The organism is Rhizobium sp. FG96, assembly GCF_057808655.1.
Genome location: NZ_JBMDIL010000003.1, coordinates 391,424 through 486,845 on the forward strand (window position 1 = coordinate 391,424; position 95,422 = coordinate 486,845).

Consider the following 95,422-nt stretch of genomic DNA (forward strand, 5'->3'; position numbering starts at 1 on the left):
CGCATGCGGAACGGCGATGCCGTTGCCGATCCCCGTCGAGCCGAGGCTTTCGCGGCTTTCGAGCGCGCGGATGATCGGCTGCTCCTCGATCGCGAAGGCCTTGCCGGCCTTTTCCGCCATGGCCTGCAGGGCGCGCCACTTGGTTGCTGCGGAAACGCCGATGAAGGTGTGTTCCGGCAGGATGATATCAGCGAGATTCATGTCATTTCCATAGATGTTCGCAGAAGCGGCGGGACCACTCAGTCCGGTTCCCGAAGCCGGTAGCCGACCCCGGTCTCTGTCGTAATATAGTGCGGCTGGTCCGGAACCTGCTCGACCTTTTGCCGCAGCTGCCGCACATAGACGCGCAGATATTGCACATCGGCCGCCGGTCCCCAGACCTGCTTCAGCAGGAACTGGTGGGTCAGCACCTTGCCGGCATGCTGGGCGAGCACACGCAGGATGTCGTACTCCTTCGGCGACAGCTTGATCTCCTTGCCGTCGACCTTGACGATGCGCTTGACGATATCGATCGACAGGCCGCCGGTCTGGAAGATCGCCTTCTCGCCCTGCTGCTGCAGCCGGTGGCGAAGCGCGACGCGGATGCGGGCGCCAAGTTCGGCAATGCCGAAGGGTTTCGTGACATAGTCGTCGGCGCCGGTTTCGAGCGCCTTGACGATCCCGGCCTCATCGGTGCGGCTGGAGAGGATGACGACGGGCATGGTCAGCCCGTCATCGCGCCATTCCTGCAGCAGGTCGTGACCCGGCGTGTCCGGCAGGCCGAGATCAAGAACGACGAGATCCGGCAGGTCATCGACCACGGATTCGCGTGCCGCCAGCGCATTGGCCGCCTCGTGCACTTCATATCCCTGCGCCGTCAGACCGACGCGCAGCAGCTTGCGGATAGGGGGCTCGTCATCGACGACGAGGATCTTGATGGGCGAGCCGCTCATTTGAGTTCATCCAGTTTGAGAATGTCGTTAGGTCTTGGAAGCCGAATGGTGAAGACGGCGCCAGAGCGGTCCGTCCTGTTTCCGGCGGTGATCGTGCCGCCCATCGCCTCGATGAAACCGCGGCAAATGGAGAGCCCGAGCCCGGTTCCAGCACGCACCTGGTCGCCTTTGCGGACACGGTAGAAAGTATCGAAGATGCGGTTGAGATCGCCTTCCGGAATGCCGGGGCCTTCGTCGGAGATTTCGAGCGCAACGCTGAAGGCGTCGGCAGAGCCGCGAATGCGGATCGTCGAACCCTCGGGTGCATATTTGGCGGCGTTGTCGAGCAGATTGAAGAGCACCTGCTCAAAAAGAACCGGATCGACCTTCACCATGGGAAGATCACCGGGGATGTTCATCTCCGTCCGGTGGCGCTCGAGGATCTTGGCGGCGCGGCGCAGCGCGCTTCCGGCGATATCGCCGGCATAGTGGAGCGCGTAATTCGGCTCCATGGCGCCGGATTCGATCTTCGTCATGTCGAGCAGGTTGGCGATGAAGCGGTTGAGGCGCTCGGATTCGTCGACAACCGTGGAGAGGAGATCGTTGCGGTCTTCCTCCGGCATCGAGCTCAGATAGTCGCGCAGCGTCCCCGCCGCGCCGAGAATGGCGGCCAATGGCGTCTTCAGGTCGTGCGAGATCGAGGTCAGCAGCGCCGAGCGCAGCCGGTCGGCTTCGGCCGCCAGCTTGGCGCGATCGACATCGGCGACGAGCTGGACGCGCTCGATGGCGAGGGCTGCCTGATCGGCGAGCGCATCGAGCAGCCGCTGCTGCTCCGGCGTCAGCAGCGGGCCGTCGCGCCGGTCGCTGTCGAGGCCGATGACGCCGACGGCGGTGCGGCCGGTTCGCAGCGGCACGTAGAGGCGCTTGGCGCCGGGCAGAGTATCGGCGCCGCGCCCGGCCGCGTGATTGTGCTCCCATGCCCAGCGCGCAGCCGCGATATCGGCGTCATCGAGCGTATCGTCGGGCGGATAGCCGGCCTTGACGGCAATGCCTCCGTCTTCCGGCAGCAGCAGCACGACGCGGACCTTGAGCATCGAGGCGATCTGGAAGGCGGTCGCCCAGAGCACGTCGTCGAGCGTGCCGGTTCCGGCGAGCTTCTTGGAAAAGAGATAGAGGTCCTCAGTGGTGCGCGCCCTCTGGCGCGCGGCGGCAGCCTGGCGCTGCACGGTTGCGGTCAGGTTCGAGGCGATGATGGCGACGCCGAGGAAGAAGAAGAGCGCCAGCACGCTTTCGGGGTCGCTGATCGTCAGCGTGTAGCGCGGCGGCAGGAAGAAGAAATTGAAGGCGAGGGCGCTGATAATGCAGGTGTAGAGCGCCGGGCGCAGGCCATGGAGAACCGCTGAAGTCAGCACCGCCATCAGGAAGACGAGGGCAAGGTTGCGGACATCGAGCACCTGATCGAGCACGACGCCGACGCCAAGCGCGATCGCTACATAGGCGGTCGCCAGCACATAGGCGCGCAGGTCGAACAGCGGCGCCGTCGAGGCGGCCTTGACGCCCCGCTGGGCGGTCTGGTCCTTCTCGTTGCCCGATATGACATGGACGCTGATATCGCCGGCCTGACGGATCAGTTGGTCTGTCGCCGAAGGCTGCAGCCATTCGCGCCATGTCGGCTTCTTCGGCGAGCCGATGACGATGTGGGTGACATTGTTGGCGCTGGCATGACGCAGCAGCTCTTCGGTGACTTCGCGGCCGGGCAGCGTCAGCGCCTCGCCGCCGAGCTGGCCGGCAAGCCGGAGCGTCGCGGCGATCGTGTCGCGCTGCTCTTCCGAAAGGCTGATCGAGCGGTTGGTCTCGATATAGACGGCCGACCAGGGTGCGCGCAGCCGCGAGGCCATGCGGGCGGCATAGCGCACCAGCGAGGCCGAACGCGGATGATGATCGATCGAGACCAGCACCCGCTCGCCTGCCGCCCACGGGCCGGGGATCGCATGCGCCTGCATATGTGTCAGCAGCTGGTCATCGACGCGTTGCGCCGTCTTGCGCAAGGCGAGCTCGCGGAGCGCCGTCAGGTTGCCCGGCGTGAAATAGTTGGTGAGCGCCCGCTCGGCGGTGCGCGCCACATAGACCTTGCCGTCATGCAGCCGCTTGATCAGGTCATCAGGCGTCAGGTCGATGATCTCGATATCGTCGGCCATGTCGATCACCGAGTCCGGCACCGTCTCGCGCACTCGAATGCGGGTGATCTGCGAGACGACGTCGTTCAGGCTCTCGACATGCTGGATATTGAGCGTCGTATAGACGTCGACGCCGCGGTCGAGCAGCTCCTTGACGTCGAGATAACGTTTCGGATGCCGGCTGCCCTGGGCATTGGTATGCGCCAGCTCATCGACGAGAACGAGATCAGGCTTGCGCGCCAGGATGCCGTCGAGATCCATCTCCTCCAGCTCCTGGCCGCGATAGGCGACCTTGACCCGGGGGATGATCTCGAAGCCGGCCAGCAGCGCCTGGGTTTCCTTGCGCCCATGCGTCTCGACGACGCCGATCACCACATCCATGCCGTCGGCGATCTTGGCCCGGCCGGAAACCAGCATTTCGTAAGTCTTGCCGACGCCGGGGGCGGCGCCGAGGAAGATTTTCAGACGGCCGCGCGTTTCCCGCTCGGCGCGCTCAAGGAGAGCGTCCGGGGATGGTCTGGCATCGGTGTCACGACTGTTGTCGGGCATGCGGGCGGTCTTTCTCGATGGCCGGAGCCAGCGGCCCCCTCACCGGGCTTCCGCTTCGCTCGGCCACCCTCTCCCCGAGGGGAGAGGAGGAACCGGGGCGTTGCGGCTTTTTCCCTTCTCCCCATCGGGGAGAAGGTGGCGGCAGGCGGATGAGGGGGCCGCTTGTTCCGAACATTATCGTGTCATAGGTGCATCAAGCGCCATATTCAACGCAAGCACATTGACGACAGGCTCACCCAGGAACCCGAGTTCACGTGCCTCGACGGCCGCATCCACCAGCGCCTTCACCTTCGCCTCATCCATCCCGCGCGCCTTGGCAACGCGCGCCACCTGGAAATAGGCAGCATCCGGCGAGATATGCGGGTCAAGGCCGCTGCCTGACGCGGTCACGAGATCGATCGGGACGTCGGCGTTGGGATTGGTGGCCTTTGCAGCCTCGTAGTCGGTCTTGACGCGGTCGATCAGCTTCTGGCTGGTCGGGCCGAGGTTCGAGCCTGAGGACGAGGCAGCGTTGTAGCCGTCACCGGCGGCCGAGGGGCGGCCCTGGAAATACTTGTCGCTGCTAAAGGCCTGGCCGATCAGCGTCGAGCCGATGACGGTGCCGTCCTTCTCGATCAGGCTGCCATTCGCCTGTTTCGGGAAGAGCGCCTGGGCGGCCCCCGTCATGGCGATCGGGTAGAGGAGGCCGGTGATGGCGGTGGTAGCGACGATCATGACGACGGCGGGACGAAGTTCTTTCAACATGACATGTGCTCCTTAGACGAGACCGACGGCCGTGATGACCATGTCGATCGCCTTGATGCCGATGAACGGGACGACGATACCGCCGAGGCCGTAGATCAAGAGGTTGCGGGAGAGCAGCGCACCAGCGCCGATCGCCCGATATTTGACGCCCTTCAACGAAAGCGGGATCAGCGCGACGATGATCAGCGCATTGAAGATGATCGCCGACAGAATGGCGCTCTGCGGGGTCGAAAGACCCATGACGTTGAGCACGCCGAGCTGCGGGTAGAAGGTCAGGAACATCGCCGGGATGATCGCGAAATACTTGGCGATGTCGTTGGCGATCGAGAAGGTTGTCAGCGCGCCGCGGGTCATCAGCAGCTGCTTGCCGATCTCGACGATCTCGATGAGCTTCGTCGGATCGCTGTCGAGATCCACCATGTTGCCGGCCTCGCGAGCGGCCACCGTACCGGTGTTCATGGCGACGCCGACATCGGCCTGGGCGAGCGCCGGGGCGTCGTTGGTGCCGTCACCGCACATGGCGACGAGCTTGCCCTTGGCCTGTTCCTCGCGGATCAGCGACAGCTTGTTCTCCGGCGTTGCCTGCGCCAGGAAGTCATCGACGCCGGCTTCTGCAGCGATTGCGGCCGCGGTCATCGGGTTGTCGCCGGTGATCATCACGGTACGAATGCCCATGCGGCGCAGTTCGGCGAAGCGTTCGCGGATGCCGCCCTTGACGATATCCTTCAGCTGAATGACGCCGAGCAGCTTGCCGTCGCGGGCGACAGCGAGCGGCGTACCGCCAGCCTTGGCGATCTCGTCGGCAATCGACTGCAACTCGCGGATGACATCGGTCTCTGGACGGAGAGCGATCGCCGCATTGCCGTTCGACGGCGCGTTGTTGGCGCCGACATAGGCAAGTACGGCCTCGACGGCGCCCTTGCGGATCGAGGAGCCACCGACATCGACGCCGCTCATGCGGGTCTGCGCAGTGAAGGGCACGAAGGTCGCCTGCAGGCTTCCCATATCACGGCCGCGGATCGCATATTTCTCCTTGGCGAGCACGACGATCGAGCGTCCCTCGGGCGTCTCGTCGGCAAGCGAAGCGAGCTGCGCCGCATCGGCCAGTTCCTGCTCGGTGATGCCGCGGACCGGGCGAAAGCTGGTGGCCTGACGGTTGCCGAGCGTGATCGTGCCCGTCTTGTCGAGGAGCAGCGTATCGACGTCACCAGCCGCTTCGACGGCGCGCCCGGACATGGCGAGTACGTTGAAGCGGACGAGGCGGTCCATGCCGGCAATGCCGATGGCCGACAGCAGGGCGCCGATGGTGGTCGGGATCAGGGTGACGAAGAGGGCGACCAGCACGATGATCGGGATCGATCCGCCGGCATAGGCGGCAAAGCTCGGGATCGTCGCGGTGGCGAGCACGAAGATCAGCGTCATGCCTGCGAGCAGGATGTTGAGGGCGATCTCGTTCGGGGTCTTCTGGCGCTCGGCACCTTCGACCAGCGCGATCATCCGGTCGATGAAGGTCGAGCCGGCAGCCGCGGTGATGCGGACGCGGATGACATCCGACAGCACCTGCGTTCCGCCGGTGACGGCCGAGCGGTCGCCGCCGGATTCGCGGATGACGGGGGCGGACTCGCCGGTGATCGCGGCTTCGTTGACCGAGGCCACACCTTCGACGACTTCGCCGTCGGACGGGATGATGTCGCCGGCTTCGACGAGAACGAGATCGCCGACCTTCAGGCTGGTGCCCGGCACCATGCGGTAGGCAGAGCCATTGTTGCCGGTCAGAAGCTTGGCCTGCGTTTCGGTGCGGGCCTTGCGCAGCGAATCCGCCTGCGCCTTGCCGCGGCCTTCGGCGACGGCTTCGGCAAAATTGGCAAAGAGCACCGTGAACCAGAGCCACAGATTGATCTGGAACGAGAAGCCGAGATTGCCGCCGCCGGTCGCGACGTCGCGGAGAAAGAGGACGGTAGTCAGCGCCGATACCGTCGCCACCACGAACATCACCGGGTTCTTGGCCAGGGTGCGCGGGTTGAGCTTGGTAAAGGCGGCGCCGATCGCCGGGATGAGAATGCGACTATCGAGGATACTCGCGGATTTTGCCTGGCTCATAAGAGACTCCAGCTTGAAAGAGTAAGGCGAAACCGGTCTGTCCGGTCAGCCATGAAACAGTCTGAGAACGGCGGCCACGACGAGGATGGCCGCCAGCAGCACAAGGATCGCGTCGGTCGCGCGCAGGGTCTTGCGTGCCCCACGCTCCGGTTGCCCGAAGCGTGGGTGGATCGACTTACGGAAGGCGTGACGGATGATCATCGGCGCGCCTCAGAAGGTCTGGCCCGCGGTCATCACCAGATGCTCGACGACAGGACCGAGTGCCAGTGCCGGCATGAAGGTCAAGCCGCCGACGATCAGGATGGTGCCGACGAGCAGGCCGACGAACAGCGGACCGTCGGTCGGGAAGGTGCCGGCGGAGGCCGGAACGGTCTTCTTGGCGACCAGCGAGCCCGCGATCGCAAGGGCAGGGATGATGACCAGGAAGCGGCCCATCAGCATGCCGATGCCGAGTGTCACATTGTACCAGGGCGTATTGCCGGTCAGGCCGCCGAAGGCGGAGCCGTTATTGGCCGCAGCCGAGGTATAGGCGTAGAGGATCTCCGAGAAGCCATGCGGACCTGCCGTGCCGACGGAAGCGACCGCCGAGGGCAGCACGCTGGCGATGGCGACGAAGACCAGCATGGCGAGCGGCAGGCAGAGAATGGCGAGCACGGCCATCTTCATCTCCTTCGCCTCGATCTTCTTGCCGAGATATTCAGGCGTACGGCCGACCATCAGGCCCGCCACGAAGATGGCGATGATGATGAAGAGAATGATGCCGTAAAAGCCTGCGCCGACACCGCCAACGATAACCTCGCCCAGCTGCATGTTGATCAGCGGGATCAGACCGCCTAGCGCCGTGAAGGAGCCATGCATCGCATTGACCGCGCCGCAGGAGGCGGCCGTGGTGATAACGGCGAAGAGCGAGGACATGGCAATGCCGAAGCGGACTTCCTTGCCTTCCATGTTGCCGCCGCCGAGACCAAAGGCGTGCATCAGCGGGTTACCCGCAGCTTCCGCCCAATAGGTGATGGCAACGCCGACGATGAACAGCAGGCCCATCGAGGCAAGGATTGCCCAGCCCTGGCGCTGGTTGCCGACCATGCGGCCGAAGACGTTGGTGAAGGCCGCCCCGATCGCGAAGATCGACAGCATCTGGATCATGTTCGAGATATTGTCGGGGTTCTCGAAGGGATGGGCGGAATTGGCATTGAAGAAGCCGCCGCCATTGGTGCCGAGCATCTTGATGGCAAGCTGCGAGGCGACCGGGCCGAGCGCGATCGTCTGCTTGGCGCCTTCGAGCGTCGCCGCATCGACATAGGGGCCAAGCGTCTGCGGCACGCCGAGCCAGACATAGATCAGCGTCAGCACGATGCAGAAGGGCAGCAGGATGTAGAGCGTGGCGCGGATCATATCGACCCAGAAATTGCCGATCGCCTTCCCCGAAGCGCGCGAGAAGGCCCGGATCAGGCCCATGGCAATCGCCATGCCGGTTGCGGCAGAAACAAAGTTCTGCACCGTGAAGCCCATCATCTGGGTCAGATAGGACATGGTGCTTTCGCCGCCGTAGTTCTGCCAGTTGGTGTTGGTGACGAAGCTGACGGCGCTGTTGAAGGACAGTTCCGGCCCGACAGCCGCCATCCCCGCGGGATTATAAGGCATGACCGCCTGCAGCCGCATCAGCGCATAGAGGACGAAAACGCCGAAGAGGTTGAAGAGCAGCATCGCGAATGCATAGGAGGTCCAATGCTGTTCTTCGCGCTCGCTGGTGCCGGCAAGCGCATAAAGTCCCCGTTCCACCGGAACGAGGACGGGTGAGAGGAGCGTGCGCTCGCCCGAGAAGACGCGCGTCATGTAGCCGCCGAGCGGTTTGACGAACGCAATGAGGATCCCGCAGAAGACGAGGATCTGTAGCCATCCGTTGAGTGTCATGGGAGGAACTTTCGAGTACCCGGCAGCTGATCAGAAGCGCTCGGGTCGGATAAGGGCGTAGGTGAGGTAGACGGTGAGGAACACGGTCACGGCGCCGCTCAGGATATAGTCGAGGGTCATAGCCATCTCTCCTGTCACAGCCGGTCGCAGGCGCGCGTATAGGCAAAGCACAGTCCGAAGAAGACGATCGCAGTGCCGAGCAAAATGAGATCCATCATCGATGTTGACTCCTGATGTTCTGGTTGGAGTCAGACAAGACAAGGGCGCCAATCCGCGGGATCGGCACCTTAGACTTTCTGGCATGGAGACGATCTTGCGATCTCTCGGGCCTGAATATCTGCCGATGCACATAAAGGTTCGAGACGCGCGTGAAGGCGCCGATATAAAAATCTTATAAATGGCTTTATACGGTGAGGCGTGAGCATTTCATCGATTGATGAGCAAAAGCTGAATTGAGACGATTGAATTTCGTTCGGCCGCGGCTCTATAGTCATCGCCAACGGCGCGGCTGAATCGTAAGCGCCACAGGGAAGGAAACCGCAATGACCAAAGTCCGTGCTCTTGTTCTGGAGCGCCAGCATGAGCTCGCGCTTCGCGATATCGATCTGCCAATGAACACCGGCCCCGGTCAGGTGAAGATCAAGATCCATACGGTCGGCGTCTGCGGTTCCGACGTCCACTATTATACGCATGGCAAGATCGGCCCCTTCGTCGTCAACGAGCCGATGGTGCTCGGCCACGAGGCGGCCGGTACGGTCATCGAGGTTGGCGAAGACGTCACGCATCTGAAGGTCGGTGACCGCGTCTGCATGGAGCCCGGCATTCCCGATCCGAACTCCAAGGCGAGCCGCCTCGGGATGTACAATATCGATCCGGCCGTAACATTCTGGGCGACGCCGCCGGTTCATGGCGTGCTGACGCCTGAAGTCGTCCACCCCGCGAACTATACGTTCAAGCTGCCTGACAATGTCAGCTTCGCCGAAGGCGCGATGGTCGAGCCCTTCGCCGTCGGCATGCAGGCCGCATCGAAGGCGAAGATTGCGCCGGGCGACACGGCCGTCGTCCTCGGCGCCGGTCCGATCGGCACTATCGTAGCGATCGCTGCACTCGCCGGCGGTTGCTCGCGCGCCATCGTCGCCGATCTCGCGCAGCCGAAACTCGATATCGCCGCGCAGTATCAGGGCGTCATCCCGGTCAATATTCGCGAGAAGAACCTGGCACAGGAAGTCGCGCGCCTGACCGATGGCTGGGGTGCCGATGTGATCTTCGAATGCTCCGGCTCGCCGAAGGCCTGGGAAACGATCATGGACCTACCGCGCCCGGGCGGCGTCATCGTCGCCGTCGGCCTGCCGGTCAATCCTGTCGGTTTCGACGTTTCGACGGCTTCCACCAAGGAAATCCGCATCGAGACGGTTTTCCGCTACGCGCACCAATATGAGCGTTCGATCGCCCTGCTCGGCTCCGGCCGCGTCGATCTGAAGCCGCTGATTTCGGAAACTTTCACCTTCGAAGATTCCATCAAGGCCTTCGACCGCGCCGTCGAGGCGCGTCCTGACGATGTGAAGCTGCAGATCGTTCTCGGCTGAACGTGAAGCCGGCGGATGGCTCAGCCGTTCGCCGGGAACTCCACGATTGCGGTGCCATAGGGCGCCAGGACAACGGCCACGCCTTCGGCGACCGTTGCGGAGATATCGACGCTCAATTCCTGCGGCGTGATGTTCACAAGGCAAAGCGCATTGCCCTCTGCCTTCTCGACGATAAAGCCGAGAACCCGCGATGGTGTTGATGATTGGCATTCATGCCAGCGAAGCCCGGCCATGCCTGCGAGCGCCTTGACCGTGTGAAACAGCGGACGAACGGCGCCCGGTTCCGAAGGCTCGTTATCGCCTGCGATCAGGCCGAAAGACCCGGTCAGCGCCGAGAGCGTCAGGCATTCCAGATCCGCATCGAGAACCTGCGAGGCATAGGCGAGCGCGAAGGCTTCGGCGAAGCGGCCGTTGTGGCGCGGATCAGTATTGGCCATCGGAATGCGCTTGCCGCCGGGATTGTCCATCGTTCGGCTGCCATAGGGGTTCTGGCGCATCGGGATCGTCGAGGGGCCGATGCGATAGGGTTTCTTGCCATAGATCGCACGCACTGAGCGGGTGATGAAGGGCAGCGCTTCCAGCGTCTGTATGATGCTCAGATCGTCGGCCGCATGGACGATTGGATTGGTGCAGTGGGCAATGAAATCGAGATTTTCGGCCGGGACGCGCTTGCGGTTCAGCTCGGTGAAATAGCTGAGCATGCCGCCGCCGAGCCGGGCATTCGGGAAGGCGTAAAGTGCTGCGGTATAGACCTCTTCCAGCGGCGGGCATTCCGGCCACTTGCTGCCGGGCGGCGTCGACTGGCGATCGACGGCGGGCGAGACGACGACGGCATCGGGGGAGAAACCGGCCGCCGCCATCTCAGCCGCAATCGCGGCGGCTTCCTCTGCCGGTGACGCCTTGCAGGGCAAAGCGATCTCCAGCGTCGTGCTGCCGCGATGGATCCTTGCCAGCGCCGCGAAATCGGCGAAGGCCGCGGCGCCGTGGCCCGCGAGCGGGTCGTAGTGGAAGAGCAGCTCCTGCGGGCCGATTTCGGCGAGGTACGCGGCAGTCGCGAGTGTGGCCTTGGCTTCTTCGGGTGTCACGATCAGGCCGATCGAGGGCATCACGCCGGTCTTTTCGCCCTTGGCAATGGTCACCGGCTTCGCTTCGGTCGCCGGTGATGCGGCACGCGGCCTGCTGTCGGCAATGGAAAGGACAATCCGCTGGGTCTGCCGCTCGTTGGCAGGGATCTGATAGGGCCAGGGAAGGGCGAGCGGGCGAACATAGGTCTTGTAGGAAGCGTCGGACCAGTTGCGCTGGTCTTCCATCTCGAATGTATCGCCTTCCATCAGACACTTGGCGCTGACGCCCGGCATGACGCTATGGCTGATCGCCCGCATGTCCATGAACGGCTGCCAGGGATCGATCTGATCCGGGAAGCGCGTCTCGACGATACGGCCGTCGACATGTTCGACGGTTGTCGGGGTGCCCGCGATACCGACGATCGGATGGAGGATGCAGAAGCCGCAGCGGTTGGTTTCGAAGCCGGTTGGTGAGAGGGCCTCGGCGGCAAAGGTCAGCTCGCTCTCGCTTGCGTCGATCCGCACGGAAATCGCGAGTCTGCTGGCATCGGGGCCGTCGCAATGGGCGGTGTAGCCGATCGAGAAGCTGTCGCGGTCCTGCCGGACCGCAAGATCTTCGATCCGCGGGCTGTAAGTGCCCCAGTCGCGGTCGCGCACCAGATAGGAAAGTGCCCGGAGCACCTCGATCCCGTCATAGCGGATGGAGCGAAGGTTGCCGTTTGCCAGGTCGGCGGAAAGCCGCCCGGCCGTCAGCATGGCGGGACGCTCTTCGGCCTCATGCGTGCCATAGAGGGCGAAGGCGTCGGTCGTCATTTCAGCATGGCCTCCACATCGACGGTCTTGCCGGTCGCAGCACTTTCATAGGCTGCCTCGACGAGTGCGAAGGTCTTGAGATTGTCGGCGCCCGATGTCGCGGGCTCGCCGCCGTTCTTCAGCCGCTCGACCCAGTGATCCTGGATGGCGTAGACGCTTTCCTGAATGTTGTGCCAGGGGCGCGAGGCCCAGGAAAGCAGCTGTGGCGAGGCGTCGGAGACGATGGTGCCGGCTGCATTGGTGACTTCGAGCCGGTAGCCGGCGGAAAGCCGGATCGTACCCTCGCTGCCGTCGAGCTCGATCAGCGTCTCGGGAAAGGGTTCGGTGCCGAGCTTGGTGGCGTAGCTGACATCGACAACGGAGGTCGCGCCGCTCTCGTGATCGAGGAGGATCGTCGCGACATCCTCGCCCTTGATCTTCGGATTGACCCGCTTGGTGCGTGCCGTCAGCGTCTTGACGTCGCCGAGGATGAAGCGGGCGATATCCAGCGTATGGATGCCGAGATCCTCGATGATGAAGCGCTCGCCTTCGGCGAGATAGGGCTGGCCGGAGAAGACGTCATAGCCGGAGCGGAAGGAAAAACGGCCCCAGAAGGGCGTGCCGATCGCCTTGCTGTCGAGCAGCCGGCGCACCGCCTGGATCGGCGTCTGCCAGCGGAAATTCTCGTGCACCATCAGCGGGATACCGGCCTCGCGGCAGGCCGCTACCATCGCCTTGGCGTCCGCCAGCGACAGCGCGAACGGCTTCTGGCAGATCACGGGCACCTTGTGTCTTGCGGCCATCTCGACCAGCGGGCGGTGGCTCGGAACCGTCGTCGCGATATCGACGAAATCGAAGCCGCCGGCGGCGAAGAGTTCGGCCGCATCGGCATAGCGGCGCTCGATGCCGAACTGGTCGCCGACAGCCTTCAGGCGGGCCGGATCGCGGTCGCAGATCGCCACGATCCCGGCGCCTTTGACATCGCGCCAGGCATGCATCTGGTTGACCGCGAAGAAACCACAACCGATCAGGGCACCCTTCAATTCCGTCATTTCAACCTGCCTTTGCCATCTGCATGAGGGTAACACGCTGCTGCAGGCGGCGCTGTGCCTGGTCGACGACGACGGCGATGATGATGACGAGGCCCTTGATGACCATCTGCCAGAAGGACGACACGCCCATCATCACGAGTCCGTCCGACAGGATGCCGATGACGAAGGCGCCGATGATCGTACCGCCGATCGTGCCGCGCCCGCCCGACATCGAGGTGCCGCCGAGAACGGCTGCCGCAATGGCGTTCAGTTCGAAGCTTTCGCCGGTCGCCGGATGCGCTGCCATCAGCTCGGAGGAGATGACGACCCCGACGATCGCGGCGCACAGGCCGGAGAACATGTAGACGAAGATCTTCACGAGATCGACCCGGATACCGGACATGCGCGCTGCCCGCTCATTGCCGCCGACCGCGAAGATGTGGCGGCCGATCGGGGTGGAGCGTGCGACATAAGAGGCGACGAGCGCCAGCACGATCAGGATCCAGATCGATACCGGCAGGCCGAGAATGCGGCCGGCGCCGAAGAAATCGAAGCCCGTGGTCGCATATTCGGGACGGCCGACGAGGTTCGGGAAGGTCTGGCCGTCGGAGGAGAGCAGCGCCAGGCCGCGGGCGATATAGAGCGTGCCGAGCGTCGCGATAAAGGGCGCGACGTTGAGCTTGGTGATCAGCAGGCCGTTGATCAGGCCGATGATGAGGCCAACAGCGAGCGTGATCAGCACGATCTCGAAGAGGTTGAAGAAGATCGTGTAACCGATCGGCAGTTCGATGCCATAGAGGATCAGGCCACCGGCGACCATGCCGCAGAGACCGACGATCGAGCCGACCGAAAGGTCGATGCCACCGGTGATGATGACGAAGGTCATGCCCATGGCAAGAAAGGCGTTCAGCGCCACGTGCTTCGACATCAGGATCATGTTCGCCGTCGAGGTGAAGTTCGGCGCGAAGATCGCAAAGAAGATGATGACGGCAAAGAGCGCGATGAAGGTTCTGAGCTTCATCAGCGTCAGAAGCGCGGAGCCGTTGGCGCCCTTTGGCGCGAGTGTCGTTGTTGCCGCCGTCATGACGCGATTTTCCCCTGGTGTCCGTGTCCCTTGGCCGAAGCCGCGATAATGGCATCTTCCGTCGCTTCGTCGCGATCGAAGACCGCGATCAGCCGGCCGTTGCTCAAGACGGCGATGCGATCGGAAAGCGCCATGACCTCTTCGAGGTCAGAAGTCGAAAACAGGATGGCGAGCCCGTTGGCCGCCAGCCGCCGCATGGTTCTGAAGACGTCGGCCTTGGCGCCGACATCGATGCCGCGGCTCGGCTCGTCCATCAGCAGAACCTTCGGATTGGTCATCAGCGCCTTGCCGATAACCACCTTCTGCTGGTTGCCGCCGGACATCGAGGTGACCTCGAAATCGGGATTGGGAGCCTTGATCGAGAGATCCTTGATCGCCTCGGCGATGGCATTCTTCTCTGCCGTAGCGCTGATATGGAAGAAGCGGGCGAAGCGGCCCAAACTCGCGAGCGTGAGATTGCTGGCGATGGAGAGAACCTGCACCAGGCCCTCGCGCTGGCGATCCTCAGGGATCAGCGCCAGGCCGCGGCGGATGCGGCGCGTCGTATCGCGGGCGCGCACTTCTTCGCCGCCGATGAAAATCTTGCCCGTCGAATGCATGTGGCGGCCGATAACGCATTCGAAGAATTCGCTGCGCCCGGCGCCCATCAGGCCATAGATGCCGAGGATCTCGCCTGATTTGACCGAGAGCGAGACGTGATCGACTGCAAGCCCGCCCGTCGGGCGCGGCAGGGATATATCCTCGGCGCGGAACATCTCCTTGCCGACGGTGTGATTGACCGACTTGGCAAAATCCTTGGCATCGGAGCCGATCATCGAGCGGACGATCCAGCGGGTGTCGATGTCCTTCACCATCGCCTGGCCGGTGATCTGGCCGTCGCGCAGAACGGTGATGTAGTCGCCGATCCGCATCAGCTCTTCGAGGCGGTGGGAGATGTAGACGATCGCCACGCCCTGCGCCTTGAGCTCTGCGATGACCTTGAAGAGGATCTCGACTTCGGCCGCCGAAAGCGCCGATGTCGGTTCGTCCATGATCAGAATGCGGGCGTCGAGCGACATCGCCTTGGCGATCTCGACCAGCTGCTGCTGGCCGATCGGCAGGTCTTCCACCATAGTCTCGGCGTCGATCCCGGCATCGAGGCGCTTCAGGAAGCCGTTGGCCTTCTCCACCTGCGCCTTGTGATCGATGCCGAGTACGCCGCGGGTGATCTCGCGGGTCGCAAAGATGTTTTCGGCAACCGTCATGTTGGCGAAGAGGTTCAGCTCCTGGAAGATCATGCCGATGCCATGCGCCTGCGCATCGGCCGGGCTGTCGAAGGAGACCTGTTCGCCATCGAGGATGATCTTGCCGAGCGTCGGGCGCTCGACACCGGCGATGATCTTCATCAGCGTCGACTTGCCGGCGCCGTTTTCACCGACGAGCACATTGACCGCACCACGGCGCAATTCGAGATTGGCGCGCTTGACGGCGACGATACCCGAATAGACCTTCGAGACGTCGTCGAGGCGCAGGATGATATCGTTCTTGGCGGCGTCATCCGTCATGGGGCCACCGTCAGTTCCGAGGGAGTGACCAGCGGCAGGTCGCTGCCGGATGGCAACGGGAAGGCGCCGACAACGGTCACGGTCTTGCCGGTGATTCCGTCACGCGGAATGGCCGAGAGGAAGGCGGTATTGGCCTTCTCGTTGAAGGCCTTGCCGAACTGGGCCCATTCGATCTGGTTCTTGAACTCGTTGAAATTGACGAAGTCCAGCGTGTCGCGGAGCGCAGTGCCGCGCAGCGCCGGGCCGATCTGCACTTTTGCATCCGCCTTGCCATCGCCATCGGCGTCAACTTCGAGCGTTGCGGCGCGCGACTGCGTATCGGCAGCCACGACCTTGCCGGTGAATTTCACGGCATAGGTCCAGGGCGAGCTCGCCTGCTTCTTCGGGTTACCGTATTTCTCGCCGGCCTGATCGGCGCCGGCAGCGACAGCCGCCACGACGTCCTTCAGTTCACCCGCACGCTTTTCGAAATAGGGCACTGCCTGCGACTGCCAGATCGCCTCGACCTTGGCATTCGGATCGAATGCATCCTTTGCAGCCGCCGCGGCCTTTTCCTCGGCAGTCGGCGTCTTGATGATCTTGCAGCCAGGCAAAGCCGCCGCCACGAGAGCGGCGATCAGGGCGCCCCTGATCCTCAACATGCTGTGAACCTCGAAATGATGTGAAATAGACCGCAGAGGGTCCGGTCTCCCGAACCCTCTGCCGCTGTTTTATGCCGATTACTTCGCCAGAGCGAAGGTTTCGAGCTTGGAAGCGTTGTCAGCGTTGATGAGAACGCAATCCATCAGCTGCTTTTCTTCCTTCGGCGTCGTCTTGTTCTTGATGTAGGCGTCAGCCTGCTCGACGGCCATCTGCGCCTGCGCGTATGCCGGCTGCAGAACGGTGGCCTTGATGCCGCCTGCCTTGATGGAGTCGCGAACGTCGTTCGAACCGTCGAAGCCGACGACGATCACGTCCTTGCGGCCGGCAGCCTGCAGAGCGGCAATCGCGCCCATGGCCATCGTGTCATTGCCGGAGATGACGCCCTTGATGTCCGGGTTGGCCTGAAGGATGGTTTCCATCTTGGCGTAGGCTTCGGTCTGGCTCCAGTTGGCCGACTGCTTGGCAACCGACTTCAGATCCGGATAGTCGTCGATGACGTCATGATATCCCTGCGAGCGGATGCCGGCATTGGTGTCGGATTCCTTGCCGACGAGCTCGACATAGTTGCCCTTCTCGCCCATCAGCTTGACGAATTCCTGCGCGCCGAGCTGCGCACCCTGATAGTTGTTGGACACGATCTGGGCGACGGCAACGCCGGTGGCGTTGATTTCCCGGTCGATGAGGAAGGACGGGATACCGGCGTCCTTGGCCTTCTTGACGGCAGCAACCGAGGCGTCGGCACCGGCGTTGTCGAGGATGATGGCCTTGGCGCCGCGGCCGATCGCCGTGTCGATCATTTCCGACTGCTTGTTGGCATCGTCGTCATGGGTCATGACGAGCGCTTCGTAGCCGAGTTCCTTGGCCTTGGCTTCGGCGCCGACGGCCTCAGCCTTGAAGAACGGGTTGTCATGGGCCGGCGTGATGATGGCGATCAGATCAGCCGAAAATGCCGGCATGGCAACGCCGAGCGAAAGGGCGCCGGCGAAGGCAGCAAGGGTCAGTCTACGTGTAAAAGTCATGGTTTCTCCTCCCGAGTTTGACGCATGGGCCGGACCACCCCGGCCCGACCAGAATTCATGCGATATTCCATTGCCGGACCGTCTCTTGGACTCCCCACCGGGCCGGCGATGCGGCAAGACCTGAGCCTTGCCGCGGCATTGTCAGGTGATGCGCCGGATGCTTTCGGCGATCTCCTGAGGTTCGAAGACCTTCTTCCAGTCGTCGCGCATCAGCGCGGGGATGCCGAACTCGATCGCCTTGTTGCAGGCATCCGAGAACACGCCGTCGACTTCCTTGAAGATGACGGCGCCGAGCACGTTCATGTGGCCGAGCAGGAAGTCGCGGGCGGCTTCAGCCGGAACGCCGCGGGCAACGCATTCGTCCATCGCCTGGCGCATGACGACGAGCAGCGAGGCGCAGACGGTTTCCGAAAGGCCCGGCTCCAGCATCGCCATCTGATCGACGGTGACACGGTGCGAGCGCATGACCGGCGCCCAGATGACCTTGGCGATTTCCTCGCCGAGCGCGTAGGCGCCTTCCGGCCCCTGCATCAGCGCCGAGACGATGTGCTGCTTGGCGAACAGACCGCCGAAGTGATCCTTCTTCGCCTGCATGTCCGTCTCGTCGTTGAAGATCGGCGGATGGCAGGGATGGGTGACGAAATAGGTGAGATCGGCGCGCTCCGGCAGATGTCCGGCGAAGGGGGCGGCGGCGTCGAGAGCGACGACCATCGTGCCCGGCTTCAGCTTGTCGACGATACCGGCTGCGACCTTGCCGATCGCCGTATCGGGCACCGCGAGAATGACGACCTCTGCACCGGCAAGACCTTCATCGGGACCGACGCAATCGATACCGAGATCGTTCTTGAGGCGTGCCTTGCCGGCGTCGCTGACCTCCACATGGCGGACATCGAAGCGGGAACCTTTGAGATTTTTGGCGAGCCGGTAGCCCATTTTGCCACCAGCGCCGAAGAGGGCAATTGCAGTCATGTTTCCTCGCCTTTCGATTTTTCTATCAGCTAGCTCAACTGGTATGATGAGTCAATCACTATAGCAGTTAATATCAACATTTCCCTGGCCGTCAGGCCCTGCGTCCATCGCGAATCTGCGCGAAATAACCGTCCGAGCCGACCTGGCCGCCCTTGAGGGCGATCTGCAGGCCGTTGGTCGGGGTATACGAGCCGTGCGCCGTGCAAAGCGGTGAACCCGGCGTCTGCGGCAAAGGCAGCAGCGTCGTCAGCGCCTCGACACGCAACTCGCTCAGCGCATGGCTCGACGTATCGCCGCCGGCGATGACGGCGCGCGTCAGCTTCTCGGTTTCGACAAGACGGCGCAGGATGATGCCGAGGCGGATGCCCAGGCGATGGCGCGCTTCGGGGATGCGGTCGATCTCGGTGCCGCGATCGGCCGAGGGGCCGAGGGCGGTGTGCAGGATGACGCTGCGGCCGGATTTCAGCGCCGACAGGCCCGAGGCAACGGCGCTTTCGATCGCCGCATCGCCGCTTTCGCCGACCAGCGCCAGGGGATCGACGGGAATGGCGTCGAAGCCGCTCTCCGTTGCATTGCGGATCTGCCGTTCCGTCGTCGGCGAGACGCTGCCGGAGACGACAGCGAGACGCTCCACCGCACCGGGGAGGGAAAACTCGACCTTGCCCGATGTCAGCCCTTCGCCTTCCCAGGCATGGAGCAGGGCGTATTGAATACCCGATGATCCCGCAACGAAGAGGCCGCGATCGCCACGAAGGCGCCAGACCTGCTCCCCGGCAACAGCCTGCGAAGCCGGTCCATCGACATCGACAAGCAGGATGCCGGGTTTGTCGGCGAGCAGCGCGTCGATACCTGCTGTTGCGTCTCCGGCGGTCATCGCCAGATCGGCAAGCCGGATCGGCAGGCTGGTCTGGGCGGCAAGATGTACGGTCAGGTCAGCCTCGGCCATCGGCGTCACCGGATGGCGGCTCATCACCGGGTGGCGGTCGATGCGGTAGACCTTGCCCTGATAGGCGGCGAAGAGATGCCCGAAGGCCGTGTAGCGCTTCAGCTGCGGCGCGCCGACGATCACGGGCACGCAGTCCTGTTCGAAGGTTTCCCGACCGATCTCGATCGCCTTGCCGATATTGCCGATTTCGGGGCTGGAATCGAAGGTCGAGCAGACCTTGTAATGGCAGATCGCCGCCTCGAGGCTCTTCAGCCAGGCGAAAGCAGGGCCGAGATTAGCGGACATCCATTGCGGCGTCTGGCTGCGGCTGGTCCCGGCGATGCCGATCGCCTGGCAATCGGCGAATTTGGCGAGCATTTCGGCACTCGGGACGCCGAGGAACAGAGCCGTCTTCACGCCATTCGAGGCGAGCGCCTCCATGACATCGGTGGAGCCGGTGAAATCGTCGCCGTAATAGCTGAGGAGCAGCTTGCTCATGACTCTCACGCGCCCTTGCCGTCAGCGAATTTGGCAATCGATGCGGCGAGTTCGGGGTGGTCCTTGGCATAGACATCGAGCGGGATATCGGCGACCGCCGCCTGCCATGCCTGCTGCACGGCGCGCACGCCGGCTGCCGGGCCGCCCGGATGGCTGACGATGCCGCCGCCGCAGAGATAGAGAAGGTCGGTCGTGCGGCCCGTCCGCTGGTAGGTCTCCGGCGCCTGGCCGCCCCACTGGCCGGAACCGGCGACGGGAAGCGGGCAATCGGCGGCATCGAAAAGCGGCGTGCTGACCGCCTTGAAGGAGGCGACGAAGCTTTCGTCCGGCTCCCAATATTTGACACGGATGCCGTTGATCTGGAACTGGTCGACGCCGAGCAGGCGCCAGAACTGCTGGTAAACCCTGAAATCCATGCCGGTCGCCGGGTTGCGGGTCAGGATATCCCAGCCGTTGCGATGCGCATGCAACACCAGACCGGAGCGCTTGCGCAGGAAGCTCATGCCGCCGAAGCCGATCGAGTTGATATTGACGACAGCGCAATTGCCGCCGGCCTTCAGGACGAGGTCGTGATTGCGCATCATCTCGTCGGGATCGGCATGCGAGATGCCGAAGGCATACATGACCTTCTTGCCGGTCTTCTGCTCGTGATCGAGGATCAGCGGCATGATCGCCTCGACGCGATCCTTGAGCGGCGAATAGGCCGGGCTCATCAGCTTCTCGTCGTCCTTGATGAAATCGACGCCAGATTGGATCAGTTCGCCGACGAGCTCGGCCGTCTCGTGCGGACGCAGGCCCAGCGCCGGCTTGACGATGGTGCCGATGATCGGGCGGCCCTCGACGCCAGTCAGCTTGCGGCTACCGGGAATGCCGAATTGCGGGCCGGGATGCGCGCCCTTGAATTCCTGGGGGAGCTTCAGGTCGACGATGCGGATGCCGGTCATGCCCTTGATCGAATAGACGCCGCCGATGGCGATCGTCATCAGCGCCGAAAGATCGGTGCCGATCGCATCGAGCGGGAAGGCGATATCGACATCGGCGCGGCGAAGCGGACCGTGGCCTTCGGTAACCTCGGGCCAGCCCGGCGCCTTCGCATCCTCGAGCGGGCGAATCGCCAGCACCCTGGCGGCAACCCGCGCCTTCAGTTCCTCGGTCTCGCCGGGAACCGGAACGAAGGTGCCGGTCGACTGGTCGCTGGCGATCTTCTCCGCCATGGCCTCGATGCTGCCAGGGGTTTCGATGCGGTAGGTAAGGGTGATCATGCTCACGTCAGTAATGCTCCTCGGGCCAAGACCGGCATCTTGGCGTCACTCATTAACTGGTATAATGAGTATTCCAATTTGCGCAATCGGAAAGTTCGATCCGAGCGCAAATGAGCCCATCGCGGCCTTTGTCGCGGCGGCGCAAAATGCTAAAGGGAGGGGAGTTTGAGCCAGCGAGACATCATGACCCAACCAATCGAGCAAATCGTTCGCCGGAAGCTTTCCGACGAGGTTTTCGACAGGCTCGAACGCATGATCACCTCGGGCGAACTGAAGCCCGGTGATGAAATGCCCTCCGAGCGCGTGCTGATGGAGCGTTTCGGCGTCGGCCGTCCGGCGATCCGCGAAGCGATGCAGTCGCTGGCGGGGATGGGGCTCGTCAACATTTCCCACGGCGAGCGCGCCAAGGTTTTGAAGCTGACGGCGAAATCGATCTTCCAACAGGTCGATCTGACGGCGAAGATCATGCTGTCGCAATCGGCGGACAGTCTGGAAAACCTGAAGAGCGCCCGTATCTTCTTCGAGCGCGGCATGGCGCGAGAGGCCGCCCAGCGGGCGAGCGAGGCCGATATCGCCGAGCTCAAGCGGATCATCGAGCGCCAGCGCGAATCGCTCGGAAATGCGGAGGATTTCATCTCCGCCGACATGCAGTTCCACACCCGCATCGCGCAGATATCGGGCAACCCGATCTTCGGCGCCGTCAGCGAGGCGATGCTTGCGTGGCTGCGCGAATATCACACGGAAATGCTGATCTGGACCGGCAAGGAGAAATTCACGCTGGTCGAGCACGAAGAGATCGTCGAACGGCTTGCGGCCCACGATGCCGACGGTGCAGAATCGGCGGTGCTGAAACATCTCGAACGCTCACGGGCGCTCTACACGAAATAGGCAGCCGTCCGCCTGGGAAGAGGGGCGGCGGCATGCATCGAAGGAGGATCGATGACGGTCAAGAAGATCATCAACAACGGCGCCGATGCCGTTGACGAAATGCTGGCGGGCATTCTCGCCGCCCATCCCAATCACCTGAAGCGCGTCGAAGGTACGGCCCGTTCGGTCGTTGCCGTCGATGGCCCGCGCCAGGGCAAGGTCGGCCTGGTGATCGGCGGCGGCTCGGGCCACGAGCCGAGCTTTGTCGGCTTCGTCGGCCGCGGTCTCGCCGATGGCGCGGCGATCGGCAATGTCTTCGCCTCGCCGCCGCCGGATCCGGTCCTCGAATGCGCCAAGGCCGTCAATGGCGGTGCCGGCGTGCTCTTCATGTACGGCAACTATGCCGGCGACGTGATGAATTTCGACATGGCGGCCGAAATGGCGGCGATGGAGGACATCGAAGTCCGCACCATCCTGACGACCGACGATGTCGCCTCTGCTCCCCGTGACCGGAGAGCCGATCGGCGCGGCGTTGCCGGCAATGTCTTCGTCTTCAAGATCGCCGGTGCCGCCGCCGACCGGATGATGGATATCGACGCCTGCGAGGCTGCGGCCCGCAAGGCCAACGACCGCACCTTCACGATGGGCGTGGCGCTCGGCCCTTGCTCCCTGCCGCAGACGCGCAAGCCGAATTTCGAACTCGGCGAAAACGAAATGGAAATCGGCATGGGCATCCATGGCGAACCCGGCGTCGAGCGCGGTCCGCTGAAAAGCGCCAACGAGATCACCGACCAGCTGCTCGACAAGATCCTGCCGGAAATGAATGCTCCCCGTGGCGACCGCGTTGCCGTGCTGGTCAACGGCCTCGGCGCGACGCCGCTGATGGAACTCTACATCATGATGGCCCGCGTCAAGGAGCGGCTGGATGGCGAAGGTCTGGTGATCCACTCGACGCTGGTCGGCAACTATTGCAGCTCGCTCGACATGATGGGCGCATCTGTGACGCTGATGCATCTCGATGAAGAATTGCAGAGCCTTCTCGACCACCCCTGCGATTGCGCCATGTTCCGGAGCGGCCGCTGATGGCCGAGATCACCGCACAGGACCTGCGCGCCATGTTCTCGGCGATTGCCGCGGCCATCGCGGAGAATCGCGATCGCCTCAGCGAACTCGACGGCGTCATCGGCGATGCCGATCACGGCATCACCATGGAGCTCGGTTTCTCGACCGTGAAGACGAGCCTCGTGGCAAACGAATCCGAAGCCGATCTCGGAGCCATCTTCAACCTCGCCGCCAAATCCTTCCTCAATGCCGTCGGGGCGTCGTCAGGTCCGCTCTACGCGACCGCCTTCATGCGTGCCGGAGCTGTGCTGAAGGGCAAGACCACGACCGGAGACGAGGACATGGTCAAGGCCTTCGCCGCCATGGCCAAGGGCATCGAGGATCGCGGCAAGGCGGTGCCGGGCGAGAAAACCATGGTCGACGCCTGGCGGCCTGCGGCAGATGCGGCGGAAGCGGAGTTTGCGAAGGGCGCGACCTTGGCTGTTTGCCTCAAGGCTGCAGCGGATGCGGCAAGCGCCGGGGCCGAGGCGACGAAGTCGATGCTAGCGACCAAGGGCAGAGCGTCGCGACTGGGCGAGCGGGTGCTCGGGCATGCCGACCCGGGTGCGGTTTCGGCGGTGCTGGTTGTTGCAACGATGGCGGAGAGTCTGGGATAATGGTTCCGGGCGTGCGCCCGTGTGCCTAATGCTGCCGACGTCTGCTCTAGGCGCGCAACCGCCAACTCCTCCCTCATTCTTGTGCTTGTCATAGGAAACCAGCCACGGCGCGTCTGCAGAATGAGACGAGTCTTCCGCCGCGCCGACGCGCGGCTGGTCGATCCCTGTGACGGGGATAGGGATAAGGGAAGAACTGTGCCCGGAGCCCCCTCATCCGGCCCCGCGGGCCACCTTCTCCCCGCCGGGGAGAAGGGAAGATGAGGGTCGGCCCACGCCAGCTTCCCCTCTCACCTCGGGGAGAGGGTAGGGTGAGGGGGCTCCGGGCACAGCAGTCCTTTCAATTCCCGCATGGGGCCTTCGGGTTGATGATAATCGCACGCGTCACAGGCGCGGGTGCCTCATCGCGAAGGCGCCCCCACCAAAACTCACCGCGCGTTATACTTCGCGTCCAGCTCGTCCATCGCCTTCACATTCCCGGCAGACCGGCCGTTCTCATCGAACGTCTGCGCCAGAAACGCATCGGCAATCGACTTCGCCAGTTCCGTACCGATAACGCGAGCACCCATGGTGATGATCTGGGCGTTGTTGGAGAGGGCCGCGCGCTCGGCGGAGTAGGTGTCGTGGGTGAGTGCGGCGCGGATGCCCGGTACCTTGTTGGCCGAGATGCAGACGCCGATGCCGGTGCCGCAGACGAGGATCGCCTTGTCGTAGGTGCCGTCGAGCACGCCCGATGCGACGCGGTCGGAGAGGTTGGCGTAGAAGGGGTCGGCACCGCCGTTGGTCCGCGACACTTCGTGCACCTCGAAACGGTCCTTAAGATGATCGGCCAGAACCTTGGCGAGACCTTCGCCGGCGCTGTCTCCTGCAATGGCAAGCTTCATTGTCGTTCTCCTTAGAGTTTGGCGGCGCATTTTGCGAGAATGTCGAGGTAGCCTTCGACATTCCAGGCCGAACGGCCGATGAAGAGCCCGTCGATATGCGGGCTCGAAATCAGTTCTTCGCAGTTTCCGGGGTTGACCGATCCGCCGTAGAGGCAGGGGATCTTGCGGCCGAGGACCTCTTCGGCGACCGCGATGATCTCGGCCTGACGGGCATCGGCGTAGTCGGCTGATGCCGGGATGCCGTTTTCGCCGATCGCCCAGACGGGCTCGTAGGCGAGCAGGATTTCTGCGGATTTCTGGTCGCCCGAGAGCTTCGAAAGCGCGCCGCGCACCTGTGTAGCAAGAATGTCGGCCGCCTTGCCGCTTTCGCGGTCGGCCAGCGTCTCGCCGATGCAGATCAGCGGGATCAGGCCGTGGCGGACGGCAGCTTCGGTCTTCAGGCCGACTGTCTCGTCGGTCTCGCCGAAATGCTCGCGGCGCTCGGAATGACCGAGCTCGACGATATCGAGGTTGCAATCCTTCAGCATCACCGGCGAGACTTCGCCGGTCCAGGCACCCTGATCGGCCCAATGCATGTTCTGGGCGCCGACCTTGACGGAGGTTTTGGCGAGCATCTCCTTGACTTCGCGCACGGCCGTGAAGGGCGGAATGACGAAACGCTGGATGCGCGGATCGCGGGCGGCATCGGCCGCTTCCAGGCCGCGGGCAAACTGCTGCGACTCGGCGAGCGTCTTGTTCATCTTCCAGCTGGTGCCAATCCAGAAACGCGGCTTTTCGGTCATGTCGGGTCCTGTTCTGATGCGATGGTGAGCGTGATGCCCGCCTGTACGAATTCGTCGATGACAGCAGCGTCCGGCGCGCTGTCGGTGATCACGGCGTCGAAATCCGCAAGGTCGGCCATGACATGCAGCGCCGTGTGGCCGATGCGCTGGTGATTGACCAGCAGGCAGGACCTTGCCGAAGACGCCATCATCGCCCGCTTGGTGCGGACCACGTTGTCGTCCATGTGATAGGCGCGCCTGCCGCTGACGGCGGGCGTCGAGATGAAGGCGATATCGGCCCTGAGCTTTGACAGCGCCTCTTCGGTGACGACGCCGAGATAGGCGTTGAACTTCGCCGAATAGATGCCGCCGAGCGCGATCAGCGTGATGCCTGCTTCTGCCTTCAGCCGCTCCATGATCGCCGCATTGTTGGTGATCACGGTCAAAGGCCGCTTCTGCAGCAGCATTTCGCCGAGAACCGCCGCCATCGATCCGTCATTGACCATCACGGTCATGCCGGGCTCGACGAGTTCCAGCGCGTTCCTGGCCATAGCAACCTTGGCCGCGTGGCCCTGGCGCTCGCGGATGCGGAAGTCGCTTTCGAACTGCGTTCCGGCGTCGATCGTCGCGCCGCCTCGCACCTTTCGAAGCACGCCCGCCTGCTCAAGATCGTCGAGGTCACGATGGATCGTCATCTTCGAGACGATGAAGCGGTCGGCAAGATCGTCGAGATCGACGGTCTTGTTCTCGACGAGCAGATTGACAATCAGCTGCTGCCGTTCCTCGCGCTTCATTCCGGTCTCCACCCATCTCCTGATGTTAAGATAACGGATAAATCGTGATAATCAACATTATTCGTGTTATTTTGCGATCAACTATTGTTGCCGATCACATCATTTCAACAGCGTCTGCGCCGTGCGTTCATCGGTGATCAGGCCGTAGAGGCGGTGGCTTTTCAGGATGGCGCGGATGGCCGGAACCTTCGACTGGCCGCCGGCAAGCGCCACGAGCCGCTCGTCTTTGGTTTTAGGAAAGGAGGCCGACAACGTGCGCGCCGTCAGCGCCGTATCCAGCATGTCGCCATCGGCATTGAAGAAATGCCCGAGGATTTCGCCGACGCCGCCGGCCGTCGCGATATCGTCGATCTCGCTCGGCTCGACCATACCCGAGAGCACCAGCTGCGCATCGGCATCGACAGTGCCTAGGCCAACAAGCTTCAGGTCGGCATTGTTAGCGAGGTCGAAGACCTCCTTGACGGCGCGCTGCGCTTTCAGCACCTCTCGGTCGTCGCCTGTATTGGCAAAGAACGGGACGGGCATCACATAGGCCTGCGTTCCCGTCTTTTCGGCGATTCGATGCATTACGTCATAGGGGTTGGCGCCATAGTTGCGCGTCAGGCCGCCGAGCAGCGAGACGAAGCGCAGGTTCTTGGCGCCGACGCGCGGCATGTACTGGACGGCGGCCGACAGCGTGCGGCCGTGGCCGAGGCCGATGACCTTGTTGTCGCCGCGCTCGATCTCACGCTTCAGGTAGCCAGCGCCGGCATGGCCGAGGGCGCGAAGCGGCAGGCCTTCCTCGCCGAGATCGGGGGCGACCTCGCAATATTGCAGGCCGTAGCGCTCCGAAAGGCGGGACTCGAGCTCGACGCATTCAACGATATCGCCGTCGATCGTCACCTTGACGACACCATCGGCGACAGCGCGGGCAATCAGCCGGTGCGCCTTCACCGAGGGCACGCCGAGACGGCGGGCGACATCGGATTGCGTCAGGCCTCCGGCGTAGTGAAGCCAGGCAGCGCGTACCGCAAGCGTATCATCGGCGTCCGTCATCGCCGCTCCCTTTCAAAATAAGTCCTGCAACGATTCCGTTGCGATATATGCAGCCTTTTAAGGATCTCTGCCTCAGATGTTCAAGTCGTCGATGCCGGTGTCGATATAGGGCGCCCAGAAGGCGACGCTTTCGGCGATCTGCGGGATGACCTCGCGGTCGTTCGGCTCGCGCTCCTTGAAGGAGAGCTCGAGGCAGATCTCGTTATCAACAGCGCCACCCTCGGCGAACGCCTTGAGAAGCGGTGCCGGCTGGATCCGGCCCTTGGCGTTGAATTCGGCGGTGAACGGCCGGTGGCCGCCCTTGTCCATCAGGCTCTGCTTGATGTGGATAATCGGCGAGACCGGGGGGACGGCGCGTGCCCAGGCATAGGGGTCGAAATCGTCAGGGTTGGCGGAGGTGACGTCGCCATGGTCGATATCGGCCATCATCCACATCGGTATCGCCATATTGGCCGCCGTCAGCCGCTCCTGCAGCGACAGGCAGGTGGCGATCGTCTCGCCGAACTCGCGGCCGATGCTCATCGGCTCCCAGAAGACATAGGAAAGACCGGCGGCGCGGCCATGCTCCGCCACTTCGGCCCAGCAGTCGATGGCGATCTTGATGAGCTCCTCTCGCTTCGCCGGATCGTCGAAATCCCGGTAGGTGAAGATCGCAAACTGAGTGCCGACGGAATCGCCGCCGAGATCGGCGGTAATATCGGCGAAGGTCTTGAACCAGTCGATGTAGTAGCGGCGCACATCGGCGTCCGGATGACCGAAATGGTTGAGGCGGCCATAGGGGCCGGTCATGCCGGAGGTGACGCGAACGCCGGTGCGCCGCAGCGCCGAATTCATGCTGCGGGTGAGGCGGCGGATAACCGGCGCTTGCCAGCTCGGATTGATGAACTCATGGGTCAGCTGCAGGTCGCGGATCTTCAGGTCGCGCGCCACGGTATCGATCAGGTCGTCGGGATCGGCAAAGCGGTTGACCAGCGGATTGGTGTTCAGCGAAAGCGTCAGCGGCATCGAAACCTCCTTCAGGCGGCGGCGAGGCGGGAGGAGGCGAACCAGTCGGCAAAGGCCGCGCGCTCGGCTTCGCTCATATGCAGGTAGTGCTTGGTGCGGCGATAGAGGATATCCTCGGCCGTCTCCGCCCATTCGGTCGCCACCAGATAGCGCGCTTCCGCCTCGTAGAACTGCCCGCCGAAATGGCGGCCAAGGCCCTCGAGGCCGGTCGCGCCTGCGACGACATTCCTGGTGCGGGCACCATAGAGGCGGCCGTAGTGATGGACGAGCTTGCGCGGCATCCAGGGATAGGCATCGCGCAGGCTGTTGGCGAAGGTTTCGTAGTCGGCATTCGGAATTTCACCGCCTGGGAGCGGCGCCGACTGCGTCCAGTCGCCGCCCATCGCCGGGAAGATGTGCTTGAGGCGATGCAGGCCGCGCTCGGCCAGCTCGCGGAAGGTGGTGATCTTGCCACCGAAGACATTGAGCAGCGGTGCGCCGCCCGTCTCGTCGAGATCGAAGACGTAATCGCGGGTGACGGCGGACGGGTTGCCCTTGCCATCATCGAAGAGCGGGCGCACGCCGGAAAAGCTGTGCAGCACGTCCTGCCGGCGGAGCTTCTCCTTGAAGTAGCGGTTGACGGCCTTCAGCAGGTAATCGATCTCGGCCTCGTCGGCGGAGACGTCCTCGGCACGGCCCTCATAGGCGATGTCGGTCGTGCCGATCAACGCCTTGTCGCCCTCATAGGGGTTGATGAAGATGACGCGCTTGTCGTGGTTCTGGACCAGATAGGCATTGGAGCCCGCCCAGAATTTCGGAACGATGATGTGGCTGCCCTTGACGAGGCGGACGTTGCGCGACGAGTTGGAGCCGGCAACGCGGTTGATGATGTCGCTGACCCAGGGGCCGGCGCAGTTGACGAGACATTTGGCGCGGAAGGTGCGCGTCTCGCCGCTGGTGCTGTTCTTCGTGGTGATGGTCCAGGCGCCGTTTTCTCGCCGGGCCGAGACGGCGGGCGAGCGGGTCAGCACGAGTGCGCCCTTTTCGGCGGCGCTGACGGCGTTGAGCACGACGAGGCGGGCGTCATCGACCCAGCAATCGGAATATTCGAAGCCGCGGGTGTATTGATCGAGGATCGGCGTGCCCTCTGGGTCGCGCAGCAGATTGAGGGTGCGCGTGCCCGGCAGTTTCTTGCGGCCGCCGAGGTGGTCGTAGAGGAAGAGGCCGAGCCGCACGAGCCAGGCGGGGCGGTCCTGCGGGCTGTGTGGCAGGACGAAACGCATCGGCCAGATGATGTGCGGAGCGGCGTTCAAGAGCACTTCGCGCTCGATGAGCGCTTCGCGCACCAGACGGAATTCGTAATATTCGAGATAGCGAAGGCCGCCATGCACGAGCTTGCCGGAGCGCGACGACGTGCCCTGCGCCAGGTCGTCCTTTTCGCAGAGCGCCACCTTCAGTCCGCGGCCGGCCGCATCGCGGGCGATGCCCGCGCCATTGATGCCGCCGCCGATGACGAAGAGGTCGAGGGTTTCCGGTTCGGTCATGTCATGCTCCTTCGATGCTTCTGCATCAGAACTTGAGTTACGCGCCTGGCCTCGCAGCAGTGGCGAGCTTGTCCCAGGCGGGCGCCATGGCCTGGCGCACGTCCGTGTAGGCGGAGAAAAGGCGATCGAAGCGCGCGGCTTCGGCGGCATCCGGGATTTCGGGCTCGCCGAGCAGCGGCGTCACCCAGTCGGCAATGCAATCGTCCATCGTGGCGTAGACGCCGACCGCGACCGCAGCCATCATCGCCACACCGGCTGCACCGGTCTCTTCGCGCCGGGACTGGCGGATCGGCGCGTTGACGGCAGCAGAAAGCGAGCGGCGCAGTCCGAGCGAGCGGGTTGCGCCACCGGTGATGCGCAGTTCTTCAGGCATCGCCCCCATCGCCGCGTAGCAATCGCGGGTCGCAAGGCCGAGGCCCTCGACGACCGAGCGGACGAGATCCGGAAAGCCGTGACGGGTGGAAAGGCCCGTGAAGCCTGCCCGGGCATTGGCGTTGACGAAAGGCCCGCGCTCGCCGGCCTCCGAAATATAGGGGTGGTATAGCACCGACCCCGGCTTGCTTTCGGCAAACCAGCTGTCGATCCGGGCGATCAGGTCAGAGTGCGAAACGGTCTTCCCGGCGTCTGCCATCAGGTAAGCGGCAATCTCCAGAATCCAGTCGATATTGATCGTCGAGCCCATATTCGTCTGTACCTGGGTGACAATGCCGGGGATCGGCAGGGCGATGACATAGCCCGTGCCTTCGCTGTTGAGATGAACGTCGGCCACCGCCTTGGCGCGCATGTGGACGCCGGTGGAGCCGATCGTCGAGCAGGCGGCATTGCGCCCGCTGCTGCGCACACCGGCGCCAAGCGCCGTCATCACCATATCGACATAGCCGAGGCAGACGGGCGTTCCCGCAAGCAGACCGCAGGCCTTGGCGGCTTCCGCTGTCAGGGGATGACTGACTTCGGTGCCGTCGATGATCTCCGGCAGAAGATTGCGGCGCCGCTCAAGGCCGAGCGCATCGATGACGACGCTGTCGTATTCACGCGTCCGGAAATTGCCGAAGGTGAAGCTCGCCTCGGAGGGATCGGTGGCGCGGATGCCGGTGAGATTGAGATAGAGCCAGTCCTTGCAGTGCAGGGCGGCTTCGCTTCGATCGAGCAGTTCCGGCGCGACCTTGTCCATATGGGCGAGCTGAGCGCCCTGCTGGCAGGTGTTGAGGCCGGTGCCGGTCGCTTCGAAGCGGGCGCGGTTGTTTACTCCGCCGGCGAGCCGGTTGACCGTCGAGGCGGCGCGGGCATCGAGCCACAGCCATGCGTCGGTGACAGGCGCATTATCGCGGCCGACGAGCCAGGTGCCGTCGCCCTGTCCAGTGACTGCGACCGCGGTAGTGCGCGCGGCGAGATCGGCGACCTTTTCGCCGAGACCGCGCAATGCGCTGGCGCAATCCGTCCAGGTCTGCGCGAGGGATTGCGTTGCCGAACCATCGTCGCCGGTCGCGTATTTGTTACGCACGGAAGCGGTTGCGATCTGCTGGCCTGCGAGATCGAACGCCACCGCCTTGATCACGGATGTTCCGGCGTCGATCCCGATGATGATGTTCTGGGTCGATGTCATCGCAGACTATCTCGCCAATGCTGCGAACGCCGCGACGGGCAATACGCGCGTCCAATCCATCTCAAATCCTCCCGATCGGCCTTTCACGAGGGAACAATCCCCCAGCCGCATCATTTGATCCGCATGCCGCCAGCGGCAAGCCGCGGCCTCTGCAAATGCCGGATCGAATATTTGCCGAAACCTCCCATAGGCCTCATCGCAAAACATAACATAAAGATATCACATTGCCAGCAAGATTTTTCTGGTCATGAAAAATTTTTCAGATAAAATGGATGACATAGGAATTTAGAGCGTCGGCTCCGGCCAAGTCTCGATGAGCGAACGATCAGCCAGTATACAGCTGATGGAAATTCTTATTTTTCGTTTATATACAGATACTTACTGAACGTCACAACTTTGGGCTTTTTGTGCGCCGGCCACATCAGTTTGCTGCGATGCAGCGCGATAAAAGCCATGTGAGGGTCTGATTAGGCAAGCATGTACTGATAAAATGGCCGTTGACATCTGTTAAAATTCATAACATTATTTCCGGCATAAATAACACAGTTCTATCACGGAAGCTCACTTCCGGATGGAGATTGCAGGTTCCGGCGGTTGGAGGAGACAGGCGCCGGCTCTCTGTCGAGGAGGCTTCCAATGCTGATTTTCATCGCGCCCTGCGTCGCCGCGGACTGCACGCCGGCTCTTCAGCCGGCCAGCCGTCGTGCCGCGGCACGGCTCCGATCGTAATCGCACCCAGCCCCTCCGCTTCACCATCTCCTGGACAAAAGGCCGTCACGACATGAGTACACAGCCCGATTATGCAGCCCCCAAGCCCGGCAGCGGCAATCTGAAGCTCATCGTCAGCGCCGCATTCGCGGTCGTCGTCATCGGCGCCATGGCGCTCGACACCACGGTCGTGAAGATCGGCTCGGCAAACGATGTCCGGCAGCAGGCGTTTTCGCCTGAGACTTTCGGCACAGAGCAGTTCCCGAAGATCCAGGCCAATGTCGAGCAGCGCGCCGTCGCAGCCGCCGAACTGGCAACCGCGATTGCCGCCGACAAGAAGGCCGCGAGCGAGAAATACGGCACCGCAACGAGCACAGGTCCGGTCATTCCGGTGACGCTGACCGGCACTTTCGGCGCCCGCAAGTCGAACACCAATGAAATGAAGATCGACGGATTGCCTCCCGAGACGGTGGTCCGTGTCCAGACCGGTCCCGCGGTCAACGGCACGGACCTCCGCGATGCCACCGGCGAGATCGAATTCGGCCAGTTCACCAACCAGATCCAGTATCAGGATGCCGGATCCGCCATCAACAACGAGATGAAGAAGACCGTGCTTTCCGGCCTCGATCCGGACCAGCTGGACGGAAAAACTGCCACCGTTGTCGGCGTCTTCAAGCTCATCAACCCGAAGAACTGGCTGATCACGCCGGTGAAGGTCGAGGTCAAATGAGCCAGCCGCTGCGCAATCCCGGAACCCAGGGCGAGGTCGTGCTCGCCGCCCGCAACATCGCCAAGTCCTATGGCAACGTTCACGCGCTCAAGGGCGTGAACTTCGATATCCATCGCGGTCAGGTGACGACGCTGTTCGGTGAGAATGGCGCCGGCAAGTCGACACTGATGAAGATCCTCTCGGGCGTGGTGCAGCCGACCTCCGGCGAGATCGTTCTCGACGGTTCGCCGATCAGCTTCGCGTCCTCGACCCATGCCCGCGAGTGCGGCATCTCGATCATCCACCAGGAACTGAGTCTCGCCCCCAATCTCAGCGTTCGTGACAACATCTTCATGGGCCGCGAGATCATCAAGGGCGGTGTCGTCGATTTCGCCGAGGAAGAGCGCCAGACCCGGGCGCTGATGGAAGAGCTCGAAGAGGACATCGATCCGCTGACGCGCGTCGAGGACCTTCGCCTCGGCCAGCAGCAGATCGTCGAGATCGCCCGCGCACTCTCGGTCAATTCCCGCATCCTGATCATGGACGAACCGACCTCGGCGCTGAGCGCCACCGAAGTCGAAGTTCTCTTCAAGGTCATTCACGACCTGACGGGCCGTGGCGTCTCGATCGTCTATATCTCGCACCACCTCGAAGAGGCGCTGCAGATCACCAATCACGCCGTCGTCCTGCGCGACGGCACGATGACTGCCTATGCCGAGCGCAAGGACATCGATCTCGAATGGATCGTTCGCAACATGGTGGGCGAGAATTTCGATCTCGGCAGCCCGCCTGAAGGACACCAGTTCGGCGAAGTGGCGCTGTCGATCGAAGGCCTGACCGTTCCCGGCCCCTCGGGCGCCGCCTATAACGCCGTCGACCGCATGTCGCTGAAAGTGCGGGCCGGCGAGGTCGTCTGCATCTACGGGCTGATGGGGGCAGGGCGCACCGAGCTTCTGGAATGCGTCGCCGGACGGCTGCGCTCCAGCGGCGGCCGGGTTCTGCTTGAAGGACAGGATGTCGGTGCTCTCAGCATTGCCGGGCGCATCGAAAGCGGCCTCGTCCTCGTTCCCGAAGACCGACAGCGTGACGGCCTGGTGCAGACCATGACCGTCGGCTCCAATCTGTCGCTTGCCAGCATCGGCGCCTTCACCAAGGGCCTTTTCACATCCGGCCGCCGCGAACGCGATCTCGTCACCGAGTCGATCCGCCGCGTCCACGTCAAGACCGACGGCGGCGAGGCGGCGATCGGCTCGCTCTCAGGCGGCAACCAGCAGAAGGTTGTCATTGGCAAGATGCTGGCGACGGAACCGAAGGTCATCCTGCTCGACGAACCGAGCCGCGGCATCGATATCGGCGCCAAGGCCGAAGTCTTCAAGCTGCTCGCCGAGCGCGCCAAGCAGGGCCTCGCGGTCATCTACTCGACCTCGGAAGTCAACGAATGCCTGAGCATCGCGCATCGCATCATCGTCATGCACCGCGGCCGCATTTCGGCAGAGTTTGGCTCTGACGTCACCAAGGAAAAGATCATGGCCGCCTCCGGCGAATCCATGGTCGCGCACTAGCCCGGAATTATGGAGCACTGATTATGTCAGTCACAAACGTCACCGAGAAGAAGTCAGTTTCGAACGGGCAGAAGCGGAACACCAATATCGTGCGCCTGATCCTGGAAGGACGTGCGTTCTTCGCGCTGATCGTCATCATCGCGGTCTTCTCCTTCCTGTCGCCCTATTACTTCAGCCTCAACAACTTCCTGATCATGGCCTCGCATGTGGCGATCTTCGGGATCCTGGCGATCGGCATGCTGCTGGTCATCCTGAACGGCGGCATCGACCTTTCGGTCGGCTCGACGCTGGGGCTTGCCGGGTGTATCGCCGGCTTCCTGATGCAGGGCGTCACGCTCAGCTATTTCGGCGTCATCCTCTATCCGCCAGTCTGGGCCGTTGTGGTGCTGACCTGCGCGCTCGGCGCGGTGGTCGGCGCAGTCAATGGCGTGCTTGTCGCCTATCTCAAGGTGCCTGCCTTCGTCGCCTCGCTGGGCGTCCTCTATGTCGCCCGCGGTATCGCCCTCCTGATGACCAACGGCCTGACCTACAACAACCTCGGCGGCCGCCCCGAACTCGGCAATACCGGCTTTGACTGGCTCGGCTTCAACCGCCTCGGCGGCGTGCCGATCGGTGTCATCGTTCTCGCGGTCCTCGCCATCGTCTGCGGTATCGTGCTCAGCCGTACTGCCTTCGGCCGCTGGCTCTATGCATCGGGCGGCAATGAACGCGCTGCCGACCTCTCGGGCGTTCCGGTCAAGCGCGTCAAGATCATCGTCTATGTGCTCTCCGGCGTCTGCGCCGCGATCGCCGGCCTGGTGCTGTCCTCGCAGCTGACCTCCGCCGGTCCGACGGCGGGCACCACCTACGAACTGACGGCGATCGCAGCCGTCGTCATCGGTGGCGCGGCGCTGACGGGCGGACGCGGCACGGTGCGCGGCACCATGCTCGGCGCCTTCGTCATCGGCTTCCTGTCTGATGGCCTAGTGATCATCGGCGTCTCCGCCTACTGGCAGACCGTCTTTACCGGTGCGGTGATCGTTCTCGCCGTCCTGATGAACAGCATCCAATACGGCCGCCGGGTCAAATCGTCCTGACGGCTGAAACCGAACTTATCCACGACGGCAGGCCTCTGGCGCAAAGGCCGATTGGGGAAAGCACCGCCGGATCATCGGCACCAACTGAGCTCACTAATGGGAGAGAGACTATGTTTAAGAAAGGCATGCGCATTCTTCTGGCCGCCGCGGCTGTCGCACCGATCCTCGTCAGCAGCGCCTGGGCAGCAGGTCAGATGACGATCATCGTCAACGACCCGTCCAACCCCTACTGGCTGACGGAAGGCAACGTTGCCAAGGCAACCGCTGAAAAGCTCGGCTACACGGCTTCGGTCAGCGCCCACAAGGGTGACACCAACACCGAGAGCAACCTGATCGACACGGCGATCACCAACAAGTCGGTCGCGATCATTCTCGACCCGGCAAACGCTGACGGCTCCGTTGGCGCGGTGAAGAAGGCTGTTGCCGCCGGTATCCCGGTCATCCTCGTCAACGCTGAAATCAACCAGGAAGGCCTGGCGAAGGCGCAGCTCGTTTCCAACAACGCCCAGGGCGCCGCCCTCGGTGCGCAGCAGTGGGTCGAAGCTGTCGGCGACAAGGGCAACTATGCCGAACTCTTCGGCGCTCCCTCCGACAACAACGCCGCAACGCGCTCGAACGGTTACGAAACCGTGCTGTCGCAGTACCCGGACCTGAAGAAGGTTGCCAAGGAAGTTGCCGATTGGGACCGCACCAAGGGTCACAACAAGATGCAGTCCATGCTGCAGGCAAATCCTGACATCGTCGGCGTCATCTCCGGCAACGACGAAATGGCTCTCGGCGCGATCGCAGCGCTGAAGGAAGCCGGCAAGCTCGCCAACATCAAGGTCGGCGGCTTCGACGGTTCTCCGGATGCTGTTGCCGCGATCAAGGCCGGCGAACTGCAGTACACCGTCCTCCAGCCGGTTGCGATCTTCTCCGAAGAAGCCGTCAAGCAGGCCGACAATGTCATCAAGAACGGCAGCACCGGCGCCAAGAGCGAAAAGCAGCTCTTCGATTGCCTGCTGATCACCAAGGACAATGTCGACAAGTACACCGGTCCGTTCGTTCTCGAGCAGTAATCGGTCGGGGCGCCCGCAAGGGCGCTCTCCAAGCCGGGCGGCATCACCCGCCCGGCTCCCCGCATGCCTGAAACGGTTGCCCGCGGTATAAGCCGCCCGTTCCGTTTCGCCATTTTGCCTTGGCACGGCAATCACTGTACGAAGCTGGTATCCAGAATTCAGCGACAGGGGTGACCCGTGACACAGAAGACCAGCCAGGGCGAAGATCTGTTGGAGCAGCTTACGAGCGACAGCCGGCAGACGCGCCAGATCGCGCGCCGCCGCATGATCGCAGAGGCCGTGATGAGTGAAGGCTCTATGCGGATTGAAGACCTGACCGACCGTTTCGGCATCAGCCTGATGACGGCGCATCGCGATGTCGATGAGCTGGTCAGCCGCGGGCTGTTTCGCAAGACGCGCGGCATCGTGACGGCCGCCGCCACCAATCTCATCGAATCCAGCGACGTTTACCGCTCTAACCGCCAGGCGACTGAAAAGAAGCTGATCGCCGAGGCGGCGATGCAATTCGTCGAGCCCGGCCAGGCGATCTTCTTCGACGACTCCACGACGGTTCTGCAGATGGCAACGCATCTGCCGTCCAGGGTTCCCGTCACCGCGATCACCAACTCGTTGACGCTGATGAACGCGCTGACCGGCATGCACGACGTGACGCTGCTGGCGCTGGGTGGGCAATATTACAACTGGTGCAACGCCTTCATGGGACGCATGACGATCAGCGAAATCAAGGGTTTGCGCGCTGATGTTGCCTTCATTTCGATGTCGGCGATCAGCGACGGCACGGTGCTGCACCAGTCGCCCGAGACCGTCGATACCAAGCGCGCCATGTTCGACTGTTCCGTCAAACGTATCCTGCTTGCCGATCACACCAAGTTCGAACGGCGGGCACTTCACAGTTTCGCAGCACTGGACGAGTTCGATGTCGTCATCGTCGACGACAAGACCAATCCCGTGCATATCGACCGCATGCGGTCCAAGGATATCAACGTGGTGGTTGCCCGGGGTGCCCAGGGGCGCTCGTAAGGCGGCTTGCCCGTTGCACAAACGAGGTAAGGGCGAATGCCGAGTCTGCTCGGGATCGATAGTGGCCTGACGGTCACCAAGGCCGTCATTTTCGATATCGACGGGACGCCGCTCGCAGTCAGCAGGCGCCGCGTCACGCAGTTCATGCCGAAGGCGCGCCATATCGAGCGCGATATGGAGGAGCTCTGGACGGCGACCGCCGATGCCATCCGCGAGGCGATCGCGCTGAGCGGCCGGCCGGCGAACGACATCCAGGCGATTTCCGCCACGGCGCATGGCGATGGCATCTATCTCCTCGATCACGACCAGAAGCCGCTCGGCCGCGCCATCCTCTCGCTCGACAGCCGGGCAGGGGAGATCGTCGATCGCTGGGAGGGCGAGGTGGCGGATGCCTCGATCGAATTGACCGGCCAGATTCCGCATGTCTCGGCGCCCTCGGCACTGCTCGCCTGGATCCGCGAGAACGAGCCTGAGCGTTTTCAGCAAATCGGCCATTTCATCAGCTGCAAGGACTGGCTGCGCTTCTGCCTCACGGGCATTATCGGCACCGACCGCACCGAGGCCAGCACCTCCTTCACCAATGTGCGCACGCAGGATTATAGCCAGGACGCGCTGAAACTCTTCGGTCTCGAAGCGCTCGTTCACGCCTTGCCGCCGGCCTCCCGCTCCGACCAGATCGTCGGACGGGTGACGCCCGAGGCGGCGCTACGGACCGGCCTAGCCGAATGCACGCCCGTCGTCGCCGGATTGCATGATGTCACCGCCTCGGCGTTGGGCGCTGGCGGATACGGGCAGGGCGTCGTCGCCGTTATCGCCGGGACCTATTCGATCAACGAGACGCTGTCTTCCGAGCCGCGCGTCGACAGGCGGTGGTTCTGCCGCAACGGCATTGCGCCCGGCATCTGGAACAGCATGTCGATCTCGCCGGCCTCGACCGCGAATTACGACTGGTTTCTCGATACGCTCTGCGCCAGCGAGCGGGCACAGGGCGGCGCCATCCACGCGCTGCTGGCGCCGGAGATCGACGCGGCCTTCGAACGCCCATCGACCGCGCTCTTCCACCCGTATCTCTTCGGTTCGCCCTATGGCGCCGCAGCCAGCGCCAGCTTCTTCGGGCTCGGCGGCTGGCACGATCGCGGCGATATGCTACGCGCCGTCCTCGAAGGCATTGCCTTCAACCATCGCATCCATGTCGACGCGCTGCGCGATGGTTTTTCCTTCGATCGGGCGCGGCTTGCAGGCGGCGTGTCGCGCAATCCGACCGTCGTTCAGATGTTTGCCGACGTCCTCGGCATGCCCGTGACGGTGACCGAGACCGATGAGGCGGCGGCCTGGGGTGCGGCGCTTTGCGCCGGATCGGGCGCCGGGATCTATGCCGATCCGCAAGCCGATCCCCGTGACATAGCAAGCATCGCCAGGACCTGCGAACCGGATGCGGCGCGCAGCGCCGATTACGAGAAGCGCTACCAGGTATTTCGCGAAATCGCCGAGGCGATGACGCCGCTCTGGCCGAAGATTGCCGGCCTCGCACCCGTAAACGCGGCAAACTGACAAGACGAAAGCCGGCGCTCCCACCGGCGATTTAGGATACGACCATGACAGCCGACATGCAGCAGCGCTTCTCGAACCTTGGAGAGGGCGATATCGACGTCCTGATCATCGGGGCGGGCATCAATGGCGCGGGGCTTTTCCGCGATCTCTCGGCGCAGGGCGTCAACTGCCTGATCGTCGACAAGAGCGATTTCGGATCCGGCACCAGCGCCGCACCCTCACGCCTTATCCACGGCGGCCTGAAATACCTCGAGACCGGCGAATTCGGCCTCGTGGCGCAATCGACGCTGGAGCGCAATCTGCTTCTCAAGAACGCGCCGCATTGCGTCGAGCCGCTGCCGACCTTCATCCCGGTCTTCTCCTGGACGCGTGGCATCTGGGCGGCCTTGCGCACGCTCTTCGGCTCGAAGACGGCACCGCGCAGCCGCGGGGCCGTGCTGATCAAGATCGGCCTCGGGCTATACGATTTCTTCGGCTCCCGCGACCGCGTCATGCCGAAGCACAGGTTGATCCTGAAGCGCCAGGCGCGCAAGGAAATGCCGCATGTCACGCCAGCGATCGTCGCCGGCGGCATCTATTACGACGCCAAGATCAGCCGCCCGGAGCGGCTTGTCTATGAGCTGGTCAAGGATGGCTGCGATGCCAATCCGAAAAGTCTGGCCGCCAATTTCGCGACGCTGGATTCCGTCGAGGAGGGCCGGCTGACATTCCGGCAAGCCAACGGATCGGGCTTCGCCGTGGAGCCAAAGCTCGTGGTCAACGCGGCGGGTCCCTGGATCGATCATGTCAATGCCGCACTCGGGGCGCCGTCACACCTGATCGGCGGCACCAAGGGATCGCATATCCTGCTCGACCACCCTGAACTGGTGCGCAGCCTGAACGGCCATATGATCTATTTCGAGGCCGACGACGGCCGCATCTGCCTCGTCTACAGCTATCTCGGGCTGGCGCTGGTCGGCTCGACCGATATTCCGGCGGATGACCCAGACAATGTCCTCTGCGAGGAGCCGGAGACCGATTACTTCCTCGAAAGCGTCCGCTCGCTGCTGCCGACGCTGCGCTTCGACCGCGACCAGATCGTTTACAGCTACAGCGGCATCCGCCCGCTGCCCGCCTCCGATGCAACGGCGCCGGGCCTGATCAGCCGCGATCATTCCGCACCGGTGAAGGAACCTGAAGACAACCGCCCGTTCCCGATCGTCTCGCTGGTCGGCGGCAAATGGACGACGTTCCGCGGCTTTGCCGAAGAAGTCGCCGATACCGTTCTCTCCCGCCTGCAGCGCGACCGCCGGGAATCCACGCGTTATCTGGCGATCGGCGGCGGCAAGGGCTTTCCCGTCGATGGCGAAAAGCGCGGACACTGGATCAAGGATCTGGCCGCGAAGGGCGGCGTGACGATCGAACGCGCCGACGAATTGCTGAGCCGCTACGGCACGACGGCTGCTGCGATCCTCACATTCGCTTCGGTTCAGTCAGACGAGACGAGACTGACAGGCGCGCCCCGACACAGCTTCAGGGAGATCGACTGGATCGCCAGAAGCGAGCTTGTCGTCCACCTCGCCGATATCGTGCTTCGCCGCACGACGCTGGCGATCGAGGGGCGGCTGACGATCGAAGGCTTGCGGGAGATCGCCGGCATCACAGCCGCAGCGCTCGGCTGGGATGCGGCGCGAACGGAAAGCGAGATCGCCGACGTCACCGGTCAATTGAGCCGCTTCCACGGCCAGACGCTGACGAGCACTGCGCCGGCTGCCGGCCGCGAAAAAACCCCGCGCCCGGCTTCGGGCTAAAGCCGCCTAATGGCAGACGCGCCGGCTACCGGCGCGTTGGCTTGTTTCATCCGATCAGAGCGCGGCGACCGCGAGGTTGCTGCGTGCCTCGAGAATTGCCCGGCAGGCGTTGGCAGCCTCCTGGCCCTTGATTACGAAGTGGTTCATGAAGAACTCGATATGGGCTTCGCTCTCCTGGAAGTGATGCGGCGTCAGCACTGCCGAGAGAACCGGGATGCTGGTATCCAGCTGCACGCGCATCAGGCCATCGAGAACGGTGCCCGCGACGAAGTCGTGCCGGTAGATGCCGCCATCGACCACGAAGGCGCAGCCGAGGACCGCGGCATATTTGCCGGTGCGGGCGAGCGTCTGTGCGTGAAGCGGGATTTCAAGCGCGCCGGGAACGTCGAATATCTCGACATCGGCGGCATTGCCGCCTTGCGCCTGCCACGTCGAAACGAAGGAATTCACACACTGGTCGACGATACCGGCATGCCAGCGGGCGCGCACGACGGCGATCTTGATGCCCTGGGGTTTGGTTGCGATAGTCATGTCTCTGCCTTTCAAGGGTGCCATTTCTGGCGGTTGCGTCGAGCCGCGAAGCGGCCCAATTCTCCCTTGGGCGAACAGCACTGCACACCTCTCGCGCGGAAAGGTGCTGCCTGCATGCTCTCTTCCATCCGGACTATACCGTCGGCTCCGGCCTCTCACCGGATCTGCTGACCTTCCATCTGCGGAAGCGCTCGCGGGCTCCGGGTTTCCCCGATACCGCCGGTGGGGAATTGCACCCCGCCCTGAGAACAGCGCGAGATAAATCCAATTTCAGCAAGGATGCAAGTCCGGAAACGGCGTCAGATGACCTGTTTGGTCAAACAGGCTTGAGATCGCCGATGATCGTCGGAATGAGCTCCGAGACGGTCGGATGGATCGGCACCGACCATTGCAGGACCGGATAGGTCGTCCCGGCATTCATGGCGTCGATGATCCCGTGGATCGCCTCGTCGCCCTCGATGCCGAGGAAGGCGGCGCCGAGGATTTCCTGGGTTTCCGCATCCGCGACGATCTTCATGAAGCCTTTGGTCTCGCCGCGTTCATTGGCGCGGCCGACACGGCTCATCGGCCGTTTCGAGACGGCGACCTTGCGGCCGGACGCGCGCGCCTGCTTCTCCGTCATCCCGGCCCGGCCGAGCGGCGGATCGATATAGAGCGCGTAGGCGGGAATGCGGCTCGACACCTTTCGGTCGCCGCCATCAAGCAGATTGGCGGCTGCGATCTCGAAGTCGTTATAGGACGTATGCGTGAAGGCGCCGTGGCCGTTGCAGTCGCCGAGCGCATAGATGCCCTCGACATTGGTCATCAGCCGGTCATCGACAGTGATGAAGCCGCGTTTGTCAGTCGCGACACCTGCCTTGTCGAGGCCGAGATCGCCGGTATTCGGCGTGCGACCGGTGGCGACGAGCACATGGCTGGCCTTGATATCCGGCTTGCCGGAAATCGAGACGGCGATGCCGTCACCCGCCTTGGCGAAAGCGATGTTCTCCGCTCCGGTATGAACGGCGATGCCTTCGGAAGCGATGATTTCCTCGATCGCATCCGAGATATCCTCGTCCTCGCGCGAGGCGAGTTTCGGGCCGCGCTCGATGACCGTCACCTCGGCGCCGAAGCGGCGGTACATCTGTGCGAATTCCAAGCCGATATAGCTGCCGCCGATCACCACGAGATGGCGGGGCAGGGTATCGATCTGGATGATCGAGGTGCTGGTGAGATAATCGACATCGGTGAGGCCCGGAAAATCCGGAATGGTCGGCCGGGCGCCGACATTCAGGAAGATCTGCGGCGCAGTCAGCACCTCGCCATTGACCGCGACGGTCCTGGCGCCGGTGAATGTCGCGTGGCCATAGATCACCTCCATGGTCTCCATGCCGGAGAACCAGCCGGTCAGCCCGTTGCGGGCGTTCATCGTCACGGTTTCGGCGCGCTTGCGCACCACCTTCATGTCGATCCCGATCGGACCCGAAATCTTGACGCCATAATCGCCGCCGGTGCGTGCCACATGCGCGGCGCGGGCGCTGGCGACCAGCGTCTTGGTCGGCATGCAGCCGGCATTGACGCAGGTGCCGCCGAGATATTTGCGCTCGATCAGCGCCACCTTCATGCCCTTCTCGGCCATGCGGGCAGCAAGAAAGGGACCGGCCTGGCCGGCCCCGATGAAGATGGCGTCGTAGGTCTTCATGCGACCGCCGAGATGATGAGGATGGCGCCGACGATGGCGATCGCGTCTTCGATCAGCGCCGCCGGCGTATCCTTGCCGAAAATGGCCGCGAGCTTGCCGCGGACGGCAGCGCCGCCAAGCGTTCCAACGACCGCGCCGACCACACCGGCAATCAGGCCGCCTACGAGCGAACCGCCGGAAGCCCCGATCGTGGCGCCGGTCAGTGCACCCATGATGATGCGGGCGCCGAACTGCATCGGCACCTTGCGGCTCGGCGTCGTCGGCAGCTGGTCGGTGATCAGCTCGACGGCGGCGAGCACCGTGAAGATCCACGGCGTCCACTTGTAGCCCATGAAGGCAAGCGGGGTCTGCGATACGTCGAACCAGCCGAGAGCCGCGCCCCAGGCAACGGCGGCGGGTGCAGTCATGGCCCGAAGGCCGGCAATGATCCCAATCAAAAATGCAAGAAATAGAAGCATGCGAGGGTCCCCTTCCTCTGCGACTGCCGAAACGGCAAAGCCAGCGTGGCACAAAGCTCTACCGGTTGCAATTGGGGGTAGACGGCTCTACCGGCCTAGTGCCTGCAGCGCCTCTTCCGCGGCGCGAAGCCCGCTTTGATAGGCGCCGTGGGCCGTCGAAAAATCCGTCTGGTGCGTTGCTTCGCCGGCAAAAAATACCCTGCCGTCATAGGGCTTTGCCAGCTCGAGGCGAGCATCGGCCTGGCCGGGCAGGGCGTGGCTGTAGCCACCGCGGATCGAGGGCGTATTCGTCCACTCCGAGGCGGCGAGCGGGCGCAACTCTTTGCGGATACCGGAACCGAAGATCGCCGCCAGTTCATCCATTGCATGCGGGAAGGCACCGTCCGGATGGGTTGCGACGGCGCGGGCTCCGGCTCCGCCGAGAAAGACCTCGATCACGGGTTTGCCGAAGGGGCGTATATAATAGGTGCCGGTCTTCGGATCGCGCGGATTGCCGAGGACATGGCTCTCGGCTTCGAAGCTGTTGCCGCCGGTTATTTGGAAATAGAGCTTCTCGTTATTGCCGAGCGGCAGTTTTGCCGCTGCCTCGCGCCACGGATCGAGCGGCGAGGGCATCCGAATAAAGCCGCCCGCAAGCACATTGGTGGAGACGGCGATGATGACAGCCTTCGGCCTCACAGCGCCCTGCGCTGTCTGCAGCACCACCCGGCTTCCGCCGAGCGCAATCGACTGCACCATCGTCCCGACATGCAGCTCCACCGAAGCCGGCATGGTCGAGGCGACAAGCGCGCCGTAGCCGGTCTCGACCCGCCAGTTATACTCCGTCGAGGCCTCGTCATAGGCAGCATAGTCTTTAGCGGAGATCCCCTCCAGCTCGTCGCCGCTGATATAGCCGCTCAGCGCCTGCAGATAGGCGAGCCAGGGTTCTCCGGGCTCCACCGCGTCGATGGCGCAATCGCTTGGCGGCGGCGTATCGGCGACACGCTCGCTCCAGCGGGCAAAGGCGGCGCGGGCAGCCTCACGTTCGGCCTGCGGAAAGCCGAAATCGCGATCCTGCCGGTGCCAGGCGCTTGGCTTGCGATCGACTGAAATCCCGGCGTCTTCGGCAATCCGCGTCCAGGGATTGCGGTCGCCGGAATGCAGCCAGCCGCAACCGAGATCGATCGCGGCGACAGGTGTCTGCAACGTCCAGGCACGGCCGCCGATGCGGGGCAGGGCTTCGAAGACGGAAACCGAGAGGCCGCTTGCCGCAAGCCTTCTTGCTGCGCCGACGCCTGCGGCGCCCGCTCCGATGATGGCAATATCCGGTTCTGAATTCATGGGGCAAATAGACTCAAACGATGTCTCATCATGCGCCTTGTGTCAGGGAGCAGGCAAGCCGCCTGACGGCCTCGCCGGTACTGAAACACTCACCCGCCCTTGCGCCCGGCCTGCACGGCAAAGGGCGGAATGAACCGGGCATCCGGCCAGGTGACGGCCTCGCGCAGGAAATCGATGACGGCGCGCACGCGCGGCGCCTGCTTCAGGTCCTGATGGCAGGTGATCCAGTAGCTGCGGGTCAGATCCACCTCCTCGGGCAGCACGCGCTCGAGCTCCGGATAGCGGCTGGCGAAGAAATAGGGCAGCACGCACAGCCCCAGCCCGTTACGCGTCGCCGTCAGCTGCGCGAAAATGCTGGAGCTCTGGAATTGCGGCCGGATGCGCGGATGGACATCGCCGAGATAATCGAGCCCCGGGGCAAAGATCATCTCCTCGATATAGCTGATGAACGGATGCGACAGCAGATCCTCGCGGCTCAAGACCGGGGCGCTGGCGGCGAGATAATCCCGCGATCCATAGACCTGCAGATGATAGTCGGTGAGCTTCTCGGCATAGTAGGGGCCGCCCTTGGGTTCATCGAGCACGACGCTGATATCCGCCTCCTTACGCGACAGCGACATGATCTGCTGGATCGTGACCAGTTCCAGCGACAGATGCGGATGCCGCTCGGCAAATTGCGGCAGCACGGTCGCAAAGAAGAAGTTCGCGAACCCCTCCGGCGCGCTGAGGCGCACGACACCGCGCTGCGCCATCGCGCCGGTGGCGAGGTCGGCGCGCAGCCGCTCCGTCTCCTGTTCCATCTTCTCGGCGGTCTCGACGAACCGGTTGCCCATCGCCGTCAGCACATAGCCGCGCGGATTGCGCTCGAACAGCTTCACCTTTAGTGCAAATTCCAGCCGGTCGATCCGACGCGACACCGTCGCATGACTGGTCCGCAACTGCCGCGCCGCCGTCGACAGCTGCCCGGTTCTGGCCACCGCTAGAAAAAACTGCAGGTCGTCCCAAGTAAACTGCGAGGAATTGGTCATTCGGCTCCGTATCGGTCTTAGCCTTTGGTCTAATGCCGGCTGCGGCGGCGTGTCGCCGCGAGGCCGGATTCAGCGCTCTTGGTACGGTTCTGTGCAAAAATGAACAGATACTGTTTGGAATTATTTGTAAACGCTTGGTTGCTTCATCGGAAAAATTCCGTGATCGTGGGCGTTGAGTGGCTGTCTTGAGGAGGACGGCTCGTCAAATTTGAACAGACTCGCAATCTGCCAATCTCTGGGAGGAGAGACATATGCGAAAGAGCTTCATTGCATCCGTTGCATTTCTGCTTGCAAGCAGCACGGCCGTCTTCGCGCAGAGCGCGACGGTTTCCGACGGCAAGGTCAAGATCGGCATCCTGAACGACCAGTCGGGCGTCTACGCGGATTTCGGCGGCAAGTCTTCGGTGGAGGCCGCCAAGATGGCGGTCGAGGATTTCGGCGGCAAGGTTCTCGACATGCCGATCGAGATCGTCGATGCCGACCACCAGAACAAGCCCGACGTCGCCTCGAATATTGCCCGCCAGTGGTATGACACCGAGCAGGTGGATGCGATCATGGAGCTGACGACATCCTCGGTGGCGCTCGCCGTCCAGGCCGTCGCCAAGGAACAGAAGAAGATCGACATCGTCACCGGTGCGGCAACTACCGACCTGACCGGCAAGGCCTGCAGCCCCTATGGCTTCCACTGGGCCTATGACACGCACGCTCTCGCCGTCGGCACCGGCGGCGCGCTCGTCAAACAGGGCGGCGACAGCTGGTTCTTCCTGACCGCCGACTATGCCTTCGGCTATTCGCTGGAGCAGCAGACCGGCGATTTCGTCAAGGCGAATGGCGGCACGATCGTCGGTTCGGTGCGTCACCCGCTGTCGAGCCAGGATTTCTCGTCCTTCCTGCTGCAGGCGCAGTCTTCGGGTGCCAAGGTCATCGGCCTTGCCAATGCCGGTCTCGATACCGCGAACGCCATCAAGCAGGCGGCCGAATTCGGCATCGTCCAGGGCGGCCAGCGCCTTGCGGCTCTGCTCTTCACGCTCGCCGAAGTCCACGGCCTTGGCCTCGAAGCGGCGCAGGGCCTGACGCTGACCGAAGGCTATTACTGGAACCGCGACGATGAGAGCCGCGCTTTCGGGAAGAAGTTCTTTGACCGCACTGGCAAGATGCCGAACATGATCCATGCAGGCACTTATTCGGCCGTGCTCCAGTACCTGAAGGCCGTGCAGAAGGCCGGCACCGACGAGACGGAAGCGGTTGCCAAGCAGCTGCATGAAATGCCCGTCGACGACGTCTTCGGCCGCGGCGGCACAGTCGGCGCCAACGGCCGCATGATCCACGACATGTACCTGCTGCAGGTCAAGAAGCCTGACGAGAGCAAGGAGCCGTGGGATTACTTCAACGTGCTCGCCACCATTCCCGGCAAGGAAGCCTATATCGATCCCGCCAAGAGCGGCTGCGATCTGGTGAAGTGATCCATGGCGGTTTCCGCACCAGTGACTGACACGAAGCCGCGGGTGGTTCTTTCCGCCCGCGGCCTTAGACGGGATTTCGGCGGTTTCACCGCGGTGAAGAATGTCGATCTCGATATCCATGATGCCAGCGTCCACGCGCTGATCGGCCCGAACGGGGCGGGCAAGACAACGGTCTTCAACCTGCTCACAAAGTTCCTGCAGCCGACGGCGGGTACGATTACGCTGATGGGCACCGATATCACCAGGACGCCCCCCGACAGGGTGGCGCGCATGGGGCTCGTCCGCTCCTTCCAGATTTCAGCGGTCTTTCCGCATCTTTCCGTGCTCGACAATGTGCGGGTCGCGCTGCAGCGGCCGAACAATCTGTCGACGCAGTTCTGGCGGCCGCTCTCGGCGCTCGATCAGCTGACCGGCCGGGCCGAGCAGCTCTTGACGAGCGTCGGTCTTTCCAAGGAGCGCGATGCGATCGCCGCCGATCTTTCCTACGGCCGCAAGCGCGTGCTGGAGATCGCCACGACGCTGGCGCTCGATCCCAAGGTGCTGCTGCTCGACGAGCCGATGGCCGGCATGGGGCAGGAGGATGTCAGCGTCGTTTCCGCCATCATCCGCGATGTCGCCCGCGACCGGGCCGTGCTGATGGTCGAGCACAATCTCTCCGTGGTCGCCAATATCTGCCAGCATGTGACCGTGCTGCAGCGGGGCGAAATCCTCGCCGAGGGCGATTACGCGACGGTCAGCCAGGATCCGCGTGTGCGCCAGGCCTATATGGGCTCGGAGGAGGGCTGATGGCGCCACTGCTCGAAATTCAGGGGCTGAACGCCTGGTACGGCGAAAGCCACATCCTGCATGGCATCGACATGACGGTCGGTGAGGGCGAGACGATCACCATCCTCGGCCGCAACGGCGTCGGCAAGACGACGACGCTGCGCACCATCACCGGCATCGTGCGCGCCCGAAAGGGAAAGATCAGCTTTGCCGGAACCGACATGATGCAGGTGCCGCTGCACAAGACAGCGCATAAGGGCATCGGCTTCGTACCCGAGGAGCGTGGCATCTTCTCGACGTTGACCGTCTCCGAAAACCTGCTGCTGCCGCCCGTCGTCGCCGAAGGCGGGATGACTGTTGACGAGATCTACGAGCTCTTCCCGAACCTCTACGAGCGGCGGGCAAGCTCCGGCACCAAGCTTTCGGGCGGCGAACAGCAGATGCTGGCGATCGCCCGCGTGTTGCGCACCGGCGTGAAGATGCTTCTGCTCGATGAACCGACGGAAGGATTGGCGCCCGTCATCGTCCAGCGCATCGGCGAGGTGCTGAAGACGCTGAAACAGCGCGGCATGACGATCCTGCTCGTCGAGCAGAACTTCCGCTTCGCCAGCCGCATCGCCGACCGCTTCTATCTGATGGATCATGGGCAGGTGGTGTCGGAATTCCCGGTCGGCGAACTGCCGCAGCGGATGGATACGCTGCACAAGGTTTTGGGGGTTTAGGTTATGGTTGCGTTCCTGATCAAGACCCCTCCCCAACCCCTCCCCACAAGGGGGAGGGGCTTATTTCGCCGCACCGCCGACATCCGATTGACGCGAGCGTGCGCCGCGAGTCTTCTCCCCCCTCGTGGGGGAGATGGCCGGCAGGCCAGAGAGGGCATTTCATCCCACAGAAATGAGGAGATCGCCCCATGACCATGATCTTCGGCATCCCCCTCCAGGCATTCCTCGGTCAGCTTCTCATCGGCCTGATCAACGGCTCCTTCTACGCGCTGCTCAGCCTCGGCCTCGCCATCATCTTCGGCCTGCTGCGGGTCATCAACTTCGCCCATGGCGCGCAATACATGCTCGGGGCCTTCGTCGCCTATCTGATGCTTGCCTATGGCGGTATTGGCTATTGGCCGGCGCTGATCCTGGCGCCTGTCGTTGTCGGCCTCTTCGGGGCCGTCATCGAGCGGCTGTTCCTGCGGCGGCTCTATGATCTCGATCCGCTCTATGGCCTGCTCTTCACCTTCGGCATGGCGCTGGCGATCGAGGGGACGTTCCGCTATCTCTACGGCTCCTCCGGTCAGCCCTATGCGACGCCCGCAGCACTCGCCGGCGGCACCAATCTCGGCTTCATGTTCCTGCCGATCTATCGCGGCTGGGTGGTCATCGTCTCGCTGGTCATCTGCATCGGCACTTGGCTGCTGATCGAGAAGACCAAGCTCGGCGCCTATCTGCGTGCCGCCACCGAAAACACGACGCTGGTGCAGGTCTTCGGCGTCAACGTTCCGCTGCTGCTGACGCTGACCTACGCGCTGGGCGCCGGTCTGGCGGCTTTCGCGGGCGTCTTGGCGGCGCCGATTTACCAGGTATCGCCGCTGATGGGCTCGAACATCATCATCGTCGTCTTCGCCGTCGTGGTCGTCGGCGGCATGGGCTCGATCATGGGGGCGATCATCACAGGCTATGTGCTCGGCATTGCCGAGGGCCTGACCAAGGTTTTCTATCCTGAGGCGTCGAACATCGTGATCTTCGTGATCATGGCGATCGTGCTTCTCATCCGGCCTGCGGGCCTCTTCGGCCGGGATGCGTGACATGACTGACATCACCGAAACCATCCGCACGGAAAAGAGCCGCATCGCGCTATCGGTCCAGGCCGGGTTCCTGGTCATCGGCCTGCTGCTTCTGCTGCTGGCGCCGTTCTTCTTCTACCCGATCTTCCTGATGAAGCTGCTGTGCTTCGCGCTCTTTGCCTGCGCCTTCAACCTGCTGCTCGGCTATACCGGGCTGCTCTCCTTCGGCCACGCGACCTTCTTCGGCGGCGCGGCCTATTTCACCGCCTATACGGTGAAGGAATGGGGCCTGCCGCCGGAGCTCGGCATTCTCGTCGGCGTCGCGGGCGCGGCGTTCCTCGGGCTGATCATGGGCTATATCGCGATCCGCCGGCAGGGCATCTATTTCGCAATGATCACGCTGGCGCTGTCGCAGATGTTCTTCTTCTTCTGCCTGCAGGCGGAGTTCACCGAGGGCGAGGACGGCATCCAGTCCGTGCCGCGCGGCCATCTTCTCGGCTTCATCGACCTGAACGACTCCACGAACATGTATTTCTTCGTCCTCGCCGTCTTCATCATCGGTCTCCTCATCATCTGGCGCTTCATCAACTCGCCCTTCGGCATGATCCTGAAATCGATCCGCGAGAACGAGCAGCGCGCCATATCGCTCGGCTATTCCGTGGCGCGATACAAGCTCGGTGCCTTCGTGATGTCGGCGGCCCTTGCCGGACTTGCGGGCGCGGTCAAATCGCTGGTCTTCCAGTTCGCGACGCTGACCGATGTTGCCTGGCAGATGTCGGGCGAGGTGATCCTGATGACGCTGCTCGGCGGTATCGGCACGCTGATCGGGCCGATCTTCGGCGCCGGGCTCGTGGTGACGCTGCAGAACTACCTCGCGACCTCGGAATTCCCTGTCACGATCATCACCGGCGTCGTCTTCATGGTCTGCGTGCTGATTTTCCGCTGTGGTATCATCGGCGAGTTCTACGCGTCGCGGATCGGCCGCAGGCTAGGCTTTGTCTATCGCCGCTGAGCGGCCGGTGCTGAAGATGGATCGCTACGACTATATCATCATCGGCGCCGGCAGCGCGGGCTGCGTGCTGGCCAACCGCCTGTCTGAGAACCGCAACAACCGCGTCCTCCTGCTGGAGGCTGGGGGCAACGACAACTACCACTGGATCCACATTCCGGTCGGTTATCTCTACTGCATCAACAACCCGCGCACCGACTGGTGCTTCACGACAGCGCCAGAGGACGGGTTGAACGGCCGCGCGCTGAACTACCCGCGCGGCAAGGTGCTCGGCGGCTGCTCGTCGATCAACGGCATGATCTATATGCGCGGCCAGGCCCGCGACTATGACCTCTGGCGGCAGATGGGCTGCCCCGGCTGGAGCTGGGACGACGTGCTGCCTTTCTTCCGCAAGTCGGAGGATCACTATCGCGGCAAGGACGAGATGCACGGCGCCGGCGGGGAATGGCGGGTGGAGAAGGCGCGCGTCAAATGGGCGGTGCTCGAGGCCTTCCAGCAGGCGGCGAAGGAAGCGGGCATTCCCGTCACCGAGGATTTCAATCGCGGAACCAACGAGGGCTCCGGTTACTTCGACGTCAATCAGCGCTCGGGTATCCGCTGGAATGCCACCAAGGCGTTCCTCCGCCCGGCGATGAAGCGCGGCAATCTCAAGGTGATGACCAAGGCGCAGGTGCGCCGATTGCTGATCGAGGAGGGTGTGGTCACCGGCGTCGAGTTCCAGCATGGCGGCACGGCAAAGCAGGCCTATGCGTCGAAGGAGACGATCCTTTCGGCCGGATCGATCGGCACCCCGCATATCCTCGAGCTGTCGGGCATCGGCCGGGGCGACGTGCTGCAGAATGCAGGCATCGATGTCGTGAGCGAGGTGCGAGGCGTCGGCGAGAACCTGCAGGATCACCTGCAGCTGCGGTTGGTCTATAAGGTAACCGGTGTTCCGACGCTGAACGAGAAGGCGACGAAGCTGATCGGCAAGGCGGCGATCGGGTTTGAATATCTGGTGCGCCGCTCCGGCCCGATGGCGATGGCGCCGAGCCAGCTCGGCATCTTCACCCGTTCGGGACCGGACAAGGAGACGCCCGATCTGCAATATCACGTGCAGCCGGTCTCGCTCGACAAGTTCGGCGACCCCGTGCACGCCTTCCCGGCGATTACGGCCAGCGTCTGCAATCTGCGGCCGGAGAGCCGTGGCTCGGTACACCTGTCGAGCCCGGATTTCGCCATGCAGCCGACGATCGCGCCAAGATACCTCTCGACGGAACGCGATCGCGACATAGCTGTCAGATCGATAAAGCTGACACGGCGGATCGTGGCGCAACCCTCCTTCGCCCGCTTCAACCCGGAAGAGTTCAAGCCCGGCCCGTCCTACCGGAGCGATGAGGAACTGGCGCAGGCGGCGGGCGATATCGGCACGACGATCTTCCATCCCGTCGGCACTTGCCGGATGGGCGGCGATCGCGAGAGCGTCGTCGATCCGCGGCTGAAGATGCGGGCGCTTGGGCGGCTCCGGATCGCCGATGCCTCGATCATGCCGTCGATCACGTCAGGAAACACCAATTCGCCTGTGATCATGATCGCCGAAAAAGCGGCGGCCATGATCCTCGAAGACAACAGATAGGAGACACCAATGGCACGGATCGCGTTCATCGGCCTCGGCAATATGGGCGGCCCGATGGCTGCCAATCTCGTCAAGGCGGGCCATCAGGTGACCGGCTTCGACCTAGCAGCCACGGTGCTGAAGGCGGCGGAAGAAAGCGGCGTGAAGCCCGCCAGCCATGCCAGCCAGGCCGTCAAGGATGCCGAGATCATCGTCACCATGCTGCCGCAGGGAAAGCATGTGCTGACCGCCTGGGCCGATATCCTGCAATCAGCGGCAGAGGGATCGCTGGTCATCGACTGCTCGACCATCGATGTCGAGAGTTCGCGCAAGGCGCATAATCTTGCGAAGGCAGCCGGCTGCCTGTCGCTCGATGCTCCGGTCTCGGGCGGCACCGGCGGGGCGACGGCGGGAACGCTGACCTTCATGGCCGGTGGATCAGACGAGAGCTTCGCCAAGGCGAAGCCCATCCTCGAGGCGATGGGCAAGAAGATCGTCCATTGCGGCGAGGCGGGAGCGGGGCAGGCCGCGAAGATCTGCAACAACATGATCCTCGGCATTTCGATGATCGGCGTCTGCGAGGCCTTCGTGCTTGCCGAGAAACTGGGTCTCTCGCATCAGGCGCTGTTCGACGTCGCATCGACGTCATCGGGCCAGTGCTGGTCGATTAATACCTATTGCCCGGTTCCGGGGCCGGTGCCAACATCGCCTGCCAACAATGACTATAAGCCGGGCTTTGCTGCGGCTTTGATGCTGAAAGACTTGCGGCTGTCGCAGGAAGCGGCACTGTCGAGCGGCGCATCAACACCGCTCGGCGCCGAGGCAGCGCAGCTTTATGCCTTGTTTGAAAAGCTCGGCAATGGCGGAAAGGACTTTTCCGCCATCATCGAGATGTTCCGCAACAGGGACTGATTACTGCGTCAGCGACAGATGCATCTTGGCATCGCCGAGCGTCGTGTCGAGCTCGCCGCCCGAGGCAAGCTCGATCGCGCCGCAGAGCGAACCGGTGGTGATGACTGCGCCGGAGCGCAGCGAGCTGTCGGGCCGGAACGTGTCGTTGGCATAGTCGACCAGCCAGGTGAGCACATCGACCTTCACATGCTGGGCCGTCGCATCATAGATCGGCTGGCCGTTCAGTGTCACCTTCAGCGGTGTGCCGGTGCAGGTATCGAGGATCGATCGCGGCAGCACCTGACCGAGCACGTAGCCGAGATTGGCAAGGCGGTCTGCGAGGAAGAGCAGCGGAGAAATCTTGTTGCCCTCGGCGACCGCGGTCCACGACAGCTCGACACCGAGATAGGCATCGGCAACGGCATCGGCGATCTCGGCGCGGGTGTATTTGCCGCTGCTGCGGATCGGCAGGTCCTTGCCGAGCCGCACCGCGATCTCCGCTTCGTACTTCATGCCCGCGACCCAGGGGAGCTTCGCGCCCGAGACGGCCTCGACATAGGGATGCAGCGGCGCCGTTACCGGCTGATTGTCCGCCGGCATCGCCACCTTCCAGGCATTGCTGCGAATGCCTTCCTCGGCCGAAAGGAAATTCTGCGCATCCATGGCCTGGCGATGGTCGCCGGGCAGCGGGAACTCCGCGGTGGAGGCCTGCTTGCCGGCGTTGCGAAGGCTGCGAAGCTTGGCCGCAAGGGCGCGCGGATCGAAGGCTGAATCTGTCATGGTATTTCCTCCACCTGATGTGTGCGCGCAAACTAAACGCCTGAGATAGATGGGGTAAAGCGCGCCCTTGGAAAGACTGTTATTCCGTCAGCGCATACCAAGCGGTGCGATAAGCCGCGAGCCCGGCGATATCGGACGGCTCAAAACCCGTCTCTTTGGTCGGCGCCGGCTTGACGCCGGTCAGCAGCGAAGCGCCCTGGCTGGTGCCGGTCGAGCCGGGAAGCGCGATGACCTGGCGCTGCGTCAGTGCCGCCACGAGCTTGAGATAAAGACCGTTCGTCGAGAACGGTCCCTCGACGATCACAGGCCCTTTGGCACCAATCAGATCGAGGCAGGCTTGGCTCATCAGCGCGAGATAGACGCATGCGGCCGCATAGCGCTCGGCAGGGCTTGCCGCACCGGCATTGATCCATTGTCTTTCCCGTCCGGGGAAGGGGCCGGAACCTGGCGCCACATTGGGAAGCAGCATGATCTTGCCGGAGATGACGGCCGGCAGGGCAGCGATCGCGTCCTCCTCGGAAACCTTGCCGATCTCGGCCGAAAGGATTTCGAACTCACGCCCGCCCATGAAGCGGGAGGAGGGGACGGCGCGGCCATACGCATCGACATTGGCCAGCGCATCGCGCTTTGCATCGAGATGTTCCAGATCACCACCGACGCCGAAATTGACCACCCAGGTGCCGGTCGAGACGACGGCGAAGGGCGCTTCGCGGGCAACCAGATGCGGCAGCAGCGAGGCGTTGGAATCGTGGATGCCGCAATAGACCGGGACGGAGATACCGATCTCCTCGGCAATCTCCGGCAGCAGCAGGCCGAGCGCATCGAAGGCCGAGCGGATCGGCGCCATCAGATCGCGAATGCCGAGTGTATCGACAAGCGTCGAATATTGCCCGGTCTTCGGGTTCCACAGATCGGTATGGCAGCCGAGCGACGTCGCCTCGTTGGCGGCAACACCGGTCAGCCGCGCCGCCCAGTATTGCGGATAGGTGACGATCGCGGCGACCTTCGCGAAGTCATCCGGAAAAGCCGTCTTCTGATAATGCAGCTGGGCGCCGATATTCAGGCCCATCGTCTGACGCGGCGAATAGGTCTCGGCGAAGGGCGGGCGAAGCGCGGTATAGGCATCGCGGATCGCCTGCGGGTACTCGTGCTCGTAATCGATGACAGGCATGGCCAGCGTGCCACCGGCCCCAAGCAGAGCGGCCGATGCACCATGGGTGGTGATCGAGATTGCCTCGAAACCCAGCTCCCTGGCGAAGCGCCGGAAGGCATCGAGCATGAAGGACCAGAGCGCTTCGACATCGTAATGCGGATAGACCCCGTCCTTCAGAACGGTATTCGCCATCTTGGCGGAGGCGATCTCGGCGCCGGTTTCGGCGTCGAGGACGACGACCTTGGCGTTGGTCTTGCCGATATCGAGAACGGCGATGCGGCGGTAGCTGCTCATGGCATATGGAAGACGGTGACGAGATCGCTTTGGACGGGCGAATTGTCGGGGTTACTAGCCATGATGTCGGCCATATGCGCCCACCACTTCTTCATCACCGGATGCTCCGGCAGGCTCGCCATCGTGTGATCGGCCGGGCGCGTCAGCACGCCGAACAGCGTGTTGGTCTCGCGGTCGAGATGGATCGAGTAATCGCTCGCGCCGGATTTATGCAGGAGATCAACCAGTTCCGGCCAAATCTCGTCATGCCGCTTGATGTATTCGGCTTCCATGCCCGGATTGAGCTTCATCTTGAAGGCGTGCTTCTGCATGGTCATTTGGAGCTCATCAGCTTGATGCGGCGGGCGATGATCGGGATGGCGATGGTGATGATCAGGAGCAGGCCGATGAAGATCGACATGACGATGCCGGGAACATTGAGCAAGCCAAGGCCGAAGGTCACCAGACCCATGACGAAGGCGGCGATAACGACGCCGCCGATCGTGCCGGAGCCGCCGAGGATCGATACGCCGCCGAGCACCACCATGGTCACCACTTCGAGCTCCCATCCCTGGGCGATCGAGGGGCGCGTCGAGCCGAGGCGCGAGGTCAGGCAGACGGCTGCGATGCCGCTCATCACGCCTGTCAGCACGAAAAGGATGAACTTGATGCGCTCGACCGGGATGCCGGAGAAGCGGGCGGCGAACTCGTTATTGCCGATCGTGTAGATCTGGCGGCCGAAATTCGTCGCATGCAGCAGGATCGCGAAGACGATCGCCAGCACGATGAACAGCACGAATTCGAAGGAGAACACCCAGAAGACATAGCCCTGGCCGAAATAGGCGAAATCGGCCGGATACTTGCCGTAGGCCTGGTCGCCGAGCACGATATAGGAAATGCCGCGGAACAGGCTCATCGTGCCGATGGTCACGACGATCGACGGCAGTTTCATTACCGAAACCAGGAAGCCGTTGAAGATGCCGCACAGGAGGCCGGTTCCGATGCCGATCAGCACGATGACGGGCGTGCCGAAGCCGGCCTGAACGGCAGCACCCATCGCCGTCGAGGCAAGCGCGATGATGGCGGCGACGGAGAGGTCGATTTCACCGGCGATGACGAGCAGCGCCATGGCAAAGGCGATCATCGCCTTTTCGGTGAAGTTGAAGGTCGCGTCCGAGAGGTTCCAGGCATCGAGGAAATAGGGCGACGCCACGGAATTGAAGATGAAGATCAGCACGGCGACGCCGAAGAGCAGGACTTCCCAGCTCGACATGATGCGGCGGAAAGGCGTGCCCAGCCGATCGGGAACGACGCGCTTTTCAGGTGTTGTTGACGAAACGGTGCTCATGCTGCCACCTCTGCTGCTGCCTTGTCCCGCAGGATGATGCGGCCGCGATTGCGTTCACGCCGGGCGTTGAAGACGACGGCGAGGATGATGACCGTCCCCGAGATCGCCATCTGTGTGAAGGGCGAAATGCCGATGACGGGCAAGGCGTTCTTGATGACGCCGAGGAACAGCGCGCCGAGAACGGTGCCGATGACCGAGCCGACGCCACCGGCAATCGAGATGCCGCCGATAACGCAGGCCGCAACGCTGTCGAGCTCGAAACCGTTGGCGATATCGACATAGGCGACGGCATAGCGCGAGACCCAGAGATAGCTGGAAAGGCCAGCGAGTGCGCCCGAGAGCACGAAGGCGAGGAACTTCGTCCAGCCGGTATCGATCCCGGCATAGACGGCGGCGGTCGGATTGCCGCCGGTCGCATAGGCCGAGCGGCCGAACTGCGTGTATTTCAGAAGCATGTACATCAGAAGCACGATGATGATGCCGACCCAGCTCAAGACCGGCAGGCCGAGAATCGGCTCGCGCGGTACAGAAAGGAAAGTCGGCGTCATCTGATGGGCGTTGACCCAGGCGCCGCCCGAGAGAACGAAGGCCATGCCGCGATAGATCGTCAGCGTGCCCAGCGTAACGACGATCGGCGGTATTTCGAGCGCCCACACGAGGAAGCCGTTGATGGCGCCAAGTGCGGCGCCGATCGCGATCGCCGCGACGATCAGCACGATCAATGGGATACCGGGATAGGCGGCGTTCAGCATGGCGATCGCCATGCCGGTAAAGGCGAGGTTGGCAGCGACCGACAGGTCGATCGATTTCGTCAGGATGACGGTCATCTGCGCCAGCGCCAGGATGATCAGGATCGAGGTGTCGTTGAAGATGCCGGCGAGGTTGGACGGCGTCGCGAAATCGGACGCGCGCGTCGAGAAGATGCCGATCATCACGACTATGATGACGAAAAGCAGGGTTTCGCGTTTTCTGATCAGTCTTGCCATGCTTTTACCTCACGCATTTCCGGTCGCCGCGCGCACCAGCACTTCCGGCGAGAGTTTGTCGCGGTCGTAGAGACCGGCCGAAAGGCCTTCCTTCATCACCAGCACGCGATCGGACATGCCGATGATCTCCGGCAGTTCCGAAGAGATCATGATGATCGACAGGCCCTCGGCCGCGAGCTCGCTGATGAAGCCGTGGACGGCGGCCTTGGAGCCGATATCGATGCCCTTGGTCGGCTCGTCGAGAATGATGACCTTCGGCATGGTGGCGAGCCACTTGCCGATGACGACCTTCTGCTGGTTGCCGCCCGAAAGCGTGCCGACGGGCACTGAGAGCGCGGCCGCGCGCAGATCCAGCCGCTCGGCATATTTGCGGGCGAGGGCGAATTCTTCCGCAGCCTTCAGGAAGCCCTTGCGCGAGGTGCGCGTTAGCGAGGGCAAGGTCATGTTCTGATAGATCGGCATCGGCAGCGCCAGACCGTGACGGCCGCGTTCTTCCGGCACATAGACGATGCCCGCACGGATCGCGTCGAGCGGCGAATTGATCGAAAGCTCCTTGCCCTCAAGCGTCAGGCGGCCGGAGAGCGGCTTGGTGATGCCGAACAGCGACTGGCTGAGCTCGGAGCGGCCGGCGCCGATCAAGCCGTAGACGCCGAGGATTTCGCCCTTGCGGAGCGTGAAGGAAATGTCGCGGAATTCTGTACGGTGACAGTATTTCTCGACGCTCATGACCGGAGCGCCGATCGCCACGTCGATCTTCGGGAAGGCGTTCTCGACGTCGCGGCCGACCATCATCTTGACGATCGTATCCTGCGGCGTCTCCTTGAGACGCCCGGCACCGACCGCCTTGCCGTCGCGAAAGACGGCGAAATTGTCGGCGATCTCGTAGAGCTCGTCGAACTTGTGGCTGATGAAGAGGATCGCCTTGCCCTTGGCCTTCAGGCCCTGGACGATGCGGAAGAGATCGTCGATCTCCTTGCGCGAAAGGGCGGCCGTCGGCTCGTCCATGATGACGATCCGGGCCTCGATCGACAGCGCACGGGCGATCGCCACCAGATGGCGCTGCGCGATCGAGAGGTCCTTGAGGCGGATCGTCGGATCGATATTGCTTTCCAGCGAGATCAGCAGCTCCCTCGAGCGCTCGTTCATCGCCTTCCAGTCGATGGTGCGGAAGCGGGTTTTCGGCGCATGGCCGAGAAAGATGTTTTCGGCAACCGTCAGCTCGTCGAAGAGCACGGTTTCCTGGTGGATGGCGGTGACGCCTGCGTCGATCGCGGCCTGCGCGCTCGTAAAGCTGACAGTCTGCCCATCGACGATGATCTCGCCTTCGTTCGGGCGGTAGATGCCGGTGAGGATCTTGACCAGCGTCGATTTGCCGGCGCCGTTTTCTCCGATGAGCGCCGTGACCTTGCCCGGATAGAGCGCAATGCTGACATTATCGAGCGCCTTCACGCCCGGGAATATCTGCGAAATGCCGCGCATTTCGAGAATGGCGGGCGCGTCATCGGGCCTTGTGGCCTGGACTGGTTCTTGAAGGGCAGTCGTCATCAGCAAAACCATGAAGAAAGAGAAGCCCGGCGGCATGGTGCCGCCGGGTGTCCGGATGTTTCCGAAAGATCAGAAGACCTTGGAGAACTGGTCGATGTTCGAAGCGTTGTAGACGAACGGATCGGACATGGCGGCTTCGCCCTTGTCGTCGATCTTGATTTTGCCCATGCGGCCGGCTTCGATTTCCGTGCCCGGCTTGCCGTCGGCATCACCCTTGACGAGGTGATAGGCGATCTGCGTTGCGGAATAGCCGAGGTCGATCGGGTTCCAGATCGCGAATTCCTTGGTCGCGCCAGACTTGATCGCGCCGGCCATTTCGGACGGCAGGCCGAGACCCGTCACGTAGACCTTGCCGACGAGGCCCTTGTCTTCGACAACCTTGGAAGCGGCGAGAACGCCGACCGTCGTCGGAGCGACGATGACCTTGACGTTCGGGTTGGACTTCAGGAGGCCTTCAGCTTCGCGGTAGGACTTGTCGGAGAGGTCATCGCCGTACACCGTGGTGACAAGGTTCAGGCCAGCGAAGTCCTTCAGCTGCTTCTTCATCTGGTCGATCCAGATGTTCTGGTTCGTCGAGGTCGTCGTTGCCGACAGGATGGCGAAATCGCCCTTGCCGCCTTCGAGGTGATCCTTGACGAGCGTCAGGCACATCTTGCCGATCAGCTCGTTGGACGACGGGTTCAGCTGCAGGATACGGCCTTCAGGTGCAACGCCGGAGTCCCAGGAGATGACCTTGATGCCGCGCTGTGCGGCCTTCTTGAGGGCCGGAACGACAGCGTCCGGATCGTTTGCCGAGATGGCGATCGCATCGACGCCCTGGGCGATCAGCGAGTTGATGACTTCGATCTGGCCTTCTGCGGTCGTCGAGGTCGGGCCGGTGTAAATCACTTCCACGCCGCCGAGTTCCTTGGCTGCTTCCTGCGCGCCCTTGTTGGCGGCGTCGAAGAAGCCGTTGCCCAGCGACTTCACGACGAGACCGATCTTGATGTCCTTGGCGCTGGCCGAGCCGGCCATCACGGCGACGGCAAATGCCACGCCGATTGCAAGTTTCTTTGCTAGTTTCATGCTTTCATCCTCCCACGTTGATTAAGTCTAACGACATCCGGCCGGCGCCCCTCAGGCGACCGACGAGGAATCCTCCCTTGCCGCCTGTGCGGCTGCGCTCGCGATCACGAGCTTGATACCTGCATCCTCGATCATGCGGACGGCCTCCTCCGGGATGCCATCGTCCGTGATGATCGTCGAAACGCGCTCGAGCGGGCACAGAATGAGGCTCGAGCGGCGGCGGAACTTGCTTGAATCGACCATGACGACGAGCTCGTCTGCCTGATGCATCAGCTTCTGTTCGCTTTGAATGATCTGCGCATCGGCTTCCATGATGCCGTGCGGGCCGACGCCCTGGGCACCGAAGAAGAAGCGGCGTGCATAGAAATGACGGATCGCGTCATTGTCGAAAGGCGACAGGATCAGGCTCTGCTCGCGATAGATCACGCCGCCCGGAACCGTCACCGTATTCTTCGAGTGCTTCACCAGATGTTCGGCGATCGCGAAGGAATTGGTCATCACCTGCATCCGGTGGCCGGACATGAAGTGAACCATCTGGAATGTCGTCGTGCCGCCGTTGATGATGATGGCGTCGCCGGGGTCGCAGAGATCAACGGCTGCGCGGGCAATTGCGCGCTTCTTATCGATATTGACTGATTCTGACACCCGGAACGGACGGCCGGCAAGATTGCCCAGCTGCGGCGGGTGAACGGCCTCGGCGCCGCCGCGCACGCGGCGGATCTTACCCTGCACGTGAAGGGCCGCAATGTCACGACGGATCGTGGCCTCGGAAGCCTCGGTCAGTTCAGCGATATCCTGAATCGTGACGACCGACTTTTCCTGTACCGCGCTCATGATGATGCGATGGCGTTCGCGTTCGTGCATTGGCTCCTCCGTGTCACATTTATTTCGTATCGGTTAAAAGCTGTCAATCAAAAACGATCAAGAAATTTCATATTGCGCTGCACAATAACTGTTTTTGATCGTTTTCGATTGACAACGCGCATTTTGATGAGCGATACCCGTCACGACAAGAGCGTGGATCTTTCTGCGCACAAGAACTCACATGGGAGGATGACATGGCGGCCACCGTTCGGCTTCTTGATAACCGTTGGGATGACAGTTACGCGGCGAAACTCGATGAGCCGGGCAAGCTGCTCTACCGCTCGAACCTCCTCGGCGCCGACAAGCGCATCACCAATTACGGCGGCGGCAACACCTCTGCGAAGGTGATGGAAACCGATCCGCTGAATGGCGAAAAGGTCAAGGTTCTCTGGGTGAAGGGCTCCGGCGGCGACGTCGGCACCATCAAGCTTGATGGCTTCGCGACACTCTATCAGGACAAGCTCGATTCGCTGAAGAGCATCTACAAGGGTGTCGAAGACGAAGACCGCATGGTCGGCTTCCTGCCGCATTGCACCTTCAACCTGAACTCCCGCGCCGCCTCGATCGATACGCCCCTCCACGGCTTCGTGCCGTTCACGCATGTCGACCACATGCATCCGGACGCGATCATCGCGATTGCCGCCTCCAAAAATTCCAAGGAATTGACGCAGCAGATCTTCGGCGCCGATATCGGCTGGCTGCCCTGGCGCCGTCCGGGCTTCCAGCTCGGCCTCGATCTCGAAGCCTTCGTCAAGTCCAACCCGAATGCCAAGGGCGTCGTGCTCGAAAGCCACGGCCTCTTCACCTGGGCGAACGATGCCAAGGCCTGCTACGAGCTGACGCTCGATATCATCAACAAGGCGATCGAGTGGTTCGCGCAGCAGACCGAAGGCAAGACGATCTTCGGCGGTGCGGCGACCGAGAGCCTGCCGGTTGCCGAGCGCCGCGCCATTGCTGCGCGCCTGATGCCGGAAATCCGCGGCCGCATTGGCAAGCAGGAGCGCAAGCTCGGCCATTTCGATGATCAGCATGCCGTGCTCGAATTCGTCAATTCGAAGAACCTGCGCCCGCTCGGCGCGCTCGGCACCAGCTGCCCGGATCATTTTCTGCGCACCAAGATCCGCCCGCTGATCGTCGAATTCGACCCGGCAAAGCCGGATGTCGATGCCATCATTTCCGGTCTCGACGCGGCACTCGAAGCCTACCGCGCCGATTACGCCCGCTATTACAACGACTGCAAGCACGACAATTCGCCCGCCATGCGCGATGCGAACCCGGTCATCTTCCTGGTGCCCGGCGTCGGCATGCTCTCCTTCGCTCGCGACAAGGCGACGGCCCGCATCGCCAGCGAGTTCTACGTCAACGCCATCAACGTCATGCGCGGCGCTTCGACGGTCTCCGAATACCAGGGCCTGCCGGAGCAGGAAGCCTTCGATATCGAATACTGGCTGCTTGAAGAAGCCAAGCTGCAGCGCATGCCGAAGCCGAAGAGCCTGGCCGGCAAAGTTGCCTTCGTCACCGGCGGCGCCGGTGGCATCGGCCGTGCAACGGCCGCCCGCCTGATGGGCGAGGGTGCCTGTGTGGTGCTCGCCGATATCGACGCCGAGGCGCTCTCTGCCGCCGAAGCCGATTTCGCCAAGAAGTACAGCGCCGACGCGGTTCGCAGCGTCAAGCTAGATGTCACCCGGGAAGATGCGGTCATCTCGGCCTTCGCCGAATCCTGCGTCGAGTTCGGCGGCGTCGATATCCTCGTCTCCAACGCCGGTATCGCATCCTCGGCACCGATCGAAAGCACCGAGCTTTCGATGTGGAACAAAAATATCGATATTCTCGCGACCGGTTACTTCCTCGTTTCGCGCGAAGCCTTCCGCCTGTTCCGCAAGCAGAATCTCGGCGGTAACGTCGTCTTCGTCGCTTCGAAGAACGGCCTTGCTTCCTCGCCGAATGCCGCAGCCTATTGCACCGCCAAGGCCGCTGAAATCCATCTCGCACGCTGCCTGGCGCTCGAAGGCGCGGAAGCCGGCATTCGCGTCAACACGGTCAACCCGGATGCGGTTCTGCGCGGCTCGAAGATCTGGAACGGCGAATGGCGCGAACAGCGCGCGGCCTCCTCGAAAATCGAAGTGGACGATCTCGAGGAACATTACCGCAAGCGTTCGATGCTGAAGCTCAACGTCTTCCCGGAAGATATCGCCGAAGCCATCTACTTCCTGGCGTCCGATCTCTCGGCCAAGTCGACCGGCAACATCATCAACGTCGACGCCGGCAACGCACAGAGCTTCCCGCGGTAAGCTATTTCCGGAGGATCACCCATATTGCATGGATGATCCCCGGCACGTAGCCGCAGAGCGTCAGCAATATATTGAGCCAGAAATGCAGGCCGATACCGACCTGCATGAATACGCCGAGTGGCGGCAGGATGATCGCTAGAAGAATGCGGATAACGTCCACGTTTGCCCCTTTGGTTGTGAGAAAATGCAGGCAATAGAACGCGACAGGTCATCTATGGTTCGCGTTCCAGGGAGGAATTGATGGCCGAGTTCAAGATTTCCAAGGATGTAATCGCGCAGCAGAACGACAAGCGTGCGACCGCGCTGAAAGACGATTACGACGCGCTCGGCGCTACGCTTGCGCGCCGCGGCATCGATATCGAAAACGTCACCCGCAAGGTGTCCGAGTTCTTCGTCGCCGTTCCCTCCTGGGGCGTCGGCACGGGCGGCACGCGCTTTGCACGCTTCCCCGGAACCGGTGAGCCGCGCGGCATCTTCGACAAGCTCGACGATTGCTCCGTCATCAACGAGTTGACGCGTGCGACGCCGAATGTCTCGCTGCATATTCCGTGGGACAAGGCCGATGCCAAGGAGCTGCGCGCCAAGGGCGATGCGCTCGGTCTCGGCTTCGATGCGATGAACTCCAACACCTTCTCGGACGCGCCCGGCCAGAAGCATTCCTACAAGTACGGCTCGCTCAGCCATACCGACGCGGCAACCCGCGCCCAGGCCGTCGAGCACAATCTCGAATGCATCGAGATCGGAAAGTCGATCGGCTCCAAGGCGCTGACGGTCTGGATCGGCGACGGCTCGAACTTCCCGGGCCAGAGCAACTTCACCAAGGCTTTCGAGCGCTATCTCGCTTCGATGGGCGACATCTACAAGGCGCTGCCCGACGACTGGAAGCTGTTCTCCGAACACAAGATGTACGAGCCGGCCTTCTACTCGACGATCGTGCAGGACTGGGGCACCAACTACCTGATCGCCCAGACGCTCGGCCCCAAGGCGCAGTGCCTTGTCGACCTCGGCCACCACGCGCCCAACACCAATATCGAGATGATCGTCGCCCGGCTGATCCAGTTCGGCAAGCTCGGCGGCTTCCATTTCAACGACTCGAAATATGGCGACGACGACCTCGACGCCGGTTCGATCGAGCCCTACCGCCTGTTCCTCGTCTTCAACGAGCTCGTCGATGCCGAGCAGCGCGGCGTCAACGACTTCAATCCGGCCCATATGATCGACCAGTCGCATAACGTCACCGATCCGATCGAGAGCCTGATCAACAGCGCCAATGAAATCCGCCGCGCCTATGCGCAGGCTCTGCTCGTCGACCGGAAGGCGCTCGCCGGTTATCAGGATGAGAACGACGCGCTGATGGCAACCGAAACGCTAAAGCGCGCCTACCGCGCCGATGTCGAGCCGATCCTCGCCGAAGCCCGCCGCCGCGCCGGCGGCGCGATCGACCCGGTAGCAACCTACCGCGCCAGCGGCTACCGCAAGAAGGTCGCCGCCGAGCGCCCGGCTTCGGCCGCAGGCGGTGGCGGCATCATCTAAGAAAGACTAGCCTCCCAAGGCTCGGCCGCCGCAGATCGATGCGGCGGCCGGAAGATTTCTAGAGAATAAGCTCAACATATCCGCCTAAGCCATTGAATATATTTTGACAAAGCGGAGCGGCCTAAACCAAAAAATTTTAAACTACTTCATCAAAAATGGCTGTTAAGCAGCTGTTTTTGAATGGATTTATGCGTGATAAATGACGTACGCACTTACCCGACAGGCTGCGCCTGTGGGTATCTTTCTGGAGCGCCGCGGTCTCCAGCGAGGCTGCGCTGGCCGAGAGCGACGATTGCCGCGGCTTCCAAGGCCTGCCGGCGATAGGCGATCAGTCCGGACAGGTAGTGCTCGACATCGTCGATGCGCACCCGGAAGGCGTGATGGCGGATGAAGAATGAGCCTGAGATCCGGGCGGGGTTCTTCATGAACATGGCGAGCTCCGGCCAGAAGTGACCGTTCAGCAGATAGAGGGCCCGGCGTTCGAGGGCCGCGCCGAAACGACTCCGGTCGATATCTCCAAGCAGATGCGCGTGTTCTCGGTCACCTTCCAGCCGGGTCATCACCTGCCGAGACGCCATCATAAGCTCCAGCAGGGTGGGGAACGTGGTGATCCGTTTGGCGACGAAATCCAAGTGACCGGCGACATTGGCAATCGCGAAGCGGTAATAGTCCTCCCGCGGGCAATGGCGGGTGAGTTCGTTAGCGGCATAAGCCAGCCAGTGATCGTGATGCCTCTCATTGCCGGCTGCGATAAAATGCGAGAAGGCCCGCTGGACCGCTGCCAACAACGCCTTGTCTCCGGTGAGATCATAAAGGCGCATCAACGCGAAGGCAGCCTCGCCCTCGTAATAGATCGTCCGGAACGCATCCTTGGTGGCGAGTGATGGGAAATGGAGAACGTGACGGAATGCGCCGCTCTCCGCGTCCTGCATGAAAGAGACCCCGGCTGCGAGCCACGACATCAGCCCGTGATCAGCATCGCCGCCTTCCACCGCAGCCAGCTTGGCGAGCGCAAGGATCGCCAGCGCATTGCCACCCAGCTTGATCTCGGAATTCGCCTCGACCAGAAACGCGGCAGGGCGCCCATCCGGCAAATCCGTGCGGACGATGTAGTCGTCCCTCATGCGGGTCAATGAACGCTCGATCGCGTCGCGCAACGACTGGCTGCGCGTGACTTCGTAGGACTCGATCATCGCGTAGGTCGCGCTGGCGTGTCTGAGCGTATTGTAGCTATCGATGCTCCGGTCGAAGCATGGATGCAGGCCGTAGACGAAACACCCGTCCGCACCGACCTGATCGGCGAGAAAATCAGATCCGGCCGCAATCAGCGAATTGAGCAACGGGATGCTCAGCGCATCGATGATCCGCCGGCCGGCATTGCGGCCCGTCGGATAGAGATCGTGCAAGGTATCGCCATCGAAGAAGGCGCCCCTGCTGGTGAAGAGATGCACTCGCGTATCGTCCCCAAAGGTTGGCAGGGGAGTGCGGGGGAAGCGGCTTTGAAAATAGGCGCGGACGTTGGCCTCGTTGAATTCGGCCGTCGGGTTATGATTGCCGCCGTAGAGCATCGCATTGGCGTTCAGCTCCTGCTCAAGGAGGGCATGCTCGAGATTCTCATCGAAACTGATGCCGAGCCGGAAATAGTTGCGCTTGGTGCCTGCGAGCATGCGGCGAAGCTCAGCGAAAGTCGTTGCCTCGACGGCCATCGGCCAATCGATGCGGAGCCAGAAGTTCTCACCCGTTTGCTGCTCCCCAAGGTCGCGTATCGCCGCGACCCCGGCCTGCCAAACGGCGTCGAACGTTGCGCCACGCACCATCCGGACCGCCGCGCGCTGCTTGCCGGAGGAGAAGGAGATGAACAGCACGAAGACGGGGTAGGGGTGTGAGAGCTCCTGGCAGCCTCGCCGCACCTGCTCGCGCAGCGCCGCGAGATCGGCGTCGGAGATGAGCCCCATCATGCCTCAACGCTCTCGCATGGCTTCACGCGCCTTGTTGAAGGGCTTGATCAGATAATCGAGCACGCTCTTCTCGCCTGTATGGATGTCGACGGTTGCGATCATGCCCGGCGAAATCGGGAACTGCCTGCCGGCCGCGTTGCTCAGCGCATCCTTCTCGGTCTTCACGAAGACGCGATAATAGTAGATTTCGGGATCCACCTCGTCCTGGATCGTATCCGGCGAGATCGTCACGACCTTGCCCTCCAGGCCGCCATAGATCGCGTAGTCATAGGCGGTGATCTTCACCGTCGCCCGCTGATCCGGATGCACGAAGGCGATATCGCGCGGCGACATGCGCGCTTCGATCATCAACTGATCGCCGAGCGGTATGATATCCATCAGCTTGCCGTTTGGCGGCACCACGCCGCCGATTGTCGAAACCTCGATATTCTTGACGATGCCGCGCACCGGCGAGCGCAGCGTCAGGCGCGCAAGGCTGTCGGAACGGCCCTTGATCACCGAGCGCAGCGAGGCGACGTCGGCATTGGCCTTTGAAAGCTGCTCGCGGGCCTCGACGACATATTGCGTCGTCGCCTCGACCTTCTTTAGCTCGAGTTCCGCCTGTTCGCGCTTCAGCCTGATGATCTCGACGCTGCTTGCCGCCCCCATCTCGCTCAGGCCTTCGTTGACGCTGAGTTCCTGGCGGCTGAGCGCCAGGGACTCGTCCAGCCATTTCAGCGTCTGTTTCAGGTTTCCAAGCCGCGCATCGTAGAGCTTGGTTTCGGTGGCGATCAGATCGGGATCGCTTTTCAGCTCGTCGGGAAAGACAAGCGGGGTCTGATTGACCTCTGCCGTCAGCCGCGCCGAGCTCGCCAACGCTGCACGATATTTGGCCGTCGATTCACCGACATCGGATTCGGTCAGCGTCGGGTCGAGCTGTGCCAGCAGCTGCCCGGCCTCGACGATCTGGTTCTCCTGAACCTTCAGCGTCGAGACGATACCGCCCTCCAGCGACTGGATGACCTGCTCGCGGCGGATCGGCACAACCTTGCCGTCCCCGGTCGAGACCTCGTCGAGAACAGCGAAATTCGCCCAGCCGATCGCCACGATGAGGAGCAGCAGGAAGAGCTTGACGACGCGCGTTGCCTTGGAGAGGCGGACGGCATCTTCGCCGCCGAAATGCCAGCTATCGTCGATGGCGCGGGAAAAGGAGGTGCTCATGGGCTGCTCCGCTCCTGAACAGGACGTTGCTCGAAGGCACGCTCGAGGCGCTCTCGCTGGGCGATCGTCGTCTCCGGCGCCTGCGGCGCCGGCTCGCCTCTGAGAGCACGCAACGCCTGCTCCTTCGGCGCGTCGAGTACGATCCGGCCCTGATCGAGCGCCACCACACGCTCGATCAGATCGAGAACCCGCATCCGGTGCGTGGCGATCACCACCGTCTTGCCGCGGCACCAGGCGGAAAACCGCCGGATGAAGAGCCGCTCGGTCGCTTCGTCCATCGAGGCCGTCGGCTCGTCGAGGAGAACGACGGATGGGTTGCGGATCAGCAGCCGTGACAGGAGCAGCGCCTGCTGCTGGCCGCCGGAAAGACCTCGCCCGCCTTCATCGATCAGGTGATCGAGCCCCTTCGGCATCATGCGGATAAAGTCGTCGGCGCCGGTCATCTGGAGGGCGTCGAGCAGCGCCTGTTGGGAGGCGCTCTGCGCACCGAGCAGGATGTTTTCGCGTATGGTGCCGTGAAACAGCCGCGAGTTCTGCGTCAGCAAACCGACTTCGCGGCGGAGATCGTTGGGATCGATCTGCTCCATGGCGAGATTGTCTATCAGCACCTCGCCGGAGGCAGGTTCGATCTGCCCTGACAGGGCCTGAAGCAGGGTCGATTTTCCCGCGCCATTCTTGCCGAGCAGGGCAATCGTCTCGCCGGCATCGATCTTCAGTTCCGCCACCGAAAGCGCCGGCTTGCCGACGGGCTGGCCGTAATAATAGAGCGTATTGCTGAGCTGGTACTGCCCGAGCAGCGAGCCGACCGAGAGCCGCGTTTCCGCCGGCGGATGATCGACCGGCATCTTCATGATCGTATTGAGGCTCTGCAGACCGAGCTTGGCATGCTGAAACCGGCTCAAGACCTGGGTCAGCTGCGCCATCGGCGCCATCATCCGCGAGCCGAGGATCGAGCAGGCGACCAGAGAACCGGTGCTCATGTCGCCCTTCATAACGATCGGCGCCCCGCAGAAGACGATAACGGCAAAGACGCTGGTCTGGATGCTGTGGCCCCAGCCCGTGAGGATGCTGGTGATGTAGCGCAGCCGGACCTGGGCATCGGCACTCGCCGTGTTGAAGGTGTTCCATTTCTCCTGGAACACGCTTTCGGCCTGCAGGGCCTTGATATCCTCGATGCCCTGTACCGCCTCGACCAGCATGGCATTGCGCAGCGACGCCTCGCGCATCGCCTGCCCCGCGCATGCCCGCAGGCGGCGCTGGGCGAGCAATCCGGGAGCGATCATCAGCAGCAGCGCCACCGCAGGGATGACCGCAAGCCATCCGCCGATCAGCGCCATCAGCGCCAGGAAGAGGAAGAAGAAGGGGAGATCGGCGATCGCCGCGACGGTCGTCGAGGTGAAGAGATCACGGACCTGCTCGAGATCGCGCAGCTGCGCGATGAAGGTTCCGGTCGCCTTCGGCCGGTTCTGGTTGCGCACCCGTAGCGCATGGCCGAACACCACGTCCGAAATCTTGATATCGGCGCGTTTTCCGAGCACGTCGATGATCAGCGTCCTGATCTTCCGCATGATGAAATCGAAGACCACGGCGAGCATGACGCCGATGAACAGCACGACCAGCGTGCTCATCGAATTGGCGGGGACGACGCGGTCATAGACCTGCATTGAGAAGATCACGCCGGTCACCGACAAGGCGTTGGCGATCAGCGAGGCAAGCAGCACATAGCCGTAGGGGCGAAGATCATTGAGCGCCAGCTTGCGGAACCAGCCATGAGTATCGGGCGCGATATAGGCATCCACCCGTTCGTCGGTCCGTGTACGGGCGTCGCGCGCGATCAGCAGATGGGCAATGCCATCCTGCAGATAGGATGTCTCGATCCATGTCCACTGGCCGTTATCCTCGGCAAAGGTGATCTTGGCTTCGCCATCCCTGATCTCGGTGATCAGGCCAACCGCGCCGTCCTTCAATTCCAAAAGCAGCGGCAGGCGCCGGCCGGTGATGCCGCTGGCCACCGGTTCAACCGGCTTCACATCCAGGCCGAAGCGGCGGGCGAGCTTCTCGATGCGGCGCAACGGTGCCGCCGTCTCCCGCATGATAGGCAGATAGCTGTTGGCAGACCGGGAATGCGTGATGCCGTAGTGCTGCGCGAGCCTGCCGACGATCTCGATCCAGCGCAGGCCACGCGGATCATCTGCTGTGTTCGATGCGACTGCGGCCATGGCCCCGCTTCGCTGTTCGAATGCTACGGGAGTGTCGTCTGCAAGAGCCATCGGCAATCTCCTAACCGTCACACGACAGGAAGCTTATGCGTGGTCAGATCGTCATCCGGCTTGATCGGCTCGAACGGATCGATCGTGACAGTCGCCGCGGTCTCGACGGGGGCCGCGACCTCATGCGTCTCCGCAGCTACCGGGGCCGCCGATCCCGTGTCCGTTGCCGGGGCATCGTGCGAGATGGCCGAGAGGCCGCTGAGATCGATCTCCTGACCACCCTGATCCGGCACCAGTCCCGCCGTCTCGTCGCCGGTGGCGTGATTGGCTGAATCGCCGGTATCATGTGTGGAGCTATCGGTGCGTTCGGCCGTCGCATGCGTCGTCGCGCTGCTTGCGTCCACCGCATCGGTCTCGGCAAAAGCAAGAGTCGAGATGCTGGATGCCGCAGCCGTGGCGGACGAGGCGTCATGGATATCGACATCGATGCTCAGATCGGCGGTCAGCGCATTGCCGGTATCGGGGTCGAAAACCGTCACCGCGAAATGATCCGTACCGCCCGCCGTGACGCCGGTATCCGGCGTGTAGGTGTAGCTGCCGTCGGCATGGATCAGCAGCGTGCCGAAATCACCGGTGACGCTGACGCTGCCATTGACCATCGCGTGCGCATGCCCGTCGAAATTGACCGAGCCGACCTGGAGGTCATCGACGCTGCCGGTCGCTGAACTGGCGATGAAATTGCCGGTCGCCTTCTCTCCGACGCTGACATTGACCTGTTCCGTCAGATCCGTTGCCACCACCGATATGTCGCGTGTCAGGGCGACGCCGATATTGACCCCGGCGTCGGGAACCAGCGTTGCGCGGTAGGTGCCGGCCGGTATGTCGTCGAGGCTGATCACGGCATGGGTGCTGCCCAGACCGAGCAGATCGAGGATGCCGTTGTGCACCTGATTGCCGAGATCGCCCGGACGCACCCAGGCGCCATTCTGGAAGCGCTCGATGATGACTGTGTAGCTGCTCAGCAGGCCGATCTGCAGCGCGCCCGATATCCCGAGATCGAGGGCGACATGGTTGTTTGCCCCACCGAGATTGAAGTTCACCACCGGCTGATTTGCCGAGCCGAGATTGACGCTTGCAAGATTTCCGATGTTGAGCCCGAGCAGATCGAACTGCGTGTCGGATGCGGTCGAGGGCCTCGCTTCGGGGATATCCGTCACGGTGCGATCGAGCGTCGCTGTGGCGCTGGCATCGGTAAGCTGGAAGTCGAGCCCTGGCGCGAGAATGCTGCCGGGAAGCGAGATATTGCCGGCGGTATCCCTGAGCTCGATCTCCAGCGCGCCGCCATCGACCTGCGCCGGCGACAGGCCGATGCTAAAGGTGCCGTCGGCGTGAACCACGCCGGTACCGACGACATTGCCATCGGTATCAACGACGGTGACCGTGGTTCCAGCCTCGCCGGTCCCCGTCAGCTCCGTGCCCGATGCATTGACGGAAAGACCTGTGGGCGCATCCGGTGGCAGCAGGTCCGGTGTCAGGATCGATCCGGGATCGGAGATATTGTGTGCGGCATCTTCGAGCACCACCGTCAGCGCGCCGCCATTGGCTTGTGCCGGGAACAGAGTGACGCTGAAGGCACCGCCTGCGGCCACGATCGCCGTGCCGACGGCGACGCCGAGGGCGTTATAGACCGTCGCCGTCGCGCCTGCCTCACCCTGGCCGGTGAGCAGGGTGCCGGTAGCGTTGACCGTAAGCCCGCTGGGCGCGGCCGGATCGACGAGATCGGGGGTAGCCGCGGTGCCGGGATCGGAGATGTTTCCAGCGATATCCTTCTGCACCACCTGCAGGTCACCGCCATCGATCTGCGCCGGGGAGAGGCCGATCGTGAAGGTGCCATTGGCGCCGACGACGCCTGTGCCAACGACAGTGCCGGCGGCATTGGTCACGGTGACCGTTGCACCGACTTCGCCTTCGCCGGTCAGCGACGTCCCGGTCCCGTTGACGCCGAGCTCGGTCGGCGCGTCCGGGGCAGTGGTATCGGTGGTGGCTGTGCTTGCCGGATCGGAGTCGTTTCCGGCCGCATCAGAAAGCACGACGGAAAGGTTGCCGCCATCGGCCTGCGCGGGCGAGAGCGCCACATTGAAGACGCCGTTGGCGCCGACCGTGCCGGTGCCGACTTCGATACCGGCAGCATTGGTGACTGTGACGAGCGCGCCGGGCTCGCCTCTGCCCATCAGCGTTGCCCCGCCATCGTCGACGGAGAGATTGGTCGCCGCATCGGGCGGAGTCAGGTCGGGCGTCTCGGCGAAACCAGGCTGCGATGTTCCGCCGGCTCCGGTCAGCACCACCTTGAGGTCGCTGCCATCGACCTGTGCCGGATCAAGCGGGATAGTGAAGGTGCCATTGCCGCCGACCGTGCCCATGGCGATGACCGTGCCGTCGGCGCGCGAAACCGTGACCGTGCTGCCGGCGAGGCCGTCGCCGGTCAAGGCCGTTCCCTCGGCATTGACGATCAGATTGTCCGGTGCGGGCGGGGCATCAGGATCGGGCGCAAGCACCGTAGCCGCCGTGGAGTCATTCCCTGCGGCATCCTCCTGCGTGACACTGAGCGTCTGCCCGTCGAGCTGCGCCTGCGAGAGCGCGACGCTGAAGGCGCCGTTGGCACCGACGAGTGCAGTGCCAAGCACGGTGCCGGAACCATTGGTCACGGTGACCGTGGCACCAACTTCGCCAACACCGGTGAGCTGCAGGCCATTGGCGCTGACCAGCAGACTGGTCGGCGGCTCCGGCGGCTGAATATCCGTCAAAGGCAAGGCCGTCGCTTGCGAGGCATTGCCCGCTGCGTCGGCCTGCACGATCTGCAGGGTGCCGCCCGCGGTTTGCGCCGGGCTGAGATTGATCGAGAAGCTGCCATCAGGCGCAACGAGCCCGGTGCCAACGGTAACCCCGTCGGCATCCTTGACGGTGATGGTCGCGCCGGCCTCGCCGTCGCCGGTCAGCACCGTCCGGGCGCCGTTGATCGCGACGTCGAGAGGAGCATCGGGAGCCGCGAGATCAGGTGTCGTTATCGAGGCTGTCTCGGACTGGTTGCCGGCGGGGTCGTCGAGCCTGACGGTGAGGTCGTCGCCATTGGCTTGCGCCGGATTGAGCGGGATTGTGAAGGTACCGTCGGTACCGACCGTACCGGTCGCCACCTCAGTGCCGGCTTCATTGGTGACGATCACCGTCGCCCCAGCTTCGCCGCGGCCAGTGAGCACAGTGCCGGTGGGATTCAGCGAGAGATTGGTCGGGGCGTCGGGCTCCAGCAGGTCGGTCGACGGCACCTGTTCGGGCGCCGAGGCATTGCCATCGGCGTCGGTCAGCGTGACGTTGAGATTGCCGCCATCCGTCTGCGGCGGCGCTAGTGCGACGGTGAAATTGCCGTCGGTGCCAACTGTTGCCGTGCCGATGGGATCACCACCGGCGTTGGTGACCGTAACGGTCGAGCCGGGCTCCCCCTTGCCGGTGAGACTGCCGCCATCGGCCGCGACGGCGAGATCGGTCGGCGCGTCAGGAGCGAGGAGATCGGGCGATGCGACGGTGGCTGCGGCGGATTGATTGCCCTGAGCATCCGTCAAACGGACTTCCAGGTCGCCGCCATCGGTCTGCGCCGGGGAGAGGCCGATCGTGAAGGATCCATCCGGCCCAACCGTCGCGGTGCCGATCACCGTACCCGCGGCATTGGTCACAGTCGCCGTTGCTCCGGGTTCGCCCTGGCCGGTGAGCACCGTGCCGGCATCATTGACATCGAGACCGGCGACGGCTGCAGGCGGCGTCGCATCCACCGTCGCGGCAGTGCCAGGCTCTGACGTGTTGCCGGCCGTATCCTGAAGGGTGACCTCCAGTGGCCGCCCGTCGGCCTGCTGCGGGCTCAACGGAACGGTGAAAGTGCCGCCCGCGCCGACGAGCGCGGTGCCGACGAGGACACCGTCAACGGTCGTGACCTTGACCGTCGTTCCGGCCTCGCCGCGGCCGGTGAGCACGGAGCCGGCGGGATTGACGACGAGATCGATCGGCGCATCGGGGGCGAGGTGATCCTGCGTCGGCGTCGAGGCGGCTGCCGACGTATGGCCGGCAGCATCCGAGAGAGTGACCTGCAGATTGCCGCCATCCGCCTGGGCGGGTGCCAGCGCTATGTTGAAGGACCCATCCGGCGCCACAGTGCCGGTGCCGACGACATCACCGGCAGCATTCTTGACGCCGACAGTCGCGCCGGGCTCGCCACGGCCGGTCAGGGAGACGCCGGTGTCATCGACATGCAGATTGGTCGGAGCATCGGGCGCGATCAGATCGGGCGAGAGTACGATGCCGGGCTGCGACGTGCCATTGGCATCCGTCAGCACGACATGCAGCTCCCCGCCATTCGTCTGCGCGGGATTGAGCGTCACCGAGAAAGTGCCGTCTCCAAGAACGGTACCGGTACCGACCGTATCACCGGCGGCATTGGTCACCTTGACCTGAGCGCCTCCAGTGCCTTCGCCGGTCAAACCCGTCCCTTGCGGGTTGATGACGAGACCGGTCGGAGCTGCCGGGGCATCGGCATCCGGCGCGAGGACCGAGCCCGGATCGGAGGTGTTGCCCGCGGCATCCTTCAGCACGACGCTCAGGGGCACGCCGTCGCTTTGCGCCGGGTCGATGGTCACGCTGAAGGTGCCGTCGGGATTGACGGTATTGGTGCCGAGCACCGTGCCGGCGGCGTTGGTGACCGTGACGGTCGTCCCAGCCTCGCCGTGGCCGGTCACGACCGTTCCGGCATCGTTGACGAGCAGACTGGTCGGCGTACCCGGCGCCTCGGTGTCGGTGATCGTCAGGCCCTGCGGTGTGGAGGAATTGCCGGCCGCATCCTTCAGCACGACGTCGATCTCGCCACCATTTGCCTGCGGCGGCGCCAGCGATACCGTGAATGTCCCATTGTTTCCGACCGTTGCCGTGCCGATCGTGACGCCATTCGCATCGGTGACCGTGACGGTAGCGCCGGCTTCGCCGCGGCCGGTGAGCGTTGCGCCGCCATTGCTGACGGCAAGCTCGGTCGCGGCTTCCGGCGCCGCTAGATCGGGCGTCGTGACGTTTGCCGCCACAGAGACGTTATGCGCCGCATCCTCCAGGGTAACGGAGAGTGCGCTGCCATCTGTCTGCGCCGGATCGAGAGCGATGGAGAAGGCGCCGTTCGGGCCGACTGTGCCCGTCCCGACCACATCGCCATTCGCATCCTTCACCGTGACGGTGGCACCGGCTTCACCCAGCCCGCTCAGCAGCAATCCGGATGCGTTGACCGTCAGATTGGTTGCGGCTGAAGGCGGATCGGTATCCGCATCGGAGTCGGAATCCGCATCCGCGTCCGCGTCCGCATCGGCATCGGCGTCTGCGTCTGCGTCAGCATCCGCGTCGGCATCCGCATCTGCATCTGCATCTGCATCTGCATCAGAATCCGCGTCGGAATCGGTGTCGTCATCCGAGCTGCCGCCACCACCCCCGCCGGCGGCGAGCGCGACACCGCCCGCGGCAAGAGCAAGAGGCAGCGCGATGCCGAGGAGGGATCCCGCGCCGGCACCACCAGCCGCCGCCCCGGCGCCGACGAGCTGGTCGACTGCGCCTGCGGGCGTGAAGGTGATATCGCCGGCTGCATCGGCATAGTCGCCCATCCAGACGTTTCCGGAGGAATCCTCGAGAACGAGTTCGCTCTGCTCGCCACCCTGGCTGTGATAGAAGCCCTGGACGTCGACTTCCTGGCCGTTCTGCAGATGGATGATGAGGTCGTCGCCGACGCGCTCGGTGGAGGCGATGTCACTGGGCGACAGGGCAAGCTTTACTGTGCTCGGCCTTTCGAGGACGATCTTGTCCTCCGCCACGGTTTCTGTCTTACCGCTCACCTTGTCCGAAACGATTGCGACCATCGATAGGCTCCTCAACAGCTTGGCGCCGCGTCATGCGGCTCCGGTCCACCACCGCCTTGGCGGATGATGGCGTTCAAACATGTTGCCCTTGAGCGTTTTGCAGCCGCCTCCCACAGCGACGGACACCTGCTGCTCCATCGCCGCTTTGATGTCCACGTATGGTCAAAAACTGCCACAACCAGCGGAAGCTTCAACCGCCAGTCGGTGCCGGATTTCACTTAAAATTTAGGATCGGTGAAAGTTGCTGCTCAGTTTGAGAGCATTCCGTATCGAAATGGTACAATCTGCAGCCGTGTCTGCGGCGACTGTCTTGCCGCAAAGACCCGCTTTGAGCCACTTTCGCCCTTGATATCAAGGCGATCGGCCGTCCGGAGCCGGATTGTTTCAAAAAAATTCGCAGGGAATTTCAATACGTCAGCTCAGATCGGCTTGGCGGAAGCGACTTTCTTAATGTTAGCGCTTTCATCACTCACTCCCGGTGGCGTGAGCCCAAAGACCTCTCTTAGTCGGCCTGATGCATAAGCACATTCTACATTCAACTTATAGAGGTCGAAACGCGTGTTTATTTCATCGAAGCGCGCCGAGTGAAGCTCCTGATCGGCATTCAACACATCGAGTAGGGTACGGGTGCCGAGATCGAGAAACTGCTTCTGATAGAGATCGCGTGTTTCGCGCATCATCGGCTGGCGCGACGCCAGCGATTTCTGCAGCGCCTCGAGGCTGATGACCTGGGCGCTCGATTCATTCCAGCTCTTCTGCACGTCGAAGAGCGCGGCGGCGACTGCCGCTTCCGATGACTGCGCCGCATATTTCGCGGCGTTCTGGCGGGCCTGGAACGAGCCGCCGTTATAGAGGTCGCCCTTGATCTTCAGGCCGACGACATAATCGGGATCCTCGTTGCTGTCCCACATGTTGAATTCGCCGGATGCCTCGAGCGCCAGCGTTGGCAGCATCTCGGCACGGGCGAGCTTGACGCGGGCATCCGCCTCGCGCTTGCGGGATTTGGCGGCGACGACGGCCGGAACGATCTCGAAGATCGGCGCCGCCCCGGCGCAGGCCGTCTGCAGCTTCGAGGGCATCGATGCGCCGAGCTGCACGGGCGAGGTGGCGCCCACCAGTGCATTCAGGTCGCTGGCCCAACGCTGCTTCTGCGCGCCGATCTCGATCGCCCGCGATTCAGCCGATTGCACCCGGGCCTCGGCCTGCAGCTTGTCGGAGCGCGTGCTTGCGCCCTGATCGGTGCGTGCGGCCACAAGCTTCCCGATCGCCTGGACGTCGCCGATCTGATCGTTGGCGACGACAGCGAGCTTTTCGGCCCGCAGCACCTCGACGGATGCCAGCGCCGTCTCCCGGATAACATCGTCGACGCTCGCCAGGAACTCGGCCTTGCGCGCATCCTCAAGCGCCGATTCCGCCTCGACGCGCCCGGAGACCTTGCCGAAATCGTAGATCATCTGCGTCGCCGTCAGATTGAAGCGCGGCGCCCAGTCTCCACGATCGTTGTTCTCGGCTCCGAGATTCACGCCGCCGCCGACCGAAGGCAGATAGCCGGACTTGGCATCGGCGATCAGCTCGCCCTGTTCCTTGATCTTGCCCGCAGCCTCGCGAATTGCCGGATGCCAGTTGATTGCGCGCCGAACAGCCGATTCCACATCGGTCACCGGCTCCAGCGGACGGCCGGTCGTGGCTGGCGGCGGCGATGACACCGCGCTGTTGCCACTCGAGATCGACCCGGTCGTACGCGGGTCCGTTGCCGGCGGCTTCTGGGCGCAGGAGGCTTGGGTAAGGGCAATCGCAGCGAGGAGGCTGAGGGCCAGCGGCCGGCGACCTGAATGCATTCCGGGAGCTCCATCAACTGGAGATCAAAATTGCAACCGGCCCACGCATTACCAACGGCTGGCGATGAATCCACGCACTTGGATGACGCAACTATAGGTGATTCGTCAATTTCTGCAAAAGCTTAGCGAAGGCCTCGTTCTGCGATCGAGCGCAACTGACGGGCGACTGGAGCGTGCGTGGACATCTCGGGGCAAAGGCCGGGCGCCGCACAAACTGATCCTCTGGGACAAGAGAGTGAGCATAAGGGCCATCAACAGAGAAGGATATTCCTCCTAGCTTTAAATCATCGAGAAGCAAAGGAGTTGATAGAAAGAATGAATTACTGATCCTTCAACCACGCTCTGCACGAGATGCCAATAGCAGAAGTATATCCCCTCTGAATAACGCGGATATTCACAGGCGATACTCGGGAACCCGGAAGCCACACTCCGGGATTCTGGTCGCCGGCACTCTCTTCGAGCAATCCAGAAATCGAGACATCAAGCAAGTGGGCATCGGATTGATGCAGCCAACGGCTTTCGCTTGCGCTCCAAAGGATGAGAAAATGACACTTTCACGGAAGATCTTGCATGCGGCACTCGCCGCTTCAGTGAGCTTTTCGGTACCTGCCTTCGCCCAGGCCGCACCGACCCCGCATTTGCCGATTGTACGAGGAGACGCCAACTTGCAGAGCCATAGTGAGTATATCGATCAGATGATCGCCGATTTCGCTGCCAAACACGGACTGCCTGGCATTTCGATGGCGATTGTCCAGGCGCCCTATATCCCGCGCTCGGCCGGCTATGGCCGCACCAGCCTTGCAAATGACGAGCTTGCCTCGACACGTACGGTCTGGAACGTCGGACCGATCACGCAAGGCTTTACCGCAGTCGCGATCATGCAGCTGAAGGAAGAGGGGAAACTCAGCCTCGGCGATACTGCCGGCAAGTATGTCGACGGCCTCCCGGAAGCCTGGAGCAAGGTCACCATCAAGCAGTTGATGCAGCACAGCTCCGGTATTCCCGACTACCGGGACAAGCTGGATACTGCCAAATCCTATACTCCGACAGAACTGATCGATCTTGTCCGCACCCAACCGCTTCTTTTCGAAAGCGGCACGCAGGTTCGCATCAGTGCCACCGACTTCACCTTGCTGGCCCTTGTCATCGAGCGTGCCACAGGAACGAGCTATCACGACTTCATCTGGAAGAACCAGATCGAGAAGGTAGGCCTCGGCAGCACGATGTTTGCCGCTGATTTGAGGAAGAAGGCAAAGCTGGACCGGCCGGCGCAGCATCCCAACGACAACCAACACTCCAAATTCAAGTCCGATGCGGAATTCATCAATCCCCCTGAACCGGCCACGGGATATATCGGCACGAAGGGGCAGATGACACCCACGGCTGCCAGCGCCTCGGATAACCTCTACGGCTTCGGCGATATCTGGTCCTCGGCCGAGGATATCAGCCAGTGGGACATTGCGCTTGCCGGATCGGTCCTGATCAAGGATGCCACGGATCGCGATCTCATTTACGCGCCGACGACACTCGACAACGGCACCATAGTTCCCGCCATGGCGGGCTGGGAATTCACGCATCACCCGGGCTTCATGGAAGTGAAGGGCAATTCCCCGGGCTTCAGCTCCTATCTCAGCCGTTTCACCTCTGCTGACGAACTTGTCTGCGTTACCCTGCTTACCAACAGGGAGGGCGTCGATCTGACCGTACTCGCACGGCAGATTGCTGATGCCTATAAGACCGGCCTCGGCGCGGCAGTGGATCAGCATGAGATCATCGCGCAGGAAAGCAAATTCAGCGCACAGGAAACCGTCGAGCGCATCAAGGCCAATCTCGACAAGGCAAAGGTTCCCGTTTTCGCGACTGTCGATCATGCCGCCAACGCAGCCGGTGTCGGCGAGCAATTGCGCCCGACAACCGTCATTACATTCGGCAACCCCAAGGTAGGCACGAAGCTGATGCAGGCGGATCAGGCCATCGCTCTCGATTTGCCGCTTCGCGTACTCGTCTGGGAGGACGAGGTGGGCCGTACGTGGATCGGGTATCAGAATCCGGAAGCACTGAAGAAGCGATACGCGATCAAGGACACGGCGACCGTCGATGCAATGACGGCATTCGTCGAGGGCCTCGTCGGCCGCTCAGCCAACGTCTACAGCTACTAATGGGACAGGTCCGATGCTTTTTGAAACGACTGGATCAACCAATCGCCGCTCTGCACTGAAGCTGATGCTCGCAGCGCCGGCAACACTCGCAATAATGGGAGCGGCATCCACCGCCGCTTCCACCCCGGCATATGCCGCAGACAGCGCGGGCGCGGCAGGCAATTCGTCCTTGCTCGCAGCGCTGCAGAATGAACTGGCGGCCGCCCCGCGCAGGCGAAATTTCAGCACCGTTCCCTTTCTGGTCGATAGGCCGGAGCTTTGGGACAAGCAAGCGTCGGATGCGCTGCTGGCGTTTTCCGGCCGCTCACTTCAGGTCTGGGAAATCACCGAACTAGGCGCACCCTGGCTGAACCTGATGCGCGAAGCAATGAATGGGCAGGTATTTGCCCATGGCAATCCGGATTATCTGGCGGTCGGCGCCGTTCATGGGATGGCGCACCTGGCCCTCTTCAATCAGGATATGTGGGAAAAATACGCCTTGGCCGAGAATACCAGCGGCCAGCTCGATCAGAACAAGCTGATAGCCCAGAAGCCGGGAACATCGCCGGCCGACAACCATCAGGATATCAACGGCTTCTACGGCCCCGCCAACAACAATATCTCTTCGCTTCAGCGAAGAGGCGCGGTCTTCGTCGCATGTCACGACTCGGTTCACGCGATCGCCCGCGGTATCGCCAGCAAGAAAGCTGGCTTGGGCAAGAACGCCGATGAGATCGCCGCCGACCTGACGAACAATCTCGTTCCCGGCACGATCCTCGTCCCGAGCGTCGTTGCCTACCTCGTCGAACTCCAGCGTGCCGGCTTTACCTACGCCAAGGCGGATTAGGAAACCCGGAAGATGCAAGGCGCCGGCCCTCTTGCCAGACAGCGGGAGGGCCGGCGCATCCCGTTGACAAATTGGTGATGCGACAAACCAAACCTAGTCAGCGGATCTGCAAATCGATACCGTCGCAAATGCTATCGTTAATATCATTTATGCCATAGCTATCTCGCTGTGGAAGCAGTCGAAACGAGGAAGAATAATGTCGGCAAGCCATGAGGCACTCGATCGCATCGCTCCAGTGCTGAGGGTGCGCCCCGAATTGCAGGATTTCTGCCGCTTTGGAGGATCGTGGAGCGTTTCCCATCCGCATGCAGGCTCCGGCTGGGCTGCATTTCATATCGTTACCAAGGGCGAGTGCCTGATCGAAAGACCGGGATTGAAACCGATAAGCCTGGAAGCAGGTGATGTCCTTCTGCTGCCACACGGCGACGGCCACGTCGTCTATGGCGGGCAGGGCCGCGAAGGTTCCCGCAACATGATTGCGACGCAGAAGGAGCATATCCGGATCAAGCAGAGTGAAGGCGTTGCAATAGACGCCGAACTGGTCTGCGGGCGCCTGCATCTCGAAAGTGCCAGCGAGAACCTGCTGCTGCGCACGCTCCCCTATGTCATCCTGCTGAAACTCGGCGGCGTGAGGAGGTATGCCGAGCTGGTTGCGATGATCCGCGACGAGCTGGAAGCGGGACGGCCCGGCGCCGCGAGCGTAGCGTCCGATCTGTCGAGTGCGCTGTTCGTCATGCTCTTGCGTCAGCATTTGGAAGCAGAACCGCCGGCAACGGGGATGTTGGCTCTGCTTTCTGCGCGGGAGACAGGCCGCGCCGCGGCAGCCATGGTCGCTGACCCGGCGAAAGCCTGGACGCTGGATGAGCTTGCCTCCCTTGCCGCCGTATCGCGGGCGACGCTCGTGCGCGCATTTCGAAAATTGAGCGGCATGCCTCCGCAGATGTTTCTGATCGAGCTCCGCTTGGGCCTGGCCCGCAATCGGATCATGCATACGGGCGATAGCCTTGCGGAGATCGCCGCCGCCGCCGGCTACCAGTCAGAAGCGGCGCTGAGCAGAGCGATGTACCGCCGCTATGCGAGCCGCCCTGGCGCAATGCGGCGAGCCCACCAGGAGGGCTCCGCGGCATCGTTGTAACCGAGGAAATTGCGCTAAACATTGATCCGGCATGTCATCGGATTGAGCCACGGAGATATCCAGTTTTTTGCCGGGTGGACGTATTTTCCAGTCATCACAAACATCTCCAGCGTAGGAGTGCATGAGATGACCAATACCGTAAAAGTCGATGTATCCAATTTCCAGGTCGAAGTGATCGAGTCAGAGACGCCCGTCGTCGTGGATTTCTGGGCGGCATGGTGCGGCCCCTGCAAGATGATCGGTCCGAGCCTTGAGGAAATTGCTGGCGACATGGCCGGCAAGGTCAAGGTTGCGAAGCTGAATGTCGATGAGAATCCGGAGCTTGCCGCGCAGTTCGGCGTGCGCTCCATTCCGACATTGGCCATCTTCAAGGACGGCAAGGTTGCCAGTCTGAAAGTGGGAACTGCACCGAAGGCAGCCCTGTCGAGCTGGATTTCGGCTGCCGCATAACCTGTCTGGCAAGACGGCTGCCGCCCCCGGCAGCTTTCCGATGGCGATAATGGACGGCATTTCTGCCGTCCTCGAAGACAACGACCTCAAAACCGGCCGTTTCATGCTTTCCAAGATACGTTCCGTTTCAGCACGCCTCGTTGGATGCCGCCTGCCCAGAATGGGTGGTTCGCAAGGCTCTGGCATACACCCCCTGATCATCGGATTGCTGGCACTCTGGTTTGCCGCTCTGGCTCCGGCGATCTCTATCGGCGCCGACGCGCCATTGTCAGCCGATGGGGCTTTCCAGCTCTCCGCCGATCGCGCCGCCTCCGGAGGCATCCATTTGCACTGGCAGATGCCGCCCGGCTACTATCTCTACCGCGCCCACCTGTCGGCGACAGCCGGCGACGGCAGTGCCGTTGAGATGACAACCGATCCCGGTGTCGAGAAGAACGACGATAATTTTGGCACGTCGGAAGTCTACTTCGACCATGCAGATGCCGAGATCGCACAGCGCGACGTACCCGTAACGATCAGCTATCGCGGCTGCCAGGAGCATGGTCTCTGCTATCCGCCGGTGACGCGTACACTCGATCCCGTCAGCCTGCAGCTTTCCAAACCCTCGGCCTTTCCGAATTCCGCGACGGGTCAATCGCCTTGGGCGAAAGCGGCCAGCGCGCCAGAGAAGTTGCCTTCTCAATTGACTGCAGTGGAGGCCGCACCGGCCAACATGGTCGATACCTTTCTGTCGCGGGGAGGCGTTGCCCTCTCCTTGGCAGCCTTCGTCGGCTTTGGCGTGCTGTTAGCGTTCACGCCATGCGTCTTCCCCCTTTATCCGATCCTCGCCGCAGCCCTTGCACGCGAGGGCGAGAGGCTGACGGCAAGGCGAGGCTTCATCCTCTCACTGAGCTACGCGATCGCGCTTGCGGCAGCCTTTGGTCTGTTCGGCGCTGTTGCCGGATGGACCGGGCAGAATGTACAGATTGCGTTGCAATCGCGCTGGACAACGATCGCCATCGCCGTGGTTTTTGCTCTTCTGGCATTATCGATGTTCGGCCTCTACGAACTGCAGCTGCCTTCGACCCTGGTTACCAAGTTCAGCAGCAATCGCAGCGTCCGCGGCGGTTCAGCGATATCCGCCGCACTGCTTGGCTTCTCGTCCGCTTTCATCATCGGCCCTTGCGTCACCGCTCCGCTCGCCGGCGCGCTCCTCTACGTCGCACGCACCGGCGATATTCTGCTCGGTGCGGTCCTGCTCTTTGCGCTTGGCCTGGGCAAGGGCATACCGCTTGTGGTCTTCGGAACAGTTGGTGCAAAGGCGCTGCCGCGCGCCGGCGCCTGGATGGAAGCGGTAAAGCACGTCTTCGGCTTCGTATTCTTCGCCTTTGCAATCTGGATGGCGGAACCAGTGCTTCAGGAAGGCGCGCCACTCGGTCTCTGGGCAGTGTGGGCGATGAGTGTAGCAGTGTTCTCGGGCGCAATGGATACAACAGGTGGTAACAAGTCACCGCTGAGGGTCGGCGCGCGAGCGCTCGGGCTGCTCTCTGCGGGCTATTCGCTCGCATTGATTGCCGGTTTTGCCGCCGGGTCGACCAATCCCCTGCGGCCGCTTGATGTCTTCGTAGCGGCAAGGCCGGCCGCTGCCCGGATCGATCTGAAGAAATCCATGGTCCCGGTTGCCTCGAGCGACGAGCTTGACCGGCAGCTCGACACTGGCAAAACATCCGGAAAATCGAGCATCGTCTATTTCACTGCCGACTGGTGCGTCAGCTGTCGCTCGATCGATCGCGATATCCTGTCGAGAGCGGATGTCGCCGCGGCCCTCGAACCGCTTCAAACGATCAAGGTTGATCTCTCTAGTATTACGCCGGAACAGCGCGACCTGATGAACCGTCTCGATGTCGTCGGCCCACCAACGATGATCCTGTTCCGCGAGGACGGGCATCAAGCGGCCAGCAGGCTGATAGGCGAATTCAGCGCCGGCGATCTGCTGCAGGCGATCGCGCCAGGGCAGCAACGGACCAACGCGACTCAATAGATGAGGTGAGAGATGAACATCAACCGCAGGACTTTGCTGTCGGCCGGAGCAACCGGCCTATTGATTGCCGGTTTGCCCATGCGCCCAGCCTTTGCGCAGCGGCTGACACGCGAGGAAGTCTTCAACGATCCCGATGCGCCGACCCTCGGCAATCCGAAAGGTGATGTAACGGTCGTCGAGTTCTTCGATTACCAATGCCCCTATTGCAAGAAAAGCCACGCCGATGTCGAAGCGGCAATTGCCGAGGATGGCAACACCAGGTTCGTCATGAAGGACTGGCCGGTCTTCGGGGACGTTTCGGTTTTTGCCTCGCAGGCCGTTCTGGGCGCCAGCGAACTCGGCCAGTACAAGCCCGCCATGGAAGCCCTGATGGCAACGCGCGGGTCGCTCACCGAAGACGGCGTCAAGCAGCTGCTGACATCTGCCGGCATCGACTTGAAAAAGGTCGCCGAGGCGGTCCGCAAGAACGACAAGAAGATCAGCAATCTCCTGACTCGGAACTACAATCAGGCGCTGGCTTTCAATTTTGCAGGCACCCCGTCATTCGTCATCGGTTCCACGACCTATTCCGGCTTGCTCGACAAGGCGCAGCTGCTTGAGGCAATCAGCAAGGCGCGTGCCGGTTAAAGGGGAATCGGCCGTTTTGATGCGCCCGGACATGTCTTTGATCCTGCCGGATATCCACCTCCGGCCGCTTGCGGGGTACCCACACGACAGACGCAAAAGCCGAAGGAGATAGGCATTCCCCGGGCATTTGCGGCGTCAACCCATGGAGCTGAAAATGTCTGGCATAGAGCATTTCGAGTATGTGTTCCTCGGCGGCGGCAAGGGCGGCAAGACCCTTGCCATGGAGCTTGGGCGAGCCGGCAAAGGTGTTGCCCTGATCGAGAAGGGCATGATCGGTGGTTCCTGCATCAATGTCGGCTGTATTCCGAGCAAGACCCTGATCCAAGGCGCCCGCAACGCCCACGCTGCACGCGCCACAGGCACGGCAGCTGCGGATATGTCAGCGGTGCAAAGCCGTGTGCGCACCGTTGTCTCCGAGATGATCGAGATCAACATGAAGGGCTTCCTTGCAGCAAATTTCGATTTGCTGCTGGGGACCGGCCGCTTGATCGCGCCACGCCGTATCCTTGTCCATCTAAATGACGGTGGAACTCGCACGCTCGAGGGTACGCATGTCTTCATCAATACCGGAACGACAGCGGCCATTCCTGAAATACCAGGATTGCTAGAAAGCGAGCCGCTGACCCATGTCGAGGCGCTGCAGGCCGATGAAGTCCCGCAGAAGCTGATCGTCATCGGCGGCGGCTATATCGGGCTTGAGATGGCGCAGGCGTTTCACAGGCTGGGGAGCGATGTGACGATCATCCAGGAGATGGAACGTGTCGCCCCCCGTGAGGATGAAGATGTCTCCGAAGCGATCCAGGCCGCCTTTCGCGAGGACGGTATAGATATCCAGACAGGCGTGCGACCCGTCAATATCAGGGGCCGATCCGGCGAACATGTGACGATCGCGCTCAGCGATGGGACGAGCTTGACCGGCAGCCATATCCTGGTTGCTGCCGGCAGGAATCCCGTAACTGCCGGCCTTGGGCTCGATGCCGCCGGAGTAGCGGTCAATGAGCGCGGGCTGATCGAGGTCGACGAGCGTCTTGCGACCTCGGCTCCAAACACCTGGGCGATCGGCGAAGTCGCCGGAACTCCAATGTTCACTCACGCGTCCTATGACGATTATCGAGTGCTGAAGTCGCAGCTCGCGGGAGGTAACCGGACGACGACCGGGAGGATCGTGCCATATGCGATGTTCATCGAGCCGGAACTCGGCCGTATCGGTCTGAACGAGAGGGAAGCAAAGGAACGCGGAATTCGCGTTCGCGTGGCGAAGCTCTCGATGGCGGCGGTGCCACGGGCGCGCACCAACGGCGCGATGCGCGGTTTCATGAAGATCCTGATCAGTGCCGATACGGATCAGATCCTGGGCTTCACGATGCTCGGCATCAATGCCGGAGAGGTGGTAACCGCGGTTCAGATGGCGATGATCGGAGGCCTTCCCTATACGGCGGTCCGCGATGCCATCATCGCCCACCCGCTGATCTCTGAAGGACTGAACATTCTCCTTCTCAACGTACCGGCGCCGACAGCCTGAGTCTCTCTCAAGATAATGGCCCAATCACGAGATTGGGCCATCGCCTCACCATCTCAGGCGGTCATCCCCCCGCGTATCACGAGAGCCAGACGGCGCGGTGCTTGTCGACGAACTGCTCAAGCGTCATTGGGGCGCGACCCGTTATCTTCTCGACGAATTCGCTTGTGCCGGCCATCAGGCCATCGCGATGCATTTCGGCAATACCCTTGATGTGCTGGGTCAGGAAGGGAATGTCCTGGCCGGCGACCTCGAGCACCCATTGTTCGCCGGAAATCTTCTCGTAGCGTACCTCTTTGCCGAGCGTGTCGCTGACGATCTGCGCGACTTCTAGCGGCGTCAGTTCGACAGGACCGGTCAGCGGATAGGTCTTGCCAGCGTGACCGCTGGGATCTGCGAGAATGGCGGCGATGACGGCGCCCTGATCCTCCGTTGCGATCGGCGCAAAACGGCCCGTCGGATCGAAGGCAACTGCGTAGCGGCCCTCGCGGATCATCTTGCGCATATAGAAAAGCCATTCGCAGAAAGCAGTCGGGTGCAGGTGTACGACTGCTATTCCGGACCTGTCGAGAAGCCGCTCGGCAAGCCAATGCTGCTGCGCGGAGTCGCTCGGGGCGTCGGAACGCGCCGTTTCCTGAGACATGTTGACGATGAACTCCGTGCCGGACTCGAGGGCGCCCTGCGCGAAATGCGCCGTTGCCTGCACCAGACCGGGGCGCATGGGATAAACAAAATAGGCGCGCTTGATCCCGTCGAAAGCACGGCGCACGGCTCGGAAATCGAGAAGGTCGCCGACGAAAATCTCTGCGCCAAGAGCCTTGAGCTGTTCCGCGCGAGCATCCTCCTTATGGACGAAGGCTCTGACGGCGAAACCTTTCTCCAGGAGGATTTTGGTGGCTGCGCTGCCCGTGGCGCCTGTTGCGCCGCCGATCAGGATGGTGGGTTTCATGGACTATTCTCCGGGGATTGAAAACGACAGGAGCAAACCGGCGGCCGCATCACCAAGCGCACTTGCCTTTTGCTCATCCATCAGTCTACCTCGCGCCCAGGAAACCACCACGGGCGCAAATGCCAAGTTTGACGTCATTTGCGCCAATTCCTTTGTCATTACGGAGATTTGATTTCCCGAAAGAGCGCTTGGAAACACGCCAGCTTTGATTTCGAGCCTACGGTGGTTTATCTTCATGAGAAGTGAGACCAATTGGAGTGAAGATGGCCAGACTCAAGATAGATGACGCTGTGGGCGAACGTTCCCCGAGCCGGCTGATCAGAACCGTCAACCGGCTGCTTGAGAAACGCGTTCGTGAGCGCTTCTCGGATTCCGAATTGTCTTTCGAGGAGTGGATGGCTCTGAAGCTCATCTCTGACGGCCTCGTCGAGAATGCCGGCGATCTCGCCCGCGATTTCGGCATCGGAACAGGTGCGACCACACGATTGATCGACAGTCTCGAAGACCGTGGTCTGGTCGAACGTGATCGTACGCGAAAGGACCGCAGAGTGGTTCTTCTCAAGCTTACGGCGCCCGGCCGGGAGCATTACCGCCGCAAGGTCACCGACATGATCGACTGCTGGAACGATCTCCTCAAGGACTTCGACGACGCGGAGCTGGAGCAGCTGATCACATTGATGACAAAGCTGCAGGGCGCCTTCAACCGCCCAGCCGACTGAGCCCACACCACGGAGCGGCGGCATGCTCTAGCCATGGGGCACAAAAGCGCGTACTGTCGCAAAAGACAATCTTGAGGTCATTCTCGCCATGCGAATAGCTGTACTTGCACTGGAAGGACTATTCGATTCCGGGCTTACGGTCACACTTGACGCTTTCGCCACGGCGAACTCGCTTTCGACCAAACTGCTGGGCGGAACACCGCGTTTCGACGTGACCGTTGTCGGTGTCCGCAAGAAGGTGACATCGGCCCAGGGGCTGATCATTCCGGTCAAGCCGATCACCGACGATTTGAAACCCGATTGGATTGTCGTTCCGGCTTTGAGGACGACCACACCGGAGACCTTGCTGCCAACGCTTCAACGGCCTGATGTGCGCCAGGCCAAGGCGGAGCTTCTGAAATGGCATAAGGATGGCGCGCAAATCGGTTCATCCTGCATCGGCACGTTCCTGATTGCAGATTCCGGCCTTCTGGATGGGATGGAGGCAACGACCTCGTGGTCGCTCGCGCCATTCTTCCGGCAGCGCTACCCGAAGGTACTGCTTGATGAAACGCGGATGCTCGTGCCATCCGATGTCGGCGTGACTGCGGGCGCTGCGATGGGCCATCTCGATCTCGCATTGTGGCTGATCCGCAAGGCCAGCCCGGAATTGGCCTCGCTGGTCTCGCGTTATCTTCTCGCCGATATCCGCTCGTCGCAGGCCTTCTACATCATTCCCAACCATCTCGCGCAGGCCGACGCGCTGATTTCGCGTTTTGAACGCTGGTCACGCGATCATCTGCAGGAGGGCTTCTCGCTGCAGGATGCGGCAAAAGCTCTCGGCACGAGTGCCCGCTCGCTGCAGCGCCGGTGCCAGGCGGTCCTCGGCAAGTCGCCGCTCGCCTATTTCCAGGATCTGCGCGTCGAACGCGCCCAGTCTCTCCTTCATGGCAGTGGTCTCGATGTCGAGGCGATTGCCACCGAAGTCGGCTACGTCGATGGCGCGACGTTGCGAACGCTTTTGCGGGATCGTCTGGGACGCGGCGTCCGCGAACTGCGGGCGGATCTGCGCTGATAGATGTCCTGCCGTTGAGATTTTTGAGACATGCGTATTTCAGTTCTTGCCCTTGACGGCCTGTTCGATACAGGCCTTGCCGTAACACTCGATGCCTTTCGGGCAGCCAACAAGCTTTCCACGAAATTCCTCGAAGGCCACCCGCATTTCGACGTTACGATCCTTGGCGTCCGGGAGGATGTTCATTCCACTCATGGAATGAAGGTACCGGTGAATGCCATCACCGCCGACCTCAAGGCCGATTGGGTCATCGTGCCTGCCCTGGCCCTGATGGAGCCTGCCGAACTTGCGCAGGCATTGAAACGCCCCGACGTCGAGGAGAGTAAGCAGCTGTTGCAGAAGTGGCATTCGGGCGGTGCCGGAATTGCCAGCTCCTGCGTCGGCACCTTTATTCTCGCCGATACCGGCCTGCTCGATGGAGGCGATGCGACGACCAACTGGTCGCTCGCCCCGTTCTTCCGCCAGCGCTATCCGAAAATCCGGCTCGACGAAGCCAAGATGCTTGTCACGTCGAATGGAGTCGCGACGTCGGGGGCGGCAATGGGACACCTCGACCTGGCGCTATGGCTCATCCGGCAGGCAAGCCCAGAACTCGCACGCCTCGTGTCGAGCTACGTTCTGGCCGATATCCGCACCTCGCAGGCGCCGTTCATTCTTCCCGATCATCTTGCCCACGCCGATCCGCTCGTCATGCGCTTCGAGCGATGGGCACGCGACAATCTCAGATCCGGCTTCTCGCTTCAGGAGGCGGCAAGCGCCCTTGCCACCAGCGTTCGCACCTTGCAGCGCCGCTGCGAAGCTGTGCTCGGCAAGTCGCCTCTCGCCTATTTCCAGGATCTGCGGGTCGAACGTGCGCAATCGCTTATTCACGGGAGCGGCCTCGATCTGGACGCGATCGCCGTCGAGGTCGGTTACGTGGATGGCGCGACGCTGCGATCGCTCATTCGCCAGCGGACGGGCAGGGGCGTGCGCGACATTCGCGCCGACCTGCGCTGAATTCGGCGCCATACGAGGACGCAGCAACTGAAAGGAGCGGGAAATCATTCCCGCCCCTTTTCCTTGCGATCATTCCGCAGCGTGCGCGGCATGCATCGCCAACTCTTCCTCGATAGAAGCGGGCGCCGAGCGCGGCTCGGCCGGCTTGATGCGGAACCATGCGATGTAGAGCGCCGGCAGGAACAGCAGGATGAGAACCGTTCCAACCGCGGTCCCACCGATCAGCGCATAGGCCATCGATCCCCAGAACACCGAGTGAGTAAGCGGGATGAATGCCAGCACGGCGGCGAGCGCGGTCAGGATCACCGGCCGGGTTCGCTGAACCGTTGCTTCGATCACGGCGCTGTAGTCATCAAGTCCGGCGACCTGATTTTCCTTGATCTGCTCGGTGAGGATCAAGGTGTTGCGCATGAGGATACCAGCCAGACCGATCAGGCCGAGGATGGCGGTGAAGCCGAAGGGCTGGCCAAATGCCAGAAGCGCCACCACCACGCCGACGACACCGAGCGGTGCGGTCAAGAGAACCATGGCCATCGTCGAGAAGGAACGGACCTGCAGCATGATCACGACCATCATCGCCGCGATCATCAGCGGGAAGACCTTGCCCAGCGCCACATTCGCCTTGTCGGCCTCCTCGATATTGCCGCCGGTCTCCACCCAATAGCCTGCGGGCAACGAAGCTACGAACGGCTCCAGCGCCTTCTTCACCTTCGCCGAGACTTCCGCGGGCTGGTGGGCCTCGTCGATATCCGAGCGGATGGTGATGACGGGCGTCCGGTCGCGGCGCCTCATGATTGGCTCCTCCATACGGATTTCGGTATGGCCGATCTGATCGAGAGGTATCTGGCGGCCTTCGCGGCTCATCAGCGAGAAATCCGAGAGCCGTGCCGGATCGAGCCGCTCGCCGCCGGAGCTGCGGGCAACGACCGATACATTGCGGATATCTTCCCGGACCTGCGTGATCGGAGCGCCGCTCAGCAGAAACTGCAGCTGTTGCGCCGCTTCGGCAGGGGAGAGCCCGATCAGGTTCAGTCTCTCCTGATCCGGAACGAAACGCACCACAGGGGAACGATTGCCCCAATCCCGCGTCGCCTGGCGAACTTCCGGCACGCCGCGCATGATGTTCAGGGCCTGATCGGAGAGCGCGTAGAGCTTGTCCGGGTCGGGTCCCATGATCCGGAAGGCGACCGGGAATGCGACATACGGACCGAAGACGATTTGCGTGACGCGCACATAGGCTTCCGGCGCCAGACCGTTGGCAACGGCCTCCCGCAGGCGATGTTTCAGAGCTTCGCGCGCTTCCGGATCGGGCGTAAGCGCAACGATCTTCGCGAAGGACGGATCTGGCAGTTCAGGCGCCATAGCAATGAAGAACCGCGGTGCACCCTGACCGACATAGCTCGTGACGATGTTGGCCTCCGGCTGCTGCTTCAGCCAATTCTCGATCTTTTCGACGGTCGCGGTTGTCGTCTCGATGCTGGTTCCTTCGGGAAGGCGTACTTCCACGAGGACCTCAGGACGGTCCGACGTCGGGAAAAACTGCTGCTTGAGCAACCCCATGCCCGCGATCGACGAGGCGAAGAGCAGGAACACCACCGCGCAGGTCGCATATTTGTAGCGTACCGCGAAGGTGATGATCGAGCGTAGCCGCCGGTAATTCGGCGTGTCGTAGATGGCGTGATGGCCACCTTCGACGGGTTTGATATCCGGCAGGAGCCTTACGCCAAGATACGGTGTAAAGATCACCGCAACCAGCCAGCTGACGATCAGGGCAAAGCCGACGATCCAGAAGATGTTGCCGGCATATTCGCCGGCGCTCGACCGGGCAAAGCCGATCGGCAGAAAGCCGGCAATCGTCACCAGCGTACCTGACAGCATCGGCGCCGCGGTATGGCTCCAGGCATAGGCGCCAGCCTTGATGCGGTCGAGACCCTCTTCCATTTTGACGACCATCACCTCGATCGCAATGATCGCATCATCGACCAGCAGGCCGAGGGCGAGGATCAGGGCGCCGAGTGTCACACGGTCGAAGAAGCGTCCGGTATCGAGCATGACGACGAATACCGCAGCCAGGGTCAGTGGCACCGCGGCGGCAACGATGACACCCACGCGCCAGCCGAGGCTGATGAGACTGACCAGCAGCACGACGCCGAGCGCCATGGCAAATTTCACCATGAATTCGTCAATGGCAGAACGGATATTGACCGCCTGATCGGTGACCTTCGCGAGCGTCATTCCGAGCGGCAAAGTCTTTGAAATGGCGTCCGACTTGTCCTCGAGTGCCTTGCCGAGATCGAGACCGTTCCAGCCATCCTGCATGACGACGCCGAGCATGATCGTCGGCTCGCCTTCGTGCCTGACGAGGAAAGTCGCGGGATCCTCATAACCCCGGCGCACAGCCGCGATATCCGAAAGCTTGAGTGTTCGCCCGCCCGATACGATCGGCGTATCGGCAACCGCCTGGACATTGTCATAGGAGCCATCGAGGCGAATGAAGACTTGCGGGCCGCGGGTGTCGATCGATCCTGCGGGGGTAACGGTATTCTGCCGCTGCAGCGCAGCGACGATGTCCTGCGCCGAAATGCCGAGCGTCGCGAGCTTTGCGTAGGAGAATTCCACAAAGATCTGCTCGGGCCGCTCGCCGATAATGTTGATCTTCTTCACGCCGGGTACATGCAGCATGTCCTGCCTGATGGTTTCGGCCTGGCGGACCAGGTCGTGCATCGGCATGCCCTTTGCCTTCAGCGCGTAGAGGCCGAAGATGACGTCGGAATACTCGTCGTTGACGAAGGGGCCAAGAACCCCGGCCGGCAGGTTGCGGGCCTCGTCACCGATCTTCTTGCGGGCCTGATAGAATTCCTCCGGCACCTGAGACGGCGGCATGCTGTCCTTCAGGCTGACCGTCAGAAACGCGTAACCCGGCCGCGTCATCGTCTCGACCCGGTCGTACCAGGTCAATTCCTGGATCCGCTTCTCGAGCGGCTCAGCCACGAGGTCCTGCATCTCGCGGGCGGTGGCGCCTGGCCATGCTGCCGTCACCGTCAATGTCTTGATCGTGTAGATCGGATCTTCGGCGCGTCCGAGCGACAAAAAAGCGATCGCGCCGCCAATGGCGAGAAGAATAATGAAGAAGAGCGTGACGGCCCGTTCGCGTATCGCGAGTGCGGAGAGGTTGAAGCTCATTGGGCGGCCTCCGCGGTATCGATGCTGGTCCGAACCCGGTCACCGTCGTTCAGCAGATGAACGCCGAGCGCCACGACGGGATCGCCATTCTGCAAGCCGGAGACGACAGCCATATCCTCGCCGAGCCGTTTTACCTTCACGGGCGCGAAGCGGACGGTCGCAGCACTCCTGTCGATGCTCCAGACGCCCGTTTTCGTTCCGTCGTCAATGAGAGCAGCAAGCGGAATTTCGGTATCGCCTTCCGCTTCAGGATTGGTGATCTTGACGGTCACCGTCGCACCGAGAGGGGCCGCAGCCGCTTCACCATCGAGCACATAGCGGGCTTCGTAGGTCCGTGTTGCGATATCGGCCGAATCCGAGATCTGCCGCAGCCGCGCCGGTGAGCTGATATCCCCACGGCCAAACAGGATTGCAGTCGCCTGCGAACCGACATTGGGCCGGGTGGTCTCAGGCAGTGCTACGACCGCCTCGCGAGGGCCTGCGTGAGCAAGCCGGATAACCGTCTGGCCTGCGGCAATAACCTGCCCGGGCTCTCCTGACGTCGCAGTGATCGTGCCGTCGGCGTCAGCGACCAGAACCGAATAGGTCGCCGCGTTCTCGGCAACCTCGGCATCGGCCTTGGTAGCATCGAACTGGGCCTGCGCGGTATCCAGCTGCGCCTTGGCCTGTTCATAACGTTGCGGGGTGGCAGCCAGTCCATTCTTGACGAGCGCGGCGTAGCGCTTCTCATCGGCGCTCGCCTGCGTCAGGACCGCCTGGGCCGCGGTGACGGCATTCTGCTTTGCCGCGACGGCGAGCCGCAAATCCGTCTCGTCTATGCGCATCAGCGGTTGCCCGGCCTTCACCTGCTGGCCGATATCGACAAGGCGCTCGGTGATCTTGCCGGCAACGCGAAAACCAAGATTGCTTTCAATGCGTGCGGCGATGGCGCCCGTAAAAGCCCGCTCGGTGCCTTCTGCAGGCTTGGCTTCGGCGACCTTCACCAGCACGGGCTGGCTGCGCGGATCGGGCGCGGCCGACGCATTTTGCGCCGGGTGCCTGGAAAGAACCACGAAGGCGGCAATACCGGCGACGGCCAGTCCGATTGCGCCAACAGCAAGAAATCGCTTGCTCTTCATTTAAATATCCTCATCCGCAGACCAGCCCCCCAAACGAATGGCCCACGCTATTTGCGTCTGAACTCGTGATTGCGATGTCACAGGAAGGGCCGGCGCGCGCCGTCATGGGAGAGATCAGGCGACGCCGCAACCGGCCCTATTGCCGCCGCTCAACGCAGTGGCAATATGAATGGACAGGATCCCAATCTGCTTGCGATATGCAATCAGTCGAGACCAATAATGTGAAACTTCAAATAGTCACAGCGTCGTAAATGCCAAGTTCGATGTCATTTATGCCAAAACCAGCGAAGCACAGAGATTATCTGCGAGACCGGGTGGCAAGTCCGGTCTCGTTTTGGCCATTACGCTCGGCCAGTCTTATTTGCTGGCGACGGCGCGACTTCCGGCAGCGGGCTTTGCACCATCAGGCGCATAACCACCGCCGATGGCGACGTTGAGCGAGACATAGTCCTTGGCCATCTGCTGGACGGCAGCGGCAAGGCTTGCCTGGGCGGTCGAGACGTTGCGCTGCGAGTCGAGAACGTCGAGCAGCGAGGAGGCGCCGTCCTTGTAGCTCGCGGTCGACAGCTCCAGCGATTCCTGGGTCGTCTTGACCTGGGCGCGCAGGGCTTCCACCGTCTGTGCATCGCGGCGAACGGCCGACAGCGCGTTCTCGACCTGCTCGACGGCGCTCAGAACAGCCGACTTCCAGGCGAGATAGGCAG

At 62.5% G+C, this 95,422-nt stretch carries 78 protein-coding genes and 1 riboswitch (1 of these 79 only partly in view); of the genes, 31 read left to right on the plus strand and 47 right to left on the minus strand.

The features are described 5' to 3' along the window. From ACODR6_RS08080 to ACODR6_RS08115, 8 genes are all read right to left on the minus strand, one after another. On the minus strand, positions 1-201 hold the 5' end (the start) of the coding sequence (locus ACODR6_RS08080) for a PTS sugar transporter subunit IIA (protein ID WP_489022087.1). The gene continues 255 nt to the left of window position 1, outside the view; only the first 201 of its 456 coding nucleotides appear in the window; its start codon is at positions 199-201; its stop codon lies beyond the left edge, outside the window. A 38-nt stretch (positions 202-239) separates the two neighbouring features. Next, complete coding sequence (locus ACODR6_RS08085) at positions 240-932, minus strand: response regulator transcription factor (RefSeq protein ID WP_112711018.1); 693 nt, start codon at positions 930-932, stop codon at positions 240-242. Further along, positions 929-3,637, minus strand: coding sequence for a DUF4118 domain-containing protein (locus tag ACODR6_RS08090; RefSeq protein ID WP_489022090.1), 2,709 nt, complete (start codon positions 3,635-3,637; stop codon positions 929-931). The genes ACODR6_RS08085 and ACODR6_RS08090 overlap by 4 nt, the downstream gene beginning before the upstream one ends. A 174-nt stretch (positions 3,638-3,811) precedes the next feature. Further along, positions 3,812-4,381: a potassium-transporting ATPase subunit KdpC gene (gene kdpC / locus ACODR6_RS08095; protein WP_489022092.1), complete on the minus strand. Its 570-nt coding sequence runs from the start codon at positions 4,379-4,381 to the stop codon at positions 3,812-3,814. A 12-nt stretch (positions 4,382-4,393) separates the two neighbouring features. Next, positions 4,394-6,481: a potassium-transporting ATPase subunit KdpB gene (kdpB, locus tag ACODR6_RS08100; RefSeq protein WP_489022094.1), complete on the minus strand. Its 2,088-nt coding sequence runs from the start codon at positions 6,479-6,481 to the stop codon at positions 4,394-4,396. A gap of 45 nt (positions 6,482-6,526) precedes the next feature. Next, positions 6,527-6,682 (minus strand): hypothetical protein, encoded by a 156-nt coding sequence (locus ACODR6_RS08105; protein ID WP_165402700.1) that lies wholly within the window; start codon positions 6,680-6,682, stop codon positions 6,527-6,529. A gap of 9 nt (positions 6,683-6,691) precedes the next feature. Beyond that, the gene (gene kdpA / locus ACODR6_RS08110) at positions 6,692-8,395 is read right to left on the minus strand and encodes a potassium-transporting ATPase subunit KdpA (RefSeq protein ID WP_489022096.1); all 1,704 of its coding nucleotides are present in this window, start codon (positions 8,393-8,395) and stop codon (positions 6,692-6,694) included. A gap of 30 nt (positions 8,396-8,425) precedes the next feature. Further along, positions 8,426-8,515 carry a K(+)-transporting ATPase subunit F gene (locus tag ACODR6_RS08115; RefSeq protein WP_016556800.1) on the minus strand — a complete coding sequence of 30 codons (90 nt, stop codon included), beginning with the start codon at positions 8,513-8,515 and terminating at the stop codon, positions 8,426-8,428. 422 nt (positions 8,516-8,937) lie between these two features. On the opposite strand from ACODR6_RS08115, the gene ACODR6_RS08120 reads away from it, so the two are divergent. Beyond that, entirely contained in the window at positions 8,938-9,981 is a 1,044-nt protein-coding gene (locus ACODR6_RS08120; protein WP_489022099.1) for an NAD(P)-dependent alcohol dehydrogenase, read from the plus strand. A 20-nt stretch (positions 9,982-10,001) separates the two neighbouring features. Here the strand turns inward: ACODR6_RS08120 and apnL are convergent, their stop codons facing one another. The 9 genes from apnL to oiaX form a co-directional block, all read right to left on the minus strand. Continuing rightward, positions 10,002-11,858, minus strand: coding sequence for a D-apionate lactonase (gene apnL / locus ACODR6_RS08125; RefSeq protein WP_489022101.1), 1,857 nt, complete (start codon positions 11,856-11,858; stop codon positions 10,002-10,004). Further along, positions 11,855-12,889 (minus strand): Gfo/Idh/MocA family protein, encoded by a 1,035-nt coding sequence (locus ACODR6_RS08130; RefSeq protein ID WP_489022103.1) that lies wholly within the window; start codon positions 12,887-12,889, stop codon positions 11,855-11,857. Before ACODR6_RS08130 ends, apnL begins: the two co-directional genes overlap by 4 nt. A gap of 1 nt (position 12,890) precedes the next feature. Next, positions 12,891-13,952: an ABC transporter permease gene (locus tag ACODR6_RS08135; protein ID WP_112711011.1), complete on the minus strand. Its 1,062-nt coding sequence runs from the start codon at positions 13,950-13,952 to the stop codon at positions 12,891-12,893. After that, positions 13,949-15,496, minus strand: coding sequence for a sugar ABC transporter ATP-binding protein (locus ACODR6_RS08140; RefSeq protein ID WP_489022106.1), 1,548 nt, complete (start codon positions 15,494-15,496; stop codon positions 13,949-13,951). The genes ACODR6_RS08135 and ACODR6_RS08140 overlap by 4 nt, the downstream gene beginning before the upstream one ends. Then, entirely contained in the window at positions 15,493-16,137 is a 645-nt protein-coding gene (locus ACODR6_RS08145; RefSeq protein WP_489022108.1) for a DUF2291 family protein, read from the minus strand. The genes ACODR6_RS08140 and ACODR6_RS08145 overlap by 4 nt, the downstream gene beginning before the upstream one ends. 78 nt (positions 16,138-16,215) lie before the next feature. Continuing rightward, positions 16,216-17,157, minus strand: a complete 942-nt coding sequence (locus ACODR6_RS08150; RefSeq protein WP_203430811.1) for a D-ribose ABC transporter substrate-binding protein — start codon at positions 17,155-17,157, stop codon at positions 16,216-16,218. A gap of 141 nt (positions 17,158-17,298) precedes the next feature. Further along, entirely contained in the window at positions 17,299-18,126 is an 828-nt protein-coding gene (locus ACODR6_RS08155; protein ID WP_112711007.1) for a phosphogluconate dehydrogenase C-terminal domain-containing protein, read from the minus strand. 91 nt (positions 18,127-18,217) lie between these two features. Further along, positions 18,218-19,549: a four-carbon acid sugar kinase family protein gene (locus ACODR6_RS08160; RefSeq protein WP_489022111.1), complete on the minus strand. Its 1,332-nt coding sequence runs from the start codon at positions 19,547-19,549 to the stop codon at positions 18,218-18,220. Between the two features lie 5 nt (positions 19,550-19,554). After that, positions 19,555-20,811: a 3-oxo-isoapionate-4-phosphate decarboxylase OiaX gene (gene oiaX, locus ACODR6_RS08165; protein ID WP_489022233.1), complete on the minus strand. Its 1,257-nt coding sequence runs from the start codon at positions 20,809-20,811 to the stop codon at positions 19,555-19,557. Between the two features lie 183 nt (positions 20,812-20,994). Here oiaX and ACODR6_RS08170 point away from each other — a divergent pair, with 183 nt between their 5' ends. The 3 genes from ACODR6_RS08170 to dhaL are packed head-to-tail and all read left to right on the plus strand — an operon-like array spanning position 20,995 to position 23,396. Continuing rightward, complete coding sequence (locus tag ACODR6_RS08170; protein ID WP_203430813.1) at positions 20,995-21,699, plus strand: transcriptional regulator NanR; 705 nt, start codon at positions 20,995-20,997, stop codon at positions 21,697-21,699. Positions 21,700-21,750: 51 nt separating this feature from the next. Beyond that, positions 21,751-22,761: a dihydroxyacetone kinase subunit DhaK gene (gene dhaK, locus ACODR6_RS08175; protein WP_489022113.1), complete on the plus strand. Its 1,011-nt coding sequence runs from the start codon at positions 21,751-21,753 to the stop codon at positions 22,759-22,761. Continuing rightward, positions 22,761-23,396 carry a dihydroxyacetone kinase subunit DhaL gene (gene dhaL, locus ACODR6_RS08180; RefSeq protein WP_489022115.1) on the plus strand — a complete coding sequence of 212 codons (636 nt, stop codon included), beginning with the start codon at positions 22,761-22,763 and terminating at the stop codon, positions 23,394-23,396. The genes dhaK and dhaL overlap by 1 nt, the downstream gene beginning before the upstream one ends. A 425-nt stretch (positions 23,397-23,821) precedes the next feature. Here the strand turns inward: dhaL and derI are convergent, their stop codons facing one another. The 7 genes from derI to ACODR6_RS08215 form a co-directional block, all read right to left on the minus strand. Next, a complete protein-coding gene (gene derI / locus ACODR6_RS08185) occupies positions 23,822-24,277 on the minus strand; it encodes a D-erythrulose-4-phosphate isomerase (protein WP_130281270.1) in 456 nt (151 codons plus the stop codon). A gap of 11 nt (positions 24,278-24,288) precedes the next feature. Continuing rightward, on the minus strand, positions 24,289-25,059 hold the full coding sequence (locus ACODR6_RS08190) for a triose-phosphate isomerase (protein WP_489022118.1): 771 nt from the start codon (positions 25,057-25,059) through the stop codon (positions 24,289-24,291). Further along, positions 25,056-25,832 (minus strand): DeoR/GlpR family DNA-binding transcription regulator, encoded by a 777-nt coding sequence (locus ACODR6_RS08195; protein ID WP_489022120.1) that lies wholly within the window; start codon positions 25,830-25,832, stop codon positions 25,056-25,058. The genes ACODR6_RS08190 and ACODR6_RS08195 overlap by 4 nt, the downstream gene beginning before the upstream one ends. 99 nt (positions 25,833-25,931) lie before the next feature. Further along, positions 25,932-26,867: a sugar-binding transcriptional regulator gene (locus ACODR6_RS08200; protein WP_112710998.1), complete on the minus strand. Its 936-nt coding sequence runs from the start codon at positions 26,865-26,867 to the stop codon at positions 25,932-25,934. A gap of 72 nt (positions 26,868-26,939) precedes the next feature. Then, a complete protein-coding gene (locus ACODR6_RS08205; RefSeq protein ID WP_489022122.1) occupies positions 26,940-27,872 on the minus strand; it encodes a sugar phosphate isomerase/epimerase family protein in 933 nt (310 codons plus the stop codon). Between the two features lie 11 nt (positions 27,873-27,883). Then, positions 27,884-29,395 carry a glycerol-3-phosphate dehydrogenase gene (locus tag ACODR6_RS08210; RefSeq protein ID WP_489022124.1) on the minus strand — a complete coding sequence of 504 codons (1,512 nt, stop codon included), beginning with the start codon at positions 29,393-29,395 and terminating at the stop codon, positions 27,884-27,886. 37 nt (positions 29,396-29,432) lie between these two features. Beyond that, positions 29,433-30,998: an FGGY-family carbohydrate kinase gene (locus ACODR6_RS08215; protein ID WP_489022126.1), complete on the minus strand. Its 1,566-nt coding sequence runs from the start codon at positions 30,996-30,998 to the stop codon at positions 29,433-29,435. Between the two features lie 781 nt (positions 30,999-31,779). Here ACODR6_RS08215 and ACODR6_RS08220 point away from each other — a divergent pair. From ACODR6_RS08220 to ACODR6_RS08250, 7 genes are all read left to right on the plus strand, one after another. After that, a complete protein-coding gene (locus tag ACODR6_RS08220) occupies positions 31,780-32,436 on the plus strand; it encodes a DUF2291 domain-containing protein (protein WP_130281256.1) in 657 nt (218 codons plus the stop codon). Beyond that, complete coding sequence (locus tag ACODR6_RS08225) at positions 32,433-33,977, plus strand: sugar ABC transporter ATP-binding protein (RefSeq protein ID WP_112710993.1); 1,545 nt, start codon at positions 32,433-32,435, stop codon at positions 33,975-33,977. Before ACODR6_RS08220 ends, ACODR6_RS08225 begins: the two co-directional genes overlap by 4 nt. 23 nt (positions 33,978-34,000) lie before the next feature. Then, on the plus strand, positions 34,001-35,053 hold the full coding sequence (locus ACODR6_RS08230) for an ABC transporter permease (RefSeq protein WP_112710992.1): 1,053 nt from the start codon (positions 34,001-34,003) through the stop codon (positions 35,051-35,053). A gap of 110 nt (positions 35,054-35,163) precedes the next feature. Continuing rightward, positions 35,164-36,111 carry a D-ribose ABC transporter substrate-binding protein gene (locus ACODR6_RS08235; RefSeq protein WP_413711365.1) on the plus strand — a complete coding sequence of 316 codons (948 nt, stop codon included), beginning with the start codon at positions 35,164-35,166 and terminating at the stop codon, positions 36,109-36,111. 177 nt (positions 36,112-36,288) lie between these two features. After that, the gene (locus tag ACODR6_RS08240) at positions 36,289-37,131 is read left to right on the plus strand and encodes a DeoR/GlpR family DNA-binding transcription regulator (protein WP_112710990.1); all 843 of its coding nucleotides are present in this window, start codon (positions 36,289-36,291) and stop codon (positions 37,129-37,131) included. A 36-nt stretch (positions 37,132-37,167) separates the two neighbouring features. Next, the gene (locus tag ACODR6_RS08245; protein ID WP_489022130.1) at positions 37,168-38,682 is read left to right on the plus strand and encodes an FGGY-family carbohydrate kinase; all 1,515 of its coding nucleotides are present in this window, start codon (positions 37,168-37,170) and stop codon (positions 38,680-38,682) included. A gap of 44 nt (positions 38,683-38,726) precedes the next feature. Further along, positions 38,727-40,472 (plus strand): glycerol-3-phosphate dehydrogenase/oxidase, encoded by a 1,746-nt coding sequence (locus ACODR6_RS08250; protein ID WP_489022132.1) that lies wholly within the window; start codon positions 38,727-38,729, stop codon positions 40,470-40,472. 54 nt (positions 40,473-40,526) lie between these two features. Here ACODR6_RS08250 and ACODR6_RS08255 read toward each other — a convergent pair whose 3' ends face one another. The 5 genes from ACODR6_RS08255 to ACODR6_RS08275 form a co-directional block, all read right to left on the minus strand. Beyond that, the gene (locus ACODR6_RS08255; protein ID WP_112710987.1) at positions 40,527-41,003 is read right to left on the minus strand and encodes a 6,7-dimethyl-8-ribityllumazine synthase; all 477 of its coding nucleotides are present in this window, start codon (positions 41,001-41,003) and stop codon (positions 40,527-40,529) included. Between the two features lie 112 nt (positions 41,004-41,115). Beyond that, positions 41,116-41,257, minus strand: a riboswitch (FMN riboswitch). 62 nt (positions 41,258-41,319) lie between these two features. Next, a complete protein-coding gene (locus ACODR6_RS08260; RefSeq protein WP_489022135.1) occupies positions 41,320-42,684 on the minus strand; it encodes an FAD-containing oxidoreductase in 1,365 nt (454 codons plus the stop codon). Further along, a complete protein-coding gene (locus tag ACODR6_RS08265) occupies positions 42,681-43,142 on the minus strand; it encodes a DUF4126 domain-containing protein (RefSeq protein WP_489022137.1) in 462 nt (153 codons plus the stop codon). The genes ACODR6_RS08260 and ACODR6_RS08265 overlap by 4 nt, the downstream gene beginning before the upstream one ends. A gap of 87 nt (positions 43,143-43,229) precedes the next feature. Then, positions 43,230-44,462: a flavin monoamine oxidase family protein gene (locus tag ACODR6_RS08270; RefSeq protein WP_489022139.1), complete on the minus strand. Its 1,233-nt coding sequence runs from the start codon at positions 44,460-44,462 to the stop codon at positions 43,230-43,232. Positions 44,463-44,551: 89 nt separating this feature from the next. Next, positions 44,552-45,490 carry a LysR family transcriptional regulator gene (locus ACODR6_RS08275; RefSeq protein WP_489022141.1) on the minus strand — a complete coding sequence of 313 codons (939 nt, stop codon included), beginning with the start codon at positions 45,488-45,490 and terminating at the stop codon, positions 44,552-44,554. Positions 45,491-45,741: 251 nt separating this feature from the next. On the opposite strand from ACODR6_RS08275, the gene ACODR6_RS08280 reads away from it, so the two are divergent. The 7 genes from ACODR6_RS08280 (at position 45,742) to mmsB (ending at position 53,010) form a co-directional block, all read left to right on the plus strand. Then, the gene (locus tag ACODR6_RS08280) at positions 45,742-46,953 is read left to right on the plus strand and encodes an ABC transporter substrate-binding protein (RefSeq protein ID WP_489022144.1); all 1,212 of its coding nucleotides are present in this window, start codon (positions 45,742-45,744) and stop codon (positions 46,951-46,953) included. Positions 46,954-46,956: 3 nt separating this feature from the next. Further along, a complete protein-coding gene (locus ACODR6_RS08285) occupies positions 46,957-47,739 on the plus strand; it encodes an ABC transporter ATP-binding protein (protein WP_489022145.1) in 783 nt (260 codons plus the stop codon). Beyond that, positions 47,739-48,440 (plus strand): ABC transporter ATP-binding protein, encoded by a 702-nt coding sequence (locus ACODR6_RS08290; protein WP_112720570.1) that lies wholly within the window; start codon positions 47,739-47,741, stop codon positions 48,438-48,440. Before ACODR6_RS08285 ends, ACODR6_RS08290 begins: the two co-directional genes overlap by 1 nt. A 188-nt stretch (positions 48,441-48,628) precedes the next feature. Further along, positions 48,629-49,516: a branched-chain amino acid ABC transporter permease gene (locus tag ACODR6_RS08295; RefSeq protein WP_489022146.1), complete on the plus strand. Its 888-nt coding sequence runs from the start codon at positions 48,629-48,631 to the stop codon at positions 49,514-49,516. A 1-nt stretch (position 49,517) separates the two neighbouring features. Continuing rightward, positions 49,518-50,507, plus strand: coding sequence for a branched-chain amino acid ABC transporter permease (locus ACODR6_RS08300; protein WP_489022147.1), 990 nt, complete (start codon positions 49,518-49,520; stop codon positions 50,505-50,507). 16 nt (positions 50,508-50,523) lie between these two features. After that, a complete protein-coding gene (locus ACODR6_RS08305) occupies positions 50,524-52,119 on the plus strand; it encodes a GMC family oxidoreductase (RefSeq protein WP_489022235.1) in 1,596 nt (531 codons plus the stop codon). 9 nt (positions 52,120-52,128) lie between these two features. Then, positions 52,129-53,010 carry a 3-hydroxyisobutyrate dehydrogenase gene (gene mmsB, locus ACODR6_RS08310; protein WP_489022148.1) on the plus strand — a complete coding sequence of 294 codons (882 nt, stop codon included), beginning with the start codon at positions 52,129-52,131 and terminating at the stop codon, positions 53,008-53,010. On the opposite strand, the gene ACODR6_RS08315 is transcribed toward mmsB, so the two are convergent. From ACODR6_RS08315 to ACODR6_RS08350, 8 genes are all read right to left on the minus strand, one after another. Then, a complete protein-coding gene (locus ACODR6_RS08315; RefSeq protein ID WP_489022149.1) occupies positions 53,011-53,769 on the minus strand; it encodes a fumarylacetoacetate hydrolase family protein in 759 nt (252 codons plus the stop codon). A gap of 79 nt (positions 53,770-53,848) precedes the next feature. After that, entirely contained in the window at positions 53,849-55,216 is a 1,368-nt protein-coding gene (locus ACODR6_RS08320; RefSeq protein ID WP_489022151.1) for an FGGY-family carbohydrate kinase, read from the minus strand. Next, a complete protein-coding gene (gene rhaM / locus ACODR6_RS08325; RefSeq protein WP_203430836.1) occupies positions 55,213-55,533 on the minus strand; it encodes an L-rhamnose mutarotase in 321 nt (106 codons plus the stop codon). Before rhaM ends, ACODR6_RS08320 begins: the two co-directional genes overlap by 4 nt. Then, positions 55,530-56,543 (minus strand): ABC transporter permease, encoded by a 1,014-nt coding sequence (locus tag ACODR6_RS08330; RefSeq protein ID WP_489022154.1) that lies wholly within the window; start codon positions 56,541-56,543, stop codon positions 55,530-55,532. The genes rhaM and ACODR6_RS08330 overlap by 4 nt, the downstream gene beginning before the upstream one ends. Then, a complete protein-coding gene (locus ACODR6_RS08335) occupies positions 56,540-57,529 on the minus strand; it encodes an ABC transporter permease (RefSeq protein ID WP_199628086.1) in 990 nt (329 codons plus the stop codon). Before ACODR6_RS08335 ends, ACODR6_RS08330 begins: the two co-directional genes overlap by 4 nt. A 9-nt stretch (positions 57,530-57,538) precedes the next feature. Next, the gene (locus tag ACODR6_RS08340) at positions 57,539-59,074 is read right to left on the minus strand and encodes a sugar ABC transporter ATP-binding protein (RefSeq protein WP_489022157.1); all 1,536 of its coding nucleotides are present in this window, start codon (positions 59,072-59,074) and stop codon (positions 57,539-57,541) included. A gap of 69 nt (positions 59,075-59,143) precedes the next feature. Next, complete coding sequence (gene rhaS / locus ACODR6_RS08345; RefSeq protein WP_112720560.1) at positions 59,144-60,139, minus strand: rhamnose ABC transporter substrate-binding protein; 996 nt, start codon at positions 60,137-60,139, stop codon at positions 59,144-59,146. 51 nt (positions 60,140-60,190) lie between these two features. Then, positions 60,191-61,003: a DeoR/GlpR family DNA-binding transcription regulator gene (locus tag ACODR6_RS08350; RefSeq protein ID WP_112720559.1), complete on the minus strand. Its 813-nt coding sequence runs from the start codon at positions 61,001-61,003 to the stop codon at positions 60,191-60,193. Between the two features lie 194 nt (positions 61,004-61,197). Here ACODR6_RS08350 and ACODR6_RS08355 point away from each other — a divergent pair, with 194 nt between their 5' ends. Beyond that, positions 61,198-63,294 (plus strand): bifunctional rhamnulose-1-phosphate aldolase/short-chain dehydrogenase, encoded by a 2,097-nt coding sequence (locus ACODR6_RS08355; protein ID WP_489022160.1) that lies wholly within the window; start codon positions 61,198-61,200, stop codon positions 63,292-63,294. Position 63,295: 1 nt separating this feature from the next. Here the strand turns inward: ACODR6_RS08355 and ACODR6_RS08360 are convergent, their stop codons facing one another. After that, positions 63,296-63,454, minus strand: coding sequence for a YqaE/Pmp3 family membrane protein (locus tag ACODR6_RS08360; RefSeq protein WP_449100028.1), 159 nt, complete (start codon positions 63,452-63,454; stop codon positions 63,296-63,298). An 80-nt stretch (positions 63,455-63,534) separates the two neighbouring features. Between ACODR6_RS08360 and rhaI the strand changes: the two genes are divergently transcribed. Continuing rightward, positions 63,535-64,827 carry an L-rhamnose catabolism isomerase gene (gene rhaI, locus ACODR6_RS08365; RefSeq protein ID WP_449100027.1) on the plus strand — a complete coding sequence of 431 codons (1,293 nt, stop codon included), beginning with the start codon at positions 63,535-63,537 and terminating at the stop codon, positions 64,825-64,827. A 212-nt stretch (positions 64,828-65,039) separates the two neighbouring features. Here the strand turns inward: rhaI and ACODR6_RS08370 are convergent, their stop codons facing one another. The 5 genes from ACODR6_RS08370 to ACODR6_RS08390 all read right to left on the minus strand — a co-directional run bounded on the left by ACODR6_RS08370 (position 65,040) and on the right by ACODR6_RS08390 (position 77,963). After that, positions 65,040-66,785, minus strand: coding sequence for a hypothetical protein (locus ACODR6_RS08370; RefSeq protein ID WP_489022163.1), 1,746 nt, complete (start codon positions 66,783-66,785; stop codon positions 65,040-65,042). A 3-nt stretch (positions 66,786-66,788) separates the two neighbouring features. Then, entirely contained in the window at positions 66,789-67,985 is a 1,197-nt protein-coding gene (locus ACODR6_RS08375; RefSeq protein ID WP_489022165.1) for an HlyD family type I secretion periplasmic adaptor subunit, read from the minus strand. After that, on the minus strand, positions 67,982-70,255 hold the full coding sequence (locus ACODR6_RS08380; RefSeq protein WP_489022167.1) for a type I secretion system permease/ATPase: 2,274 nt from the start codon (positions 70,253-70,255) through the stop codon (positions 67,982-67,984). The genes ACODR6_RS08375 and ACODR6_RS08380 overlap by 4 nt, the downstream gene beginning before the upstream one ends. Before the next feature lie 17 nt (positions 70,256-70,272). Next, entirely contained in the window at positions 70,273-76,125 is a 5,853-nt protein-coding gene (locus ACODR6_RS08385) for an Ig-like domain-containing protein (RefSeq protein ID WP_489022169.1), read from the minus strand. A gap of 419 nt (positions 76,126-76,544) precedes the next feature. Then, the gene (locus ACODR6_RS08390; protein ID WP_489022171.1) at positions 76,545-77,963 is read right to left on the minus strand and encodes a TolC family outer membrane protein; all 1,419 of its coding nucleotides are present in this window, start codon (positions 77,961-77,963) and stop codon (positions 76,545-76,547) included. 545 nt (positions 77,964-78,508) lie between these two features. Here ACODR6_RS08390 and ACODR6_RS08395 point away from each other — a divergent pair. The 7 genes from ACODR6_RS08395 to ACODR6_RS08425 all read left to right on the plus strand — a co-directional run bounded on the left by ACODR6_RS08395 (position 78,509) and on the right by ACODR6_RS08425 (position 86,702). Next, positions 78,509-80,122, plus strand: a complete 1,614-nt coding sequence (locus ACODR6_RS08395; protein WP_489022173.1) for a serine hydrolase — start codon at positions 78,509-78,511, stop codon at positions 80,120-80,122. A gap of 13 nt (positions 80,123-80,135) precedes the next feature. Beyond that, positions 80,136-80,948: a thiosulfate dehydrogenase gene (tetH, locus tag ACODR6_RS08400; protein WP_489022175.1), complete on the plus strand. Its 813-nt coding sequence runs from the start codon at positions 80,136-80,138 to the stop codon at positions 80,946-80,948. 196 nt (positions 80,949-81,144) lie between these two features. Further along, complete coding sequence (locus tag ACODR6_RS08405) at positions 81,145-82,083, plus strand: AraC family transcriptional regulator (protein ID WP_489022177.1); 939 nt, start codon at positions 81,145-81,147, stop codon at positions 82,081-82,083. A 126-nt stretch (positions 82,084-82,209) separates the two neighbouring features. Beyond that, a complete protein-coding gene (trxA, locus tag ACODR6_RS08410) occupies positions 82,210-82,533 on the plus strand; it encodes a thioredoxin (protein WP_489022179.1) in 324 nt (107 codons plus the stop codon). Between the two features lie 160 nt (positions 82,534-82,693). Continuing rightward, the gene (dsbD, locus tag ACODR6_RS08415) at positions 82,694-84,553 is read left to right on the plus strand and encodes a protein-disulfide reductase DsbD (protein WP_489022181.1); all 1,860 of its coding nucleotides are present in this window, start codon (positions 82,694-82,696) and stop codon (positions 84,551-84,553) included. 12 nt (positions 84,554-84,565) lie between these two features. Beyond that, a complete protein-coding gene (locus ACODR6_RS08420; RefSeq protein ID WP_489022183.1) occupies positions 84,566-85,180 on the plus strand; it encodes a DsbA family protein in 615 nt (204 codons plus the stop codon). A gap of 154 nt (positions 85,181-85,334) precedes the next feature. Beyond that, positions 85,335-86,702: an FAD-dependent oxidoreductase gene (locus ACODR6_RS08425; RefSeq protein WP_489022185.1), complete on the plus strand. Its 1,368-nt coding sequence runs from the start codon at positions 85,335-85,337 to the stop codon at positions 86,700-86,702. 76 nt (positions 86,703-86,778) lie between these two features. Here ACODR6_RS08425 and ACODR6_RS08430 read toward each other — a convergent pair whose 3' ends face one another. Continuing rightward, complete coding sequence (locus tag ACODR6_RS08430; RefSeq protein ID WP_489022187.1) at positions 86,779-87,648, minus strand: NmrA family NAD(P)-binding protein; 870 nt, start codon at positions 87,646-87,648, stop codon at positions 86,779-86,781. Here ACODR6_RS08430 and ACODR6_RS08435 point away from each other — a divergent pair. From ACODR6_RS08435 to ACODR6_RS08450, 4 genes are all read left to right on the plus strand, one after another. After that, positions 87,647-87,820: a hypothetical protein gene (locus ACODR6_RS08435; protein ID WP_489022189.1), complete on the plus strand. Its 174-nt coding sequence runs from the start codon at positions 87,647-87,649 to the stop codon at positions 87,818-87,820. The genes ACODR6_RS08430 and ACODR6_RS08435 overlap by 2 nt on opposite strands. Before the next feature lie 91 nt (positions 87,821-87,911). Next, a complete protein-coding gene (locus tag ACODR6_RS08440; protein WP_489022191.1) occupies positions 87,912-88,367 on the plus strand; it encodes a MarR family winged helix-turn-helix transcriptional regulator in 456 nt (151 codons plus the stop codon). Between the two features lie 88 nt (positions 88,368-88,455). Next, positions 88,456-89,421, plus strand: a complete 966-nt coding sequence (locus ACODR6_RS08445; RefSeq protein ID WP_489022193.1) for a GlxA family transcriptional regulator — start codon at positions 88,456-88,458, stop codon at positions 89,419-89,421. Positions 89,422-89,451: 30 nt separating this feature from the next. Beyond that, a complete protein-coding gene (locus ACODR6_RS08450) occupies positions 89,452-90,417 on the plus strand; it encodes a GlxA family transcriptional regulator (protein ID WP_489022195.1) in 966 nt (321 codons plus the stop codon). A 69-nt stretch (positions 90,418-90,486) separates the two neighbouring features. Here the strand turns inward: ACODR6_RS08450 and ACODR6_RS08455 are convergent, their stop codons facing one another. The 3 genes from ACODR6_RS08455 to ACODR6_RS08465 all read right to left on the minus strand — a co-directional run. After that, entirely contained in the window at positions 90,487-93,600 is a 3,114-nt protein-coding gene (locus ACODR6_RS08455) for an efflux RND transporter permease subunit (protein WP_489022197.1), read from the minus strand. After that, positions 93,597-94,718 carry an efflux RND transporter periplasmic adaptor subunit gene (locus ACODR6_RS08460; RefSeq protein ID WP_489022199.1) on the minus strand — a complete coding sequence of 374 codons (1,122 nt, stop codon included), beginning with the start codon at positions 94,716-94,718 and terminating at the stop codon, positions 93,597-93,599. Before ACODR6_RS08460 ends, ACODR6_RS08455 begins: the two co-directional genes overlap by 4 nt. 357 nt (positions 94,719-95,075) lie before the next feature. Then, the coding region (locus ACODR6_RS08465) for a TolC family protein (RefSeq protein ID WP_489022201.1) at positions 95,076-95,422 on the minus strand (347 nt) is incomplete at its 5' end.

Coding starts and splice junctions, on each gene's coding strand:
- ACODR6_RS08085 (WP_112711018.1), bottom strand. CDS start 932: ATGAGCGGCTCGCCCATCAAGATCCTCGTCGTCGATGACGAGCCCCCT.
- ACODR6_RS08090 (WP_489022090.1), bottom strand. CDS start 3,637: ATGCCCGACAACAGTCGTGACACCGATGCCAGACCATCCCCGGACGCT.
- kdpC (WP_489022092.1), bottom strand. CDS start 4,381: ATGTTGAAAGAACTTCGTCCCGCCGTCGTCATGATCGTCGCTACCACC.
- kdpB (WP_489022094.1), bottom strand. CDS start 6,481: ATGAGCCAGGCAAAATCCGCGAGTATCCTCGATAGTCGCATTCTCATC.
- ACODR6_RS08105 (WP_165402700.1), bottom strand. CDS start 6,682: ATGATCATCCGTCACGCCTTCCGTAAGTCGATCCACCCACGCTTCGGG.
- kdpA (WP_489022096.1), bottom strand. CDS start 8,395: ATGACACTCAACGGATGGCTACAGATCCTCGTCTTCTGCGGGATCCTC.
- ACODR6_RS08115 (WP_016556800.1), bottom strand. CDS start 8,515: ATGACCCTCGACTATATCCTGAGCGGCGCCGTGACCGTGTTCCTCACC.
- ACODR6_RS08120 (WP_489022099.1), top strand. CDS start 8,938: ATGACCAAAGTCCGTGCTCTTGTTCTGGAGCGCCAGCATGAGCTCGCG.
- apnL (WP_489022101.1), bottom strand. CDS start 11,858: ATGACGACCGACGCCTTCGCCCTCTATGGCACGCATGAGGCCGAAGAG.
- ACODR6_RS08130 (WP_489022103.1), bottom strand. CDS start 12,889: ATGACGGAATTGAAGGGTGCCCTGATCGGTTGTGGTTTCTTCGCGGTC.
- ACODR6_RS08135 (WP_112711011.1), bottom strand. CDS start 13,952: ATGACGGCGGCAACAACGACACTCGCGCCAAAGGGCGCCAACGGCTCC.
- ACODR6_RS08140 (WP_489022106.1), bottom strand. CDS start 15,496: ATGACGGATGACGCCGCCAAGAACGATATCATCCTGCGCCTCGACGAC.
- ACODR6_RS08145 (WP_489022108.1), bottom strand. CDS start 16,137: ATGTTGAGGATCAGGGGCGCCCTGATCGCCGCTCTCGTGGCGGCGGCT.
- ACODR6_RS08150 (WP_203430811.1), bottom strand. CDS start 17,157: ATGACTTTTACACGTAGACTGACCCTTGCTGCCTTCGCCGGCGCCCTT.
- ACODR6_RS08155 (WP_112711007.1), bottom strand. CDS start 18,126: ATGACTGCAATTGCCCTCTTCGGCGCTGGTGGCAAAATGGGCTACCGG.
- ACODR6_RS08160 (WP_489022111.1), bottom strand. CDS start 19,549: ATGAGCAAGCTGCTCCTCAGCTATTACGGCGACGATTTCACCGGCTCC.
- oiaX (WP_489022233.1), bottom strand. CDS start 20,811: ATGATCACCCTTACCTACCGCATCGAAACCCCTGGCAGCATCGAGGCC.
- ACODR6_RS08170 (WP_203430813.1), top strand. CDS start 20,995: ATGACCCAACCAATCGAGCAAATCGTTCGCCGGAAGCTTTCCGACGAG.
- dhaK (WP_489022113.1), top strand. CDS start 21,751: ATGACGGTCAAGAAGATCATCAACAACGGCGCCGATGCCGTTGACGAA.
- dhaL (WP_489022115.1), top strand. CDS start 22,761: ATGGCCGAGATCACCGCACAGGACCTGCGCGCCATGTTCTCGGCGATT.
- derI (WP_130281270.1), bottom strand. CDS start 24,277: ATGAAGCTTGCCATTGCAGGAGACAGCGCCGGCGAAGGTCTCGCCAAG.
- ACODR6_RS08190 (WP_489022118.1), bottom strand. CDS start 25,059: ATGACCGAAAAGCCGCGTTTCTGGATTGGCACCAGCTGGAAGATGAAC.
- ACODR6_RS08195 (WP_489022120.1), bottom strand. CDS start 25,832: ATGAAGCGCGAGGAACGGCAGCAGCTGATTGTCAATCTGCTCGTCGAG.
- ACODR6_RS08200 (WP_112710998.1), bottom strand. CDS start 26,867: ATGACGGACGCCGATGATACGCTTGCGGTACGCGCTGCCTGGCTTCAC.
- ACODR6_RS08205 (WP_489022122.1), bottom strand. CDS start 27,872: ATGCCGCTGACGCTTTCGCTGAACACCAATCCGCTGGTCAACCGCTTT.
- ACODR6_RS08210 (WP_489022124.1), bottom strand. CDS start 29,395: ATGACCGAACCGGAAACCCTCGACCTCTTCGTCATCGGCGGCGGCATC.
- ACODR6_RS08215 (WP_489022126.1), bottom strand. CDS start 30,998: ATGACATCGACCCAGAACATCATCATCGGGATCGACGCCGGAACATCC.
- ACODR6_RS08220 (WP_130281256.1), top strand. CDS start 31,780: ATGAGTACACAGCCCGATTATGCAGCCCCCAAGCCCGGCAGCGGCAAT.
- ACODR6_RS08225 (WP_112710993.1), top strand. CDS start 32,433: ATGAGCCAGCCGCTGCGCAATCCCGGAACCCAGGGCGAGGTCGTGCTC.
- ACODR6_RS08230 (WP_112710992.1), top strand. CDS start 34,001: ATGTCAGTCACAAACGTCACCGAGAAGAAGTCAGTTTCGAACGGGCAG.
- ACODR6_RS08235 (WP_413711365.1), top strand. CDS start 35,164: ATGTTTAAGAAAGGCATGCGCATTCTTCTGGCCGCCGCGGCTGTCGCA.
- ACODR6_RS08245 (WP_489022130.1), top strand. CDS start 37,168: ATGCCGAGTCTGCTCGGGATCGATAGTGGCCTGACGGTCACCAAGGCC.
- ACODR6_RS08250 (WP_489022132.1), top strand. CDS start 38,727: ATGACAGCCGACATGCAGCAGCGCTTCTCGAACCTTGGAGAGGGCGAT.
- ACODR6_RS08255 (WP_112710987.1), bottom strand. CDS start 41,003: ATGACTATCGCAACCAAACCCCAGGGCATCAAGATCGCCGTCGTGCGC.
- ACODR6_RS08260 (WP_489022135.1), bottom strand. CDS start 42,684: ATGAAGACCTACGACGCCATCTTCATCGGGGCCGGCCAGGCCGGTCCC.
- ACODR6_RS08265 (WP_489022137.1), bottom strand. CDS start 43,142: ATGCTTCTATTTCTTGCATTTTTGATTGGGATCATTGCCGGCCTTCGG.
- ACODR6_RS08270 (WP_489022139.1), bottom strand. CDS start 44,462: ATGAATTCAGAACCGGATATTGCCATCATCGGAGCGGGCGCCGCAGGC.
- ACODR6_RS08275 (WP_489022141.1), bottom strand. CDS start 45,490: ATGACCAATTCCTCGCAGTTTACTTGGGACGACCTGCAGTTTTTTCTA.
- ACODR6_RS08280 (WP_489022144.1), top strand. CDS start 45,742: ATGCGAAAGAGCTTCATTGCATCCGTTGCATTTCTGCTTGCAAGCAGC.
- ACODR6_RS08285 (WP_489022145.1), top strand. CDS start 46,957: ATGGCGGTTTCCGCACCAGTGACTGACACGAAGCCGCGGGTGGTTCTT.
- ACODR6_RS08290 (WP_112720570.1), top strand. CDS start 47,739: ATGGCGCCACTGCTCGAAATTCAGGGGCTGAACGCCTGGTACGGCGAA.
- ACODR6_RS08295 (WP_489022146.1), top strand. CDS start 48,629: ATGACCATGATCTTCGGCATCCCCCTCCAGGCATTCCTCGGTCAGCTT.
- ACODR6_RS08300 (WP_489022147.1), top strand. CDS start 49,518: ATGACTGACATCACCGAAACCATCCGCACGGAAAAGAGCCGCATCGCG.
- ACODR6_RS08305 (WP_489022235.1), top strand. CDS start 50,524: ATGGATCGCTACGACTATATCATCATCGGCGCCGGCAGCGCGGGCTGC.
- mmsB (WP_489022148.1), top strand. CDS start 52,129: ATGGCACGGATCGCGTTCATCGGCCTCGGCAATATGGGCGGCCCGATG.
- ACODR6_RS08315 (WP_489022149.1), bottom strand. CDS start 53,769: ATGACAGATTCAGCCTTCGATCCGCGCGCCCTTGCGGCCAAGCTTCGC.
- ACODR6_RS08320 (WP_489022151.1), bottom strand. CDS start 55,216: ATGAGCAGCTACCGCCGCATCGCCGTTCTCGATATCGGCAAGACCAAC.
- rhaM (WP_203430836.1), bottom strand. CDS start 55,533: ATGACCATGCAGAAGCACGCCTTCAAGATGAAGCTCAATCCGGGCATG.
- ACODR6_RS08330 (WP_489022154.1), bottom strand. CDS start 56,543: ATGAGCACCGTTTCGTCAACAACACCTGAAAAGCGCGTCGTTCCCGAT.
- ACODR6_RS08335 (WP_199628086.1), bottom strand. CDS start 57,529: ATGGCAAGACTGATCAGAAAACGCGAAACCCTGCTTTTCGTCATCATA.
- ACODR6_RS08340 (WP_489022157.1), bottom strand. CDS start 59,074: ATGACGACTGCCCTTCAAGAACCAGTCCAGGCCACAAGGCCCGATGAC.
- rhaS (WP_112720560.1), bottom strand. CDS start 60,139: ATGAAACTAGCAAAGAAACTTGCAATCGGCGTGGCATTTGCCGTCGCC.
- ACODR6_RS08350 (WP_112720559.1), bottom strand. CDS start 61,003: ATGCACGAACGCGAACGCCATCGCATCATCATGAGCGCGGTACAGGAA.
- ACODR6_RS08355 (WP_489022160.1), top strand. CDS start 61,198: ATGGCGGCCACCGTTCGGCTTCTTGATAACCGTTGGGATGACAGTTAC.
- rhaI (WP_449100027.1), top strand. CDS start 63,535: ATGGCCGAGTTCAAGATTTCCAAGGATGTAATCGCGCAGCAGAACGAC.
- ACODR6_RS08370 (WP_489022163.1), bottom strand. CDS start 66,785: ATGATGGGGCTCATCTCCGACGCCGATCTCGCGGCGCTGCGCGAGCAG.
- ACODR6_RS08375 (WP_489022165.1), bottom strand. CDS start 67,985: ATGAGCACCTCCTTTTCCCGCGCCATCGACGATAGCTGGCATTTCGGC.
- ACODR6_RS08380 (WP_489022167.1), bottom strand. CDS start 70,255: ATGGCTCTTGCAGACGACACTCCCGTAGCATTCGAACAGCGAAGCGGG.
- ACODR6_RS08385 (WP_489022169.1), bottom strand. CDS start 76,125: ATGGTCGCAATCGTTTCGGACAAGGTGAGCGGTAAGACAGAAACCGTG.
- ACODR6_RS08390 (WP_489022171.1), bottom strand. CDS start 77,963: ATGCATTCAGGTCGCCGGCCGCTGGCCCTCAGCCTCCTCGCTGCGATT.
- ACODR6_RS08395 (WP_489022173.1), top strand. CDS start 78,509: ATGACACTTTCACGGAAGATCTTGCATGCGGCACTCGCCGCTTCAGTG.
- tetH (WP_489022175.1), top strand. CDS start 80,136: ATGCTTTTTGAAACGACTGGATCAACCAATCGCCGCTCTGCACTGAAG.
- ACODR6_RS08405 (WP_489022177.1), top strand. CDS start 81,145: ATGTCGGCAAGCCATGAGGCACTCGATCGCATCGCTCCAGTGCTGAGG.
- trxA (WP_489022179.1), top strand. CDS start 82,210: ATGACCAATACCGTAAAAGTCGATGTATCCAATTTCCAGGTCGAAGTG.
- dsbD (WP_489022181.1), top strand. CDS start 82,694: ATGGGTGGTTCGCAAGGCTCTGGCATACACCCCCTGATCATCGGATTG.
- ACODR6_RS08420 (WP_489022183.1), top strand. CDS start 84,566: ATGAACATCAACCGCAGGACTTTGCTGTCGGCCGGAGCAACCGGCCTA.
- ACODR6_RS08425 (WP_489022185.1), top strand. CDS start 85,335: ATGTCTGGCATAGAGCATTTCGAGTATGTGTTCCTCGGCGGCGGCAAG.
- ACODR6_RS08435 (WP_489022189.1), top strand. CDS start 87,647: ATGGACTATTCTCCGGGGATTGAAAACGACAGGAGCAAACCGGCGGCC.
- ACODR6_RS08430 (WP_489022187.1), bottom strand. CDS start 87,648: ATGAAACCCACCATCCTGATCGGCGGCGCAACAGGCGCCACGGGCAGC.
- ACODR6_RS08440 (WP_489022191.1), top strand. CDS start 87,912: ATGGCCAGACTCAAGATAGATGACGCTGTGGGCGAACGTTCCCCGAGC.
- ACODR6_RS08445 (WP_489022193.1), top strand. CDS start 88,456: ATGCGAATAGCTGTACTTGCACTGGAAGGACTATTCGATTCCGGGCTT.
- ACODR6_RS08450 (WP_489022195.1), top strand. CDS start 89,452: ATGCGTATTTCAGTTCTTGCCCTTGACGGCCTGTTCGATACAGGCCTT.
- ACODR6_RS08455 (WP_489022197.1), bottom strand. CDS start 93,600: ATGAGCTTCAACCTCTCCGCACTCGCGATACGCGAACGGGCCGTCACG.
- ACODR6_RS08460 (WP_489022199.1), bottom strand. CDS start 94,718: ATGAAGAGCAAGCGATTTCTTGCTGTTGGCGCAATCGGACTGGCCGTC.